This window comes from Collimonas sp. NPDC087041 (genome assembly GCF_044745265.1).
In the GTDB taxonomy this organism is placed as follows: domain Bacteria; phylum Pseudomonadota; class Gammaproteobacteria; order Burkholderiales; family Burkholderiaceae_D; genus Collimonas.
The window spans coordinates 202,007-315,272 of the sequence record NZ_JBIUZX010000003.1; the positions used below are offsets into that span (position 1 = coordinate 202,007).

General features: G+C 57.2%; 108 protein-coding genes, 1 tRNA gene and 1 riboswitch (1 of these 110 only partly in view). Of the genes, 49 read left to right on the forward strand and 60 right to left on the reverse strand.

All coding sequences use genetic code 11. The features are described 5' to 3' along the window. The first annotated feature begins 327 nt into the window (after positions 1-327). Complete coding sequence (locus ACIPF8_RS06790) at positions 328-1,014, forward strand: glycine zipper 2TM domain-containing protein (protein WP_400418668.1); 687 nt, start codon at positions 328-330, stop codon at positions 1,012-1,014. Positions 1,015-1,105: 91 nt separating this feature from the next. Here ACIPF8_RS06790 and iscX read toward each other — a convergent pair whose 3' ends face one another. The 9 genes from iscX to iscR all read right to left on the reverse strand — a co-directional run bounded on the left by iscX (position 1,106) and on the right by iscR (position 7,556). Further along, a complete protein-coding gene (gene iscX, locus ACIPF8_RS06795; RefSeq protein ID WP_400418671.1) occupies positions 1,106-1,300 on the reverse strand; it encodes a Fe-S cluster assembly protein IscX in 195 nt (64 codons plus the stop codon). Between the two features lie 41 nt (positions 1,301-1,341). Continuing rightward, positions 1,342-1,680, reverse strand: coding sequence for an ISC system 2Fe-2S type ferredoxin (gene fdx, locus ACIPF8_RS06800; protein ID WP_400418674.1), 339 nt, complete (start codon positions 1,678-1,680; stop codon positions 1,342-1,344). Between the two features lie 48 nt (positions 1,681-1,728). Next, positions 1,729-3,594, reverse strand: coding sequence for a Fe-S protein assembly chaperone HscA (gene hscA, locus ACIPF8_RS06805; RefSeq protein ID WP_400418677.1), 1,866 nt, complete (start codon positions 3,592-3,594; stop codon positions 1,729-1,731). A gap of 28 nt (positions 3,595-3,622) precedes the next feature. Next, a complete protein-coding gene (locus ACIPF8_RS06810; RefSeq protein WP_400418680.1) occupies positions 3,623-4,237 on the reverse strand; it encodes a LysE family translocator in 615 nt (204 codons plus the stop codon). 37 nt (positions 4,238-4,274) lie between these two features. Continuing rightward, positions 4,275-4,790 carry a Fe-S protein assembly co-chaperone HscB gene (hscB, locus tag ACIPF8_RS06815; RefSeq protein WP_400418683.1) on the reverse strand — a complete coding sequence of 172 codons (516 nt, stop codon included), beginning with the start codon at positions 4,788-4,790 and terminating at the stop codon, positions 4,275-4,277. 114 nt (positions 4,791-4,904) lie between these two features. After that, positions 4,905-5,228, reverse strand: coding sequence for an iron-sulfur cluster assembly protein IscA (gene iscA, locus ACIPF8_RS06820; RefSeq protein WP_014007106.1), 324 nt, complete (start codon positions 5,226-5,228; stop codon positions 4,905-4,907). 91 nt (positions 5,229-5,319) lie between these two features. Continuing rightward, complete coding sequence (gene iscU, locus ACIPF8_RS06825) at positions 5,320-5,718, reverse strand: Fe-S cluster assembly scaffold IscU (protein ID WP_014007107.1); 399 nt, start codon at positions 5,716-5,718, stop codon at positions 5,320-5,322. A gap of 72 nt (positions 5,719-5,790) precedes the next feature. Further along, entirely contained in the window at positions 5,791-7,044 is a 1,254-nt protein-coding gene (locus tag ACIPF8_RS06830) for an IscS subfamily cysteine desulfurase (RefSeq protein ID WP_400418686.1), read from the reverse strand. A 17-nt stretch (positions 7,045-7,061) separates the two neighbouring features. Further along, positions 7,062-7,556 (reverse strand): Fe-S cluster assembly transcriptional regulator IscR, encoded by a 495-nt coding sequence (gene iscR / locus ACIPF8_RS06835; RefSeq protein ID WP_061532705.1) that lies wholly within the window; start codon positions 7,554-7,556, stop codon positions 7,062-7,064. A gap of 360 nt (positions 7,557-7,916) precedes the next feature. Between iscR and ACIPF8_RS06840 the strand changes: the two genes are divergently transcribed. After that, positions 7,917-8,729, forward strand: coding sequence for a TetR/AcrR family transcriptional regulator (locus tag ACIPF8_RS06840; protein WP_400418688.1), 813 nt, complete (start codon positions 7,917-7,919; stop codon positions 8,727-8,729). 16 nt (positions 8,730-8,745) lie between these two features. Here the strand turns inward: ACIPF8_RS06840 and ACIPF8_RS06845 are convergent, their stop codons facing one another. Both ACIPF8_RS06845 and uvrB read right to left on the reverse strand, forming a co-directional pair. Continuing rightward, the gene (locus ACIPF8_RS06845; RefSeq protein WP_400418691.1) at positions 8,746-9,537 is read right to left on the reverse strand and encodes a uracil-DNA glycosylase; all 792 of its coding nucleotides are present in this window, start codon (positions 9,535-9,537) and stop codon (positions 8,746-8,748) included. 155 nt (positions 9,538-9,692) lie between these two features. Continuing rightward, entirely contained in the window at positions 9,693-11,774 is a 2,082-nt protein-coding gene (uvrB, locus tag ACIPF8_RS06850; RefSeq protein ID WP_400418693.1) for an excinuclease ABC subunit UvrB, read from the reverse strand. Between the two features lie 127 nt (positions 11,775-11,901). Between uvrB and ACIPF8_RS06855 the strand changes: the two genes are divergently transcribed. Both ACIPF8_RS06855 and ACIPF8_RS06860 read left to right on the forward strand, forming a co-directional pair. Next, the gene (locus ACIPF8_RS06855) at positions 11,902-13,119 is read left to right on the forward strand and encodes an amino acid aminotransferase (RefSeq protein WP_400418695.1); all 1,218 of its coding nucleotides are present in this window, start codon (positions 11,902-11,904) and stop codon (positions 13,117-13,119) included. 109 nt (positions 13,120-13,228) lie between these two features. Continuing rightward, a tRNA-Asn gene (locus ACIPF8_RS06860) sits at positions 13,229-13,304 on the forward strand. Between the two features lie 624 nt (positions 13,305-13,928). Here the strand turns inward: ACIPF8_RS06860 and ACIPF8_RS06865 are convergent. Together ACIPF8_RS06865 and ACIPF8_RS06870 are read right to left on the reverse strand one after the other, a co-directional pair. Next, positions 13,929-14,501, reverse strand: a complete 573-nt coding sequence (locus ACIPF8_RS06865) for a hypothetical protein (protein WP_400418697.1) — start codon at positions 14,499-14,501, stop codon at positions 13,929-13,931. A gap of 185 nt (positions 14,502-14,686) precedes the next feature. Then, positions 14,687-15,178, reverse strand: a complete 492-nt coding sequence (locus ACIPF8_RS06870) for a hypothetical protein (protein ID WP_400418699.1) — start codon at positions 15,176-15,178, stop codon at positions 14,687-14,689. Positions 15,179-15,746: 568 nt separating this feature from the next. Here ACIPF8_RS06870 and ACIPF8_RS06875 point away from each other — a divergent pair. Both ACIPF8_RS06875 and ACIPF8_RS06880 read left to right on the forward strand, forming a co-directional pair. Next, a complete protein-coding gene (locus tag ACIPF8_RS06875; RefSeq protein ID WP_400418702.1) occupies positions 15,747-16,013 on the forward strand; it encodes a hypothetical protein in 267 nt (88 codons plus the stop codon). An 880-nt stretch (positions 16,014-16,893) separates the two neighbouring features. Next, entirely contained in the window at positions 16,894-17,394 is a 501-nt protein-coding gene (locus ACIPF8_RS06880) for an ABC transporter ATP-binding protein (protein ID WP_400418705.1), read from the forward strand. 64 nt (positions 17,395-17,458) lie between these two features. On the opposite strand, the gene ACIPF8_RS06885 is transcribed toward ACIPF8_RS06880, so the two are convergent. Both ACIPF8_RS06885 and ACIPF8_RS06890 read right to left on the reverse strand, forming a co-directional pair. Next, a complete protein-coding gene (locus ACIPF8_RS06885; RefSeq protein ID WP_400418707.1) occupies positions 17,459-17,860 on the reverse strand; it encodes a nuclear transport factor 2 family protein in 402 nt (133 codons plus the stop codon). Positions 17,861-17,919: 59 nt separating this feature from the next. Beyond that, positions 17,920-18,597, reverse strand: coding sequence for an HAD-IA family hydrolase (locus tag ACIPF8_RS06890; protein ID WP_400418710.1), 678 nt, complete (start codon positions 18,595-18,597; stop codon positions 17,920-17,922). A 266-nt stretch (positions 18,598-18,863) separates the two neighbouring features. On the opposite strand from ACIPF8_RS06890, the gene ACIPF8_RS06895 reads away from it, so the two are divergent. Continuing rightward, complete coding sequence (locus ACIPF8_RS06895; RefSeq protein WP_400418713.1) at positions 18,864-19,724, forward strand: hypothetical protein; 861 nt, start codon at positions 18,864-18,866, stop codon at positions 19,722-19,724. A gap of 27 nt (positions 19,725-19,751) precedes the next feature. Here ACIPF8_RS06895 and ACIPF8_RS06900 read toward each other — a convergent pair whose 3' ends face one another. Beyond that, positions 19,752-19,985: a hypothetical protein gene (locus ACIPF8_RS06900; RefSeq protein WP_400418716.1), complete on the reverse strand. Its 234-nt coding sequence runs from the start codon at positions 19,983-19,985 to the stop codon at positions 19,752-19,754. A gap of 356 nt (positions 19,986-20,341) precedes the next feature. Beyond that, positions 20,342-20,533: a hypothetical protein gene (locus tag ACIPF8_RS06905; protein ID WP_400418719.1), complete on the reverse strand. Its 192-nt coding sequence runs from the start codon at positions 20,531-20,533 to the stop codon at positions 20,342-20,344. Positions 20,534-20,990: 457 nt separating this feature from the next. Here ACIPF8_RS06905 and ACIPF8_RS06910 point away from each other — a divergent pair, with 457 nt between their 5' ends. Beyond that, a complete protein-coding gene (locus ACIPF8_RS06910; RefSeq protein WP_400418722.1) occupies positions 20,991-21,215 on the forward strand; it encodes a hypothetical protein in 225 nt (74 codons plus the stop codon). Positions 21,216-21,337: 122 nt separating this feature from the next. On the opposite strand, the gene ACIPF8_RS06915 is transcribed toward ACIPF8_RS06910, so the two are convergent. The 9 genes from ACIPF8_RS06915 to ACIPF8_RS06955 all read right to left on the reverse strand — a co-directional run bounded on the left by ACIPF8_RS06915 (position 21,338) and on the right by ACIPF8_RS06955 (position 30,641). Further along, positions 21,338-22,414, reverse strand: coding sequence for a porin (locus ACIPF8_RS06915; RefSeq protein ID WP_400418725.1), 1,077 nt, complete (start codon positions 22,412-22,414; stop codon positions 21,338-21,340). A 241-nt stretch (positions 22,415-22,655) separates the two neighbouring features. Next, positions 22,656-23,600, reverse strand: a complete 945-nt coding sequence (locus ACIPF8_RS06920; RefSeq protein WP_400418728.1) for an ABC transporter substrate-binding protein — start codon at positions 23,598-23,600, stop codon at positions 22,656-22,658. Positions 23,601-23,695: 95 nt separating this feature from the next. Continuing rightward, the gene (locus ACIPF8_RS06925) at positions 23,696-24,745 is read right to left on the reverse strand and encodes an ABC transporter permease (protein ID WP_400418731.1); all 1,050 of its coding nucleotides are present in this window, start codon (positions 24,743-24,745) and stop codon (positions 23,696-23,698) included. 24 nt (positions 24,746-24,769) lie between these two features. Further along, positions 24,770-26,314, reverse strand: a complete 1,545-nt coding sequence (locus ACIPF8_RS06930; protein WP_400418734.1) for a sugar ABC transporter ATP-binding protein — start codon at positions 26,312-26,314, stop codon at positions 24,770-24,772. Between the two features lie 97 nt (positions 26,315-26,411). Then, positions 26,412-26,750: an L-rhamnose mutarotase gene (locus tag ACIPF8_RS06935; protein WP_400418737.1), complete on the reverse strand. Its 339-nt coding sequence runs from the start codon at positions 26,748-26,750 to the stop codon at positions 26,412-26,414. Positions 26,751-26,805: 55 nt separating this feature from the next. Then, complete coding sequence (locus tag ACIPF8_RS06940) at positions 26,806-27,582, reverse strand: SDR family oxidoreductase (RefSeq protein ID WP_400418739.1); 777 nt, start codon at positions 27,580-27,582, stop codon at positions 26,806-26,808. A gap of 105 nt (positions 27,583-27,687) precedes the next feature. Then, a complete protein-coding gene (locus ACIPF8_RS06945; protein WP_400418742.1) occupies positions 27,688-28,965 on the reverse strand; it encodes an L-fuconate dehydratase in 1,278 nt (425 codons plus the stop codon). A 21-nt stretch (positions 28,966-28,986) separates the two neighbouring features. After that, complete coding sequence (locus tag ACIPF8_RS06950; protein ID WP_400418745.1) at positions 28,987-29,841, reverse strand: fumarylacetoacetate hydrolase family protein; 855 nt, start codon at positions 29,839-29,841, stop codon at positions 28,987-28,989. A 35-nt stretch (positions 29,842-29,876) separates the two neighbouring features. Beyond that, the gene (locus ACIPF8_RS06955; RefSeq protein ID WP_400418748.1) at positions 29,877-30,641 is read right to left on the reverse strand and encodes an SDR family oxidoreductase; all 765 of its coding nucleotides are present in this window, start codon (positions 30,639-30,641) and stop codon (positions 29,877-29,879) included. Positions 30,642-31,032: 391 nt separating this feature from the next. Between ACIPF8_RS06955 and ACIPF8_RS06960 the strand changes: the two genes are divergently transcribed. Continuing rightward, positions 31,033-32,097, forward strand: a complete 1,065-nt coding sequence (locus ACIPF8_RS06960) for an alpha/beta hydrolase (RefSeq protein WP_400418750.1) — start codon at positions 31,033-31,035, stop codon at positions 32,095-32,097. A gap of 232 nt (positions 32,098-32,329) precedes the next feature. Beyond that, the gene (locus ACIPF8_RS06965; RefSeq protein WP_400418752.1) at positions 32,330-33,403 is read left to right on the forward strand and encodes a lysozyme inhibitor LprI family protein; all 1,074 of its coding nucleotides are present in this window, start codon (positions 32,330-32,332) and stop codon (positions 33,401-33,403) included. Positions 33,404-33,499: 96 nt separating this feature from the next. Here ACIPF8_RS06965 and cfa read toward each other — a convergent pair whose 3' ends face one another. The 6 genes from cfa to lysA all read right to left on the reverse strand — a co-directional run bounded on the left by cfa (position 33,500) and on the right by lysA (position 40,671). Then, complete coding sequence (gene cfa / locus ACIPF8_RS06970; RefSeq protein ID WP_400418754.1) at positions 33,500-34,669, reverse strand: cyclopropane fatty acyl phospholipid synthase; 1,170 nt, start codon at positions 34,667-34,669, stop codon at positions 33,500-33,502. A 229-nt stretch (positions 34,670-34,898) separates the two neighbouring features. Beyond that, entirely contained in the window at positions 34,899-35,678 is a 780-nt protein-coding gene (locus ACIPF8_RS06975) for an SAM-dependent methyltransferase (protein ID WP_400418757.1), read from the reverse strand. Positions 35,679-35,700: 22 nt separating this feature from the next. Continuing rightward, the gene (locus ACIPF8_RS06980; protein ID WP_400418759.1) at positions 35,701-36,255 is read right to left on the reverse strand and encodes a GNAT family N-acetyltransferase; all 555 of its coding nucleotides are present in this window, start codon (positions 36,253-36,255) and stop codon (positions 35,701-35,703) included. A 61-nt stretch (positions 36,256-36,316) separates the two neighbouring features. Beyond that, on the reverse strand, positions 36,317-36,529 hold the full coding sequence (locus ACIPF8_RS06985) for a hypothetical protein (RefSeq protein WP_400418761.1): 213 nt from the start codon (positions 36,527-36,529) through the stop codon (positions 36,317-36,319). Between the two features lie 224 nt (positions 36,530-36,753). Next, positions 36,754-38,934: a phosphocholine-specific phospholipase C gene (locus ACIPF8_RS06990; protein ID WP_400418764.1), complete on the reverse strand. Its 2,181-nt coding sequence runs from the start codon at positions 38,932-38,934 to the stop codon at positions 36,754-36,756. 492 nt (positions 38,935-39,426) lie between these two features. Then, on the reverse strand, positions 39,427-40,671 hold the full coding sequence (gene lysA, locus ACIPF8_RS06995; protein WP_400419471.1) for a diaminopimelate decarboxylase: 1,245 nt from the start codon (positions 40,669-40,671) through the stop codon (positions 39,427-39,429). Positions 40,672-40,801: 130 nt separating this feature from the next. Between lysA and ACIPF8_RS07000 the strand changes: the two genes are divergently transcribed. Continuing rightward, entirely contained in the window at positions 40,802-41,728 is a 927-nt protein-coding gene (locus ACIPF8_RS07000; protein ID WP_400418767.1) for a LysR family transcriptional regulator, read from the forward strand. Between the two features lie 193 nt (positions 41,729-41,921). Continuing rightward, positions 41,922-42,683, forward strand: coding sequence for a metallophosphoesterase (locus ACIPF8_RS07005; protein WP_400418769.1), 762 nt, complete (start codon positions 41,922-41,924; stop codon positions 42,681-42,683). Here ACIPF8_RS07005 and ACIPF8_RS07010 read toward each other — a convergent pair. From ACIPF8_RS07010 to ACIPF8_RS07020, 3 genes are all read right to left on the reverse strand, one after another. After that, positions 42,662-43,171 (reverse strand): DinB family protein, encoded by a 510-nt coding sequence (locus ACIPF8_RS07010; protein ID WP_400418771.1) that lies wholly within the window; start codon positions 43,169-43,171, stop codon positions 42,662-42,664. The two genes, ACIPF8_RS07005 and ACIPF8_RS07010, sit on opposite strands and share 22 nt — an antisense overlap. Positions 43,172-43,291: 120 nt before the next feature. Beyond that, complete coding sequence (locus ACIPF8_RS07015; RefSeq protein ID WP_400418774.1) at positions 43,292-44,059, reverse strand: slipin family protein; 768 nt, start codon at positions 44,057-44,059, stop codon at positions 43,292-43,294. Between the two features lie 108 nt (positions 44,060-44,167). After that, positions 44,168-44,308, reverse strand: a complete 141-nt coding sequence (locus ACIPF8_RS07020) for a hypothetical protein (protein ID WP_400418777.1) — start codon at positions 44,306-44,308, stop codon at positions 44,168-44,170. Here ACIPF8_RS07020 and ACIPF8_RS07025 point away from each other — a divergent pair. Then, positions 44,307-45,188: an alpha/beta fold hydrolase gene (locus ACIPF8_RS07025; RefSeq protein WP_400418779.1), complete on the forward strand. Its 882-nt coding sequence runs from the start codon at positions 44,307-44,309 to the stop codon at positions 45,186-45,188. The two genes, ACIPF8_RS07020 and ACIPF8_RS07025, sit on opposite strands and share 2 nt — an antisense overlap. A 492-nt stretch (positions 45,189-45,680) precedes the next feature. Here ACIPF8_RS07025 and ACIPF8_RS07030 read toward each other — a convergent pair whose 3' ends face one another. Continuing rightward, positions 45,681-47,867: a prolyl oligopeptidase family protein gene (locus ACIPF8_RS07030; protein ID WP_400418782.1), complete on the reverse strand. Its 2,187-nt coding sequence runs from the start codon at positions 47,865-47,867 to the stop codon at positions 45,681-45,683. Positions 47,868-48,115: 248 nt separating this feature from the next. On the opposite strand from ACIPF8_RS07030, the gene ACIPF8_RS07035 reads away from it, so the two are divergent. Further along, positions 48,116-48,337, forward strand: coding sequence for a hypothetical protein (locus ACIPF8_RS07035; RefSeq protein ID WP_400418785.1), 222 nt, complete (start codon positions 48,116-48,118; stop codon positions 48,335-48,337). Positions 48,338-48,535: 198 nt separating this feature from the next. On the opposite strand, the gene ACIPF8_RS07040 is transcribed toward ACIPF8_RS07035, so the two are convergent. The 6 genes from ACIPF8_RS07040 to ACIPF8_RS07065 form a co-directional block, all read right to left on the reverse strand. Continuing rightward, positions 48,536-49,810, reverse strand: a complete 1,275-nt coding sequence (locus tag ACIPF8_RS07040; RefSeq protein WP_400418788.1) for a tetratricopeptide repeat protein — start codon at positions 49,808-49,810, stop codon at positions 48,536-48,538. A gap of 78 nt (positions 49,811-49,888) precedes the next feature. After that, the gene (locus tag ACIPF8_RS07045; protein WP_128082993.1) at positions 49,889-50,323 is read right to left on the reverse strand and encodes a biopolymer transporter ExbD; all 435 of its coding nucleotides are present in this window, start codon (positions 50,321-50,323) and stop codon (positions 49,889-49,891) included. Positions 50,324-50,442: 119 nt separating this feature from the next. Next, positions 50,443-50,871 carry an ExbD/TolR family protein gene (locus ACIPF8_RS07050; RefSeq protein ID WP_400418404.1) on the reverse strand — a complete coding sequence of 143 codons (429 nt, stop codon included), beginning with the start codon at positions 50,869-50,871 and terminating at the stop codon, positions 50,443-50,445. Between the two features lie 2 nt (positions 50,872-50,873). Beyond that, positions 50,874-51,803: a MotA/TolQ/ExbB proton channel family protein gene (locus ACIPF8_RS07055; RefSeq protein ID WP_400418407.1), complete on the reverse strand. Its 930-nt coding sequence runs from the start codon at positions 51,801-51,803 to the stop codon at positions 50,874-50,876. Positions 51,804-51,871: 68 nt separating this feature from the next. Beyond that, positions 51,872-52,528: an energy transducer TonB gene (locus ACIPF8_RS07060; RefSeq protein ID WP_400418791.1), complete on the reverse strand. Its 657-nt coding sequence runs from the start codon at positions 52,526-52,528 to the stop codon at positions 51,872-51,874. Positions 52,529-52,878: 350 nt separating this feature from the next. Continuing rightward, a complete protein-coding gene (locus ACIPF8_RS07065) occupies positions 52,879-55,581 on the reverse strand; it encodes a TonB-dependent receptor (protein ID WP_400418793.1) in 2,703 nt (900 codons plus the stop codon). Between the two features lie 569 nt (positions 55,582-56,150). On the opposite strand from ACIPF8_RS07065, the gene ACIPF8_RS07070 reads away from it, so the two are divergent. The 8 genes from ACIPF8_RS07070 (at position 56,151) to ACIPF8_RS07105 (ending at position 68,637) form a co-directional block, all read left to right on the forward strand. Continuing rightward, a complete protein-coding gene (locus tag ACIPF8_RS07070; RefSeq protein ID WP_400418796.1) occupies positions 56,151-57,833 on the forward strand; it encodes an ABC transporter substrate-binding protein in 1,683 nt (560 codons plus the stop codon). A gap of 320 nt (positions 57,834-58,153) precedes the next feature. Next, the gene (locus ACIPF8_RS07075) at positions 58,154-59,962 is read left to right on the forward strand and encodes an ABC transporter substrate-binding protein (protein WP_400418799.1); all 1,809 of its coding nucleotides are present in this window, start codon (positions 58,154-58,156) and stop codon (positions 59,960-59,962) included. A gap of 101 nt (positions 59,963-60,063) precedes the next feature. Then, the gene (locus tag ACIPF8_RS07080; RefSeq protein ID WP_400418801.1) at positions 60,064-61,863 is read left to right on the forward strand and encodes an ABC transporter substrate-binding protein; all 1,800 of its coding nucleotides are present in this window, start codon (positions 60,064-60,066) and stop codon (positions 61,861-61,863) included. Positions 61,864-61,957: 94 nt separating this feature from the next. Beyond that, positions 61,958-63,973: a M3 family metallopeptidase gene (locus tag ACIPF8_RS07085; protein ID WP_400418803.1), complete on the forward strand. Its 2,016-nt coding sequence runs from the start codon at positions 61,958-61,960 to the stop codon at positions 63,971-63,973. Positions 63,974-63,993: 20 nt separating this feature from the next. Continuing rightward, on the forward strand, positions 63,994-64,932 hold the full coding sequence (locus tag ACIPF8_RS07090; protein WP_061532660.1) for an ABC transporter permease: 939 nt from the start codon (positions 63,994-63,996) through the stop codon (positions 64,930-64,932). A 9-nt stretch (positions 64,933-64,941) separates the two neighbouring features. Next, complete coding sequence (locus ACIPF8_RS07095) at positions 64,942-66,126, forward strand: ABC transporter permease (protein ID WP_400418806.1); 1,185 nt, start codon at positions 64,942-64,944, stop codon at positions 66,124-66,126. An 8-nt stretch (positions 66,127-66,134) separates the two neighbouring features. Beyond that, positions 66,135-67,853: an ABC transporter ATP-binding protein gene (locus ACIPF8_RS07100; protein ID WP_400418809.1), complete on the forward strand. Its 1,719-nt coding sequence runs from the start codon at positions 66,135-66,137 to the stop codon at positions 67,851-67,853. 151 nt (positions 67,854-68,004) lie between these two features. Next, positions 68,005-68,637 carry a trimeric intracellular cation channel family protein gene (locus tag ACIPF8_RS07105; RefSeq protein ID WP_400418812.1) on the forward strand — a complete coding sequence of 211 codons (633 nt, stop codon included), beginning with the start codon at positions 68,005-68,007 and terminating at the stop codon, positions 68,635-68,637. 95 nt (positions 68,638-68,732) lie between these two features. Here ACIPF8_RS07105 and ACIPF8_RS07110 read toward each other — a convergent pair whose 3' ends face one another. Continuing rightward, positions 68,733-69,191: a winged helix-turn-helix transcriptional regulator gene (locus tag ACIPF8_RS07110; RefSeq protein ID WP_400418815.1), complete on the reverse strand. Its 459-nt coding sequence runs from the start codon at positions 69,189-69,191 to the stop codon at positions 68,733-68,735. Between the two features lie 135 nt (positions 69,192-69,326). Here ACIPF8_RS07110 and ACIPF8_RS07115 point away from each other — a divergent pair, with 135 nt between their 5' ends. After that, positions 69,327-70,613: an MFS transporter gene (locus tag ACIPF8_RS07115; RefSeq protein WP_400418818.1), complete on the forward strand. Its 1,287-nt coding sequence runs from the start codon at positions 69,327-69,329 to the stop codon at positions 70,611-70,613. Between the two features lie 138 nt (positions 70,614-70,751). Here the strand turns inward: ACIPF8_RS07115 and ACIPF8_RS07120 are convergent, their stop codons facing one another. Further along, on the reverse strand, positions 70,752-71,672 hold the full coding sequence (locus ACIPF8_RS07120; protein ID WP_400418821.1) for a LysR substrate-binding domain-containing protein: 921 nt from the start codon (positions 71,670-71,672) through the stop codon (positions 70,752-70,754). Between the two features lie 138 nt (positions 71,673-71,810). Between ACIPF8_RS07120 and ACIPF8_RS07125 the strand changes: the two genes are divergently transcribed. Both ACIPF8_RS07125 and ACIPF8_RS07130 read left to right on the forward strand, forming a co-directional pair. Then, positions 71,811-73,088, forward strand: a complete 1,278-nt coding sequence (locus tag ACIPF8_RS07125; RefSeq protein WP_400418824.1) for an MFS transporter — start codon at positions 71,811-71,813, stop codon at positions 73,086-73,088. Positions 73,089-73,272: 184 nt separating this feature from the next. Continuing rightward, a complete protein-coding gene (locus ACIPF8_RS07130; RefSeq protein WP_400418827.1) occupies positions 73,273-73,782 on the forward strand; it encodes a hypothetical protein in 510 nt (169 codons plus the stop codon). Between the two features lie 4 nt (positions 73,783-73,786). On the opposite strand, the gene ACIPF8_RS07135 is transcribed toward ACIPF8_RS07130, so the two are convergent. Then, positions 73,787-74,842, reverse strand: a complete 1,056-nt coding sequence (locus tag ACIPF8_RS07135) for a permease (RefSeq protein WP_400418830.1) — start codon at positions 74,840-74,842, stop codon at positions 73,787-73,789. Positions 74,843-74,977: 135 nt separating this feature from the next. After that, complete coding sequence (locus ACIPF8_RS07140) at positions 74,978-75,886, reverse strand: LysR family transcriptional regulator (protein ID WP_400418832.1); 909 nt, start codon at positions 75,884-75,886, stop codon at positions 74,978-74,980. Positions 75,887-75,997: 111 nt separating this feature from the next. On the opposite strand from ACIPF8_RS07140, the gene ACIPF8_RS07145 reads away from it, so the two are divergent. After that, the gene (locus ACIPF8_RS07145) at positions 75,998-76,858 is read left to right on the forward strand and encodes an NmrA family NAD(P)-binding protein (RefSeq protein ID WP_400418835.1); all 861 of its coding nucleotides are present in this window, start codon (positions 75,998-76,000) and stop codon (positions 76,856-76,858) included. Positions 76,859-77,058: 200 nt separating this feature from the next. Here the strand turns inward: ACIPF8_RS07145 and ACIPF8_RS07150 are convergent, their stop codons facing one another. Then, positions 77,059-77,505, reverse strand: coding sequence for an Lrp/AsnC family transcriptional regulator (locus ACIPF8_RS07150; protein ID WP_400418838.1), 447 nt, complete (start codon positions 77,503-77,505; stop codon positions 77,059-77,061). 155 nt (positions 77,506-77,660) lie between these two features. Between ACIPF8_RS07150 and ACIPF8_RS07155 the strand changes: the two genes are divergently transcribed. Beyond that, positions 77,661-78,821 carry a saccharopine dehydrogenase C-terminal domain-containing protein gene (locus ACIPF8_RS07155; protein ID WP_400418841.1) on the forward strand — a complete coding sequence of 387 codons (1,161 nt, stop codon included), beginning with the start codon at positions 77,661-77,663 and terminating at the stop codon, positions 78,819-78,821. A 75-nt stretch (positions 78,822-78,896) separates the two neighbouring features. On the opposite strand, the gene ACIPF8_RS07160 is transcribed toward ACIPF8_RS07155, so the two are convergent. From ACIPF8_RS07160 to ACIPF8_RS07170, 3 genes are all read right to left on the reverse strand, one after another. Beyond that, positions 78,897-81,716 carry an autotransporter domain-containing protein gene (locus tag ACIPF8_RS07160; RefSeq protein WP_400418844.1) on the reverse strand — a complete coding sequence of 940 codons (2,820 nt, stop codon included), beginning with the start codon at positions 81,714-81,716 and terminating at the stop codon, positions 78,897-78,899. Between the two features lie 375 nt (positions 81,717-82,091). Further along, positions 82,092-82,820 (reverse strand): DsbA family protein, encoded by a 729-nt coding sequence (locus ACIPF8_RS07165; protein ID WP_400418846.1) that lies wholly within the window; start codon positions 82,818-82,820, stop codon positions 82,092-82,094. Continuing rightward, positions 82,814-83,707, reverse strand: coding sequence for an MBL fold metallo-hydrolase (locus ACIPF8_RS07170; protein WP_400418849.1), 894 nt, complete (start codon positions 83,705-83,707; stop codon positions 82,814-82,816). The genes ACIPF8_RS07165 and ACIPF8_RS07170 overlap by 7 nt, the downstream gene beginning before the upstream one ends. Before the next feature lie 204 nt (positions 83,708-83,911). Between ACIPF8_RS07170 and ACIPF8_RS07175 the strand changes: the two genes are divergently transcribed. Both ACIPF8_RS07175 and ACIPF8_RS07180 read left to right on the forward strand, forming a co-directional pair. Continuing rightward, entirely contained in the window at positions 83,912-84,820 is a 909-nt protein-coding gene (locus ACIPF8_RS07175) for a LysR family transcriptional regulator (RefSeq protein ID WP_400418852.1), read from the forward strand. 217 nt (positions 84,821-85,037) lie between these two features. Beyond that, the gene (locus ACIPF8_RS07180; RefSeq protein ID WP_400418855.1) at positions 85,038-86,279 is read left to right on the forward strand and encodes an MFS transporter; all 1,242 of its coding nucleotides are present in this window, start codon (positions 85,038-85,040) and stop codon (positions 86,277-86,279) included. 23 nt (positions 86,280-86,302) lie between these two features. Here the strand turns inward: ACIPF8_RS07180 and folE are convergent, their stop codons facing one another. Next, entirely contained in the window at positions 86,303-86,929 is a 627-nt protein-coding gene (gene folE / locus ACIPF8_RS07185; protein WP_400418858.1) for a GTP cyclohydrolase I FolE, read from the reverse strand. Positions 86,930-87,266: 337 nt separating this feature from the next. Between folE and ACIPF8_RS07190 the strand changes: the two genes are divergently transcribed. Together ACIPF8_RS07190 and ACIPF8_RS07195 are read left to right on the forward strand one after the other, a co-directional pair. Further along, a complete protein-coding gene (locus ACIPF8_RS07190) occupies positions 87,267-87,848 on the forward strand; it encodes a DJ-1/PfpI family protein (protein ID WP_400418861.1) in 582 nt (193 codons plus the stop codon). Positions 87,849-87,914: 66 nt separating this feature from the next. Next, positions 87,915-88,235 carry a ribbon-helix-helix domain-containing protein gene (locus tag ACIPF8_RS07195; RefSeq protein ID WP_400418864.1) on the forward strand — a complete coding sequence of 107 codons (321 nt, stop codon included), beginning with the start codon at positions 87,915-87,917 and terminating at the stop codon, positions 88,233-88,235. Positions 88,236-88,251: 16 nt separating this feature from the next. Here ACIPF8_RS07195 and sugE read toward each other — a convergent pair whose 3' ends face one another. Then, a complete protein-coding gene (gene sugE, locus ACIPF8_RS07200; protein ID WP_400418866.1) occupies positions 88,252-88,572 on the reverse strand; it encodes a quaternary ammonium compound efflux SMR transporter SugE in 321 nt (106 codons plus the stop codon). Positions 88,573-88,747: 175 nt separating this feature from the next. On the opposite strand from sugE, the gene ACIPF8_RS07205 reads away from it, so the two are divergent. Next, positions 88,748-89,080, forward strand: a complete 333-nt coding sequence (locus tag ACIPF8_RS07205) for a YnfA family protein (RefSeq protein ID WP_400418870.1) — start codon at positions 88,748-88,750, stop codon at positions 89,078-89,080. A 6-nt stretch (positions 89,081-89,086) separates the two neighbouring features. Here ACIPF8_RS07205 and ACIPF8_RS07210 read toward each other — a convergent pair whose 3' ends face one another. Next, the gene (locus ACIPF8_RS07210; RefSeq protein ID WP_400418872.1) at positions 89,087-90,091 is read right to left on the reverse strand and encodes a sodium:calcium antiporter; all 1,005 of its coding nucleotides are present in this window, start codon (positions 90,089-90,091) and stop codon (positions 89,087-89,089) included. A 113-nt stretch (positions 90,092-90,204) separates the two neighbouring features. Continuing rightward, positions 90,205-90,384, reverse strand: a riboswitch (yybP-ykoY riboswitch). Between the two features lie 230 nt (positions 90,385-90,614). On the opposite strand from ACIPF8_RS07210, the gene lpxO reads away from it, so the two are divergent. The 3 genes from lpxO (at position 90,615) to ACIPF8_RS07225 (ending at position 92,368) form a co-directional block, all read left to right on the forward strand. After that, positions 90,615-91,517 (forward strand): lipid A hydroxylase LpxO, encoded by a 903-nt coding sequence (gene lpxO, locus ACIPF8_RS07215; protein WP_400418875.1) that lies wholly within the window; start codon positions 90,615-90,617, stop codon positions 91,515-91,517. 276 nt (positions 91,518-91,793) lie between these two features. Continuing rightward, positions 91,794-91,976 carry a type II toxin-antitoxin system HicA family toxin gene (locus tag ACIPF8_RS07220; RefSeq protein WP_400419474.1) on the forward strand — a complete coding sequence of 61 codons (183 nt, stop codon included), beginning with the start codon at positions 91,794-91,796 and terminating at the stop codon, positions 91,974-91,976. Between the two features lie 8 nt (positions 91,977-91,984). After that, entirely contained in the window at positions 91,985-92,368 is a 384-nt protein-coding gene (locus ACIPF8_RS07225; protein ID WP_400418878.1) for a type II toxin-antitoxin system HicB family antitoxin, read from the forward strand. Positions 92,369-92,374: 6 nt separating this feature from the next. Here ACIPF8_RS07225 and fahA read toward each other — a convergent pair whose 3' ends face one another. The 3 genes from fahA to ACIPF8_RS07240 are packed head-to-tail and all read right to left on the reverse strand — an operon-like array spanning position 92,375 to position 96,353. Further along, positions 92,375-93,643 carry a fumarylacetoacetase gene (gene fahA, locus ACIPF8_RS07230; protein ID WP_400419477.1) on the reverse strand — a complete coding sequence of 423 codons (1,269 nt, stop codon included), beginning with the start codon at positions 93,641-93,643 and terminating at the stop codon, positions 92,375-92,377. 14 nt (positions 93,644-93,657) lie between these two features. Beyond that, complete coding sequence (gene hmgA / locus ACIPF8_RS07235) at positions 93,658-94,962, reverse strand: homogentisate 1,2-dioxygenase (RefSeq protein WP_400418881.1); 1,305 nt, start codon at positions 94,960-94,962, stop codon at positions 93,658-93,660. A 29-nt stretch (positions 94,963-94,991) separates the two neighbouring features. Next, on the reverse strand, positions 94,992-96,353 hold the full coding sequence (locus tag ACIPF8_RS07240; RefSeq protein WP_400418884.1) for an MFS transporter: 1,362 nt from the start codon (positions 96,351-96,353) through the stop codon (positions 94,992-94,994). A 136-nt stretch (positions 96,354-96,489) separates the two neighbouring features. On the opposite strand from ACIPF8_RS07240, the gene ACIPF8_RS07245 reads away from it, so the two are divergent. Together ACIPF8_RS07245 and ACIPF8_RS07250 are read left to right on the forward strand one after the other, a co-directional pair. Next, positions 96,490-97,386: a LysR family transcriptional regulator gene (locus tag ACIPF8_RS07245; RefSeq protein ID WP_400418887.1), complete on the forward strand. Its 897-nt coding sequence runs from the start codon at positions 96,490-96,492 to the stop codon at positions 97,384-97,386. A 72-nt stretch (positions 97,387-97,458) separates the two neighbouring features. Further along, entirely contained in the window at positions 97,459-97,788 is a 330-nt protein-coding gene (locus ACIPF8_RS07250) for a DMT family transporter (RefSeq protein ID WP_400418890.1), read from the forward strand. 8 nt (positions 97,789-97,796) lie between these two features. Here ACIPF8_RS07250 and ACIPF8_RS07255 read toward each other — a convergent pair whose 3' ends face one another. Further along, positions 97,797-98,789: a serine/threonine protein kinase gene (locus tag ACIPF8_RS07255; protein ID WP_400418893.1), complete on the reverse strand. Its 993-nt coding sequence runs from the start codon at positions 98,787-98,789 to the stop codon at positions 97,797-97,799. A gap of 122 nt (positions 98,790-98,911) precedes the next feature. Between ACIPF8_RS07255 and ACIPF8_RS07260 the strand changes: the two genes are divergently transcribed. Continuing rightward, on the forward strand, positions 98,912-99,781 hold the full coding sequence (locus ACIPF8_RS07260) for a DNA ligase (protein ID WP_400418895.1): 870 nt from the start codon (positions 98,912-98,914) through the stop codon (positions 99,779-99,781). 87 nt (positions 99,782-99,868) lie between these two features. Then, positions 99,869-100,567, forward strand: a complete 699-nt coding sequence (locus tag ACIPF8_RS07265; RefSeq protein ID WP_400418898.1) for a UPF0149 family protein — start codon at positions 99,869-99,871, stop codon at positions 100,565-100,567. Positions 100,568-100,616: 49 nt separating this feature from the next. Here the strand turns inward: ACIPF8_RS07265 and orn are convergent, their stop codons facing one another. Then, a complete protein-coding gene (orn, locus tag ACIPF8_RS07270; RefSeq protein WP_400418901.1) occupies positions 100,617-101,219 on the reverse strand; it encodes an oligoribonuclease in 603 nt (200 codons plus the stop codon). 208 nt (positions 101,220-101,427) lie between these two features. Between orn and ACIPF8_RS07275 the strand changes: the two genes are divergently transcribed. The 10 genes from ACIPF8_RS07275 (at position 101,428) to ACIPF8_RS07320 (ending at position 110,822) form a co-directional block, all read left to right on the forward strand. Then, a complete protein-coding gene (locus tag ACIPF8_RS07275; protein ID WP_400418904.1) occupies positions 101,428-102,699 on the forward strand; it encodes a M48 family metallopeptidase in 1,272 nt (423 codons plus the stop codon). Continuing rightward, positions 102,692-103,654 (forward strand): ribosome small subunit-dependent GTPase A, encoded by a 963-nt coding sequence (gene rsgA / locus ACIPF8_RS07280; RefSeq protein WP_400418907.1) that lies wholly within the window; start codon positions 102,692-102,694, stop codon positions 103,652-103,654. The genes ACIPF8_RS07275 and rsgA overlap by 8 nt, the downstream gene beginning before the upstream one ends. A 272-nt stretch (positions 103,655-103,926) precedes the next feature. Beyond that, positions 103,927-104,844 carry an ornithine carbamoyltransferase gene (argF, locus tag ACIPF8_RS07285; RefSeq protein ID WP_400418910.1) on the forward strand — a complete coding sequence of 306 codons (918 nt, stop codon included), beginning with the start codon at positions 103,927-103,929 and terminating at the stop codon, positions 104,842-104,844. Between the two features lie 3 nt (positions 104,845-104,847). Then, positions 104,848-105,243, forward strand: coding sequence for a VOC family protein (locus ACIPF8_RS07290; RefSeq protein WP_400418913.1), 396 nt, complete (start codon positions 104,848-104,850; stop codon positions 105,241-105,243). A gap of 25 nt (positions 105,244-105,268) precedes the next feature. Continuing rightward, entirely contained in the window at positions 105,269-106,606 is a 1,338-nt protein-coding gene (gene argG, locus ACIPF8_RS07295; RefSeq protein WP_400418916.1) for an argininosuccinate synthase, read from the forward strand. Positions 106,607-106,608: 2 nt separating this feature from the next. Then, positions 106,609-106,923 carry a pyrimidine/purine nucleoside phosphorylase gene (locus ACIPF8_RS07300; RefSeq protein WP_400418919.1) on the forward strand — a complete coding sequence of 105 codons (315 nt, stop codon included), beginning with the start codon at positions 106,609-106,611 and terminating at the stop codon, positions 106,921-106,923. Between the two features lie 259 nt (positions 106,924-107,182). After that, positions 107,183-108,163, forward strand: coding sequence for an aliphatic sulfonate ABC transporter substrate-binding protein (locus ACIPF8_RS07305; protein ID WP_400418922.1), 981 nt, complete (start codon positions 107,183-107,185; stop codon positions 108,161-108,163). Positions 108,164-108,187: 24 nt separating this feature from the next. Beyond that, positions 108,188-109,045: an ABC transporter permease gene (locus ACIPF8_RS07310; protein ID WP_400418925.1), complete on the forward strand. Its 858-nt coding sequence runs from the start codon at positions 108,188-108,190 to the stop codon at positions 109,043-109,045. Between the two features lie 12 nt (positions 109,046-109,057). Beyond that, complete coding sequence (locus ACIPF8_RS07315) at positions 109,058-109,792, forward strand: ABC transporter ATP-binding protein (RefSeq protein ID WP_400418927.1); 735 nt, start codon at positions 109,058-109,060, stop codon at positions 109,790-109,792. A gap of 46 nt (positions 109,793-109,838) precedes the next feature. Further along, a complete protein-coding gene (locus tag ACIPF8_RS07320; protein ID WP_400418930.1) occupies positions 109,839-110,822 on the forward strand; it encodes an aliphatic sulfonate ABC transporter substrate-binding protein in 984 nt (327 codons plus the stop codon). A gap of 142 nt (positions 110,823-110,964) precedes the next feature. Here ACIPF8_RS07320 and ACIPF8_RS07325 read toward each other — a convergent pair whose 3' ends face one another. Together ACIPF8_RS07325 and ACIPF8_RS07330 are read right to left on the reverse strand one after the other, a co-directional pair. Beyond that, positions 110,965-112,680 (reverse strand): family 2A encapsulin nanocompartment cargo protein cysteine desulfurase, encoded by a 1,716-nt coding sequence (locus tag ACIPF8_RS07325; RefSeq protein WP_400418933.1) that lies wholly within the window; start codon positions 112,678-112,680, stop codon positions 110,965-110,967. Further along, positions 112,667-113,266: the 3' portion of a family 2A encapsulin nanocompartment shell protein gene (locus ACIPF8_RS07330; RefSeq protein WP_400418936.1), read on the reverse strand. It continues 318 nt past the right edge of the window; 600 of the gene's 918 nt are visible here — the last part of the coding sequence; its start codon lies beyond the right edge, outside the window; the stop codon is at positions 112,667-112,669. Before ACIPF8_RS07330 ends, ACIPF8_RS07325 begins: the two co-directional genes overlap by 14 nt.

A 113,266-nucleotide genomic window follows, 5' to 3' on the forward strand; every position in this document is an offset into this window, starting at 1 on the left:
TTGCGGAATAAATCGATTTAGCGGCAAATCAGCGACAGCGTAGTCAAATGGGGTCGGAGTTTTTTTTCGCGGCCTTTTGCGAAAATTACTCTGACCCCATTTGACGTTCCACGGAGTAAATCCCCCCAACAAACTCAAATTAATTCGACTCTGACCCCAATTATTGGGAGTTTGTGGTGTAAATCAGTTTCTCAACAGCAAAATATTTCCAGATAGATTGAACTCGTTACATAAGGATACATCTGACACACTATCAATCTAGTGCTCAGCCAGCGAACCTTTGATAATTACTTTACTTAACAAACAAAAGCTTTTCTGGAGGTAATAATGGATAACCCGAAACCAAACAACCGCATTCACCCGCTGGTCGCTACCGCGGCCGTTGCAGTCACTCTGGCTAGCCTGGTAGGCGTGGCTGCGATGACTGGCTTGTTTCCTAGCTCGCAAGGCTCGAATCCACAGCAAGTCGCTGCGATGTCGGCTGCACCGGCCGATTACAGCGCTCAACAACAGCAACAACAATCCGGCCAGCCGACGCAAAATCAGAATGGCGCTCCTGCCGGCCAGAACAGCTACTACCAGCAAGCGCCAAACCAGGCGGTACCGATGCAGCAAGCACCGCAGCCTGCCTACGCAGCTGCGCCAAACCAGCCACAAGCAGCGCCGCAACCCGCCATCTGCCGCAGCTGCGGCCGGGTTGAGTCGATACAGGCAATCCAGCACGCAGCCAAGCCTAGCGGCGTAGGCATTGCAGCCGGCGCGGTATTGGGCGGTATCCTCGGCCATCAGGTCGGTCACGGCAACGGTAATACCCTGGCGACAGTCGCCGGTGCCGTCGGCGGCGGCTTTGCCGGCAACGAAGTGGAAAAACGCACCCACACCACCACGACCTATCAAGTCATGGTGCGCATGGAAGACGGCAAGGTCCGCAGCTTCCCGCAATCGGCTCAACAGGAATGGCGCGTCGGCGATCCAGTCCGGGTGGTCAACGGTCATCTGGAAGGACGCGGTTAAGCAACACCCGGCATCGCAGTGCCAATAAAAAACCCGCTGTCGCTACGAGTGTAGCGACAGCGGGTTTTTTATTGTGCAATCAAGATTGCGCTTACTCTGCTTCTTCGATCCAGGCAGCCTGGATCGCTTCCAGGATCTTTTCGCCGGAACGCTTTGGATCATCGTCGAAACCTTCCAGGTCCAATACCCATTTATGCAGGTCGGTGAAACGAATCGTCGCCGGATCGATATCCGGAAATTTGTCGTACAACGTTTCTGCAATCAGCAATGTGTCGGTCCACTTCATTGTGTTGCTCCCCTATTGATAATCGCTGCGACAGCGAATGATTAATGGTTTTCGCTGGCGTGGTTGATCGTGTATTTCGGGATCTCGACCACCAGATCTTCTTCGCCGACAATCGCCTGGCATGACAGGCGCGAAGTGGCTTCCAGGCCCCACGCCATATCCAGAAGATCTTCCTCTTTCTCATCCAGTTCGCCGAGCGAAGCGAAGCCTTCACGCACCACGACGTGGCAGGTCGTGCAGGCACAGGATTTTTCGCAGGCGTGCTCGATTTCGATATCGTTGTCGAGCAGCGCATCGCAGACCGATTGGCCGCGTGGCGCTTCGATCACGACACCTTCTGGGCAATATGTTGGGTGGGGCAGTACGACGATTTGGGGCACTTTGTTTACCTCGGGAATAGGTTGATTCTTTTTGAATTTATATGGTGTTCAGGACACTTGATCCAGTGTCTTGCCGGTCAGCGCATCGTGCACGCTGCGGTCCATGCGCCGCGCTGCGAACTCTTCGGTGCCATGCGCCAGCGCATCGACTGCCGCCTTGATCGCCAGGTGATCATCGCCCAGCGCTTTCGTGCGCACGGCTTCAATCAACGCTGCGATCGATGTGCGTTCCTCTTCAGACAGCAACGCGGCGTCGGCCTGCAATGCCGATTCGGTAGCAAGCACGATACGCTCCGCTTCCACCTGCTCTTCACGCAAGGCACGTTGTTGCATGTCGACGTCAGCCGAAGCAAACGATTCCTGCAGCATGCGCGCGACGTCGTCATCGGCCAAACCATAAGACGGCTTGACGCTGATCGAGGCTTCGACACCGGAACGCAACTCGCGCGCCGAGACCGACAACAAACCGTCCGCATCGACCTGATACGTCACGCGAATACGCGCCGCACCGGCCGCCATTGGCGGAATGCCACGCAGCTCGAACTTGGCCAGGGAACGGCAATCGCTGACCAGCTCGCGCTCGCCCTGCAAGACCTGGATCGCCATCGCGGTCTGGCCATCCTTGAAGGTGGTGAATTCCTGCGCACGCGCGCACGGAATGGTTGAATTGCGCGGAATGACCTTTTCCACCAGGCCGCCCATGGTTTCAATCCCGAGCGACAGCGGGATCACATCCAGCAACAGCCAGTCGTCGCCGGGAGCGCGGTTACCGGCCAGCAGATTGGCCTGGATTGCAGCGCCCAGTGCGACCACCTTATCCGGATCGATATTCGCCAGCGGCGTTGTATGAAAATAGTCGCCGACCGCCTTGCGGATGCTCGGCATGCGGGTAGCGCCGCCAACCAGCACCACGCCATCGACGTCGTCGGCACTCAGATCGGCATCGCGCAACGCCTTGCGGGTTGGCGTCAGGGTCTTGGCCACCAGATGCTTGGTGATTTCGTCAAAGATTTCCGAAGTCAGCAGCAGATGCACACGTTCGCCGGAGCTCAAGGCAGCATCGATGGTCACCTCAGCTTTGGTCGACAGCAATTCCTTGGCTTCGCGCGCCTTGACCATCAGCACCCGGGTGTCTTCATCGGATAACGGCGACAATTGCGCTTCCTTGCTGATCCAGCAAAACAAACGATGATCAAAATCGTCGCCGCCAAGCGCAGAATCGCCGCCGGTGGCCAGCACTTCGAACACACCCTTGGTCAGCTTCAGGATCGAAATATCGAAGGTGCCGCCGCCCAGGTCATAGACCACGTAGACGCCTTCCGAGGCAGTATCCAAACCGTAGGCGATCGCCGCAGCAGTCGGTTCATTCAGCAGACGCAGCACATTCAAACCGGCCAGCTTGGCCGCATCCTTGGTGGCCTGGCGCTGTGCGTCGTCGAAATACGCAGGCACGGTAATCACTGCGCCGACCAGATCGTCGCCCAGCGCATCTTCAGCTTGCTGGCGCAACGTTGCCAGGATTTCAGCGGAAATTTCAACCGGGCTCTTGACGCCGGCAACTGTCTTCAACTGCACCATGCCTGGCGCATCGAGAAAATCGTATGGCAGGTTTTCAGCGTAGGCGATGTCTTTCAGGCCACGGCCCATGAAGCGCTTGACCGACAGGATGGTGTTCTTCGGATCGGTAGTTTGCGCCGCCTGCGCCTTGTAGCCGATGTGCGCATTGCCATTCGGCAGATAGCGCACGATCGACGGCAGCAATGGTCGGCCAGCCTCGTCGTTGAGCACCTCAGGGATGCTGTTGCGCACTGTGGCGACCAGCGAATTGGTGGTACCCAGATCGATCCCTACCGCCAGCCGATGCTGGTGCGGTGCGGTGGACATGCCTGGTTCGGAGATTTGCAGAAGTGCCATAGGGGTATCTTGCTTTTCGTTTATTGCTTTATTGCGGCAGAGCGATGCGAATACCGAGTCCGATAAATGCACAGCCCGCCAAGCGGTTCATGGTGGTAGCGGCCGATTTTTTGCGCTGGAAAAACGCGCCGACCATACCGGAAAACAGGGCGACCGCACTGAATATTGCCAGCGCCTGCATGATAAATACAGCTGCCAACAGCAACATCTGCGCCGGGATATGACCGGCGCTGGCGTTGACGAACTGCGGCAGGAATGCGATGAAGAACAGTGTCACTTTCGGATTCAGCATATTCGCGATCACGCTCTGCCAATAGATGCGCGTCAGCTTCTGTGGCGCGGCATTGCCTTGCAGGTGAACTGCGGTATGCGAACGCAAGGTGCGCACGCCGATATAGATCAGGTAACCGGCGCCGGCGTAACGCAACAGCGAGTAGGCCAGCGGCGAAGCCTTGATCAGCGCGGCAAAGCCGAGCACCGCCAGCATCGTATGGAAAATCAAGCCCGAACTGAAACCCAGCGCGGCCACCAGGCCGGCCTTGCGGCCCTGCGCAATGCCGCGCGTCAGCACATAGATATTGTCCGGCCCCGGGGCCAGGGTCAGCGTCATTGCGGCGATCAGGAATAACCAGACTTCAGGCATGTTCGTACTCGGCTAATAATAATTGTCGTGTCGTGATTTACGATTCGAGAACGGCGAATGCGTTGCCGATCTCTTCCCCAAATTTTTCCAGGAACATCAACTGCCGCACGTATTGCGCAGCCTGTTGGAAATCTCCGGCATCCAGCAAAACGCCAATGCGTTGCAGATCGGCCCTGCGCGCGGCGCGTAATTCCTCGTCCAGTTGCTCCAGCGCGGCCAGGTTCTTTTCCGCACGGGCATCGTCCAGCGTTTCACGCCATTCCATCTGCTGCATCAGGAAAGCCGTCGGCATGGCCGTATTCGACTCGACTTCCAGTTCCACGCCATTCAGTTCGCACAAATAGGCGGCGCGCTTGAACGGGCTCTTGAGCGTCTGGTAAGCCTCATTAGCGCGCGTCGTCCATTGCATCGCCACGCGCTTTTCGGCACTGGTGGCATTGACGAAGCGATCCGGATGAGTCTGGTTCTGCACCTCGTGATAGGCCTGCTCCAGCGCAGATGTATCGAGCGTGAAGCGTTGCGGCAGTTGGAATAACTCGAAGTGATTTTGCATATTGAATTAAAACAAAAGCCTGTTGAAATGCAACAGGCTTGGGTCGTCCATCTCATCCATCGTGACGCAGGCTCAACGGTCAATCAGACAGTCCAATGCCCGGCCAGGATGACATCAAATCCGGAAGCTTTCGCCGCAGCCGCACTCGTCCTTGACGTTCGGGTTGTAAAACTTGAAGCCTTCGTTCAAACCTTCGCGCGCGAAATCGAGTTCGGTGCCGTCGATATACGGCAAGCTCTTCGGATCGACAAAGACCTGAATGCCATGCGACTCGAACACTGCATCTTCGTCAGTCTTCTCATCCACATACTCCAGCTTGTATGCCAAGCCCGAGCAACCGGTCGTGCGCACGCCAAAGCGCAGGCCGATGCCCTTGCCGCGCCGCTCGATATAGCGGTTGATATGCTTTGCCGCTTTTTCTGTCAGTGTGATTGCCATAAACCGTCGATCTCTTTCCTGTAGCTCTATCGCCCCGCCCATAGCGACATGTTGTCGCAACCGGCAGGTCGATGGTAACTAGTGCTAGTAATTACGCCGCTTGCTTCTGTTCACCATGCTTGGCTTTGTAATCCTCAACCGCAGCCTTGATCGCATCTTCAGCCAGGATCGAGCAGTGGATCTTCACTGGCGGCAGCGCCAGTTCTTCGGCGATCTGGGTGTTCTTGATCGACATGGCTTGATCCAGTGTCTTGCCCTTGACCCATTCGGTCACCAGCGACGACGAAGCAATCGCCGAGCCGCAGCCGTAAGTCTTGAACTTGGCGTCCTGGATGATGCCGTCAGCGCCGACCTTGATCTGCAACTTCATGACGTCGCCGCAAGCCGGCGCACCGACCATGCCGGTACCTACAGTTTCGTCGCCCTTTTCAAAGGCGCCGACGTTGCGTGGATTTTCGTAGTGGTCTAAAACTTTTTCTGAGTAAGACATGTTACTGCTCCTTAATTTGACGCTGCGGTCACGCCGCAGAAGAATTTCCCGGTGTGGCCTTCAATCTGCAACTTAGTGGGCGGCCCACTGAATGGTGCTGATGTCGATGCCATCCTTGTACATATCCCACAGCGGCGACAACTCACGCAGTTTCGCAACTTTGGTCTTGATCAGTTCGATCGTGAAATCGATATCTTCTTCGGTCGTAAAGCGGCCGATGGTGAAGCGGATCGAGCTATGCGCCAGCTCGTCGCTGCGACCCAGCGCGCGCAATACGTAGGAAGGCTCCAGGCTGGCCGAAGTACAGGCCGAACCGGACGATACCGCGATATCCTTGATTGCCATGATCAGCGATTCGCCTTCGACATAATTGAAGCTGACGTTCAGGTTATGCGGTACACGATGTGCCATGTCGCCATTGACATACACTTCTTCGATAGTTTGCAGGCCAGTCGCTAGGCGGTCGCGCAGCGCTTTGATGCGAACGATCTCTTCATCCATTTCTTCACGGGCGATTTCAAACGCTGCGCCCATGCCGACGATCTGGTGCGTCGGCAAAGTGCCCGAACGCAGGCCGCGCTCATGACCGCCGCCATGCATCTGCGCTTCGATACGAACGCGCGGTTTGCGACGCACGTACAAGGCGCCGACGCCTTTCGGACCGTAAGTCTTGTGGGCAGTGAAAGTCATCAGGTCGACTTTCCATTTTTCCAGGTCGATCGCAACCTTGCCTGTGGCTTGCGCCGCGTCGCAATGGAAAATGATGCCCTTCTGACGGCACAGTTCGCCGATTTCAGGAATTGGCTGGATCACGCCGATTTCATTGTTGACCAGCATCACCGACACCAGGATCGTGTCCGGGCGGATCGCCGCTTCCAGTTGTTCCAGTGTGATCAGGCCGTTGTCTTGCGGTTGCAGATAAGTCGCTTCAAAACCCTGGCGCTCCAGCTCGCGGAACACGTCCAGCACAGCCTTGTGCTCGGTCTTGACCGTGATGATGTGCTTGCCCTTGGTCTTGTAGAAATTGGCTGCGCCCTTGATGGCCAGGTTGTTGCCTTCGGTGGCACCGGAAGTCCAGATGATCTCGCGCGAATCGGCGTTGACCAGCTTGGCGACTTGCTCACGCGCGTCTTCGACGGCTTTTTCTGCGGACCAGCCATACATGTGGCTGCGCGACGCCGGATTACCGAACTGCTCGCGCAGGTAAGGAATCATCTTGTCGGCAACACGCGGATCGATCGGCGTCGTTGCCGAGTAATCCATATAAATCGGGAAGTGAGGTGCCTTCAATGTGTCTATCAGGCTTTTTTCCAAGGGTGCGTTCATACTATTTTGAGCTCCAATCAAGCAACCAGGTGGGACCGGTGCATCACCACCACATTTTGTTCCAGGGTCTTCTTTTGCTGCGCGTGCTGCTGCGCATGTTGTTGATCCACCAAATCCTTCAGCGACACCGAATCCAGGTATTCAACCATCTTGGCGTTCAAGGTCGACCACAAATCATGCGTCATGCAACGACCGCCGCCTTCGTGGTCCGGGCTGTGGCAATTCTCCTTGCCACCGCATTGGGTCGCGTCCAGCGGCTCATCGACAGCAATGATGATGTCCGCCACGGTCACGTCTTCCGCTTTGCGCGCCAGGTTATATCCGCCGCCTGGCCCGCGTACGGATTCAACAATCTGGTGACGGCGCAATTTGCCGAACAACTGTTCCAGATAGGAAAGGGAAATCTCTTGCCGCTCGCTGATGGCGGACAAAGTCACAGGACCCTTGCCCTGGCGCAATGCCAAATCGATCATCGCAGTTACCGCAAACCGGCCTTTGGTAGTCAGACGCATGTAATCTCCGCTCGCTTTAAGGGGTGCTCAAAAAACCCGCTGAGGTTTTCCGGCTCCGCTTTATCTATCTGTTAAGCCCTTATTCTGAAATCTGAATAATTTGAGACAGTATACCAAACTTGAGTGAATCCGTCAGGTATTGCCCAATTCCCGGATTGCCGCGCCGGCTATGGCTCTGGAGGCAGTTGATTTTTAATCAATCACAACTTGTACGGGCACTTGCCTGAACCATGAATTGCATGAAAAATTGCTGTATACACACAACAGTGAGGCCAAAAAGGCAAAAAATTTGTTCAAGTAAGCGATGGTTAAACCTATAATACCGACCCTCCCGCACAGTCCTCTTTTGAGCAGCACAGCATGGCCATCCGCAAATCAAAGACACCGCAGTCACCCACCCAGAGAGCCGATCAGAAGCGGATCGACATCTTGAAATCGGCAGCAAAGTGCTTCCGCAAGACGGGCTTTCACCAGACTTCCATGCAGGAAATCTGCACCGAAGTGGGGCTCGGACCAGGCGCGGTGTATCGCTACTTCACCAGCAAGGACGCGATTATTGCGGCAATGGCCGAAGACGAACGGCGCCAGGCGCGCACCATGCTGGCGGAATTCCATGACACCGAGGACCTGCCGCAGGCGCTGTCGGCCATCACCCGCGCCTTCGCCGCCCGCTATGCAGCGATCAGCGATGCCGGCCTGATGACCGAGATCTATGCGGAAGGCTTGCGCAACAAGCGGGTTGGCGCGGCGATCAAGACGGCGGAAACGGAATGGGTGGATGGCCTGGCCGAAATGCTGAGCACGGCCCAGGAACGCGGTCAGATCAATCCGGCGCTGGACGCGCAACAGGCGGCGTTGCTGCTGACGGCCATGTGGGATGGCCTGGTGATACGGCAAGCCTACACCCAGGCATTGCCGACGGAGATGCTGGAACTGTTCGACGACATGCTGAAACGCTGGTTGAGCGCGAGTTCAGCTCCGGCCAGCCCCAAGCGCGCCAAACCGGCGCCTGCGCCGGTTGCGGCCCCTGCACCAGTTGCGGCTCCAACGCCCAAGGCAAAACCTAAAGCCAAGCCGGTGGAAGCTGAACCCGAACTCGCCCTGGCCTTGCCTGTTGTGGACAACATGACTCCCCAAGTCGAAATGGATCTGCGCCAGATGAGTTTGATCTGAGCGCGCGGCAATCGGCCTAGCCGGCGCGCTTCAGCAGCTGCATCGGTCCGAACAGGGCCTGCATGCCGGCATTGCCGATAAAGCTCAAGTTGTACGGATGCTCCGCCACCGCCTTCGGGAAACGCGCGGTAACCGGGTAGGCATTCAGCTGCTCGGCGATTTTCCCCCACAGCACCAACGTCGGCAAAGCCTGGCCACGATCTTCGGCGGCTTCGGCCAAACCAGTCAGGACAGCCTGCATGAACGGCTGCCACGCCTTCGCATCCTTGACCGGCGGCACGTCGGCGCGAAACACCAGCGACGCATTCAACAGCAGGAAGCCCTGCCCCACCATATTGGCCTGCAAATCGGCAAGCTGTTGGATTGCCGGCGAACCTTGCATTTGCGCCTGTTGCGCCACGCCCGACATCGCATCACCGGTGGTATTCTCGACCGCCAGTTGGCCATCGGCGACCAGCAGCATTTTCATGAAATTGCGCAGCGACGTAGCGCGGTTGACCTGCTTCGACAACCCCTTCTCCGACCATAGCGAACCAACCGCGCCATCCATGAAACACACCCCGGTGGCGCTGGCCGCGCGCGGATAAGGCCCCTCTCCCACCAGCACGTAACGCACTGCATCCAGCGGCCGGCTGAAGGCGGCAAATAGTCGGCCTTCAGTGGGCAGGTAATCACTCGCCGCCAAGTCTGGCAAATAGGCGGGATTGGCTTGCGCCACGGCTTGCAAGCCGCGCTCCAGAATGGGTAACCAGGATGCATGTACGCCATCCAAAGCAGCGCGAATTGAAGCAGGGAGGAAATCAGTCATAAGCCAAAAAAATAAATCGTATAAATAAAAAATGCCGGCAGTCAGGCAATCACACACAACACACGTCGCTGTCATTCCGGCGTTCGCGGGGACGACGCGCAGCGCCTTGCCTGCGCGTATCCGGCATCAACCAGGAAATTGCTCCGCCTGAAAAACTACAAGGCAATATTGTCAGCCCCCGGCGCACCAAACAGTTGCTGCTTGAGCACATGCAACTGGTCGCGCACCTGCGCCGCTTTCTCGAACTCCAGGTTCTTGGCGTGATCGACCATCAGCTTCTCCAGGCGCTTGATTTCCTTGCTCACCTGTTTCTCGCTCATCGACTCGTACTTGGCCTGGTCCTGCGCCGCATGTAGCTCTTCACGCGCTTCCTGCGGGCTGTAGACGCCGTCGATCAATTCCCGAATTTGCTTGTTGATGCCGACCGGCGTGATGCCATTGGCGGTGTTGAAAGCGATCTGCTTGTTGCGGCGGCGCTCGGTTTCGTCGATCGCTCGGCGCATCGAATCGGTCATGCGATCGGCGTACAGGATCGCGGTGCCGTTCAGGTTACGCGCGGCGCGGCCGATGGTCTGGATCAGGCTGCGCTCGGAACGCAGGAAGCCTTCCTTGTCGGCATCCAGGATCGCCACCAGCGATACTTCAGGAATATCCAGACCCTCGCGCAGCAAGTTGATGCCGACCAGCACATCGAAGGTACCGAGGCGCAGATCGCGGATGATTTCGACGCGCTCGACGGTTTCGATATCGCTGTGCAGATAGCGCACCTTGATGCCGTTGTCGCTCAGGAATTCTGTCAGTTGCTCGGCCATGCGCTTGGTCAGGGTCGTCACCAGCACGCGCTCGTTTTTCTTGATGCGGGCATGGGCCTCGGTCATCAAGTCATCAACCTGGCTCAAGGCCGGCCGCACTTCAATCGCAGGATCGATCAGGCCGGTCGGCCGCACCACTTGCTCGACCACCTGGTCGGCATGCTGTTTTTCGTACTCAGCCGGCGTGGCCGAGACGAAAATCGTCTGCCGCATCTTGCCTTCGAATTCATCGAAACGCAGCGGCCGGTTATCCAGCGCCGACGGCAGGCGGAAACCGTAATCCACCAGGTTAGTCTTGCGTGAGCGGTCGCCGTTGTACATGGCGTTCAACTGGCCGATCAGCACGTGCGACTCATCCAGGAACATCAGCGCATCCGGCGGCAGGTAATCGACCAACGTCGGCGGCGGTTCGCCCGGCAAGGCGCCGCTCAGATGGCGCGAATAGTTTTCGATGCCCTTGGTGAAACCGATTTCCTGCATCATTTCCAGGTCAAAACGGGTGCGCTGCTCGATGCGCTGCTCTTCGATCAATTTATTTTCCTTACGGAAAAATTCCAGCCGATCGCGCAGCTCTTCCTTGATCGTGTCGATGGCGCGCAATACAGTGGCGCGCGGCGTCACATAGTGCGAACCGGGATAAACCGTAAAGCGTGGGATCTTCTGGCGCACGCGGCCGGTCAGCGGATCGAACAGCTGCAGGCTATCGATTTCATCGTCGAACATCTCGATGCGCACTGCCAATTCGGCATGCTCAGCCGGAAACACGTCGATCGTATCGCCACGCACGCGGAAGGTGCCGCGACCGAAATCGATTTCGTTGCGCGTGTATTGCATCTGGATCAGGCGCGCGATCACGTCGCGCTGGCTGACCTTGTCCTTGGCGCGCAAGGTCAGGATCATCTGGTGGTATTCGTTCGGGTTACCGATACCGTAGATCGCCGACACCGTTGCCACAATCACCACATCGCGTCGTTCCATCAGCGATTTGGTGCAGGACAGCCGCATCTGTTCGATATGCTCGTTGATCGAGGAATCTTTCTCGATGAACAAGTCGCGCTGCGGCACGTAGGCTTCCGGCTGGTAATAGTCGTAGTAACTAACGAAATATTCCACCGCGTTGTGCGGGAAAAACTCGCGAAACTCGCTGTACAGCTGGGCCGCCAGCGTCTTGTTAGGCGCAAAAATAATCGCCGGCCGCCCCATGCGGGCGATCACGTTAGCCATTGTATAAGTCTTGCCAGAGCCGGTAACGCCCAGCAACGTCTGGTAAAACAAGCCGTCTTCAACCCCTTCCACCAGCCTGGCAATCGCCGTCGGCTGGTCTCCTGCCGGCTGGAAAGGCTGGAACAATTTATACGGCGAATTGGGAAAAGTGACGATTTTTGACTCGTCGACGACACTGGAAACCTGTGATATGTCAGCCATGGGCTTCGACCTTTGGTAGAATAGACGGCAGTAAATCCGCGCCGATTCGCGATTTATCTCGTGACCCGGCACAGCATTCAACCCGACTGCAACCTTCAATTTGCAGCCAACTTTTTATGTTATCACGATGAACGCACCTCTTTCAGCCTCCCTCTTCACCGCCATCGAAATGGCGCCACGCGATCCGATCCTCGGCATTACCGAAGGCTTCAATGCGGATAAAAATCCAGGCAAGACCAACCTCGGCGTCGGCGTCTACTACGACGACAACGGCAAGGTGCCGCTGCTGGAATGCGTGCAAAAAGCTGAGGCGTTGCTGATTGAAAAGCTGTCGCCACGTACTTACCTGCCAATCGAAGGCCTGGCGGCTTACGACAAGGCTGTGCAAGAACTGGTATTTGGGGCCGACAGCGCCGTAGTGCAAGAGAACCGTGCGATCACCGTGCAAGCCATCGGCGGCACCGGCGCATTGAAACTCGGCGCCGATTTCCTGAAGCGCTTCGCCGCCGCCAACGCGCAAGTCTGGATCAGCGACCCAAGCTGGGAAAACCACCGCGCGCTGTTTGAATCGGCCGGCTTCACCGTCAACAATTATCCGTACTACGATGCGAGCACCCGCGGCGTCAATTTCAGCGGCATGATCGACGCCCTGAAAACCATGGCCAGCGGCTCGGTCGTCGTATTGCACGCCTGCTGCCACAACCCGACCGGCGCCGACCTGACCAGCGACCAATGGACGCAAATCATCGAAGTCGTGACCCAACGTGGCCTGATCCCATTCCTAGACATGGCCTACCAAGGCTTCGGCGACGGCATCGACGCTGACGGCGAAGTCGTCCGTCGTTTCGCCAAGGCCGGTGGCCCGCTGTTCGTATCGAACTCGTTCTCCAAATCGTTCTCGCTGTACGGCGAACGCGTCGGCGCCCTGAGCATCGTCGCCGCCAGCAAGGAAGAAGCCGGCCGCGTGCTGTCGCAACTGAAGCGCGTAGTCCGCACCAACTACTCCAACCCACCGATCCATGGCGGTCAAGTCGTTGCCACCACCCTGGCATCGCCGGAACTGCGCAAGCTGTGGGAAGAAGAACTGGCCGGCATGCGCGTCCGCATCCGCGAAATGCGCCAGCTGCTGGTCTCGAAACTGAAGGAACAAGCACCAGCCCACGACTTCGATTTCGTCATCAAGCAACGCGGCATGTTTTCCTACTCCGGCCTGACCAAAGCCCAGGTAGAACGCCTGCGCGATGAGTTCTCGATTTACGCTGTTGACACCGGCCGCATCTGCGTCGCCGCGCTCAACACAAAAAATATTGATAATGTTGTCGCCGCAATCGCAAAAGTCCTGTAATATTCGGGTCCCGAAGCAGTTGCAACAACGGCTTCGGGAGATGTAGAAAAGTTTAGAAAAAGCTTTGACAACGCAGCTAATTCAAGACTATAATTCTGCTTCTTTCAATTCCCTGATAGCTCAGTTGGTAGAGCGACGGACTGTTAATCCGCAGGTCCCTGGTTCGAGTCCAGGTCGGGGAGCCAAGATTCTAAGGGGCCACATGCAAATGTGGCCCCTTTTCTTTTGCTCCGCAATTCTTCGCATGCTTCGCAAAAAATCTTGTGGCCGCAGCCATCAAGCAAAATGCATTTTGCGCTCGTTGGAATACTTTCCAAAGCGCGGCATCATGCCCCCCCCCAGTAACGTCGCGCGCCGAGCAACTTTGGCCAGCCAGACGCTACCTTACTTCATCACTATCCTTGGTCTCTCTAGGGAGAAGTGCGCCACTGTTTTTCTCATGAGCCATATTTCAGCTCAATTGAGCCAAAATATGGCTCAACCATTTAATAGAACAGCGGACTCTTAATCCGTGACCCAATTGCCCCAGATAGTACGAGCAAACTGCAAGCACGAAGCATCGCATGTGTCATTGCAAGACTTGACCCCGACTCCGCGATTTCCTGGATTCTGTACGCAATCCAGAGGTCTGGTTAAAGAATAGAAAAGGAGCGCTGGAGGCTGGAGGCTGGAGGCTTCACAATGGATTTACTTAAAGATTTAGCCAAGGGATTCATAAAGAAACAGATTGAAGATCGAACTCGCATCACGCTATAAACTGTATTGGATCAAACTTATCCAAGCTCGGGCGGTGTGCTCAATCTCACTGACTATCGAGAGAGATAGACCTCCACCGATTGCAAGAGATCGATGACGTCGGCAGCGCCCATAAAATCAAACAAGACAGCCCCACACAGATTAGGGGTGATCTCGAATACCGTTCCCAAAGGACTCGTCGCAGCCGCGTTGCGGTTATGCGCTGGATACCTCGACAAACGTTCCCTTCCCTTATCAGTGATGTTGAACCGATTTCCATGAGCGACACCGTTACGCAGGTGATAGACCAGCTCAAGAATCGGCGCCCGGTCAAAGTATTTATGCTTGCTCAGTTCATCGCCCAGTATTAACAACGCGCCCATGGCCCAGACACGAAGAAAATGTCCCTGCAAGTCATTGTCGCAGCGGAGAAGATCAAGATAGTGGCGGAGGTCAAGCGTGTGATAGGTGCCGTCCTTTCGCTTAATCTCGCCGATAGGATTCTCGCCAGGGACCTTAGCCGGTGGCAGCGAATTGATCGGCAGCGGATTAACAGCGACGAGGTGGCCCACCAAGAAAGCATAATAACCGGAGGCAAGGCGCTGGGCCATACCTGATATGGCAAGTCGATGCGAATCTATTGCCATGCTTTCCCCGTGATGCGAAAAATGTTCGCTCCATTTCTGCAGGGAATATTATTCATATATTCGTTCGTTTACCTAGTCAAAGAACCGCTCTCTCAGCTCTTCACAACTTCCGTCCAAGCCGGGTAGCAATGAACCTGCTGTAATTCCCATCATGCTGAGCTCTCGCATAATGGCATGCTGTCTTATCAGGTTATTGAATCGTTGTCTAAGTCAACGGAGCAATACATTTTAAATTTGCCCCATATCGAAATTTCTATCAGGCTGCACATGCGATCTTCATCAGCTTCCGCGATCCTGACTACTATTGCCGTACCTAGGGACATTTCGCGACCATAGCGCTCCACCAGATCCTGAATAGGCTTGGCCCCTTGATCTGATAAAGCAAAAAATTCAATGACATATGGCGGTTCAATTAGCCTCTCTCCGTCGACAAAATAAACACCCCTAACTATTTTTTCACTAAACCGCCGAAAGCTTTCTGCAGGTACCTTAATTCCCAAACCTTGAGCATGCGACCGCCCCCATTTTTCCTCAAATCCCGGGTATACAGCCTCACGATGGATCTGACGTCCATTGAGCAGCTCTTTACTAAGACGTGCTGCAAGGGCACTACGTGCAGCGCTATCCCGCTTGTTCTTCCCATACTTAGGATTCAACGAGCGCAATGCACGTTTCACTATTTCGGTCGTCTCTGGAAGAGTCGGATCCAGACAAAATGCAAGTCGGACCAGCAAATCCGACTCCAATTTCCCATAATCCCTATTACACAAATGACAACTAGGAATTTGCCATTTATGCAAATTATCTGGGGTACCAACCGGATACCAGGCCTGCGGTAAGACATGGTCCCACGTGCGATCAACTTCTTTTTCCAGACAATGAACGCATGTTCCCGGAGGAGGTCGTTTCGCCATATATTGCAAATATTGGTACTGTGTTCAAAATAAACCTGAATGGTCAAAACAGGGCGATATTATCGGGATGATATTTTTCTCATTATGCGCTTTTAGCTTGCTAAAATACAATGAAAATAGACCTATAGAATAAATATCAAAAGTTTATTATTTTGCAAAAGATGCCGTCTAACTGGTCACAGTTGAGATAGCATTTATGCGGGCTAGCGCTTACATATACCGTGAGCCTGTTAATCCGCAGGTCCCTGCTTCGAGTCCAGGTCGGGGAGCCAAGATTCTAAGGGGCCACATGCAAATGTGGCCCCTTTTCTTTTGCTCGGCAATTCTTCGCATGTTCCGCAAAAAATCTTGTGGCCGCAGCCTTCAAGCAAAAAACATTTGCGTCATTTGGAATATCTCCCGAAGCTCGGCATCGCAGCAGTTTCCCCAACAACTTCGCACACTTAACGACCTGCGCAGCCAGATCGTCCATTGCTTCATTCCCCCTCCACCGGCCAAACAACAACCTCTTCGGAATCAGCACTTACGCGGCAAGTTTCCCTACGAAGTAAAAGTCGAATACAAAAACAGCAAAAAGAAGGCGATCATCAGCAATTGAAACGTGCGTTGGACAAAGGTTGGACGCTGTACGGAGGCCTCTCGAAACCGTTGAACAACCTGAGGAATAGTTAGTTTCAAAGATATTTTTGGCCCGAGCAACGTTGAGAGCACGGCAGATATGCATGCCAGCCAAAGGTAAGCGGCGCTTACCGAATGATCTTTCACCGCGAACAGGAACAAAACACCAAAGAAGACTAGGCCAAAAACGTCGAGGGTTCGAGATTTGATGAATTTCAATGCTGTGTGAAGCATTCGAAGGTCCTTGCATTGTTGATTTGTACCGAATGCTGCCCCGCATTTGGTAACAAATACTAACCCATTCCAGATTGCAACTTTTTAGCACATAGGAATTAATTTGGCCCTATCCTCCCTGTTTGGTTATTCGTGCTGAACTGTTCACTTTCGCGCGATGAGCCATTGTCAGACTTGATTCCGATTCCCGTATTTATACGGATGGCCTTTGGAGGCTCTGCCAGAACGACTGGGCTTCGAACCTGGCAGCGGTCGGATCATCCGTTACGGGATTCTCCCGACTACAAAACCTGATAGACGTCTCCTGTGTTTGGTTTTACGACGATAACGCCATAACGGGAATTCAGCGTCAGCAACTCCGTCGATATCTCAGTTCCCATCGCCGCGCTCCTACCCTGGAACTGACTACGCCGCGATTCCGTCCCATATTTCTCGTTACGGTTGTTACCAATACGCGATAGTCATCACGTAACTTGAATGGCAAGGTAGAGTCAGGCCAATCGTTTTTACCGCCATCAGATACTTGGAATATGCCGCAGGAAAACTCCCGCGCAGAGAGATAGCACTGTATTTACTGAGTTCAGATTCTGACGATTTGCGAAGCGGTAACAGTAATGAGGAAAAAAATGAAGTCATCTCAACTTCCAGTAGCAATGTTGCTGCTCACCTTGCTATGCATTGAATCGCCAGCGCAAGCGGATGCCACTGATGTTGCGTCTACGGACAATCCGTATTGGGAGCTGATGATTTCGCCCTATGCCTATCACTACCAATACAGTCCGGAGCATAAGCACGTATTTTTGCTCGGCCTGGAGCATCATCAAAATGATGAGTGGTTTACCGGCGGCGCCCTGTTCTCCAATTCCTTCGGACAACCGACTGGGGCGGCGTATGAAGGGTTTATGTGGAATCAGTTGTTTGGCGAGCCAAATCTCTATGCGAAATTGGGCGGTGGTTTGATGTATGGATACGTTGGAAAATACAAAGACAAAGTGCCACTCAACTACGATGGTTTATCTCCCGTCCTGGTGCCGGCAGCAGGTTGGAAAGCGACATCGAACGACGCCGTGGAAATTTCCCTGCTCGGGGCAGCCGGACTTCTATTTTCCTATGATCGAAAATTCTAGATTGGCGTGCTGCCATTTTGTGCACGCCGTGGGCCTGCCATCGCACTAATCAGAGATGCGAATGTCATCTTGATTGCCCCGCATCCTGCTGAAGCATCCGCCCCATCATTTCGTGGATCTTGTTGACCGCCTTTAGCGGGCGGATCATCACCTTGAAGCGGGTAATCAGATCCTGATCGTTCCAGGTGATGATATCCACGCCGTTGATCAGGATGCCCTCGCAACTCGTTTCGAACTCCAATACTGCGGAATGCGGACCGAGCCATTCATTCACGTATTGGAAGCTGTCGTTATTCAGGACGTGCAAAGCGGCGGCAAGGTATTTGGCTGTGATTGCACTGCCATTTTGTGGCGTGTGAACAACCGGTGATTCGAACAAGACATCATCGGCCAGCAATGCTTTCAGGGCGATGATGTCGCGCGACTTGACGATCTCGTGCCAGCGTTCAATTGTGGAAGTTGCCATGGCTTCTTTTCACCTATATGGACAGCGAACGGTTAGTCATAGAAAGCCATCGCCAATAATTAGATACCTCGATCTCCAAGCTGGATGAAACCGCCCTGGTCCGCTTTGGCAACGATTCTTTCGTAGTTCTTGATCGTAGCATGCGGGGTGTCCATCGGGTGATTATGGGTTGAGGTAACGACCAGCACGGGTGCACCCGCCGCGTCGCCGGCGGCAATGCCGACCGGCGCATCTTCAAATATCAGGCAATCGGCGATATCGACTTCCAAGCGCTTGGCCGCAAGAAGATAGCAATCCGGGTTCGGCTTGCCGACAGCGACATCCTCGGATGTCACGAGCACGGCCGGAACGGGAATGCCCGCCGCTTTCATGCGCTGGATTGCCAGGGCTTTTGGCGCGGAGGTGACGATGGCCCAATTGGCTGCCGGCAGCGATCTTAAAAAATGTGCGGCACCGGGTACTTCTACGATGCCTTCCACGTCATCGATTTCGGCCATGGTAATTCCCTCTGCTTCGCTTTCCGGATCGACTCCGGGAAGCGCCAATCGGCCGATCGTGTCGACGGCGCGTGCGCCGTGGATAGTGGGAAGGAAAGCGGCGACATCCAGGCCGTGACGCGTAGCCCATGCGCTCCAGATCCGTTCTGCCGCGGCGATGGAGTTGAGGACGGTTCCATCCATATCGAACAGGAGTGCTGCGTATCTACCTTCGGGTAACGACGGGCCATGACCGGACATTTCTTCTTTCCTTCAAGCGTGAGCTGGGGCTCCATTATCTCCGATATTCTGAAAGCGCTCGTCGGGCTAGCGCTTGAGTATGCATTTGCTTGCCTCTGCCAAGGAAGCTGCGGGGGACAGGCGAAATTCACTCAATCGATTGCCAGCATCCCGCGATATCCACTATTATCGAAAAATACTTGTCGGCCATGCGATGCTAGACCCGAAGTCCGCGTTGGCCCTTCCAGTTGGCCGGAAGAGCTTTAATAAGAAATGGGAAAACGAAAATGTCTGATACCAACGATCTGCGACAAATATACCCGATCATCATGACGCCCAGCCATGACGGCAAATATTTCCACAACTATGTGCAATCGCTATTGAATTTCACGATACATGCGGAACGCGCAGGAATGCCGCTGCAGGTGTTATTGAATCAGGGCGAAAGTCTGATAACGCGCGCCCGCAACGATTGCGTCGCCAAATTCCTGGCCAATCCTGAATGGACGCATTTGTTCTGGATCGATTCCGACATCGGATTTTCACCTGAGGCCGCTTTCCGTTTGCTGCGTTCGGGGTACGACATTGCGGCCGGCGTGTATCCGCTCAAACGCGAAAATTGGCCGCTCGACGGCGTGCCGGCCGGCACCACCCAGCAGAAATTCGAAGGCACTTACACCCGCTATACCGTCAACGCAAAAACAAGCGATGGCAGCAATGAAGTCCACCTGAAAATCCAGCCCGACGGCTTCATGAAAATGGATGAAGCGCCGACCGGGTTCATGGTCATCAAGCGCCAGGTATTTGAACGGCTCATGGCCAGCTATCCCGAGCTCAGCTACGTACCCGATAGCATTGGCGTGTCCGACATGGGGCTGCACTATCGCTTTTTCGATGTAATGGTTGATCCGCAGACACGCCGCTATTTATCCGAGGACTACGGCTTTTGCCGCTTGTGGTCGGGACTGGGCGAATCGGTGTACATCGATGCCAACTCCAACCTGAGCCATCAAGGCTCCAAGTTATACCAGGGCAATTTTGCGCATTCGTTGATTCACTCCTTGCCATACGCGGTGGGCGCTCCGGCCGGGGCGGCCATGATCCTGGAGGGACAGGAGTATTTGATTCCCAATCCGCCGTCGCCTTGAACAGGTCGCATTGCTCAAGTTGCCCGTTTATCTGATGTAACCCTCTTTGCGGAAATGCTTGGGCAAGAAGATGAACAGCAGAATTGTCATCGCGACGAAGAGCGGAACGCCGATCCACAACAAGGCTGTCCTCTCTTCCATTCTGAAGATGAAGCGGCAAGCTGCCGCAATCACAAAGGCATAAAAGCCTCCGGTAACGGCTGACAGACAGGCCACCAGGACTGTGATCCGTAAAGACGTGTAAATCTTTCGAGAAATCATATCTTTCGTTCAGGACGAGCCAAGGGTCAGAGGAAGGCAACGGCGTCGTTGATACCGACGAAAATGACTGCCGATTGCCAAATTGCTCGTCAATGTAACGCTAATTTGCCAAGAGGAAAGTTAATTTGTGTTAATTTTCCACTTGCCCCCATGTTTTCAGAAAAACAAGGGGCTGAAAGGCAGGAGAACTCATCCCCAAGCACAGCATGGCTCTTGGAACGAGATGTATATACCGCTGGAATTTATGGGGAGACGCGCCTGCGTTGGCAAGCTGCAGGGTCAGGAACGGGGGCTGTGCGGGAATCGGGAATGAGGAAATTTTCGCAGACTGGAAAATTTCCTCTTTTGTTGGGAGTTTATGCAGGTTGATCTGGGCTACCGTTGTCTTTGTCGGCTTCCTTCTCTTCCAGGTGTTCAGTCACGGCTTCCACGCCTTTATAGCCGGCAACTGCTGCGATACCTTCGGTCAGTATCGACGCATTCGGGTCCAGTTTCTTAACGCCTTCAACTGCGACTACGGCACCAATCACTTCTTCCAGGATACCCATGATTTACTCCTCAAAATAATCGAAACAATGAATGACAAGCTGCGCTGAAAAGCAGGAGCCATCATAGCAGAGGGTTTTCCGCGTGGCGCAACCATGGCCGAGGGGATGTGGCCGGCCGTCGGCGCCGAAAATTTCGGGAGTTTTTCTATCCGAGCCGCGCCAGGCCGTCATTTCCGGGGCGTCAACCGTGCCTGGATATGCGCTCATTCAGGACAGGAATAGTTACTCTAGTTACAGAAAAATACAATTTCTACGTCATCACTCCGTGGCCCCTCCGCGTTTAACAGACATCATTAACGATCAATCGGCATTGGTATCGTTATGGCATTCACCAGACTTGCCCGAGCGCCCACCTAATCTTCAAGATCGGCTAGCGCCGTTGGAAACGGTGAATTTGATGTTTAACCTAAATAAATTACAGTACACAACTCACGAGGCCTTGAACATCATGAGAATCATGAAGATCACAACCATCATCCCCGCCGCTCTCCTGGCGCTTTCGCTGGGAGGCTGCGTTGTCGCACCGCCTGTGGTGCGCCCTGCTTACGTCGCGCCGCCAGGCGTGGTGTATGTCGCGCCGACCTACGCGATCCCAGGCCCCGGTTACGTCTGGGCCTACCACCCACACTACGGTTGGGGCTGGCACCATCCGCAATACGGCTGGCATCGCGGCTGGCATTAATTACCGCGCCAGTTGCGCTTGACCCAAGTCTCTCCTGAAATGATAAAAGGGCAGCAGCCGCAAATTTGCAGCTGCTGCCCTTCATCCATCACGACGCGGCCATCCTGCCGCGTTCACCTCTGTCAGAACGAATGGCTGATGCCGGCATAGCCGCCATTTTGCGCCTGTCCTGGCAACGGGTTGTCAAACTCTGTTCCAAAATTGGCATTGCCCTTGTTGCGCACCGTACCGACGGCCGCGTACAGCAGGGTCCGCTTCGACAGATTGTAATTGGCGCCGACCATGAACAAGCTGGCGCTGCCGGCATCATGGTTGAGCTTGGCATGGTAAGCCGCGCCGATCAGGGTCAAGGCTGGTGTCAGCATATAGTTGGCGCCGATCCAGTAATGGTTCAGTTTATCGGGAGAAGTCGCTGCGACCGTATCCGGTGCAGAGATATGCTCGTAGCCGACGAACATTTTCAGCTTGTCTACCGTGTAGGTGCCGCCGACGATCAGGTCCTTGGAGGCGGTGTAGACATCGCTGTATTTGCCATTCGCATCGCGGATCACGTCATAGATGCCGCGCAGTTCCAGGCCGCCGTTGGTGTACACCAGCGAGAGGCCATCGCTGCGGCCATTCGTGGTGGAGCCGGCTTGTTCGCCGAGGCTGGTTTGCGCGGTAGCATTGAAGCCGCTCCAGGTCGGGGTCTGGTATTCAATGACGTTGTTGGCGCCGGGCCAGTTGCGGCCCTTGACCAGGCTGGCGGTGCCCATGAATTGCTGGCCGGTCGGATCGAGGAACCAGACATCATTGACGATGAACAGGTTCTTGCCGAACTTGAGCGAACCGGCGCCGCCGTTCAAGCCGACATAGGAACGCCGATTGAACAACGCGCTGCCGTTGGTGACGCCCTTGGTGGCGTCGAAACCGGATTCCAGCAGGAAGAAGGCGCTCAGTCCGCTACCCAGGTCTTCCGTTCCCTTGAAGCCGATCATGCTGGTGCCCCACTGGTTGCCGGAAGCCGCCAGCTTGCTGCCGGTCTGTCCGGTCGGATTGCCGTTGGCGTCTTTCAGCGCGACGTTGGTCTGATAGTCGACACCGGCATCGACGCGGCCGTAAATGGTGACGCTGGTTTGCGCCTGGGCCTGGCTGCAGGCAGCGCCGATCAGCATCGTCGCGGCTGCCGCTTGCATGCATTGCAATGTAATTTTTTTCATGGTTAGTCCCCTTTGTAGTTAAATTTTGTCCGAGCGCATCCCTCTCAGCAGTGGAGATGATTTCGAACCTTCGTGAGAAGCCTTGCGAGCGCGCAGCAGGAATCAACCGGCAGCAGCGCTCATAACGCCCACTGTCGGCAGTACCCGGAGGTCAACTGCTGTTATGCTGGATTGCCGATCCAACGGCAGCGCTTGTTGCCTGCCGCCGCCGGATCGTTATTGAAAATTGCTGGTTGGAAGATCAGTCGTAAAGTACGGCGGCGATCTTGGGGTCGCTGATGTTGCTCTTGTCGTACCAGTAGAAACCAGTGTCGATCACTTTCGGCAGTTTCTCGCCTTTCAGTGCCTTGACGGCGGCTTCGACTGTCTTGTAGCCGATGCCGACCGGGTTCTGCGTGATGGCGCCGGCCATGCTGCCGTCGCGGATCGCATCTTTCTGCTGTTTGCCGGAGTCGAAGCCGATGACGACCAGTTTGCGCTTCATTTCCTTGACGCCGTTCAGCACGCCGATGGCCGAACCTTCATTAGTGCCGAAAGCGCCCTTCAGGTGCGGATAGGCTTGCAGAATCGACTTCATGATCTCAGTCGATTTCAGCTGGTCGCCGGCGCCGTACTGGATGCTGACGATCTTGATCTTCGGGTAGGTGGACTTGATGCGATCGACGAAGCCGTCGCGGCGATCGATACCGGTGCGGGATGTCTGGTCATGCCCCACCACGGCGACTTCGCCTTCCTTGCCAATCAACTCCGCCATCTTGTCAGCCGCCAACCCAGCCGCTGCCTTGTTGTCGGTGGTCGCAGTCGTAACTGGAATATCGCTGTCGACGCCCGAGTCAAAAGCGACGATAGGAATGTGCGCGGCTTGCGCCTTCTTCAGCAACGGCAGGGCTGCCTTGCTATCCAGCGCGGCGAAGCCGATGGCCTTGGGTTTCTTGGCCAGCGCTGCCGACAGCATGTCGATCTGCTTGTCGACCATGGCTTCGGTTTCCGGACCTTCGAACGACACCTTGACATTAAAGTCCTTGGCCGCCTGCTCGGAGCCGGCCTTCACGGCCTGCCAGAACTGATGCTGGAAGCCTTTTGAAATCAACGGAATGTAGACCACGTCGTCGGCGATCGCCGTTGCGCTGAATCCAAGCGCAAGCGCCAGGCCAATGGCAACGTTCACTGCTCTTCTCTTTATCATTTCTAGTCTCCTGTTGTGGTTATAAAACAATGGTCATCAACTGCATTGTCCGAACTTCATGTGCACGTACAAAACCTGTTCAAAATTTCATTTCCTCACTGGCGACGACGACGCAGGATATCCATGTAGACCGCCAGGATGATGATGACGCCGGTCACCACGGTTTGCCATTCCTGCGCCACCGACATCATGCGCAGGCCGTTGATCAACACGCTCATGATGAACGCGCCGATGATGGTGCCGAGGATGGTGCCGGTGCCGCCCGACAGCGAGGTGCCACCGATCACCACCGCAGCGATGGCATCGAGTTCATACCCTTGCCCCAGCGCCGGCTGCGCCGAGTTCAAACGAGATGCGATCAACAGGCCGGCGATGCCGCAGATCGCGCCGCTGACGCTGTAGACCGTGACCTTCCAGAAATCGACATTCACACCCGACAAGCGCAGCGCTTCTTCATTGCTGCCCAAGGCAAAGGTGTAGCGGCCGAAAATGCTTTTGTTGAGCGCGATGCCGGCGGCAATCGCCACCAGGAACAGGATCAGCACCGCATTCGGAATCGGCAACGCAGGAATCAAATTTCCGATCAGCGAATCCTGCGAAATGCTGGAGAAACCGGGCGTGTCGTTGAAGTAGATCGGCTTGGTGCCCGAGATCACCAGAGACAAACCCTTGAGCAGCATCATCATGCCAAGCGTGGCGATGAATGGCGGGATCTTGAGCTTGGCAATCAGCACGCCGGAAACCCAGCCGCACAGCGCGCCGAACAGGATCGCGGCAGCGATGCCGACATAGATTGGAAAGCCCCAGTAAGTCAGGAACACGCCGGCCATCACGGCGCAAAAAGTCATCAGCGTGCCGACTGACAAATCAATGCCGGCGGTGATGATGACAAAGGTACAGGCAATCGCCAGTACGCCATTGACCGCGGTCGATTGCAGGATGCTGACCAGGTTGTCGATCTCCAGGAAATTCGGTGAGGCCAGGCTGAAGAACACCAGCAATGCCAGCAGGCTGGCGAACGCCAGCAGCTTCTGCCGGGTGGCGGGATGAAATATCCTGGCCTTGATATTGGCGAGCGCGCCGGCGTCGCTTACCGGCAATTTTGCGTGCGATAGCGGATTCGGGGAATTCGGGGTATTTGCCATGATCGTCTTCGGTGAATGATTGGATTATTCGGTAAGGGCCGGCTCACGCTGCGTGGCCAGGTACATGATTTTTTCCTGCGAGGCGTCGGCGGCGGCAAGCTCGCCGGTGATGCGGCCTTCGCACATGACCAGTATCCGGTGACTCATGCGCAACACCTCAGGCAGTTCGGATGAAATCATGACGATTGCCTTGCCCTGCGCCGCCAACGCATTGAGCAGCTTGTAGATTTCATTCTTGGCGCCGATGTCGATGCCGCGCGTCGGCTCGTCGAAAAACAGGATGTCGCAATCGCGCAGCAGCCATTTGGCGATCACGATCTTTTGCTGGTTGCCGCCAGATAGCAAACGCACCGGCTGGTCGATCGACGGCGTCTTGATGCTCAGCTGCCGCACATAACCCTGGGCGGTTTCGCGGATGGCCGGCTGGTCGAGAAACAAACCCTTGGTCAGGAACTTGTCCATGCTCGACATCACCACGTTGGTCTTGACGTCGAGACCGGTCGCCAATCCGAAATGCTTGCGATCTTCCGACAGATAACCGATGCCGTGGGCGACCGCATCCCTTGGCGACCTGATCGACACCTTGGCGCCATGGACCCGGATTTCACCGGCGTCTATGGCATCGGCGCCAAACACCGCTCGCGCTACTTCGGTGCGGCCGGCGCCCATCAGTCCGGCAAAACCAAGGATCTCGCCCTTGCGCAAAGAGAAGCTGACATCCTTGATAGCCGCGCCGCGACTCAAACCCTTGACCTCCAACACAACATCATTGGCCGAGGTATCGGGCACTTCCGGCCCACTGTTATCAAGCTGCCGCCCGACCATCATGCCGATGATGGTGTCTATCGGCGTGCCGATGGTCGGCACGGTGGCGATGTATTGGCCATCGCGCATGATGGTGACGCGATTGGAAATTTGTCGCAGTTCGTCCATCTTGTGCGAGATGTAGATGATGCCGACGCCGTGTTCCTGCAGTTGCCGGATGATGCGGAACAGGTCGTCGATTTCAGCGTTGTTGAGCGCCGCCGTCGGCTCGTCCATGATCAGTACGCGCGAATCGAACGACAACGCCTTGGCAATTTCCACCATCTGCTGCTTGGCCACTGTCAATTCGCCAACCAGCGTGCGCGGATCGAGTTGCAGGCGCATGCGATCAAAGATTTGTGCGGCTTGCCGGTTCAGCGCGTCTTCGTCGAGGAACACGCCGTAACGGCCGCGCGGCTCGCGGCCGATGAAGATGTTTTGCGCTGCGCTCAGGTGATTCATCAGGTTCAGTTCCTGATGGATGATGCCGATGCCCAGTGCCTGCGCGGCGCGCGGATTGGGAATCTCCACCGGGCGGCCATCCATGCGGATTTCGCCGCTGTCCTTGGGGTAGACGCCAGACAGCACTTTCATCAGCGTCGACTTGCCGGCGCCGTTCTCGCCCATCAGCGCATGCACTTCACCGCGCAACAGGTTGAACTGGCAATTGTCGAGCGCCAGCACGCCGGGGAAGCGCTTGGTCACGTTTTTCAGGGCAATGAGGTATTCCGGTGCTGCGCCCTCGGGAATTTCTGATTGCTGCATATCCGCTCTCATGATGCACAGCCGGCTGTATCGCCAACCGCGTTAAATCCAATCTGCCGAGGCGCATGTCGCCTCGACACCATAAAGCCGGGTTGCTTCACTGCTGCGCCAGATCGAAGATCTTCGACATCGGCGTCCATTTTTCACCTTCCGGCGTCCACGGGGTCGGCGCCTGGAAATCCCACATCAGCGTCTCCCATTCCTGCACCCGAGGATTGCCCTGCGATGCTGCTGCCATCCTGGCGGCGTCGTAGGTCGCATCGTCGGTTTCCATCAACATCGTCAAGCGTGTGCCCAATCGATAAATCTCCATCGACAGCACGCCATGGCGCCGCAGGTGTTCGGCGATTTCCGGCCAGATCCGGCAGTGCTGCTGTTCGTAGCGGGCGATCAGTTCGGGATCGTCTTTCAGGTCCAGTGCCAGGCAATAACGCATGTGTCCTATTCCTTTTGCTGCTTTCTCAGCTGCTTGCAAACTCAACAGAACCCGCTCAGGTCAATGCGCGGTCCAGATGGGTATAACCGCCATCCACCGATACCCACTGCCCGGTGGTATGGGCGGCACGATCGGATAGCAGGAACACCACGGTGTCGGCAATTTCTTCCGCAGTGGTGAGGCGTTTGCCGAGCGGTATCTTGCTAGTGATGGCGGCCAGCTTTTCTTGCGGCTTATCGAAACCGGCAATCCAGTTGCGATACAGCGGCGTCATCACTTCGGCAGGGATCAAGGCATTGACCCGCACACCGTCGTTGGCAAGCGCAGCCGCCCATTCGCGCGTCAGCGCCAGTTGCGCACCCTTGGCGGCGCAATAGCCGCTAGTGTTGCCCTGGCCGGTCAGTGCGGTTTTGGAGGAGATATTGACGATGGCGCCGCGGCTGGTTTTCAGATGCGGCACGCAGAAGTGCGCCATCACGTAATAGTGAATCAGGTTTTTTTCCAGCGATTGCACAAAGGCTTCACGCCCGGCATCGAGGCCGACGCCGTCATTGATGCCGGCATTATTGACCAGGCCGTCCAGACGTCCGAATTCCTGCACGGTTTGCGCCACTGCGTGGCGACACTTATCTTCGTCGATCAGGTCGAGCTGGAAAATACGCGCCTCCGGTTGCAGCGCCAGCAGACGCTCAGTGAACTCGGGATCGGGCTGGCTCTTGCCGAAGATGACCGGGATCGCGCCTTCGGCCGCCAGTTGCAGCGAGATCGCCGCACCGATGCCTGCGCCGCCACCGGTGACAATCACTACCTTGCCTGTCAGATGTAAATCCACCTTGTTGTCTCCATTTTATTTATTCTTATATTTTCTTACTTGTTCTTTATAGACCAACTGCAGGTATCTTCCAACCGTCAACGCCGAAGGAAGATGCCTGCGTTGCTAGCCGCGGAACTGGTATTGCTGCAGCGACTCAGGCTTCATCGTAATCGAAAACCCTGGCGCTGTCGGCGGCATGTACGCAGCATTGCGAATCACGCACGGATCAACGAAGTGCTCATGCAGGTGATCGACATACTCTGTCACGCGCCCAGCCTTGCTGCCGGCGATGCAGACGTAATCGATCATCGACAGATGCTGCACGTATTCACACAAGCCGACGCCGCCCGCATGTGGACAGACCGGCAACTTGTATTTCGCCGCCATCAGCAGCACACCGAGAATTTCATTGACGCCGCCCAGGCGGCAGGAATCGATTTGCACCACATCGATTGCACCGCGCATGATGAATTGCTTGAAGACGATGCGGTTCTGGCACATCTCGCCGGTGGCGACCTTGACCGCACCGATGCCTTCGCGGATCTTGCGATGGCCTTCGACGTCGTCCGGGCTGGTCGGCTCTTCGATGAACCAGGGCTTGGCAAAGGCCAGCTTGTTGACCCATTCAATCGCCTGGTCGACTTCCCACACCTGGTTGGCGTCGATCATCAAATGCCGCTGCTGGCCGATCACTTCGCGCGCAATGGTCACGCGGCGAATATCGTCTTCCAGGTCGCGCCCTACTTTCAACTTGATATGGTTGAAACCGCTATCGATGGCTTCCTGGCACAAGCGACGCAACTTGGCATCGTCATAGCCGAGCCAGCCGGCGGACGTGGTGTAGCAAGGGTAGCCTTCCTGTTCCAGCTCGCGGATCCGTGCAGCCTTGCCAGGCTCCTGTTCACGCAACAGGGCCAGCGCCTCTTCTGGCGTGATGCAATCGGTCAGGTAGCGGAAATCAATGGCGCGCACCAGTTCCTCGGGCGTCATGTCGGTCACCAGTTTCCACAGCGGCTTGCCTTCGGCCTTGGCCCACAGATCCCAGACCGCATTGACGACGGCGCCGGTCGCCAGGTGGATCGCGCCCTTGTCGGGACCGATCCAGCGCAACTGGCTGTCGGAGGTGATGTAGCGCCAGAAGCGCCCCATGTCTTCGCTGATCCAGTCCAGCTTCAGGCCAATCAGCAAATGCTCCATCGCCTGGATCGCGGCGCAGCAGATTTCGTTGCCGCGGCCGATGGTGAAGGTCAGGCCGTGGCCTTCCAGGCCGGGCCGATCGGTTTCCAGGACGACGTAAGCAGCGGAATAATCAGGATCCGGATTCATCGCGTCCGAGCCGTCCAGCATCTGCGAGGTCGGGAAACGCACATCCAGTACGCGTACTGATCGAATGGTCGTCATCGTGTGTCTCTTTTATTGGGTTTATAGTGAGATGGTGCGTTGTCGCTGTTGCCCCAGGCCGTCGATGCCGAGTCGCATCACCTGGCCGGCGCGCAGATAAAGCGGCGGCTTTTGTCCGAGGCCAACGCCCGGCGGCGTGCCGGTGGAAATCACGTCGCCCGGCTGCAAGCTCATGAAGCGGCTCAGGTAACTGACCAGTGCCGGAACCTGGAACACCATGGTCGAGGTATTGCCGTTCTGGTAGCGATGGCCATCCACTTCGAGCCACATGCCGAGGGAATGCGGATCGGCGATTTCGTCAGCCGTCACCAGCCACGGGCCCAGCGGCCCGAAGGTGTCGCAGCCCTTGCCCTTGTCCCAGGTACCGCCCAGTTCGAGCTGGTATTCGCGCTCCGAAACGTCATTGATCACGCAATAGCCGGCCACATGCGACAGTGCGTCGGCTTCGTCGATATAGCGGCCACCCTTGCCGATCACCACACCCAGCTCGACTTCCCAATCGGTCTTGAGCGAGCCGCGCGGAATCTCTACGTCATCGTCAGGGCCACAAATGGCGCTGGTCCATTTGCCGAATACAACCGGTTCCTTCGGCACATCCATGCCGGATTCGGCGGCGTGATCGGAATAGTTCAGGCCGATGCAAATGAACTTGCCGACCGCGCCGACGCACGGGCCGAGGCGCAGATCCTGCTGCGGTGTACCGGCCACCAGAGGCAGGCTGTTGAGATCGAGCGCACGCAATTTGTCCAATTCCGGCGGTGTCAGGAAATGGCCGCCGATATCTGTCACCACGCCCGACAGATCGCGCACCCGTCCTTGATTATCCAATACGCCAGGCTTTTCCCGGCCCTTCTCGCCATATCGCAATAACTTCATGAATCGCTTTCTTTATCCTGTTGTTTGAAGTTGAATCAGTTTGACCAGCCGCCATCAATCAGATGAATGGCACCGGTGGTGAACGACGATTCGTCGGACGCCAGGTACAGCGCCAGGGCGGCGATTTCTTCGGTCTTGCCGATGCGTCCCATCGGCTGACGCGCAACGAAAGCAGCCTGGACTTCGGCGATATCGACACCTTGCTGGCGCGCCTGCTCGCGAATCCTCACTTCCAGCGAAGGCGATTCGACCGTACCCGGACAGATCGCGTTGCAGCGAATGCCCTTGGCAACGAAGTCCGCCGCCACTGCCTTGGTCAAGCCAATCACCGCGGCCTTGGTGGTGCCGTAGACAAAACGGTTAGGCACGCCCTTGACGCTAGAGGCTGCCGACGACATGTTGATGATCGAGCCGCCACCCTGCGCCACCATGCCCGGCAACAGTGCGCGGATCAGGCGATACATCGAAGAGACGTTGATATCCCACGAGAAGCGCCAGTCTTCTTCGCTGCAATCGAGGATGCTGCCGTGATGGACATAGCCGGCGCAATTGAACAACACGTCAAAGCCACCGCCCGATTGCGCCAGCGCGGCAACAGCCTGGCTATCGGTCACATCGAGAAGTTGAACGGTGATTGGATGGCCGCTATCGCGTGCAGCCGCGGCGGTGTCATTGAGGGCAGCCTGGTTGATATCGGTCGCCAGCACTTGCGCGCCTTCACGCGCAAACGCCAAGGCGCTGGCACGCCCAATGCCCTGACCTGCAGCAGTTACCAGAATGCGCTTTCCTTGTAGTCTCATGAAACTGTCTCCGAATGCTTGGTATTTTGTCTGGGGCCGCCGGGAGTCTGCTGGATTTGGCCCATAGGTCCATTGGTTGGACCAATGATAGTGCTTAAATTTTGGCTTTGCAACTAAAAAAATCGTTGCTTTCGGATTGCCGGCAAGAAATGCGACAGCCGGGGAGAAGGATATTCCTTACAATCAATATAGAAAACATCGGTACGCGTTTTCGGCGACGGATATCTCGCTACATCTGTAGGGTAGTGAGTGATTTCAATACGGCGTTATATCGTGAACAAAGACAAAAACCAGATGACTGGTGAGGGCCACAATCGGCCAGAAGCGGCCGTCAATAAGGATTTCGCTTTGATAAGCAGGTAGGCATACCCTATCAAAAAGAGGATAAGACATGCGGTTCATTCATACCACTGCGCTAGGATTTTTCTTCTGCACATCTTTGGCTCACCTTGCCGGCGCAGCCGAACTCGACGTTGTTAACAGCCCGGTACCGCTGGTGCTGCAAGACCGCCTGAACGTACAAACGGCAGGAGGCGTAGGCGACGTACCAATACGCGTCTCGCGCAACTGGAAAGTTGAGCAACCCGATATTACGAGAGCCGTTATCATCATTCATGGTTGGCCGCGTCGCGACATTGACGCAGACGAAGATCTGCAACAGCGCGCCGGCGCCCTGGCCGCAGACACGCTCTTCGTCACTCCGCAATTCCTTACGGAAGTCGATGTCGAGGCACATCACCTGTCCCCCATGACATTACGCTGGCAAGAACGTGACTGGCTGCAGGGCTACGACGCCAGCTCCCCTGCCCCAATCAGCGCGTTTTCAGTGATAGACCAGATTTTTGCGCGACTTGCCGACCGCAAGATCTTTCCTCATCTAAAAGATATTGTGTTGGCGGGCCACTCTGCTGGGGGCCAGTTCGTGCAGCGCTATGCAGTGGTCGGTCATGCCTCGCAGGAGATCGTCGCTTCCCATATCCATGTCCGTTACGTCGTTGCGAATCCTGCGGCTTATTTGTACTTCGATGACAGGCGACCGCAAGCGGACGGCAGCTTTGCTGATGTTGGCGCTCGTTGTCCCACTGCAGGAACATGGAACAATGGCCTCTCCGCCAAGCTGCCTGCTTACGTGCAGCAACCAGTGGTGCCAGCCATGCTTGAAAAAGACTATTTGCAGCGTGACGTCGTCTACTTGCTTGGTACCGCTGACAATGATCCCAACGCAGACGCTGTCGGTCAGTCCTGCACGTATAAAAGCCAGGGTGCAACGCGCCTAGAACGCGGGAACGCATACTTCCGCTACGTGACAGCCGCCGCCGAAGCTACTCATCTACCACAACGGCATCGTTTGTTCGAAGTGCCAGGTGTGGCGCATCGTACATACGCCATGTATCACTCGGCATGCGGCCTGGCTGCGGTGTTCGACAAATCCGGCTGTGAGGACGCGCTGCATTAAATGCCGATTAGAATTCGGAAGACTGTCGCGCAGCAGGTAAGTAGGCAGGTAAGCGGATTAGTTTTTCAACGAATCTTAATCCGGCCGCAAGAGCACGTTCGAGACGTGGACGACAGTTTCGTGCTATTTAACCTCCGCAATCGGCCATTTGCGGAGGTTCGACATGTGCTCCTAAATCGTCGATAATCTACGATCGAACTTCGCTATTTTTTTGATCATTATGAGTCTTCGGTTGAACCAACTGCTGTCGTTGTTGAGTGCCGGGGCGCTCCTTCTTGTTTCGCCATCCGGTCATACGGCCGGCTTCGATTGCGCCAAAGCGAATTCCGTCACCGAGAAGGCGATTTGCGCCGACAGCAAGTTATCGAAACTGGATAGCGACCTTTCAGTCACCTGGAAAAATGCATCGGACGTCGCCATCGACTCGGCTGCCATGAAGTCATTCCAATTGCAATGGATAAAGCTTCGAGACGCCTGTGGTGCAGATACTTCGTGCCTGGGTACGCGCTACAACGAGCGATTGGCTACACTGCTTAGCGCTCAGTCCGCAGTGGAAACGGATCAGGCAGGGAATCGCCTGGAAGCATTGATGGAGAAAAGCCCAGGGAACTCAACTGACGCAGAAGGAAAGAGATGCACTGCTGACAAACGCCTCTGTGTTCAAGTCGTGCATGAAGACGCCGATTCTCCACCACTGATACAGATCGACAGTGCGGGGGCAAACCCCTCCACCCATCGCTTCGCGTTGTCGAATATACCGGATGCGCCTGGAGACATAAACGTCACGCTATGGCCCCGTGTGCTGCGCCTCGTTGATGACAATGGTGCCATCCTGGTAGGCGTGGAGGTCAACCTCTCCACTTCCTACTCAGGCGGTGGCGGCTCTGCGTCGGAATTGCGACTGTTCAAAGTAGGTCGAGACAAGTCTACGTTTCATGATCATGAAGTGTTGTCTGTCCCAATTGCAGGATCGTTGTTGATTCGCGCCTGCTTTACCGAGCAAGACGAGCGCCGCCGGCTCGGCGCGTGCCATGACGAGTACGCATTCAATGCAATGCTTGGACTAGATCGGGCCGTCAAATCCGGCTTTCCGCGCCTGGTTTACCAGACGAGAGCCACGAGCTTTCCCGGCAAAGTTTCGCGCGACAAAGATTCGCTAGACCGACCGCCTCTGCACAAGCGGGATCTGGTCACTGCCGTGGACCAACAGTGCACCTATAAGCGCATCTTCCATTTCGAAGCCAACCCCGGCACCTATATGCCAGACCATCCACTGCCCGATTGCAGCAACTACACTGCTCCTTGACCGCGGATATTTGGTGACGCGCATCAAGCACGATTCCGCTGCGCACTGCGCCAAGAAGATAATGAAAACGGTAGTGCGCCCTGTGCTTCCGCCCCGTCAGCGCACCGAACGATATCCGCTGCTGCGGCCGCGCTTGCTCAGCACCAGTTGCCAAAGCTGGCCCTGGCCTGAGCGGAAGAAGCCGGCAGAAGAGAGGATGAAATACTTCCACATCCGATAAAAGCGCAGGTCGTAGTTGTCTTTCAGGACTGGCCAGGCACGCTCGAAATTTTCCCACCAGGCCATCAGGGTCAGGTCGTAGTCGCGGCCAAAGTTGTGCCAGTCTTCAATCAGGAAACGTCCTTCCAGCACGTTGGCAATTTCCTTGGCGGAAGGCAGATGGCCGTTCGGGAAAATATATTTATCCAGCCAGACATCCCTTTTCATCTCGGTCACGTAATTGCCGATGGTATGCAGCAGGAACAGTCCGTCCGGCGCCAGCAGCTTTGCCACTACGTCGAAGTATGTCGGATAATTCCTGGCGCCGACGTGTTCAAACATGCCGACTGATACTACCTTGTCGAACTGCCCGGTGAGCTGGCGGTAATCCGTCAGTTCGATCTTGACCGGCAAGCCGGCACAACGCTCCTGCGCCAGTTTCTGCTGTTCCTTTGAAATCGTGATGCCGACGACTTCAACCTGATGATGTTGCGCGGCATAGCGGGCCAGGCCGCCCCAGCCGCAACCGATATCGAGCAGGCGCTCGCCCGGCTTCAATTCCAGCTTGCGGCAAATCAGATCGAGTTTATGCTGCTGCGCCTCTTCCAGATTGGCAGCGCGCGGCCAGTAACCACAGGAATACATCATGCTCGAATCGAGCATGCTTTCAAACAGATCGTTGCCGATATCGTAGTGCTGCTCGCCGACCTGGAAGGCGCGGCCCCGGCTTTGCAAATTGAAGAATTTCTGACGCAGGATTTCCAGCGCGAACCTGATTTTTGCTGGGCCGACCACCGTCTGCTCAAGGTCGTGACCGGTGACGCGGAAAAAGAATTCGTCGAGCCGGTCGCAATCCCAATCGCCATCCATGTAGGACTCGCCAATGCCCAGCTCCCAGGTGGCAAACATCTTCCGGAAAAAGACCGGGTCATGGATTTTCATGTCCCACGGCTGATCGCCATTCAAGCGGATGCCAGCGTGCTCAAATAACTGGCCGATGATTTTCGGCGCGCCTGTGGTCAAATCGAGATGTGCAGTATTTCCCTGGTTACCTGATGCATTGCTCATGCGACGAATCCCCTCTGGTGGCACTACCTTGGAGTTGTTCCTGGAGCCTGCTTTGTAAATCAGCTATTTAGTAAAATATTTTTCAGGATACTACCAGCTCTCCGGCGCCAACAAGCCCCATCATGCCAACAATTTCCGGACCAGATCGAAGGTAAAAAACCGACCGCTCCAGCTCATCGATCGCCGCGGCCGTCCAGGCAATGCAAATTGACTGCGTAATCGGGGATGATTAAGCTGCCGGGTGAACAAGCGGCTTTTCAAAAAGGTAATAACCGAAACCAAGCGTTGCCCGCCCCCATTGCAGGTAGGCCGCGTGCCAATCCTGGATGCGCTTGCGAAAGCCTTCCGCATCGGGATCGTTCGGACGGGATGCCACGTAGCGCATGACCGCATGGCAGTATGTCCCCTCGTAGTCGTCCCACTCATCATCGTTGCTGGTTGCCGAGCGGAGCATCGCAAAGCCCCGCGCAACGCCGCGCGCGGCATTTTCTGCGTGGCCGCACAACTCATCCCGTGTTGCCCCGAGAACAGCAAGATAAGCATCTGAAGCAGGCTGCTTCCAATACCCTTCTCCAACCAGCAACAAACCTCCCGGCTTCAACCATTTCATGCTGGTATCGAGGCAAGCATCGAAGCCGCCGAATGCATGGCTTGAACCGATACAGAGAATCGCGTCGTAACCGTCGGCTGGACATGCATACTGCTCGACCGGGCTATCTATCAGCGTCAGCCGAGTGTCAGCGGGATGCTGCGCCAGCCACTCCTGTTTTGCTTCCGCCAGGAACGATGGATTGATATCGACACCCACTCCACGCACCGGCGCCAGCGCCAACAGGTCACGCAACAGAGCAGCCTTGCCGCACCCGGCGTCCAGCACCAGTGCATATGGCGTCAGCCGCAGCGAACGCAGCAAGCCCTCTGCCTTGGCCGCAGAAAGCGGGCTGCAATAGCGATGATCGGTGTGCGCAATGGTGGAAAATTTGAATCGGTCTTCGGATGCAAGCGTCATCGTTGCCTTGTGTGTAAAGCGATTATCTGGCCAGCCAATCGCGCCGGAGCAATCCATACAGGTCGGTATCCGAGACCACGCCATCGACCAGCCAACGCTCGCGCAGATGTCCTTCCTTGACGAAGCCAAGGCGCTCCAGGGTCTTCGCAGATGCGGCATTGCGCGGATCGATGTCGGCTTCGAGCCGCCGCAGATTGAATGCCTCGAACGCATGCTCGACAAAGGTAGTCAGGGCTTCGTGCATGTAGCCGTTACCCCAATGCGTACTTCCCATTCCATATCCCAGGTCGGCACGTAAGTTCTGCGAGTCGATCGCGAACAACGAACACATCCCGATGAGATGATTGTCTGCCTGCGTTTGCATGCCGAGGCGGAGATAACGCCCTTCCTGGTGAGCCACAATGTCATTTGCAATCAGCTCGTGTGCAACGTCGATTGAAGCCCACGGCACGGTACTCCAGTAGCGCATGACTTCCGGATCGGAAAATATGGTGAATAAGGCTGCAGCGTCGGATTCCTGCAGCGGGCGCAAAATCAGGCGCGGCGTCGACAATATTGTGGGAGTGAAGGATGGCATACGAGAGTCTTCGTCTTGATAGAAGCTTAAAGGGGAACGACGCTACGGTATATCCGCACCGCTATCCCATGCCTCGCCCGCCATCCTTGGCGGTCGCCATTTCGAACAAATCGAATGCATCTCCATACAGGAAAGATTTTTTCAGCGGCGCGCCGTAGTCGGCGGCGCAGCCATAGGCAATCACCTTTTGCTCGCAGTCGTGCTTGGTCCTGGCAATGATCGACTCGGCCTTGTCGCCCTTCAGATTTTCAGCCACCCAATAGGTCATTTTCATTCACTCACCCCGAATTCAAACGTTTGCGATCTTGGCCAGCGGTTAGGACCAGTCATTGATGAAGCAAAATTATTATCAGTGCGGACCATGTGAATCGGCAAGGACTTTCAACAAAAGCAAAGGGCCTACATCAATGTAGGCCCCTTCTATTTGCACTTTAACTATTTCACGCGAGTTGAATCGAATGCCAAGGCGAGAAATCCAACACGAGATACCGCTGGCCTTCAGGTCACCGCCATCGCCGGATCGCTCACCCCGTGTGCCCCGGTTTCCATGCGCCCCGCAAAGCGGCGACTGAAACCGCCCAGCGGCACTGTCACGCTAAAGTCGTACCAGTTGCCCTGGCTGGCGATTGCCCAGTGCTGCTCAATCTGGCGACCTGGATGCACCTCGAATGTCCAAGGACCTTCCCGGCGATAGGCATTCAATTTGACCGTGAAGACACAAGTCCTGGCGCCGGTATTGACCATCGTCAGGCGTATCCGCTTGGCGAAAGTGTCGTAGCTGAGCCGCACTTCCGGCGTTGCCGTTGCCGATTCCGAGAGAGCCGCCAGATTGCCCTGGAATGCACGATGGAAGCCGTTCGGTCCCAATACCCACAAATCGTAGGCGCCGCGGTCGGCGTTCAGGTCCCATGCGTCCTGCCAGCTCTTGCCGGCTTCCAGCACGTAGCGGCGTGGTACGCGATCCAGGTGCAGGCGATCATAGACATGGAATACGGCGGCGGCGCGGCCCGTGTTGCGGAAACTCAGCACGATCTTGTTACTGCGTTGGTCGGTGCGGCCGCCAACGTGCAATTCGTACGGCAATGCGCGCGATGGACGAATGCCGGCAGCCTGCATCGGGAACACCTGCGTGCCTTCGGCCGGCAGCGCAACTTGCTGCAAGCGCTCTTGCTGGGCGCGTACTGCATCAGCTTGCTGGCGCGAGCGCTTCGGCAGCGTCGGCAATGGCTCGTGGTTAGGATTGACGAAATTGAACGCAGTCAGCAGATCGCCGCAGACGGCGCGACGGAACGGGCTGATGTTTTCTTCCTTCACATGGAAGCGCGCTTCCAGGAAACGCAGCACCGACGTGTGGTCGAACACCTGCGAATTGACCCAGCCGCCGCGGCTCCAAGGCGAAATCACATACATCGGCACGCGCGGGCCGGGGCCGAACGGATGCTTGTTGTAGGGCGGCGTGCTCAAATAATATTCGCCGTCGGTATCGACGCTGGAATAGCCGGCCAGCTCGTTGCCTTCGAAGCCTGGCGCGCATGGCGGCGGCACATGGTCGAAGAAGCCGTCGTTCTCGTCGAAGTTAATCAACAGCACGGTCTTGCTCCACACGTCCGGATTGGCAGTCAACGCGTTCAGCACTTCCTGCGTGTACCAGGCGCCCTGCACCGGGCTGGATGGCCCCGGGTGTTCGCTATAGGTGGCAGGAACCACGATCCAGGACACCTGCGGCAACGTGCCGGCGCCGATGTCTTCGCGCAGCGATCCAAGGAAGCCGCCGTCGGGCATGGTGTTGGCGATGCCCTTGAGCAGCGGATTGGCGCTATCGTCAGTCGGCAAGTATGGCGGGTAAGGCGCGCCGGAATTGGCGACGTTGCCGCGCTTCTCGTTGGCCTGGCGATAGGTGGCGAAGCCGGCCAGCGGATTGTCGGTGAAATTGTCTGGCATGTTCTGGTAAACCTTCCAGCTCACCCCGGCCTGCTGCAGCCGTTCCGGATAGGTTTTCCAGCGATAGCTGGTTGCTGCGGTAGAGCTATCCAGCTGCTCTTGCGAGTTGTCGATGGCCGGGCCGCCGTTAAGACCTTTGGGGTCGTTGGTGCCGGTCCAGTGGAATACGCGATTCGGATTGGTGCCGCCGTGGAACGAGCAATGGTAGGCGTCGCACACGGTGAAGGCATTCGCCAGTGCGAACTGGAAATCCAGCTCGACCTTGGTGTAATAACCCATCGACTGCGTCTGCTTGTAGGTCGGCCAGGAATTCATGCGGCCCAGGTCCCAGGCATCCTGGGCGTTATCGTAGAAGTGGTTGGTGCCGTTGACGCGCTGCGCGTTGCCCAGTTTGCTATCAAGGTGATACGGCAGGATGATGCGCGACTTGCCGGTGGTCTTGTCGGTATAGGTTTGCTGCATCACGTTGCGCTGGTTGAGCAGCGGAATCGGGAAGCGGTCGCCAAAGCCGCGCACGCCGTGCAGGGTGCCGAAATAATGATCGAAGGAGCGGTTTTCCTGCATCAGGATGACCACATGTTCAACGTCGCGGATGGTGCCGGTGCGGTTGTTGGCGGGAATCGCCAAGGCCCTGCGGATGGCTTCCGGGAAAGCTGCATTGGCGGCTGCCGAATAAGTGGTGGCGGCAAGCGTGGCGCCTGCGGCGCGCAGAAAGTGACGGCGGTTTTTCTTGATCATGATGGTCCTGTTGTTTCCTTGTGAGGGATGACGTCGCTGGGACGGAGAATGACTTCATGTGACTTGACGGAACTGGCCGGCGGGCTTAACGGAAGACTGGAGCGTGGTCGCCGCAGGCGCGACGCTGGATCGAACTGCGGCAGGATTGCGGCGATGAATGGGTGCAGGGGAGATTCGTTTTCAAGCATGTACATGTCGCCATTGCGCTCTTGGGAATGGCCGAAGTATCGCGAGCAAATATGTCAGGGATATGAAGATTCTGTGACCATCCTGTTATGATGCCGAAAAGCAACAAAAGACAACAACAGACGACAACAAATCATAGGCACCAGTGGTGCCTGAAGGGGAAACGCGGGGATTTTTATAGCAGCCGGTAGCTCCGGTGCTCAGTATGACAAGGCCTGGTGGCCTTTTCGGTCCCTTTACAGAGACCTGCCGAAATCATCGGGGACAGCATGGAGCCGTCCCCAACCCAGGAAAAACTTGCTTGTCTTATTCGAAGGTTTCCAGCGCGATCAGCTCAGCCAGGGTCTGGCGGCGGCGGATTACGCGATGCGTACCGTTCTCGATCAAGACTTCAGCCAGCAAGGGGCGGCTGTTGTAGTTGGATGACATCGACGCGCCGTAGGCGCCGGTATCGTGCAATACCAGATAGTCGCCAACCCGCGCCGGCGGCAACTCGCGCGGCTCGACGACGCCGCCTTCGAGCTGGGTGAAGACGTCGCCCGATTCGCACAGCGGCCCGGCCACCACAGTCGGCCGCGGCGTGACATCTGCTGGAGGCTGGCCTTGATAGATCAGTGAAATGCGGTGATAACTGCCGTACATGGCTGGGCGCATCAGATCGTTGAAACCGGTGTCGACCAGCACGAAGTGATTGTTGCCGTTGTCCTTCACCGCGCGCACTTCAGACAGCAAGGCGCCGGCTTCCGCCACCAGGAAACGGCCCGGTTCGATTTCAAGGCGGACCGCATGCCCGAGGTGGGCCTCGATCTGCTTGCGCGCCGCATCCCACAACGAAAAATAGTGATCGCAGTCGATCCGCGCCCCACCCTCCTGGTACGGAATCGACAGGCCACCGCCGGCCGATACCGCTTCGAGATCGCAATTGAGGCGCTTGACCGTATCGACCATCGCCGCGCATACCTGCTGCAGATGGCTGTAATCGACGCCGGAGCCGATGTGCATGTGCAAGCCCACCAGTTTCAGGCCGTGCTTCTGGATCACCTGCAGCGCACGCTCCAGATCGGTATGCCAGATGCCATGCTTGCTGTTCTCGCCGCCGGTATTGGTCTTGGCGCTGTGGCCATGGCCGAAACCCGGGTTGATGCGCAGCCAGACCCGGTGGCCTGGCTTGGCGGCGCCGAGTTGTTCCAGCATGTCGATCGAACCTGCATTGACTTCGATATCCAGTTGCGTGACGCGCGCCAGCGTCGCCTGATCCAGCAAATCGGCGGTGAACACCAAGCCGGCCGGTTCGCCCTGCGGGCTGTAGCCGGCCAGCAATGCGCGTTCGATTTCGCCCAGCGACACGGCGTCAACCTGCACGCCCTGCTCACGCATGAGCTTCAAAATGTGGATATTTGAACAAGCTTTCTGGGCAAAGCGGATGACGTCGAAAGCACGCAGCTGCTGTATGCGCTCAACAATGGTTTCCGCATCGTAGATCCAGAGCGGCGTGCCGTGCTGGCGGGCGAGATCGGGAAAGGTGGCAAGCTGGGCCGGGGTCATGGTGATTCTCCAGGATAAATAGATAGTTGGCAGTATCTTCCTCCAAAAACAGTATTCAATAAAATATCATTTCTTTCAAGCTTCATTCATATACGATATGGTTTGATATCATCCTGTTTTCCCCGGAGATTTGCAGATGTCCATCACGCTCAGGCATATCGAAGTATTTCGCGCCGTCATGACCGCCGGCAGCGTCACCGGCGCTGCCGCACTGCTACGCACCTCGCAACCGACCGCCAGCCGCGAGCTGGCCCGTTTCGAATCGCTGGTGCGGATCAAATTGTTCGACCGGGTGCGTGGCCGCCTGCTGCCGACCGCCCCGGCCTTGCTGCTGTATGAAGAGGTGCGGCGCTCCTACCTGGGCCTGGAGCGCATCGTCAGCATGGCCGGCTCGATCCGCCAGTTTGAGCATGGACAACTCTCCATCATCTGCCTGCCGACATTTGCGCAAACACTGCTGCCGCTGGCCTGCCGCCGCTTCCTCGACGACTTCCCGACAGTGGGCCTGAGCATCACGCCGCAGGAATCACCACTGCTGGAAGAATGGCTGACCTCGCAACGCCACGACATCGGCATCACCGAAACCGTCACCGCGCCACCAGCCACCGAGCAAAGCCTTTTGTTTTCTGGGGACATGGTGTGCGTGCTGCCGGATGGGCATCCGCTGCTGGCCAAGCAAAAACTCGCACCCAAGGATTTTTCCGGACAGAATTTCATCAACCTGGCGAGTCTCGACATCTATCGGCAGCAACTGGACCAGGTGTTCGAAGGACAGCAAGTGGAACGCCGCATGGCGATTGAGACAGCGAGCGCCGCCTCGGTCTGCGCAATGGTGCGACAAGGCCTGGGCATCGCTATCGTCAATCCATTGACAGCAATGGACGAAGCCGGACGCGGCCTGTATTTGCGCCGCTTCACCGAATCGGTGCCGTTCACCGTGAGCCTCGTCAGGCCGACGCATCGCCCGTCGTCAAACCTTGTGGATGCCTTCGCCAAGGTGCTGCACAAGCATTGCCTGACGCTGGAGCAAGCGTTGAAGAAGGCGCTGCGCGCCATGGCATGATGGATTTGGAGAAAGACAGAATGCATTCATGGTTTTCATCTAACGACGTGGCATGCACTCTGATCCCAGTTAGCTGCAGGTGTTAAGTACGACGAAAACCACCGCGTTCCGGAGCATGAAGCACCGCCGCTCTGGATTAGAATAATCAACTTGAACCACCCGCTTTAACGCCAACCCGACAATTCCCCACACCATGAAAATCTCATTGCTCTCAGATTTGCATTTATCGGTGCATCCGATGCCGCCGCCGCAGACCGACGCGGATGTGGTGGTGCTGGCCGGCGATATCTGGCGCCCGACGGAAGCAATCGAATGGGCCAGGCAATTCCCGGTGCCGACGCTGTATGTGCCTGGCAATCATGAGTTCTATGGGCGCGACCTGAACGGCACGATGTCGGAACTACGCACCGCTGCAACAGGGTCGCAGGTACAAGTCCTGCAACAGCAAAAGGTAGTGATCGACGGCGTGCGCTTCCTGGGTTGCACGTTGTGGACGGATTTCAGATTCTTTGAAAGTGAAGAACAACGCGAGAGCGGCATCAAGCAGGCGGTTGAATTGGTCAGGGATTTTTCGCGCATACGCGTAGCGCCGGATTTTCCCGAGACCTTCACACCCGCCCTGTCGCAAATGCTGTTCGACGATACGGTCGCCTGGCTGGACAGGGAATTCGCGCAAGCGCACGACGGCCCTACCGTCGTGATCAGCCATCATGCGCCAAGCAAAGGCAGCATCCACGAAAGGTTTGCCGGTTCGCCATTGAATGCCTGCTTCATATCAGAACTGGAAACAAGCATCCTGAAATGGCAACCATCGTTGTGGTTGCATGGCCACGTCCATGACAGCTTCGACTATCGCATCGGCGCAACGCGCGTGGTCAGCAATCCGCGCGGCTATGCGCGCGCCGGCAATGAAGAAAATGCACGCTTCGATCCTTATTTATTACTTGAAGTCTGAGGTTCAGCTTCGATCTTGCCGAGCAACCATTGCAATCCCGCCAAATGCTGCTGGTCATGGCTGCACAGGTAATGCACCAGGCTGCGCAGCGTCAGCGGGCCGTAGCCTTCAAACTCCGCAGTACGATCAAACTGCGCCGCATGCAGTTCGCTGATCAGTGCGACCGTCTGCGCACGCGCCTGACGGAAATCGGCGAACGCCTCATCGACATTGGCGGCGGCGTAATTGCGTTCTCTGGCCAGCACATCGCTGTCGATGGAAACCAGCAGCGGATGCTGTTCGTCGAGCGTGCGCCGGAAACGCAAATGATAGCCGTCGATCTCGATATCGCGAACATGGCAGACTTGCTCTATCGCGGTAAACGGCTCACTCGGTACGCCATCCCACGAGGCCGGCGCCCAATGTTTGAAATCGGCGGGAATCGCCGCATAGTGCGCTTCAAGTTGCTGCGGGAAATTGGCGAGCGTTTGCAGGGTAATGGGATTCATGCAGGTCCTGGGAAGGGATAAAGACTTGGCAATTCTAGCTATGCCTGGAATGCAAGACTGGGGCAACGCAACATCGGCGTTGCTCCAGGAATTGCGATCAGGTAATTATATGGTCGAACGCTAAGTCTTGCTCTTGCTCCCCAAAAAACTGGACAGCAAATCCATCGGCAACGGAAACACCACGGTAGTATTCTTGTCGGCGCCGATCACGGTCAGCGTTTCCAGGTAGCGCAACAGGATGGCCTGCGGTTCCTGCGCCAGGACATGGGCCGCCTGATACAGTTTTTCCGATGCCTGCAACTCGCCTTCCGCATGGATCACCTTGGCGCGCCGTTCGCGTTCCGCCTCGGCCTGCCTTGCAATCGCGCGGATCATCGATTCAGTGAGGTCGACCTGTTTGATCTCGACATTGGACACCTTGATGCCCCACGAATCGGTTTGTGCATCGAGCGCCTGCTGGATATCCAGGTTCAGCCTCTCGCGCTCGGCCAGCATGTCGTCCAATTGGTGCTTGCCCAGCACCGAGCGCAGCATGGTTTGCGACAACTGGCTGGTGGCGTTGAAGAAATTCGCCACTTCGACGATGGCTTTCCTGGGATCGATGACGCGGAAATAAACCACTGCGTTGACCCGCACGGAGACGTTGTCGCGCGAGATCACATCTTGTGTCGGCACCTCCAGCACCACGGTGCGCAAATCAACCCGTACCAGTTGCTGGATGGCTGGAATGATCAGCACCAGACCAGGACCGCGAACTCCCGAAAAGCGTCCCAGCGTGAATACCACGCAACGTTCGTATTCGCGGAAAATGTAGATCGCCATGTTCAGCAAAATCACCAACACAAAGATGGCAAAAGCCAAACCTATCCAACCGAAATTCCAGGGCATTTTGTGCCTCCTTCCTTGTCGAGGATGACCTGCCATCAGCGATCTGGCGACGTCGTCGGAGCAGGTCTACAGCGGAAAGCCATAACACCAGTATAGGTTAACTGGCAATTATTGCTGGCTGGCGACGACTGCACTCAATCCCTGGCTTTTATTTGCACTAGAATGAAAATTCACCTCCTTGCCTTGCGAGGTGGCTGGCAACTTGCGCGGCGCCAGGCCGTAGCCAAGTGCACTTGAAAGGACTGCCATGTTGAAACAGATAGAAGCAGGTGTGCTCAACGTCGCCTATGAAGAAAATGGCGCTGCCGACGGCAAGCCGGTACTGCTGCTGCATGGCTTCCCATACGATATCCATGCCTATGACGATCTGACACCGTTACTGACGGACGCAGGCTGCCGCGTGATCACGCCCTATTTGCGCGGCTTTGGGCCGACCCGCTTCCTATCGCTTGCCACGCCGCGCTCCGGCCAGCAAGCGGTGCTGGCGCACGATTTGTTGGCGCTGATGGATGCGTTGGCGATCCCAAATGCGGTGCTAGCGGGATACGACTGGGGCGGGCGCGCTGCCTGCATCGTTGCCGCATTGTGGCCCGCGCGCGTACGCGGGCTGGTGTCCGTCGACGGTTACAACATCCAGAACATTGCCGCCGCCAGCAAGCCGCAAACGCCGGAAAACGAGTTGCGCTACTGGTATCAGTATTATTTCCACAGCGAACGCGGCCGTGCCGGTCTCGCGCAGAACCGTCGCGAATTCTGCAAGCTGCTGTGGAAACTGTGGTCGCCGAATTGGCAATTCGACCAGGCGACTTATGACCGCACTGCTCTCTCTTTCGACAATCCAGACTTTGTCGAAGTCGTCATTCACTCGTATCGTCATCGCTACGGCCTGGTGCCGGGCGATCCTGCGGTCGCCGGCAGCGAACTCCTGCTGGCGGCACAACCGGTGATTTCAGTACCGACCATTGCGCTGGACGGCGCCGGCGACGGTGTCAGCCTGATTGGCGGTTCGGAACAGCACCAGCGCTTTTTTAGCGGGCCGTATCAGCGGCGCGTGATTCCGGTCTCCGGCCACAACCTGCCGCAAGAATCGCCGCGGGAATTTGCAGATGCGATACGGGAGCTACTCTAGGTTTTTTTGCCGAAATTCCGCGTGGGCACAAGTGCCCACCCTACCTGCTGGCGATGGCTCGGCTCATGCGCGTGAACCCAGAAACGATGGAGGCTCAAGGCCGTAGGGTGGGCAGATTTCTGCCCACGCGGAATTCACGTATCGATTAACCGGCATTCTCGTGGGCACGTGTGCCCCCCCTACCTGCTGGCGATGGCTTGGCTCATGCGCGTGAACGCAAAAAACGATGGGGGCTCAAGGCCGTAGGGTGGGCAGATTTCTGCCCACGCGGAATTCACGTATCGATTAACCGGCATTCTCGAGGGCACAAGTGCCCACCCTGCCTGCTGGCGATGGCTTGGCTCATGCGCGTGAACGCAGAAACGATGGCAGCTCGAGGCAGTAGGGTGGGCAGATTTCTGCCCACGCGGAATTCACGTATCGATTAACCGGCATTCTCGTGGCCACAAGTGCCCACCCTACCGGTTCTCGCAGCCGCTCAGATTGCCAATTTCAGTTGCTGTTGGACTTGGCCGGCTCGCCGGCCGCCGCTGCGCCATCTGGTCCAGGCTGCATGCCCAGCACCTTGGTCAGGAAACCCCAACGGTCTGCCACTTCTTCGATCTGCTTCGAAGTGGGCTTGCCGGCGCCATGGCCGGCCTTGGTGTCGATGCGAATCAGCACCGGCGCCGAACCAGCTTGATCCGCCTGTTCGGTAGCGACAAACTTGAAGCTGTGCGCCGGCACCACGCGGTCATCGTGATCGGCGGTTGTCACCAGCGTCGCTGGATAGCATGTGCCGGGCTTCAGGTTATGCAGCGGCGAATAAGCGTACAACGCCTTGAATTCCTCGGCGTTGTCGGACGAGCCGTAATCGGAAGTCCAACCCCAGCCGATCGTGAATTTGTGGAAACGCAGCATGTCCATCACGCCGACTTGCGGAATCGCTGCGGCAAACAGTTCCGGCCGTTGCACCATTGTCGCGCCAACCAGCAGGCCGCCGTTACTGCCACCACCGATCGCCAGTTTCTGCGGCGAGGTATATTTGTTGGCGATCAGCCATTGCGCCGCGGCGATGAAATCATCGAAGACATTCTGCTTGTTGAGCTTGGTGCCGGCTTCATGCCAGGCCTTGCCGTACTCACCGCCGCCGCGCAGGTTCGGCAATGCATAGACGCCGCCCATTTCCATCCAGGCCAGGTTGGGCACCGAGAATGCCGGCGTCAGCGAGATGTTGAAACCGCCGTAGCCGTACAGGTAGGTTGGATTGCTGCCGTCAAGCTTCAGGCCTTTTTTCGAGACGATGAACATCGGCACCCTGGTGCCATCCTTGCTGCTATAGAACACCTGGCGCGTTTCGAAGGCATTCGGATCGAAATCGACCTTGGGCTGGCGGTACAGGCTGCTCTTGCCGGTTTGCAGGTCGTAGCGATAAATGCTGGCAGGCGTGGTGAAGCCGGTAAAGGAATAGAAGGTTTCCTTGTCGTTGCGCTTGCCGCCGAAGCCGCCGGCCGAGCCGATACCGGGCAAGGCTACTTCACGAATCAGCTTGCCATCCAGCGCATAGATATTGACCTGGCTGCGCGCGTCTTTCAGGTAATCGACGATCAGTTGGTGGTTGACTACATTGGCGCCCTGCAGCGTCTGTTCCGACTCAGGGACGATCACCTTCCATTTCGCCGCGTCTGGGTGGCGCGTGTCGATCGCGATGATGCGGCCCTTTGGCGCATCCTTGTTGGAATTGAACAGGAACACCGGACCGTCGTTATCGATGAAGGCATAGGAAGCATCAAAATCGTCGAGCAGCGGCAAGACCGGCGCATCCTTCTTGCTGAGGTCCTTGTAGTAGACCCGGTTCTTTTGCTCGGTGCCTTGCGAGATGCTGATGATCAGGTATTTGCCGTCGTCGGTGACATGGCCGTCGAAACCCCATTCCTTCTGGTCGGGCCGGTCGTAGACCAGCACGTCGTCGGCTTGTGGCGTGCCGATTTTATGGAAGTAGAGTTTCTGGAAATAATTGACGTCGGCCAGCTTGGTTGCTTCCTTCGGCGCATCGTAGCGGCTGTAGAAAAACCCGGAACTGTCGTGCGCCCAAGAGGCGCCGGAGAATTTCACCCATTGCAAATGATCGGCAGTGTCCTTGCCGCTGACGATGTCGCGTACCTTCCATTCGTTCCAGTCGGAACCGGAAGCCGCGGTGCCGTAAGCCAGGTACTTGCCGTTGGGGCTGACCGCGATGCCGGCCAACGCTATCGTGCCATCGGCCGCCAAGGTATTGGGATCAAGCAGCAGCCGCGGTTCATCGTTGATCTGTTTGACGGTATAAAGCACCGCCTGGTTTTGCAGGCCATCGTTACGGCTGTAGAAGTAGCGCCCGCCTTCTTTGAACGGCACGCTGAAACGTTCGTAATTCCAGAGCTTGGTGAGCCGTTCGCGAATCGCTTCGCGTGCCGGGATTTTTTCAAGGAATGCCTGCGTCAGCTTGTTTTGCGCGTCTATCCACGCCTTGGTGTCATCACTGTTGGCGTCCTCCAGCCAGCGGTAGGGATCCGCCACCTTGACGCCATGATAATCGTCGACCTGGTCTACTTTCTTGCTGATCGGATAAACCAGAGGCTGGCCGCCGGGCTGGCACTGCTGGGCGAAAGCGCCGCTGCTGGTGAGGATGGCTGACAAGGCAATTGCGTGTTTGATGTACATGTTTTGTCCGTTGTGATTTGGGGTGAAATCAATTGAGCAAAGCCAAAAAACCGCGATAACTTATGGTTATCGCGTAAAGAAAGCACAACATTATGCGGCACAAGCCATTGATCCGTCTGGCGCTTAACTTGCCTTCGTGAAAGTAAATATGCTATCGTGCAATTCTGCAATGTAACGCAATGTATCGCGTGTCGATCTGTACTAAAAATGTGTTATTTCCAACCTTGAGAGACAAAGAAGACAACGCTATGAAAACACTTTTTGTTTGTGCATTTATCCTGCCGGTCCTTGCGGCATGTGCAACCCCGGCAGACGAGCCGACCCCCGCCTCTGCCAACAATCAGGAAAATATTTACGCTACCGGCAGCAACCTGCCAACCCGACAAACCAAGCAGAACATGAAAACGCTGACACCCGATCAAGCCGTGGACATGATCCCACCTGCCGCCCCTAGAGGGCCGAAGGGTTAACACTTTTCAGTTTGTTGCCTACGCTGTGCAAAATAGCGAGGACATCTGCAAAAGATCGTTATCCGTCTGAAAGTGCCTCATCGAAAGATGGGGCTTTTTTTCGACTGACCACGACTCAATATCCCTCATGCAAAAACGGAGCCGTTGCATGTCACTGCAAACGACTCCGCTTCTACGTTTTCCGCTCAACCGTCAAATTTAATTCAGCGGATGGTTCACCTGCATGATCCACAAACGTGCCAGGTCGGCCGCACCGTCAGTACCCTGGACCGACTTGAATGCTTCGATAGCCTTGTCTTTTTGCCCAGCCAACTGATACGCAATACCGAGATGCAGCTTGGCGTCGTCGCTACGCTTCAGATTGCCCTTTTTCAGGCCATCTTCCATCAGACGCAAGCCTTTGTCGAATTGACCTGCGGTGACCAACGCGTATCCCAGGTTGACTTGTCCGGTGCCTTCTTTGGCATTGACCGCCGCTGTTTCACTTTGCGTCATCGACTTCAGATCGTCGCTGGCAGCCTTGCCGGCCTGGTCCTGCAAACGCTTCTGTTTGGCGGCATCCGGGCCACTTCCCAGCAATCCGGATTGGTAACCTTGATCCAAGGTTTTCTTGGCTTCCGCCGGGAAACCAGCCAACAGCGACAACTGCGCCATGTCTGTGAATTCCGAACTGGTTTGCAACTGCACCGTAGCGGCCTTCAAACGATACAGATCAAGCACCAGGCGATCGGAAAATCCCGGCTTGTTCTGGACACGGCCGATCAGGTCCAGCCAGTAATCCTTCTTCGGATAGTAAGTATTGAGCTTTTCGAGCGCAACCTGATATCCGCCCTTGTCATTGCTCTTGAGTGCGCAACTGGCCAGCAACTTCAACTCGATTTCGCTCGGCGCCCGGCCGGCGCTTTCGTCGGCGGCGATGGCTGACTGCAGCTCGCTGGTGGCGCGTGGAATATCGTTACTCAGGTAATAAGACTGGATCAGCAAAGTCCTGGTTTGCGGATCGGCGCCGCCTTCTTTCATCGAGCGCGTCAACCATTCGATCGCCTTTGGATAGTTCTTGGCGTCGTAGTACATATTGCCCAGAGCCTGGACAACCTTGACTTGTTCAGCCGGGGAAAGGCGACCGGAAGCAATCACTGATTCAAACGATTTCCCTGCCAGTTCGGTGTCGCCGGCACGCGCCGCAGCAGCACCGCGCATGTGATCGATGGTGAAGGTTTCCCACGGTGTCTTGTTTGGGACAGCGTCGGTCTCGGCGATCTTTGCCAACGCCTCTTTGTACTTCTGCTGCTTGATCAATTCCTGCGCTGCCTGCAACGGCAAACCGACTTCCGCGCGCACGGTCTCACCCTTCGGCTGCTCTGCCTCATCGGCGGCATAGGCGGCCGGGGCCAGCCCCAGGACAGGAAGCGTGGAGGTCAAACCAACTGCAGCCAACAACACGAAAATCGGAGCGAATCGTAATTTGGACATAACTATTCTTTCAATCGAAAACGAAAATAGGCAGGTATAAACCTGCCTATTTTCTCATGCGGAAACAAATACTATCTATTACTCCATGAACTGCTCGTTACCGACGATACCGATCTTGGTGACGCCCAAGCGCTGCGCCGATGCCATCACGGCAGCGACCGACTTGTACTCCACCAGTTTGTTCGGACGCAGATGCACTTCATCGATATTTCCGCCCGCAACCACGGCCTTCAAACGGCTTTCCAGCTCGGCACGATTCGCCATCGGCGTACCGTTCCACATCACTGTTCCAGCCGGATCGATGTCCACCGTGTCGACCACCGGCAACGCCAACGGCGGTGGCGGATTACCAGTCGGCATGTTCAGCTTGATCGCGTGATTCTGGATCGGAATCGTGATGATCAGCATGATGATCAGCACCAACATGACGTCGATCAACGGCGTCATGTTCATTTCCATCATCGGTTCCGGATCGTTGGCGTTGCCGCCGGATGAACCTACATTCATACCCATAAACTACTCCTCATGTTGTAGGGTGGGCACTTGTCCCCACGCGTTGCTGCACACATCCATCCTTGTGCAATGACACGTGGGCAATACAGCCTGCCCACCCTACAGCCCCGATAAAGGGATTAGTTGCGTGCCGGCGGTTCAGTAATGAAGCCGATCTTGGCAATCCCTGCCCGCTGCGCAGTCAGGATCACCTTGCCGATATATTCATACTTGGTCTGTTGGTCGCCGCGGATATGCAGCTCCGGTTGTGGCACGATGACCGCCACTTCCTTCAGCTTCGCCAACAAAGTCGTCGTATTCGGCACCAGTTGCTCGTTCCAGAACATGTCCCCTTGCTTATTCACCGCCAGGTTGATGTTCTCTGGCTTGGTCTTGTAAGGTTCGTCGAACTCGTTCGGCAACTTCACTGGAATCGTATGCGTCACCACCGGAATCGTGATCAGGAAGATGATCAGCAACACCAACATGACGTCCACCAGCGGCGTCGTGTTGATCGTGCCGATCACTTCGTCTTCATCCCCATCGGATGAACCGAGTGACATCCCCATGATTAGCCAACCTTCTTCTTGATGTTAGCCACTTGACCAGCCTGGCTCGACGACATCACGCCGCTCAGCAGGACCGAGTGCAGGTCGGCGCTGAACGAACGGATCTCTTCCATGGCGCTCTTGTTGCGACGAACCAGCCAGTTGTAACCCAGAACCGCAGGAACAGCCACTGCCAGACCGATTGCAGTCATGATCAGCGCTTCACCCACTGGGCCTGCAACCTTATCGATCGACGCTTGGCCGGCGATACCGATTGCTGTCAGCGCGTGGTAAATACCCCAGACCGTACCGAACAGACCGACGAACGGTGCTGTCGAACCAACAGTTGCCAGGAATGCCAGACCGTCTTGCAGGCGGCTTTGCACTTTCTCTACCGAACGCTGGATCGACATGGTCACCCAGGTGTTCAGGTCGATTTGTTCCAGCAATGCGCCATCGTGGTGCTCAGTCGAGGTCGCACCATTTTGAGCGATAAAGCGGTAAGCGCTGTTTGGTTTCAGGCCGGCGATACCAGCTTCAACCGTTGCAGCTTTCCAGAATGTTTGCTTGGCGTTTTTAGCTTGGCCCATCAGTTTCACTTGCTCGATGAGCTTGGTGATGATGATGTACCAGCTACCCATCGACATCAGGACCAGGATGATCAGGGTGCCGCGGGCAACGAAGTCGCCGCCTTTCCACAGGGCGTCCAGGCCGTATGGATTGCTGACTGTTTCGTGATCAGCTGGTGGCGGTGGTGGGATTGGCGTGTCGGCCAGCGACGCTGCAGCTGCATCAGCAGCTTTAGGCGCGTCGGCGGTGGCCGGTGCGGACGCAGTAGCGGCAGCAGATGCTGCCGCAGGTGTTTGGGCGATTGCAGCCAGCGGCGAGATCGTCACGGCGGAGATCATCAGGGCGGCAGCCAGGGCGGATAAGCGATTACGAGTGATAGACATACTAATACTCCAAATTTGATAAATTAGATTGCTGAGATAACGTACAAGGTAGTTGTTCTACGCTCTGTTTATTCCAGCTTCCAAACATACTGCATTCTTGTAGAAGATTGCACAGGTTTACCATCGGCCATGGCAGGGGTGAAATGACACAGGCTCCACGCTTTTAGTGTGGCTCTGTCCAGGTCTTTGAAACCACTGCCCTTCTCAACTACAGCATCAACCACATTACCGTCTACACCGATAGTCAGCTTGACGTTCACAGTACCCTCTTCTTCATTACGCAAAGAAGTTCTTGGATACTCTGGCTTCTCGCAATTGCCAGCAATTTTTGCGCTGGTGTGCGATGGCCCGGCTTCGCCGTTCGTCGAAGGTTGCGCTACCGAGGTAGGCAATTCGTTGGTCGGTGGTTTGACATTGGTTACAGCTGCAATAACGTTGTCTTGCGGTGGTGGTGTTACTTTTACCTCTGGTGGAGGTACGAACGGTGGTGGTGGCGCAACCGATTTTGGCGGCGGCGGTATCACCTGTTTCGGTGGTGGTGGTGGCGGCGGCGGTGGCTTGATCTCTTCAATGATCTTGGTTTCGACCGGTTGCTGAATCACTTCGACAACTTTACGAGCTAGCCCTGTAACAAGTGCGTAAACAAGAGCCACATGCAAAAGAACAACCACGCTGATGCCAACTACATTCTTGGAAGGGTTCCTCCCATCCTGCGTGAAATCCATGCCTCTTTCCTCCGATACTACATTATTCAATTGCTAAAACTACTTGCAATCTGATGAGTGAACTACTTGCCGACCTACGACTACGCAAAAACCGTACCAATCAAACAGCAACTGCTTTGCCGAGTAACTGTCAGGCGGATGATGGTTCCAAAACCTTTTATTGATATTTAAATAAAAGAATTTTCGGTTTGCCATCACCCAATTGTCGTAGTTCGTAAATACTACATCAATGCTTTAACAAACAGCAGAAACATTGTACTTAGCTTATGCATTCCGAAAAGCTAAAACCACCTGGAAAACTTCCCAGGTGGTCCACTTACGAAAGTGCTTAAGCCAATCAAATCCCGCTATTAGAAGAATTGATAGTTGGCGCGGACGAAGAACGCACGACCAATGACATCGCCGTAACGGGCATCGTAACCATACTGGAAGTTATCAGTAACGTTAGAAGCCGGTGGGTTGGTATTGAACAGGTTCTTGATACCAGCAGTCAAAGTGATGTTCTTGAAGCCAGTGTAGGTACCAGACATGTTGTAACGTGTATAGGAACTGACTTGATGGTTCGCATACGCATCGACAACGTTGACACCGTTTTGATCACGATAGCCTGTTGTGTAGATTTGTTGCAGCGAGACAGCCCATGGACCCTTGTTCCAGTTGATGCCTGCTGTATGCCTCCAGCGGAAAACCACACCACCAGCTGTACCCACACCACCACCATATACAGCCAGGTTGTTCAGGTAAGCACCGCCAGCTTCCGACTGATAGTCATACTGGGTGACATAAGTACCGTCCAGGGACAAACCGAAGTTACCCCATGCAGTCTTAGGCAAGCGCCAGTTGAATCCCAGGTCGAAACCTTGGGTATGAACGTTACCCAGATTGACGTTGGTGTTCAGGATGTAGTTCAGCGAACCGTCGGCGTTACGCACATAGTCAGCTGCGTACTTGGTTGGGTCGTTGAAAATGTCGCCTTCGGAAATTGTCGAGATCTGGTTCTTGATCTTGATGTTGAAGTAGTCGACCGAAGCTGTCACCGTTGGAATCGGCTCGATCACCATACCCAGCGTGAAGGAGTTCGATTTTTCAGGTTGCAGGTTTGGATTACCACCTTGCAGTTTGAAGAATTGCTGGCCGCAATCGCGAGCTGCAATACCGCCTGCTGCAACGTTACCGCCTGGGCACAGGACTGGATCGTTGTAAGCGCTGTTGGTATAAGTCTTCGATGTTGGATCGTTCAACTCATACAGGCTCGGTGCACGGAAACCTGTGCTGTACGTGCTGCGGAACATGATTTCCTTGGCTGGCTGGAAGCGGATACCAACCTTAGGATTCAATGTGCCACCGACGTCGCTGTAGTTATCGTAACGAGCAGCCAAGCTCAGATCCAGCGATTTCACGACAGGAATGCTCAACTCAGTGAACAAGGCCTTGACGTTACGGCTACCGGACGAGGATTGTGCATCTTGCGAACCGGTACTTGCGTCCAGGTCGGCCAGTGCGTGGTCAACGTTGAAGTTCGCTTTTTCCTTGCGGAATTCGCCACCAACCGCAAATCCGACAGGACCTGCAGGCAGATTGAACAGTTCACGGCTAGCAGTAAAGTCGATCGATGTCGTTTGAGTACGTGCATCTTCGTATGTACCGTAGAGCTGGGCACTTTGCAGGTAAGCTGCGCCTGCTGCACTTTGTGGGCCAAACGGATTGATGATGCCGTTCAACAAGCCGGCTTTGACCATATCATTGTTCAGATAGCCGCCTTCCAGATTGTCTTCAGCCTTACTGACCGAATACGACACGCCGGTCTTGTAATCCCAGCCGAACTTGGTGCCTTCGAGGCTCAGCAACAGACGATCAGTGCTGTTCTTCGATTCAGTCACACGTTGGCCGGCATCTTGCGAGCGCCAGTTGAGGGACAATGGACCACCGCTGGCTGTGCCTGGGGTGATGCCGTTGCCTGGGTAGTACGGGCTGTTGCTGTTGATGACGTAGTCGCTGCTGGTGCCGCTGCCGTCACCGGCAAACACGTCGCCTGCAACATAGGTTTTAACCTTACTTTGCGAGTGCAGGTATTCAATCGATGCCGTGTTGTCGGCGTCCAGCTTGAACGTGCCTTTACCCAGCAGAGCGATTTCTTCGGTCTTCGGAACGATACCGATGTTTGCCTGGCTGTTATAGCGGCAGATCGAGCCCTTGACGAAAGTGAATTGGCCAGGGCAACCGGCTGAGGCATATGGATTGCCTTGGTTGCCGTTGTTGATGTCGTAGTAGTTCGCAGGATAGGAGTTACCGCTGCTGGCGTTCAGGCCGACACCTGGGTTTTGCCCACCCAGCCTGGAGACGCTGCGGTCGCTGGCTTTCACACCGTTTTGGTTGTGATAGTCGATCACGCCGAAGAAGTTGTAGCCATCTTTGTCCAGATCGCCCTTACCGCCCGACAGATTGAAACGCTTTTCAGCGCCACCGGCTTGTTCCGGCGCAATGCCTTCTGCGCTCAGGTTCAGACCAGTGTAGGAACGTTTGGTGATGAAGTTGATTACGCCACCGATCGCGTCGGTACCGTAGATAGCGGAAGCACCGTCGCGCAGGACTTCAACGCGGTCCAGCGCAGCGATTGGGATGACGTTCAAGTCGACAGCAGAGCCATCAAACGCGCTGTTGGCCAGACGACGGCCGTTCAGCAGCACCAGCGTCTTGTTTGGGCCAAGGCTGCGCAAGTCGGCGGCTGCGCCAACTGTCTTGCCGGCACCAACGTTGGATGCTGTAGTGAATTGCGATTGGTTGCCCGAAACACTGGCCAACACTTCAGCGGCTGTTGTCGCGCCCAGCTTGACGAAGTCATCCGCCTTGATGGTCGTGATTGGCGAAGTGCCTTCTGCCGCAATACGCTTAATGGATGAGCCAGTAATTTCGACTCGTTGTAACTGCTGTGGAGCATCGTCCGTCTTCGTCTCCTGCGCCTGAACTGAATGGGCCAACAGACCTAGCCCAACAGCTACGCCGCCTGAAAACATCAGTCGCAGCGAACGTGGCAATCCCCGTTCCTTCATCATAACCAAACTCCCTATGGGTAAAAGTTAGAGTTGAAATTTAAGTTTTGTAATAAAACAACAATATTTGTTAATCGCCTTCTGAGCGATGCGTCAAAAATCTTTTCACAGCAACGACCAAAAAGCAGATTTTCTTTCGCGTGTAAAACAATGCTTAACGATCATCTTTCTGGGACCAATTTGTGATTGTTTTCCAGAAACATTTCCGCTCACACATACAAGCAAAAAACATGCCACATGTAGTAATGCAGCTAAATTAGTGTATCCTAAAAAAAATAAAAACAGCATTTATTTTCAGCAACGCCGGTCATACTGTTGCTTATATACGCCAAATAACAAATACACATACGGGTATAGCAAAAATACATACCCCGGTTATACGGCGTAGTTAAGCCATTTTTCTAAAAAATAGAAAGCAATTCACTGCCGTAAGGCAAGAAAATAGATATCGAATAATGTGGAACTTAAAGCGAAAGATACGATCCTGCACTGCACCAATATTGCTATTTGGGGCTATTGCAACTGCAGCATTTCCTATCCATGCGGGAACAAATCCAGCTGATCCGTCCAAAATGGTGCGTGTTGCTTTTGAGTCGGCAGACGATGGCTTCGATATGGTGCGTACTTACAACGCCTTTTCCAGCTATGTAGCGGAAGCCGTTTTTGAACGTTTGTTAACGTATGACTATCTTGCCCGCCCATCCAAGCTGGTGCCAGGAACGGCAGAGGCGATGCCCGAGGTTCTCGATAATGGCAAGACCTACGTCTTCCATATCAAGAAAGGGATTTACTTTGCTCCCGATCCGGCGTTCAAGGGCGTTCGGCGTGAGCTGACCGCGCAGGACTATGCGTACACACTCAAGCGTTTCCTCGATCCAAAGAACCGTTCGCCGTCTGCTAACGTCCTGGACGGCAAAATCGCCGGAATGGACGAATTGGTGGCCAAAGCCAAGAAAAGCGGCCGCTTTGATTACGATGCACCCGTGGCAGGCTTGCAAACGCCAGATCGCTACACCCTGAAAATCGGCCTGAATGCGCCAGACTACAACTTCATGTACATCATGGCTTTCGTTTCCATGGGTGCACAGGCCCACGAAGTCATTGAAGCTTACGGCGACCAGAGCGGCCAGCATCCGGTTGGCACCGGTCCTTACATGCTGCAGGAATATGTCCCGCGCAGCAAGATCGTGCTGGTCGCCAATCCGGAATACCGCGGTTATACATGGGATTTCAAGTCAGACGGCAGCGCCTGGGACGAGCAGTTGGTGCACGACATGAAAGGCAAGCGGATGCCGCAAATCGGGCGCGTCGAAATCAGCATCATCGAGGAAGAGCAATCGCGCTGGCTGGCATTCCAAGGCAAGCAACTCGATTTTGACTACCTGCCGCAGGTCGCCGCACCGACCGTCCTGGATGGAAAAAAGCTGAAGCCCTCCTTCGTCGACGAAGGCATCAAACTCTATACCGTGACCGAACCGGGCGTGGTGTACACCTTCCTGAACTTCAAGGATCCCCTGATCGGCGGCACCAGTCTTGCCAAGAATGCACTGCGCCGCGCCATCGCCATGTCGTATAACGTGCAGGACGAAATTACCCAAGTCCGCATGGGCCTGGCGGTCAAGGCGGAAATGCCGATTCCCGAAGGCGTGGTCGGCCACGACCCGAATTACCGCAGCAGCATCGCCTACGATCCGGTGCTGGCCAACAAATTGCTTGATCACTTTGGCTACAAGCGTGGCGCCGACGGTTACCGCACCCTGCCGGACGGCAGCCCGCTGACGCTCAAGATAGCCACCGAGGCGAATGCGATCAACGTCGTGTTCTCTGAAATCTGGAAGCGCGGACTGGACCAGATCGGCATTCGGGCCGACTTCAAGGTCAGTAATTTCGCCGATAACCTGAAAGCCGCAACCGAATGCAAGCTGATGATGTGGAATGGCTCCTGGATTGCCGACTACCCTGAAGGCGACAATTTCATGCAACTGCTGTACGGCCCCAATGTCGGCCAAGGCAACAACGGTTGCTACAGCTCGCCGGCCTATGATGCACTCTATGTCAAGGCCAAGGCGCTGCCGCCCGGCCCCGAGCGCAACCAGCTCTATATAGAGATGACGCGCCAGATGGAAGCCGACACGGCGTGGGTGCTGTCGGTGTCGCGCCTGCGCAACTGGATGATCCGGCCGTGGATCAAGGGTTTTAAGCATCACCCTATACTGGGGTCCGACTGGCAGTACCTGGATATCGAAAAACACTAAGCGCTTATCTATCTTTTTGGCGAGGATTCTGTACTATGCCTGCCTTGACCTGGATCGCGCGGCCATTAAAGGCACAGCCACTAACTACAACACAGGAGACAAACGACATGCACAGGTTTTACTCAGGCACGGCCGGCGCAACTGCTCGGCTTTGATACGCAAAAACAAGCAGAAAAATTAAGATAAAACAGATTGCGCAGGCGTCCGCCTACCGGTAGATAAATGCGATGTCATTGGAGATGACACTATTTTGCGACCTAGATCAACGATCTTAGCCATAAAATAGAAAAATAACCACTTGCTCAAAAGGCATATAGAAAATGCACCGTAAAACGTCGAATTCAGTCAAATTCAAGAAAATATTGATAGCGCCAGTGCTGGCAATTGCCGCATTGGCAGGCAGCACCGGAGCCTATGCGAACACCAATCCGGCCGATCCGTCGAAAGTGATCCGCACCGCCTTCGAGGCCGCCGACGATGGTTTCGACATGGTAAAAACCCAGAATTTCTATTCCGGCTGGGTTAGCGAAGTCATCTTTGAAACCCTGCTGACCTATGATTATCTGGCGCGCCCGGCCAAATTAGTCCCCGAAACCGCCGAGGCGATGCCGGAAATCAGTGAGGATGGCAAGACCTACACCTTCCACATCAAAAAGGGCATCTATTTCGCACCCGACCCGGCTTTCAAGGGCGTACGCCGAGAATTGACCGCAGAAGACTACATTTACACGCTCAAGCGCGTACTTGACCCGAAAAACCGTTCCCCTTCGGCGAATTTCTTGAACGGCAAAATTGTCGGGCTGGACGAATTGGCTGCCCAGGCGCAAAAAACCGGTCATTTCGACTATCAGACACCTATCGCCGGCCTACAAGCGCCAGACCGCTACACCTTGAAAGTGGTCCTGAACGCCAAGGACTACAATTTCCTGAACGTGGTCGCGTACTCCGCATTTGGCGCCATGGCACATGAGGTGGTCGATGCCTACGGCCAGCAAAGCGCCCAGCATCCGGTCGGCACCGGCCCTTACATGCTGGAGAAATACGTCCCGCGCAGCAAAATCATCCTGGTCGCCAATCCCGAGTACCGCGGCTTCACCTGGGATTTCAAATCGTCCGGCGATGCCATCGACAAGCAAATCATCAAGGACATGCAGGGCAAGAGAATGCCGCAGGTCGGCCGCGTCGAGATCAGCATCATCGAGGAAAACCAGTCGCGCTGGCTGGCATTCCAGGGCAAGCAGATCGATTTCGACAAGATGCCTGAACTGGCCGCGCTGAGCGTGCTGGATGGCGACAAGCTCAAACCGGAATATGCTGAACAAGGCATCCAGCTGCAACGGATTGTCGATGCCGGCATCACCTACACCGTCCTCAACATGAAGGACCCGGTCATCGGCGGCTACACCAACGACAAGATTGCCCTGCGGCGCGCGATTGCGATGGTCTATAACAACAAGGAAGAAGCGACGCTGCTGCGCAACGGCCAGGCAGTCAAGCTCGAATCGATCATCGCACCGGGAGTCGGCGGCTACGATCCGAAATATCGCAGCAGCATCGATTACAACCCGGCGCTGGCCAACAAGCTGCTCGACCACTTCGGTTACAAGCGCGGCGCCGACGGCTATCGCACTATGCCTGATGGCAAACCGCTGCTGCTCAAATACACCAGCAACCAGGGCGGCATCAACACTGAAATTTCAGAACTCTGGAAACGCGGGCTGGACCTGATCGGCATCCGCACCCAGTTCGTGGTCAGCAACTTTGCCGACAACCTGAAAGCCGCCACCTCCTGCGAACTGATGATGTGGGGCGCCGCCTGGAGCGCCGACTATCCGGAAGCCGAGAATTTCATGCAGTTGCTGTACGGGCCGAACGCCGGCCGCGGCAATCATGGCTGCTACCAGTCGCCAGCCTTTGATGCGCTGTACGTCAAGGCCATGTCGCTGCCACTGGGCGAAGAGCGCAACAAGATCTATCTGGAAATGAATCGGCAAATGGAAGCGGACACGGCATGGGTGTTGAATACCGGCCGTATCCGCAGCTGGCTGGTGCGGCCATGGGTCAAGGGCTTCAAGAAGCACCCGATCCTGCATTCGGACTGGCAGTACGTCGACGTCGAAAAACACTAACCCACCGCATATACGGTAATTCGCCCCCTGGTCCGGCACGCCGCTGTCAGTGTGCCGCAGGTCAAATTTAGCTATAGAGATCTTAGAAGGAGAGAAATGGTATGAACTCGCTTTGGTTACGCGGGATATTGGTTGCCTGTTTAGCGTGCGCCCTGCCGATGCAAGCATCGGTGGCGGCTGCGCCAACATCGCCAGCCGATCCCGATAAGGTATTGCGCTTTGTGTTCGTAGCGCCGGAAACCGGTTTCGATCCGGCCGTGACGCGCGACCTGTATTCGCAGCTGGTCAATCAGTCAGTATTCGAAACGCTGTATGCCTACGATTACCTGGCGCGCCCGGCCAAGCTGATGCCTTCGGCTGCGGAATCGCTGCCGGAAGTCAGCGCCGACGGCATGACTTACACGATCCACCTGAAAAAAGGCATCTACTTTGCCGACGATCCGGTGTTCAACGGCAAGAAGCGCGAACTGACGATGGCCGACTTCGTGTATTCGTACAAGCGGCTGTTCGATCCGCAACTGGCTTCGCCGCAAACCTGGCTGCTGGAAGGTAAAGTCGTTGGCCTCGACGAAGTCGCCGCGCAAGCCAAGAAGACCGGCCATTTCGACTACGACGCCAACGTCCCCGGCTTTGAACTGCTGGACCGCTACACCCTGCGCATCCACCTGAAACAGCCCGATTTCAACCTCGGCATGATCCTGGCCCACCAGCCAACCAGCGCCGTGGCGCGTGAAGTGATCGAGAAGTATCGCGACGCCCAGGGCACCGTCATGGGCCATCCGGTCGGCACCGGCCCCTATATCCTCAGCCAGTGGGTGCGCGGCTCGCGCATGGTGCTCACCGCCAATCCCGACTATCGCGGCTACATCTGGGACTTCAAGGCCAGCGAACCGGGTGACGACGCCATCGTCGCCAAGATGAAGGGCAAGCGCATGCCGCAAATCGGCCGCGTTGAAATCAGCGTGATGGTGGAAGACCAGTCGCGCCTGCTGGCGTTTGAAGGCGATGAAGTCGACATCACCGAACTGCAAGGCCCGCTGGCGCCGCAGGTCATGATCGACGGCAAACTGAAGCCGGAATTCGTCAAGAAAGGCGTACAGCTGTCGCGTATCGTCGATCCTGAAATCAGCTATTTCTATTGGAACATGCAAGACCCGGTACTGGGTGGCTTCAGCAAGGAAAAAATTGCTCTGCGCCGCGCGATCTCGATGGCGCACAACGTCCGCGAGGAAATCAAGGTGGTCTGGAACGACGAGGCGATCCCTCTGGAGTATCCGATTCCACCAGGCGTAGTCGGTTACGATGCCAACTACAAGAGCAGCATCCAGTACGAACCGGAAGTCGCCAACGCCCTGCTCGACAAGTTCGGCTACAAGATCGGCGCCGACGGCTACCGCACCCAGCCCAACGGCCAGCCGCTGACGGTCCGCTATTCGGCACGCGCCGACTCGAACGGCCAGCAGCAATCGGAAATGTGGAAGAAGACTTACGACAGCATCCACATCCGCATGGTCGGCGACCTGAAAACCTTCCCCGACCTGCTCAAGGCCGAAAAGGAATGCCAGCTGCAAACCCGCACCGCACCTTGGATTGCCGACTATCCTGACGGCGACAATTTCATGCAGCTGTTCTACGGCCCGAACGTCGGCCAGAACAACAATGGCTGCTTCAAGATGCCTGAATACGACAAACTGTACGCCGCTTCGCAAAAGCTGCCGCCAGGCCCGGAACGCGATCTGCTGTACCACAAGATGACGCGCCTGCTGGAAGTCTATGCGCCTATCCGCATCGGCTACGCCCGCTATCGCAACATGATCGCCCAGCCACGCGTGATCGGCTACAAGAAGCATCCGGTCATGCCTACCGAATGGATGTACTTCGATATCGAAAAACGCAAATAAAGACACCGCGCCGGCGGCAGGCACAACGCTTGCCGCCGGTGTTTAACCCATCAACAATTATTTATTTTCACCAAGTCCCTAATTGAGGAAATGCATGAAACCATCATCATTTTTCTTGCCGGTCACGACAGCGTTACTCACGCTGATGCTGCAACCGGCAGTTGCCCAAGATAAGCAGCGCCCGCTGATTCCCCTGCTCAAAGCAGAACAGATCCCGGCGCTATGCGACAGCACGCTGGGCGCGTTGCGCAAGCGCGTATCGGTCCTGGAGAAATTGCCTGCAGCGCATGCCGGCGACAGCAAGAAAGTCCTGGCCGACTGGAACGACCTGCAAATCAAGCTGGAAGACCTGCAAGGCCCGGTCGACATCCTCAACAACGTCTCGCCCGACGCCAAGGTACGCAGCACCACTGAAGCCTGCCTGATCGAAACCAACAAGTTCGCCACCGACCTGCTGCAAAGCGAAAAGCTGTACGCCCGCTTCAAGGCGATCCAGCCGACCGATCCAATCGAAAAGAAACTGCGCCAGGACATCCTGTACAGCTTTGACGACACTGGCGTCTCGCTGCCGCCTGAGAAGCGCGCACGGATGAAAGAAATCCTCGACCGCCTGGGCGAACTTAGCCAGGAATTCGCGCGCAACATCCGCGACAACAACCAGAAACTGACCTTCACGCCTGCCGAACTGCAGGGCATGCCTGCCGCCTACATGGCGCGCGCCAAGCGCGACGACAAGGGCAATTACCTGCTCGGCTTCGACTATCCGGAATACAAGCCGTTCATGGAATCGGCCGACAACAGCGACGCCCGCCGCCGCTACATGATCGCCTTCACCAACCACGGCACGCCAAAGAACCTGGAAGTGTTGAAGGAAGCAATGAACCTGCGCCATGAAATGGCCGGTCTGTTCGGTTTGCCGAGCTACGCCGATCTGGTAACGCAACGTCGCATGGTGAAGAATCCGCAAACCGTCGATACCTTCCTCAAGGAAGTGCAGACCGCAGTGACCCAGTTGGAACTGAAGGAAATCGAAGAACTGCGCGTGTTCAAGTCGGAAACCTTGAAGACGCCGCTGGCCGATACCAAGCTGGAACGCTGGGATGCCGAATACTGGCAACAGAAGATCAAGCAGGCACGCTACAACGTCGACCAGGAAGCGCTGCGCAAGTACTTCCCTACCGACGCCGCAGTACCTTGGGTGCTGCATATTTCCGGCACCCTGTACGGTGTTGAATTCAAGCGCGTCGACGTACCGGTCTGGGATCCGGAAGTCCAGTACTACGACGTCATCGATAGCAAGAGCAAGCAACGCATCGCCGGCATTTATCTCGACCTGTATCCGCGCGAAGGCAAGTACGGCCATGCCGCCGCCTGGGGCACCCGCGGCGTCAGCACGCTGGCTCACCGCACACCGATTTCGACGCTGGTCACCAACCTCGACCGCAGCGGCCTGAACAGCGATGAGCTGGAAACGCTGGTGCATGAATTCGGCCACGTACTGCATGGCGTGCTGTCGCACACCAAGTATGTCAGCCAGGCCGGCACCAATGTCGAACTCGACTTCGTCGAAGCGCCTTCGCAGATGTATGAAGAATGGGCGCGCCGCAAAGAGTCGCTGACATTGCTGGCCGGCTTCTGCAAGACTACCTGCCCGACCATCGACGATGAGCTGCTGGCACGCTTGACCGCTGCCCACAACTACGGCCGCGGCATTCGCTATGCGCGCCAGTTGCTGTACGCGAGCTACGACATGACCATCCACAACGACAAGGCCGACCAGGAGCAACCGCTGGCCGTCTGGCAGCAAATGGAAGGCGCAACTCCTTTGGGTTATGTACCGGGCACTGAATTCCCCGGCCAGTTCGGCCACCTGATGGGCGGCTATGCAGCAGGCTACTACGGCTACATGTGGTCGGAAGTGCTGGCGCTGGACATGCTGTCGCGTTATAACGGCAAATTGATGAATCCGGAAGTCGGCCATCTGTATCGTCAGGACATCCTCTCGCGCGGCGGTGAAAAGCCGGCCGGCGAGATGGTCAGCACCTTCCTCGGCCGCGAGCCTAACAACAAGGCATTCTTTGCCGAAATCTCAGGCCAACGCCTGCATTAACCTGGAATGAGAGAATTATCATGACCGCTTATATCCTGCGCCGACTATGGCAAATGCTGCCGACCATGCTCGGCGTCATCGTACTGGTGTTTTTCCTGTTCAACTGGGTCGGCGGCGACCCGGCGTACATCCTGGCCGGGAAGATGTCGAACCCGCAACAGATCGCCAACATCCGCACTCAATTGGGGATCGACCAGCCGTACTACATCCAGCTGTGGATCTTCATCAAGCAGATCGTCACCTTCAACTTCGGCAACAGCTGGAGCACCGGCGAATCGGTGGCTAACGTCATCATGACCCGCCTCGGGCCATCCATGACCGTGCTGATTCCGCTGACCATCCTGGAAACCCTGATCGCCGTGGCATTGGCATTGGCCGTCGCATTCGTGCGCGGCTCGATGACCGACCGCATGGTGATGGTGGCTTGCACCGTCGGCATGTCGATCAGTATCCTGGTCTACATCATCCTGTTCCAATACTGGTTCGCCTACAAGCTCGGCATGTTCCCGGTGCAAGGCTGGGGCAACAGCTTCGCTGAAAACCTGTTCCACTATTCCGCCCTGCCGATCCTGATCATGCTGGCGGTGAGTATCGCGCCAAGCCTGCGCCTGTACCGTACTTTCGTGCTGGATGAAGTCAACCAGGATTACGTCCGCACCGCACGCGCCAAGGGTGTCAAAGAGCGCCGCATCCTGTGGGTGCACGTATTGCGCAACGCCGCCATCCCAATCATCACCAACGTCATGTCGAACCTGCCGGCGCTGCTGATCGGCGCCTTCCTGATCGAGCGCTTCTTCTCGATCCCGGGCATCGGCCGCGAAGTGATTCTTGCGGTGGAGCGCAGCGACTTCCCGGTGATCAAGGCGATCACCATCTATGTCGCCGCCGCCACCATGATATTCAACCTGTTGACCGACCTGTTGTACCAGGCCGTCGACCCACGTGTTCAGCTGAAGTAGGGAGCCGCCATGACTCAGAATGTAAACTCGGCCCCTGTCCAAGCAGCGCCGGCAGTTAGTACCGTAGCAATCAACGCCGCCTCCGGCGGCACCCACTCGCCAGGCCTGTGGGCATTGGCCTGGCGCCGTCTGCGCGCCGACCGCGTCGCGATGGCGGCCATGGCCGTGGTCGGCCTGTACCTGATCATGCTGGTGCTGTCGGCCAGCGGCTTGCTGGCCAAGGACTGGGCCAAGGAAGTCGGCGTCAACTACGCGCCGCCGACCTTCATCGGCGCCCAGACCGACGCCGAACGCGGCTTCAGCAGCAACGATACGATCAAGGAAGCACCGCCGCCGGAAAACCCGGTCGATCCGTTGCGCGACATCCTGCGCGATTTGCGCAAGAGCACCACTGCCGCACCACCACCACCGGTAGTTGCCAACGACTACGGCATCGCCGATCCGCTCGCGGACGAGATGACGGAAATCCGCGCCGACCTGGCCAAGAAAGGCGCCAGCGCCACGCTGATCCGCAAACCGACGCTGCCATTCGGCGCCGACAAGTGGGGTCACGACATCATCAAGAAAACCATCAAGGGCGCTGAAACCTCGATCATCGTCGGCCTGGTGTCGGCGTTGCTGGCCGTGGTTCTGGGCACAATTTTCGGCGCCATCTCGGGCTACTTCGGCGGCTGGATTGACGATGCCTTCAACTGGTTCTACAGCATCTTCACTTCCATCCCCTACCTGTTGTTGATCCTGGCAGTGGCGGCGGTGTTGCAGCAAAAGGGCGTGACGGCGATCGTACTGATCCTCGGCCTGACCGGCTGGACCGGCACCTATCGCCTGATCCGCGCCGAGTACATGAAGCACAAGACGCGTGAATACGTAATGGCGGCGGACGCCATCGGCGCCAGCCACTGGAGCAAGATGTTCGGCCATATCTTCCCGAACGTCAGCCACGTATCGCTGGTGCAGTTGTCGATTTCAGTAGTCGGTTTCATCAAGTCGGAAGTGATCTTGAGCTTCCTCGGTTTCGGCGTGCCGGTCGGCGTCGTCTCCTGGGGCAGTATGCTCAACGAAGCACAAAACGAACTGATCCTGGGCAAGTGGTGGCAACTGGCCGCAGCCAGTATCGCCATGGCAATCCTGGTGACGGCGTTCTCGCTGTTCACCGACGCATTGCGCGACGCCCTTGATCCGAAGCTGAAATAGGAGACAACATGAATTCGACCAACACCACCCCGCAAGCGGAAGAACAACCGCTGTTGCGCGTACGCGACCTGCGCGTCAGTTTCCGCGCCGACAAGAAGACCATGATTGAAACCGTCAAGGGAATTTCCTTTGACATCCCGCGCGACACCACCGTCGCGCTGGTCGGCGAATCGGGCAGCGGCAAATCGGTCAGCTCGCTGGCCGTGATGGGCCTGCTGCCACCGGATAATTCCAGCATTGCCGCCACCAGCGTCATCGAATTCGAAGGCCGCAATCTGCTGGCCATGTCGATCGATGAACGGCGCGACATGTGCGGCAAGGAAATCTCGATGATTTTCCAGGAGCCGATGACCTCGCTCAATCCAGTCTTCACGGTCGGCTTCCAGATCGGCGAAGTGCTGCGCCTGCATATGGGCATGGACGCCAAGCAGGCCCGCAAGCGCTCCATCGAACTGCTGGAAGAAGTTGGCATTCCTTCGCCGGCGACCAAAGTAGATGCCTATCCGAGCCAGATGTCGGGCGGCCAGCAGCAGCGTGTGATGATCGCCATGGCGATTGCCTGCGAACCGAAATTGCTGATCGCCGACGAGCCAACCACCGCGCTCGACGTCACGATCCAGAAACAGATCATCGATTTGATTGAAGCGCTGCGCAAGCGTCACAAGATGTCGGTCCTGTTCATCACCCATGATCTGGCACTGGTCGGTGAGATTGCCGACCAGGTGATCGTCATGCGTCATGGCGAAGTGCGCGAGAAAGGCACTGTGCGCCAGATCTTCGAGAACCCGCAGGACCCGTACACCAAGGCCCTGCTGATGTGCCGCCCTTCCCTCGACACCCGTCCATGGCGCCTGCCGGTCATCAGTGACTACATGAACGGCAACAACGGCACCGAACTCGATCTGCGCGAACGCACCCGCGGCTGCAGCGGCCAGGAAGATATCCTGCTCGACGTGCGTGGCCTGGGCAAAAGCTTCTACTCACGCGAAGGCTTGTTCGGCCGCAAGGAATTCCAAGCGGTCAAGGATGTCTCTTTCAAACTGGCGCGCGGCAAGACGCTCGGCGTGGTGGGCGAATCCGGTTCCGGCAAGACCACCGTCGGCCTGACCCTGATGCGCCTGCACCAGGCCACAGCTGGCCAGGCGCTGTTCGAAGGCAAGGACATCATCGGCATGTCGAACCAGGAGTTCATGTCCTACAAGCGGCGCATCCAGATCATTTTCCAAAACCCGTACGCCTCGCTCAACCCGCGCTTCACAATCGGCCAGATCCTGCTGGAACCGATGCGCATCCACCAGATCGGCAGCGACGACAATGAACGCACCGAAATGGCGATGCAGCTATTGCAAAAGGTTGGCCTGCCGACTGCTGCCTACCACCGTTATCCGCATGAATTTTCCGGCGGCCAGCGGCAACGGATTGCGATTGCACGCTGCCTGACCTTGCGTCCGGAAGTGCTGGTGTGCGACGAATCGGTATCGGCGCTGGACGTCTCTGTGCAAGCCCAGGTGCTGAACCTGCTGCAAGACCTGCAGGAAGAGTTCGGCATGAGCTACATCTTCATTTCGCATGATCTGTCAGTAGTCAAATACCTGGCCGACCAGGTGATGGTGATGCATCAAGGGAAGGTGGTCGAACTGGCCAACTCGGATGACCTGTACCACAATCCGACCCATCCTTACACGCGTCAATTGCTGAGCGCCATTCCACGCGGCCTGCAAAACTGATGTAGTACAGCGCCCTTCAAGGCGCAGACAAACGGGGCGTCGGAACCGCTGCATGGCGAGTCTGGCGCCCCGTTCCCGTTTACCTAGCGTTGACGCCTGTCTCATTTCGTTATAGCGTGCCACCACCAGACATAACCAGGCGATGCCGTCGATGACCAGGATCAAACTGAAAACTGAAACCGTGGTGCTGGCGGCCGATCTGGCCGGCACCCTGGTGTTCGCCATAGAAGGTGCGCTCAGTGCGATGCGCAGCAACCTCGACCTGCTCGGCGTGATGGTGATTTCATTCATCGCCGCGCTTGGCGGCGGCGTGATCCGTGACCTGCTGATCGGCGCCACGCCGCCGAACGCGATCCGCGACTGGCGCTATCCGGTGCTGACGTTTTGCGCCGGCATCCTGACCTTTGTTTTCCACTCCACTTTTCAAGCGTTGCCGCCCACACTGATCATGGTGCTGGACGCCGCCGGCCTGGCATTATTTGCTGTAGCTGGCGTCGAGAAGGCGACCCAGTTCGGCATCCGGCCGTTTGTTGCAATGCTGATGGGCACCGTCACCGGCGTCGGCGGCGGTGTCGTGCGTGACATCCTGTTATCCCGCGTGCCAGCCGTGCTGCAGGTCGACATCTACGCCACCGCAGCGTTCTTCGGTGCCTTCGTGGTCGTCGTGGGGCGCCGTTTCGGCTTGTCGGCCGGCGCAGCGGCGCTGGTCGGCGGCATCGCCTGCTTCAGCTTGCGCGTGGTGGCGGCAACGCACGGCTGGCATCTGCCGCGTGCGGATGGTTGATGACCGCAATTTTTCGGCGCACCTAGCACCCTGACCCCAGATGACTCCGTTGGCTGATGACCACGTAGCGCAGAAGCGATGAGGTGGATACTCGCCTAATCGCGGCCTGTCTTGAGTTTCTGCACCATCGTATCGGCCGGCCCGAGCACCCGGCCATCGCGCGATTGCAACGCCATTTTCTGGATCACCTTGCCGCTACTGCTCTCGACCAGCCTGGAATGCGCTTCGCCTTTTGCAAACAGGTGGCTCTCGCCCCATTGCCGCAACCCCACCATCACCGGGAACAGCTCCTGGCCTTTGGCAGTCAGCACATACTCCTGATATGAACTGCCGTCGGAAGCAGGCGCCACTTCCAGTATTCCGTCATCGACAAGCGTGTGCAGGCGATCGGCCAGGATATTGCGCGCCACACCCAGGCTCTTCTGGAATTCGCCAAAACGGCGCATGCCGTCAAACACATCGCGGATGATCAGCAGCGACCAGCGATCGCCGATCATGTCGAGCGAACGCGCCACCGGACAACTGTCGTCCTTCAAACTTTTTCTCTTGGCCATGATTTTCCTTTCGCCCGGCTTGCGCTAACGCCATCCGATATCTGGTTGCATTTTAAAACCATAGCACCTAAACTTCAATTGGTTTTAATTTGAAACCAGTTTAAAAAGGGAACCATCATGCCGGATATGGCAAAAATGCAAGCTGCATCCCCGGATCGCGTCATGGGTTCAAGCGTCGCAGGCCGCGAGCGCAATCCAGCGCCGCCGATGCCAAAACTGTTGGTAACGCTGTTTGCGGCGGCCTGCGCATTGAGCGTGGCCAATGTCTACTATGCGCAACCTCTGCTGGATGCATTGGCCCGCGACTTCGGCCTGAGCCTGGCTGCGATCGGCATCGTCATCACGGCGACCCAGATCGGCTGCGCGCTGGCGTTGCTGTTGGTGGTGCCACTGGGCGACCTGCTGGACCGGCGGCGCCTGACGCTAGTGCAACTGATGCTGTTATGCACGGCGTTGCTGGCGGTAGCCGTCGCGCCTTCGGCATTCCTGCTTCTGATCGGCATGCTCGCGGTAGGCCTGCTGGGAACCGCGATGACGCAAGGACTGATCGCCTACGCCGCCAATTCCGCCGCGCCGACTGAACGGGGACGTGTGGTCGGCGCGGCACAGGGCGGCGTCGTGATCGGCCTGCTGCTGGCGCGCAGCCTGGCGGGATGGATTGCCGATCTGGCCGGCTGGCGCGCAGTCTACCTGGTCTCGGCCGCTATCTCCTTGCTGATGCTGCTGGCGCTGCGCCGCTGGTTGCCGCAGTCCTCGGCACCCGTCGTACGCCTTCCCTATGCCGCCTTGCTTGGCTCGATGTTTACCTTGCTGGCAAGCGAACGCGTGCTGCAAATCCGCGGGGTGCTGGCCATGCTGATGTTCGCCGCATTCAGCGCCTTCTGGAGTGCACTGGTGCTGCCGTTGAGCGCGCCGCCCTATTCGTTCTCGCATACCGCAATCGGCGCCTTCGGGCTGGTCGGCGTGATTGGCGCACTGGCGGCGGCGCGCGCCGGAGAGTGGGCCGATCGCGGTCACGGCCAATCGACCACCGGCGCAGCGTTGCTGCTGTTGCTGGCATCGTGGCTGGCGATTGGATTCATGGGCCACAGCCTGTGGCTGCTGATCCTGGGTGTCATACTTTTAGACCTGGGCGGACAGGCACTGCACGTCACCAACCAGAGCATGATTTTCGCCAGCCAACCGGCCGCACATAGCCGGCTTGTGGGCTGCTACATGTTGTTCTACGCGGTCGGCAGCGGCGTCGGTGCAATCCTGTCGACCACCGTCTATGCTGCCGCAGGATGGAACGGCGTCTGCATACTGGGCGCAAGCATCAGTTTGCTGGCACTGCTATTTTGGAAGCTGACTCTGCGGCATATGCCCAAAACTGCATGCCACCCGGCAGCGCCGCTTTACAGCAGCGATGGCGCTGGCGCTTGAGCCAAGGCCAGTCGCCAGGCTAACGCCACCGCCAACGATGCAGCTGCAGCCACCCATAACGCCAGTTGCATGCCCGCCTGAAACGACTGGACCGAGGCGATATCAGCGCAGCGTGGAACAGATCGAATAAGCAAATTATCAGGCCGGTACGACCTTCCTGATTGCATCATGCACCGCTTGCAGCAGCAGCTCTTCGAGCCGCTTCACCGCTGGTCCCGCGGTTGTTTGCGCGCGGTACAGCGACAAGCCGATCGATGGCAGCGACGGCAAGGCGGCCTGCTGCGGATCGAGGATGCGCAAGCTGGCAGGCAGGCCAATCGGCGTGCGCACCGTCAATCCTAGCCCGGCCGCCGAGGCCGCCCACAACGCCGACAGGCTGGCGCTGGTGAACGCATGTCGCCACGGAATTCCGGCTGTATCCAGTGCAGTTGACGCGATGTCGCGCAGCAGGCAAGGTGCGTCCAGCAATACCAGCGGCAGCGGTGCGCTCACCGCCGTATTAGGGTCGTCCACCGGACGCTGCCAGTCCTGATCATCCTGCACCGGCCCGATCCAGCACAACGGCAAATCAGCCACTCGTTCGCCATTCAAGGCCGGCGGCATGCCTTCCCATAACAGGGCCAGATCGATGCGCCCCAAGCTCGCGCGTTCACGCAATTCCGAGCTGCGCGCCACGCACACTTCCACCCGCACCTTCGGATGTGCGCGCATGAAGCGGCCCAGTACCACCGACAGCAACGCCTCGCCAAAATCCTCCTGCAAGCCCAGCTTCACTTCCCCTTCCAGTTCGATGCCGCGCACCGCGCTGGCGGTCTCATCGTTCAATTCGAGCAGGCGGCGCGCGTAGCCGAGCAGCGTCTGGCCGGCTTCGGTCAGCGCCAATCCACGCCCGGCCTTGCGAAAAATCGGCGCACCGGCCTGTTCCTCCAGTTTTTTCAGTTGGGCGCTGACGGCTGAAGTGGAACGCCCCAGCCGATCGGCCGCCCTGGCATAGCTGCCGAGGTCAATGCCGGCAACGAAGGTGCGCATGATGTCCAGGTCGAAGCTGATTTGGCGCATGACAACCATCCTGTTTTTCAAAACTGTTGATTCAAAACTTTCTGATATTCAAAAGTATCGCGCAAAGCCATACTCGCTGCAAGCACTGAAAGCCAGTCTTGCAGTGCTGACAATTTTTATCCGACATGGAGAATCACAATGTCCCGATCTGCCGCCTTCGCCGCCAACCGCCGTCATCGCTGGAAAGTGCTGGGTGTCGGTGTCGCCGCCAACGCCAGTTTTTCAGCCGCATTCAGCGGCATTCCCACCACCGCCGTGCTGATCCGTTCCGGTTACCAGTTGGGCAATGCCGAACTGGGACTGGTGCTGGGGCTGATGGGCCTCGGCATCGCGCTGAGCGAACTGCCATGGGGTCTGCTTACCGATCGCTGGGGTGATCGCCCGGTGCTGATGTCCGGCCTCGCCGCCACTGCTGCGGCGTTGTTGCTGATGGCGCTCTTCGTAGCACCTGCGCCCGGCCATGTGCCCGGCTTGCCTATGCTGGCCGCCGGCTTGCTGCTGGTTGGCCTGCTGGGCGGCAGCGTCAACGGTTCCAGCGGACGGGCGGTGATGACCTGGTTCGATGAAAGCGAACGCGGCCTCGCCATGAGCATCCGCCAGACTGCGGTGCCGCTGGGCGGCGCCGCCGGCGCGCTGGCGCTGCCGTCGCTGGCCACCCATCTCGGCTTTGCCGCGGTGTACGGCGTACTCGCCGTACTCTGCACGATTACCCTGTTTTTTACCTGGCTGTGGCTGCACGAACCGGCCGCCAAGCCGCACTGCAAAGCCGCAACGCATTCCATCACGGCAGCGCCCACTCCATTAAAGGACCGTCGCTTGTGGAGCATCGTCGCCGCCATCGGCATCCTCTGCGCGCCGCAGTTTGCAATCCTGTCATTCGGCACGGTATTCCTGCACGACTTCGGTCACGCCGGCATCATCGCCATCACCAGCGCCATGGCGACGCTGCAATGCGGCGCCATGGTGATGCGTGTGTGGAGCGGCCGCTGGACCGATCGTCATCACAATCGGCGCGAGTTCTTGCGCGTCTGCACCATCGCCAGCGCGATTGCCTTCGCTGCGCTGGCTGCGTTGGTCGCCATCGCCGGACAATTGCCGACGCTGCCATCGTTCATCGCAGTGCTGCTGGTCGCCGCCCTGGCGTTGACTGGTATCTGCGTCTCGGCCTGGCATGGCGTCGCCTACACTGAACTGGCTACCATCGCCGGCGCCCGCAACGCCGGCACCGCGCTCGGCATGGCCAACACCAGCGTGTTCGTGATGTGCTTCCTGACGCCGCTGGCCATCCCGCACATCCTGACGATCGGCAATTGGTCCGGCGTATGGCTGGCAGGCAGTCTGTGCGCACTGATCGCGCTGCCGTTTTTTCCGAAGCCGGCGACAGTCGTAACGGCATGTCCGCAGCAAGCCTTTTAGAGATCCATCGCTGGCTGCTCACACGACATGTTCTTAAATCCAACGGTTCAACAAAAACTGTGAGACATCGCATGACAAAATCATCAACAGTGCTGCGAGGCAAGATAAACTACTCGGCGCAAAAGACAGAAACCGTCAGATTGACCCATGACTGGATAAGACGAACCCCAACAACAGGAAGCCGATGTCGACCCTACCCAAAAGCTTAAGAACCATTATTCTTTTCGCGTTTTCTGTTTTGGCATCAGCCCATTCGCAAGCAGAGCAAGGCAGTCTGTTCGGCATGATCGAGAACCAGCCGATCAGCGAAACGTGGCTCAATGCAGGTTTCTATTCCTATCATTTCGATCGCGACAAGGGCCTGAACGGCAACAATTTGGGACTCGGTGTCGAATACCGCTTTTCAACGGTGGCGTCCGCCACTGCGGGACGCTTCTACAACAGCGATCGGGAATATTCGAATTATGTCGGCGTCTATTACCAGCCCGTGTATATCGGGCCGGTACGCCTGGGCGTGGTCGCCGGCGGATTCAACGGTTATCCGAAAATGCGCCACGGCGACTGGTTCCTGGCGGCCATTCCAGTCGCCAGCATCGAATACAAGCGAGTCGGCTTGAACCTGGCGATTATTCCAAGCTACAAGGACAGGCTGTATGGCGCACTCTCGTTTCAGTTGAAGATAAAGGTTTTCTAAAGGTCTAGAGTAGCAGCGCGCCCACCAGTCCGCTGACCACGCCAACCAGCACCGTCAGCAAAGCCACCACCACCAGCACCTTGCCGTCAAAGTCCTTGCGCAGCATCAGCAGCGAAGGCAGGCTGACGCTCGGCAGCGTCATCAGCAGCGCCACTGCCGGGGCCATGCCCATGCCCAGCGACAGCATGGTCTGCACGATAGGAATTTCGGCAGCAGTAGGAATCATGAACAGCATGCCGACAATCGCCATCGGCAGCAGCCACAGCCAAGCATTGCTCATGGCGCCATCGACGTGCGGGAACAGCCAGACCCGCGCCGCGCCCATCACCAATACCGCCAGGATGTAGACCGGGATGGTGCTCCAGAACAGTTGCCACAAGCTGCGCGCCCAGCGCGTCATGAATTTTTTCTGGTCAGGCGTGCTGGCATCCGCCACCGCTTCCAGTGCCATCTCAGGCATCTGTTCAGGACGCGAAATGCGTTGTGCGATCAAGGCGACGCCCAACACCAGTACCACGCCAGCGACCAGACGCAACACCACGAAGCCCCAGCCCAACACAAAGCCCATGAACACCAGCGTCGCCGGATTGAGCACAGGATTGGCAATCCAGAAGGCCAGCGCCGCGCCCACCGAAACCTGCTGGCGGCGCATCCCGGCCACTACCGGCGCGGCGCAGCAGGTGCACATCATGCCGGGCAAAGCGAACAGGCCGCCACGCAAGACGGAGCTGAAACCGCTGCCGCCGAACATGCGCAACAACCAGTCGCGCGGAATCAGCACTTGCAGCAAGGAACCGAGGATCACCCCCAGCACCGCAGCTTTCCAGATTGCCAGGAAATACACCTTGGCATAGCTCAAGGCCGCATTCACCGGGTCGCCCGGGTTATCGTTGAGAATCGAAGCGCCGATGCTGTGCTTGTCGGCGGCGACGAATGATTTCAGGTAGTAAGGCGACCATTTGACGTAGTACAGGCCGATCACGGCGACCAGCACGAACAAGATTGGTTTCCACCAGAACGACAAACCTCTTGTGGGTGACGGGGAAGAAAGAGTATTCATGGCGGAGTAATGGATAGTTGACGAGAACAACGCATGATAACCCAGCGCAAAGCGCCTTACAGCGGGGCGACGGCCAATATTGGCTGGCGCTCATGATTCGCCGCTGCATGCCTGGCAGTTGTCGCTACTGGCCGCTCAGGAACGGCACAAGTCCGTCACAAATTCCAGGAAGGCGACTACCTTGGCAGGCGGCAGATGCCGCGAGGGATACAAGGCATACAGCGGGAACTGCTCGTCGCGCCAGTCCGGAAACAATTCGACCAGCCGGCCCTCCTGCAAGGCGCGCTCTACCCCAAGCTCAAACACCTGGGCAATCGCATGTCCAGCCTCGCACACGCTATACAAGGTGCCGGCGTCGTTGACGGTCAGCCGGCCTTTGCTGGCGAGCGTAATGCGTTCGGCGCCGCGATGAAATTCCCAGGGAAACGGGCGCCCCGATTCGGGATCGCGGAATTCGATGCGGGCATGCTGGGCGCCGTCTAGCTCGGCCGGAGTCTGCGGGCGTCCGTGCCGCTGCAGGTAGGCTGGCGCCGCCACCGTCACGACGCGGGTTTCCAAGAGCTTCCGGGCGACCAGCGAGGACGAGACAGGATGGCCGAAACGCAAGGCTAGGTCGACGCCGTCCGCCACCAGATCGCCCAACTGGTTGCTGGTAAAAAGGTCCAGTTGCAGTTCCGGATAGCTAGTCATGAACCGGTCCAGCGCCGGACCAAGAATCAGGCGGGAAAAATACGGATCGATACTCACGCGTAGGCGCCCGCGCACCGACCTGGCGCTGCCGGCGGCGCCGTCGGCGGCCTGCTCCAGGCTCGCCAGCAAGGGCGCAATCTCCTGATACAGGCGACGGCCTTCATCGGTCAGCGTCACCGAACGCGTAGTGCGGTCAAACAGGCGAATGCCGAGCCGCTTTTCCAGCCTGGCAATCGCGCGGCTAACACCGGAAGGCGTCATGTCGAGACTCTCGGCGGCTTGCACGAAGCTGCCGCCATCTACCACCGCCGACAGGACTGCCATGCCGCCAACCAGACGTCCATCGAAACCCATTGATGCCTCCTTGTCACTTATTCATTGACACCCATGCTATCGGAGAACTGAATCCAGCGCTGCATAATTCTCCCCAATGCGACAACAGTCGTCTTCAACAGGAGCAACAACATGTATGCAATCACCGGTATCAGCGGCCAAGTCGGCGGCGCAACGGCTCGTACTTTGCTGGCAGCGGGACATGCCGTACGCGCCGTGGTGCGTGACGCCGCCAAGGGCGAATTCTGGGCAAAACAAGGCTGCGAAACGGCGCTGGCCGAGATGAACGATGCGGCGGCGCTGCAAGCGGCATTCAGCGGCATCGAAGGGGTATTTATCCTGCTGCCGCCGAGTTTTGCACCCTCGCCCGGCTTTCCGGAGGTGCGGCGCATCGTCGACGCATTGTCCCAAGCGCTGGCTGCGGCCCGTCCGCCCAAAGTAGTGTGCTTGTCGACTATCGGCGCACAGGCCAGCCAGACAAATCTACTGACGCAGCTGCAGATCATGGAAACCGAACTGGGCAAGCTGGACTTGCCGCTGACCTTCCTGCGGCCGGCCTGGTTTATGGAAAATGCCTTGTGGGACGTGGCGCCGGCGCGCAGCAGCGGCGTGATTCCGAGTTTCCTGCAGCCGCTGGACAAACCGGTGCCGATGATCGCCACCGCCGATGTCGGCAGAGTGGCGGCTGAATTACTGCTGGAACAATGGCAAGGCCAGCGTATCGTTGAGCTGGAAGGACCGGAACGGGTGACGCCAAACCAGATCGCCGCCACCTTCGCCGAACTACTGAAGCACCCGGTGCGCATGGAGGCCGTACCGCGCGACAGCTGGCGCGATATCTTTAGCGCCCAAAGTCCTGCGGATCCGGAGCCGCGCATGCAGATGCTGGACGGTTTCAACCAGGGCTGGATCGAATTTTCCGGACCGGCGCGTAAAGGAAAAGTAGCGCTGGCAACAGTGCTACAGCATTTGCTGGGGGCACCGGCCATCTAAACGCCGCGTGATTGGCCAAGGCAAAAAAAACCCGCCTGACCTTGCGGTAGCGGGTTGAATCCAAACCTTAGGAGGTGTTGGAGGAGACAGGTGTAACTATATGGCAGCGCAGCATTCGTGTCTGCTTTATTGTTTGAATACCTGTTATAGATAAATCACATATCTGCTGCACTGCGGCATGACTTGCTCGCTAGAGCCGCTCAAATCGGCCCGCGATCAATCCGTTTGCTGAGGATGATCGAAGTCGACGTATGCCGAACCCCTTCCATCGCGCCGATCTGGTCCAGCAGGCGGTCCAGTTCGTCGGTGGACTGGCAACGCAAGGTCAGCATGTAATCGATGACGCCGCTGACCGCGCACAAGGTTTCCACCTGGGACATTTTCTGCAGTTGCTGCACCAGCAGCGGCGCGTTGCGCGAATCAATGGAGATGCCGACGTAGGCGCGCACTGCCGGCTGGTACAGCTCAAGGTCCAGCCGCACGCCGTAACCGGCGATCACGCCCTTCTTTTCCATCGCCGCCAACCGGGCGATCGCCGTGGTGCGGGCGATGCCGACACGCTTGGCGATAGTTGCCATCGACAGGCGTGCATCATCCATCAGCAAGGCCAGGATTTTGTGGTCGACTTCGTCGAGTTTCTCTCTCATCGCGACAATCCATCTCTAATGTTCGTCAAAGTGTATTGTTATTATACATTTTGACGACTATTTACACTCTATTATCTGACTTTGCTTGAATTTAGAATGGTGTCAGCAGAAACGCAGCATTGACCATAACTAAATAACCAAGAGTGAGCGACGACATGACTACCAAACTGATCCTATTAGGCGCCGGCAAGATCGGCGACGCTATCCTCAACCTGTTGTCGCACACCGGCGACTATATTCTGACCGTAGCAGACCGCGATCCGGAACGCCTGCAATATGTGAAACAAGCGGGTTTCCCGAACGTCACCACGATCCTGGCCGACATCTCGCATCCGCCGACTGTCACCAAGCTGATCACCGGCCATGACGTCACGCTGTCGGCCTGCCCGTATTTCCTGACACCGGTCATCGCGGCGGCAGCCAAGGCTGCCAACTCGCATTATTTCGACTTGACCGAAGATGTCGAAAGCACCCGCTTCGTCAAGTTGCTGGCGCAGGATTCGAACACCGCTTTCGTGCCGCAATGCGGCCTGGCGCCGGGCTTCATTTCGATCGTCGCCAACGATGTGGCGAGCCGCTTCGAACAGCTGCATGACGTCAAGATGCGTGTTGGCGCGCTGCCGACTTTCCCAAGCAATGCGCTCAAGTACAACCTGACCTGGAGCACCGATGGCCTGATCAACGAGTACTGCAATCCGTGCGAAGCGATTGTCGACGGCGTCCTGCGCGAAACCTCGCCGCTGGAAGAGCTGGAACACTTCTCGCTGGACGGCATCGACTACGAAGCCTTCAACACTTCGGGCGGCCTGGGCACGTTGTGCGAAAGCCTGCGCGACCGGGTGCAGAACCTGGATTACAAGACCGTGCGCTATCCAGGCCATCGCGACATCGTCAAGATCCTGGTGCGCGATCTGCAACTGGGTAAACTGGAACGTCGTCCGATCCTCAAGGATGTGCTGGAAACGTCGATCCCGATCACCAAGCAAGACGTGGTGCTGACTTTCGTCAGCGTCAGCGGCATGCGCGACGGTCGTCTTGAGCAAGAAACCTATGCCAAGAAAATCTACAGCCAGCACGTCAACGGCCAGTTGCTGTCGGCGATCCAGCTGACTACTGCTGCCGGCATCTGCGCGATGGTTGACCTGGTCGTCACCGGTGTCCTGCCACAAAGCGGTTTCGTGCGTCAGGAACAAGCAACGCTGGCGGATTTCCTGTCGAACCGTTTCGGCCAGTTCTATGCCAGCCATTCCAGCGGTCACGCCGGTTTTGCACCAGCCAGCAACACCGACTTCAACAAGCTGAAAGCAGTCGCCTAAAACACAACTGCAAGCAAAACGGCCCGTACAACTCTCATGAGTTATACGGACCGTTTTTTTTATGCAGCGACGAATTTAAAAAGCCATCCGCACGCCGGCAGAGAACACATTGTTGACCAAGCCGCCCTTGCCGAACTGCGCATCGTAATTGCCGTACCAGCTCCATTTGCGATTGACCACAGTGGTGAATCCGAGGCCAGCCCAACCGCTATTACGCGGCAGGCCAATACCCTGCACGGTGAACCCGGCGGCCGGCGCGCCGACAAAGGCGGCGTTGAAATCGAGGCTACCGTCATTGAACGCATGCTGCCACGCGGCGTACGCTTGCAGGTTGGTATTGCCGCCGAACCAGTCGACTTTTGCATCGCCACGCAGCCCCAATACGCTCGCAGTCTGTTGATACGAGTTGCTGCCTGCGGTCAGGCCAAACGCGCTGCCGGCTTCGGTAAAGCCGCCGCGCTTGAGGCGGTCGTAGCTGATGCCGGCGAATGGCGTCAGCGCCGCAGTGGTCGACAAGTTGCGCACGTAACCGGTTTCGGCATAGGCCGATATCATGCTGTCGGTATGGTTGGCCGACAGGCTGTCGACTTCGCTGCCGAGGATCGCCGTGCGGTTGATCTTGCTGGTCACCGTGGCCGCGCCGGCACGGCCCGACACATAGATGCCGTCGTTGCTCAGCGCATAGCGGCCATACAACGACAAACCGGTGTTCTGGCTATCGGACGCACCGCCGAAGCGATCGAAGTTGGCCTTGCTTTCCGAATAGGACAACGCCACGCCGACGATGGCCTTGTCAGTCAGATGTGTATCGAAGCCGAACTGGCCGCCCCAGGTCGACGTATCGGCGGATGAATAACCCGACTGTCCCAGCTTGCCGCTGGCGCCGATCACGCTGGCCCACAGACCAGCCTTGTCCTGCCCTGCCGCATTGCCGCCCAACAGCGACAAACGATTCGACAAATCGCGGTTGATCGCTTGCGATTGCTGGAAAGTCAGCGCCTGTGACGACGCATAGATTTGTCCGGACAAACTATCCAGAACCTGCGCCGCAGCGGCAATACTTGCCGTCCGCTCAATCGCTGCCGCGCTCGCCACGAAACCGGCGTTGCTGCCGCTGGCGTTGCCACTGGCAACCATATTGTCGGCGGCCTTCAGACCTTGCTCCAGATTGGCTGCGCTGCTGGTGCGAGTCGGATCGGCGGCGAAGGATTGCGCAGCAACCGCATTGGCGCTGTTGCGGCCGATGGTAAGATCGACTTCATTGGCGCTGTAAGCCAGCGTCGCGCTCAGGAAAGTGCCCGGATTGAAAGCAACGCCATCATGCTCAAACGAGACATCGCTGAATTGCCCCGACACACCGCTGGCGGCTGTCAACACCTTGCCTTTGACGCCGACTTGCTGCGCCACATAACCAGACGGATCACTGCTGCCGGCTGGCGTCATCGCTACCAGATGCGAGCTGCCCAGTGTCGCGCTGCCGCCGACGGCGAGTGTCGTGTTGAACTGATTGGCCAGCACTGCGCTGGACGAAGCCGTGTAGTTGCCGGCAATGGTCATGCCGTTTCCGGCATTGGTCAAACGACCGTTGTTGACCACACTGCCGCCAATGCGGCCGCCGTCGCCGGAAAGGATGCCGGCGCTATCGATCGTGACGCCGGAGGCGACCGAACCGGTGACATTCAGTGTGCCCTTGAGCACTTCGCTGGCGCCGCTGTAGGTGTTATTGCCGGACAAGGTCAGTGTGCCGCTGCCATCCTTGATCAAGCCGGCGTTGCCGCCGATATCGTTGCTGAAGGTGGAACTGACTGAATCGAACTTGGCGGTGAAATTGCCGTTCAACGTGAGGCGCGTATCGAACAGAGCGGGACCATTGGCAGCCTTGCTCGCATTCAGCAAACCCCAGCCGTAGGTGGCGGTATCGCCCATGCTGGTGGCGGTCGACAAGATGGTCTGGCGGATCTGGTCGGCGTTCATCCATGGATAGACTTGCTGCACCAGCGCCGCGGCGCCAGTCACCGCCGGCGTCGCGAACGATGTGCCGTAAACCCGGGTGCCGGTGCTCGGCGAAATGAAATCGCCAGGTGCCGCCAGGCACCAGTTGGCTGCTTCGCCGCAGCGGTTCGAATAGCTGGAGATCACGCCCGGTGTGGTGTCGCTGCTGCTATAACCTTGCGCGCCGCCGGCGGCATTCACCGCCACCACTGCCAGCCAACCCTTTTGCAAATCAGGATAAAGCGCCGGCAAACCTGCGGTCAGCGATGGATGGGCGCTGCCATCGTTGCCGGCAGCCCAGATGAACAAGCTGCCCTGCGCCACGAATGGCTGGTAGATATTGTAGAAAGCCGGGCCATTGCCGGCCGGTGTGGCAATCGAACCGAAAGCATTCGATTGATTGAAGATGCGCACGCCCTTGTTGTACAAGTCCTGATAGACCGGACTGCTGAACGACACGTTGTCGCCACCGGTACCAACCGCAGCGCCCAGCATCGTCACGCCCGGCGCCACACCGTAGCTGCTGCCACCCAACGCCTCTGCCACCTCAGTGCCGTGGAGATTGCCGGCGCCGCCGCTGTTGTACACGGTCTTGGTAAGACGGCCGCCGAGATCGGGGTCGGCGACATTGAAGTCGGTATCGATAATGCCGACGACGACACCGGCGCCTATGATGCCGCGTGCGTGCGCTGCGATGGCATTGCTCGGATCGGCCGGATTAAGCTGCGATGCACTGGCAGCCGGGGTACTGCCGGTCGTGCTTGGGGTCGTGGTTGGAACCGGCGCCTGGGTACCCGACGACGGACTGGAGCCTCCGCCGCCACCGCCGCAGGCCGACAACATGGTAATGACTGCGATGGAAACAACAGAAAGGGGGAAGCGTGCGGCAAGATGGCGATTCATAGATTTACTCGGGGTATTAACTTGCAGCAAACACACGGCTGGACCGGATAAATCCTTGGTGTCTTACGTCAAATTACAAAATCAAAAAAAGTGCCTGCAAAGATACCTTTCGACACTATTCGATACAATGCACGGATGGCATGAAACGTTAAATAATGACTGTTTGTTGTTGCCGCACATCATGAAAAATCACTAATTTTCACGTAAAATGGCAACTAGTTATCAATAAATGACTACAAATTAATAACTAAGTGCAATGGGGAAATGTTTCTTCTTATTGTAAAAATACAATCCTATGGAAGCCCCGCCCAGAAACAAAAAAGCCTGCGCAAGACTAACTTGCACAGGCTTTTTCTATCTCAGAACGGTATCCGCTTATCTACTCAGAACGGCCTTCCACGCGTCAGCCTGGCCCAGGAAACGCCCCGTATCCAGCATCTCGATTCGCTCACCGCGCTGCAACGCAAAAGTGGGGAATCCCTGGCCGCCGACCTGCGTCAGCAAAGCCCGGCTACGGGCGATGTGAGCTTGCGTCGCCGCGCCACTCAGTTCGGCGAACGTACTATCGAATTGCGTCGGCTCCAATCCGACTGCCGCCGCCAGATCGCGCAGCACCGCCAGATCAGCGACCCGCCGCCCGTCCACATAATGCGCATGCTGAATCCGTTCCAGCAACTCCAGCCCCTGCCCGGCTATGGCATCGGCAGCCAGGATGGCGGTAATCGGCGGCTCGGAATCAAACGTTGCCGTCGTATCGAGCAACAGGCCGTTGAAGTAATTGTCACCAAATACCTGACCGGTCATCGCGGCAATCCGATGGTCGTGCTGCATCACGTAATTGCGCAATGCCGGGCTGACCTGCCGCCGGTTGCTGCCGGTCATCATGCCGCCGCCATGCAGCACGATGTCCAGGCCGTCGATCTGGCGCGCCGCCTGCAGCAACGGCGCAGCGCCGTAGCACCAGCCGCACATCGGATCGTAGATGTAGTGCAGCACCTTGCCGGCAGCAACTGCCGCCGCCGCGCCATTGTCGGCTTCACTGGTGGCTGCTGCAGCCGGAACTGCGCAAGCGGCGTCACCGCATTCAAGCTCCTGATTTACCATTTCATTTCACCTTTGCTGACCTTGGCGCCCAATTCCAGCGAGGACACGCCTTCCAGGTTCGGATAATGCTTTTTCATCGCCTCGATCAGAGCAGCGGAATCTTTGGCCTTGGTGGTTTCCGCTTCATACGTCTTCAGATAATTTTTGGTAAAACGCACCGATTCGATGTTCTGCGGCGCACCGGCGCTGAAGTGCCCAGGCACCACAATCTTCGGATGCAGGGCTTCGATCTTGTCGAGCATCTTGATCCATTGCTGGCGCGATGCCAAGGTCTGGGTGTCGGCAGTCCACACATGTTCATTGCCGTTCACCAGCACGCCACCGACCACCGCCTTCAGCGATGGAATCCAGACAAAGCTGCGGTCCGGGCTGGCGCCGTCCAGGCCAATCACTTCCAGCTTGCGGCCTTCCAGGGTCAGCGTATTACCCTGCAGCGGCTCCGGTACGATCAGTTGCTTGGGTGCGTTGGCGCCCAGTTTGGGGCCCCAGAACGCCAGCTTGTCCTGCATGGTAGCCTTGATGTGGGCGATCACCGGCGCTGGCGCCAGGATCTTCGCGTCCGGGTAGGCTTCCTTCAGCACTTCCAGTCCAAAGTAATAATCCGGATCGCCGTGGCTGATGTAGATCGTGGTCAGCTTCTTGCCGCTGTCCTGAATCTTTTTCACCAATTGACCGGCATTGGCGCGATCGAATTGGGCATCGATCAGGATTGCCTCGTTGTTACCGGTGACCAACTCCGAAGATACCGGGAACACCCCGTTGGCGCCCGGATTGTAAACCTCCAGCTTGAGCGGCTGCGAGGCGGCCACAGCAACCACCGCGCTGCCGGCCAGCATCAGGCCGACGGTAGTTGCCAGGAACGAGCGGAATAAAGTACGTTTGTTCATGCATATCTCCAAGTGTGGTGAAAGAACCACCATCATAGTTGCCAAAAACGATGCAAAAAACCCCATAATAGTGACCAGTTAGTTGCATAAATCGAGCAAATCACCCTGAATTTCTCAAAGGAACAGGACGTTCAAACCCAAATCTACGCGCGTTTATCCGCCTTTTCAGACAAAAGTAAGTAGATAACTGAGGAATTTAAGAATATGGATCGTCTGGTCGCCATGCAGGTGTTTGTCGAGGTCGCGGATCGCGGCAGCCTGACTGCGGCCGCCGATCATCTGGACATGTCGCGGGCGATGGTCTCGCGCTACCTGGCTGAACTGGAGGAATGGGTCGGCGCCCGCCTGTTCCACCGCACCACCCGCAAATTGAGCCTGACCTCGGCCGGCAGCGACACCCTGCCGCGCTGCCGCCAACTGCTGGACATGGCGGGCGACATCCAATCCTCAGCAGCGACGCCCGAGAACACGCCACGCGGCACGCTGCGCCTGACCAGCAGCATGTCCTTGGGACAAGCCTACCTGGCGCCGCTGCTGGCGCGCTTCCTGAAACGCTATCCAGGCACGGCAGTGTCGATGCTGCTGGTCGATCGTGCCGTCAACCTGATTGAGGAAAGGGTCGACCTGGCGATCCGCATCACCAACTCGCTCGATCCCAACCTGATCGCCCGCAAACTCGCGGTGTGCCGTTCGGTGGTATGCGCCTCGCCGGATTATCTGCAAGAGCACGGCACGCCGAAAAAGGCCGAAGACCTGGCGCTGCACAACTGCCTGACCTATTCTTATTTCGGCAAAAGCTTATGGGAATTCGAAAGAGACGGCGTACCGGTAGCGGTGCCGGTGGGCGGCAACATGAGCGCCAACGAATCGTCGGTGTTGCTGGAGGCGGCGGTCAGTGGCGCAGGAATTACCATGCAGCCGGTATATGCTGCTGCAAAACTGCTGCGTAGTGGTAAACTACGTGCGCTGCTCACGGCATACCAACCGCGCGAAATGAGCATTTACGGCGTCTATGCTTCGCGCCGCCAAATGCCGGCCATACTGCGCGCCATGCTCGATTTCCTGGTCGAGGAATTCAGCGCAGATCCTGACTGGGAAACGCCAGTCGTTTGAACCAAGCTAGCCGAATCAAGTAAGCTGAATCAAGTAAGCCAAATCACGCGAACTGAATCACGTGAACTTAATCACGCAAATGCGTGCGAAAACACCCGACGTTTAATGCGCAAGACGCGACGTCGAACCAGCACCTCTTTTTTAGAAATTCGACATCCAGCCGCGGCGTTGCATCATGCATTTCCGCTTGCAGGATAGTTTCATCCATAACAGAACAATGCAAAAAATCTCTACTCTCAGCCGTGCCACCTTGATGTTCCCGTTAGCTCTGGTGCTGTTCGAGTTTTCGGTCTACATCGCCAACGACATGATCCAGCCGGGCATGCTGATGGTCACCCATGAATTCGGCGCCAGCGCGGCCTGGGTGGCGTCGGCAATGACCGCATTCCTGGTCGGGGGAGCGATATTCCAATGGCTGTTCGGGCCGCTGTCCGACCGTATCGGGCGGCGTCCTGTAATGCTGGGCGGCACGCTGTTTTTCATCCTGACCTGCCTCGCCACACTGTTCTCCAACAGCATAGAAAGTTTCATCGTACTGCGCGTGTTGCAAGGCATGGGCTTGTGTTTCATTTCGTCGGTCGGTTACGCCGTGGTGCAGGAAGCGTTTGAAGAAAAAGCCGCGATCCGGGTCACTGCGCTGATGGCGAATGTGGCGCTGATCGCACCGCTGATCGGGCCGGTGGCCGGCGCCTTCATGATCGAAATCCTGCCGTGGCGCATGGTGTTCGTATTCATCGCCGCGATCGCTTCGCTGTCATTGATCGGGCTGGCCCGGCACATGCCGGAAACCGTCGTAGCGCGCAAGGAAAAGCTGCCACTGATGCAGATCCTGCATGACTACCGTGAAGTGGTCGGCAACATCCATTTCCTCAAGGCGGCGATGTGCATGCCGCTGCTGGCGATTCCGCTGATCGGCTGGATCGCCATGTCGCCGGTGATCCTGGTGACTGATGGTCACTTGACCGTGGTTGAATATGGCTACTGGCAGATTCCGGTGTTCGGCTGCCTGATCGCCGGCAACCTGGTGCTGGCGCGCCAGGTAGACCGCTGGCGCCTCGGCAGCTCGATCAAGCTGGCGCTGTACCCGATTGGCGTCGGTATCGCCATCATGCTGCTCGGCGCGGTATTCTTCGACAAACCCTACTTCCTGGTCGCTGCCATCAGCGTGATCGCGTTCGGCGAAGGCCTGTCGGCGGCCGTCATGATCCGCTTTACGCTGACCGAAAGCGCCGTCTCCAAGGCCACCGTCGCGGCGACCATGGGCATGATCAACATGACGTTGTACGGCGTCGGCATCGAGCTGTACAAGGTGTTTTACCTGCATGCGGGAATGATGGGATTTGCGCTGTTCTCGGCCGCGGTAATCGGCCTCTACTGGTACCTGGCGCGCAGTGTGGTGGCGCGTGCGATGTTGGCCCGCGTGACGGGCCACGGCGACAAGGAAGGATCGGCGCGCTAAGCTGCCGATCCTGCGATGCCGAATCAGCCGTTGCGTTTCTGGCTGATGATGCTCATGAACTCGCGGCGAGTCGACGCATCGTCGCGGAACGCGCCCAGCATGCGGCTGGTCACCAGGCTGGTGCCTGGCTTGTGGATGCCGCGCGTGGTCATGCAACCGTGCGAGGCTTCGATCACGACTGCAACGCCCTTCGGCAGCAACACTTGCTGCAGGGTATCGGCGATCTGGACTGTCATCTTTTCCTGAATCTGCAGACGCTTGGCGAAAATATCCACCAGGCGCGCCAACTTGGAAATGCCCACCACGCGGCGGTCCGGCAGATACGCCACATGGGCCTTGCCAATGATCGGCGCCATGTGATGCTCGCAATGGCTTTCGAAACGGATATCGGTCAGCACCACCATTTCATCGTAGCCTTCGACTTCTGAAAAAGTGGTTGAAAGAATTTCAACCGGATCCTTGCTGTAGCCGGCAAAGAATTCTTCATAGGCGCGCGCCACGCGTGCGGGCGTATCGAGCAAGCCTTCGCGGTCAGGATCATCCCCAGCCCAGCGCAGCAAGGTACGAATTGCCGACTCTGCCTCTGCCCTGCTGGGACGTTCCGACAATGCGCTAGCCGCAACGGTTTTTAATGTGTCTTTTGAGGACATCTGGATTTACCTTTTCTAAAAAATTTTCACTTGCCCGTCGTCATTCGCGACATATGCTGGATCATGACGATGGTACAACGCTGCATGGCAGCAATTGATCGCGACGGTTGAGCTGACTGTGAGGTGACTGTGTTAACGGTGACAGTTTAATTCAGCTGCCGCATTGATGCATTGCATTCATCAAATAGCGGATTTTTCTGCATCACGGCAACGACCTGGATTTTGCACCGCAACATCGAAAGTCGGGTCGGTAATAACCGGTTATTACCTGACAGATTTTCGCTGCTCCATACTCAGGCCACTCTACCCCACCAGCAATTTCATTGAGAGGTCCATCATGAGTGCCAAGAAAATCCTGTTTCTCGCCGGCGATTACGTTGAAGATTATGAACTGATGGTGCCGTTCCAGGCGCTGCAGATGGTCGGCCATCACGTCGACGTAGTGTGTCCCGACAAAGCCGCCGGCGCGCAGATCCGCACAGCCATCCACGACTTCGAAGGCGACCAGACCTACAGCGAAAAACCCGGCCACAATTTCACCTTGAATGCCGCCTTCAGCGATGTCGATGTCAGCCGCTACGACGCCTTGCTGATCCCGGGCGGCCGCGCACCTGAATACCTGCGCCTGAATCCGCGCGTGATCGAAATCATCCAGCAATTCCATGCTGCCGACAAGCCGATCGCTGCCGTCTGCCACGGCCCGCAACTGCTGGCTGCAGCGGGCATACTGGAAGGAAAAACCTGCTCAGCCTATCCGGCGTGTGCGCCGGAAGTCAAACTGGCCGGCGGCAAATATGCGGAGATCGATGTCACCGCCGCACACCGCGACGGCAATCTTGTGACCGCGCCGGCATGGCCCGCACATCCGGCGTGGCTGGCGCTGTTCCTGGCGGCATTGGGGACTCGCATCGAATTATGATGTAGCATCGTGCAACCGGCTGCAATGTCGGTTGCACCATGTAGTTCAACATTCCAGAGGTGTTTGATGTGCCAAATCTACGCGCAAGCCGATCCGATCCTGTATGAATCGCGTACCCGCTCGGTGCGCATCATGGGCGTCATCACCACCATCAAGCTGGAGAATCTGTTTTGGCAAACCCTGGCTGAATTGGCCGCGGACAATGACATGACCACCAGCCAGCTGATCGCAAAACTGCATGGCGAAGTCACCGCGCATTTAGGTGAGGCCAGCAATTTTTCTTCTTTCCTGCGCGTCACCTGCCTGCGCTATCAAACCCTGAAAACCCAGGCCGGTTACCAACTCAAGAGCGCCGCCACGAACGAAAAAACCAAGGCTGCCGCATAACCGTATAAGCGCCAGCTCAGCTCGCCGAAGACAGCTTCAACCCGATCAGCCCCAGCACGATCAAGCTCACGCTGGCAATACGCGCAGCGTTGACCGCTTCGCCCATCAACAGGATGCCGGCAATGAAGGAGCCAACCGCGCCAATGCCGGTCCACACGGCATACGCCGTACCGAGCGGCAAAGTGCGCATCGCCAAGGCCAGCAACCAGATGCTGATCGCCATGCCGACCACCGTAATCACCGATGGCCAGGTGCGCGTAAAACCTTCCGAATATTTAAGACCAACCGCCCAGATCACTTCAGCGATACCGGCAAGAAAAAGAATCACCCAGGCCATGCGACCTCCTGAAAAAATGGGGTCGTCCCCGGATAAGATACAGTGTCAGGTCGTCCAGACACCGTGGTGTAAAAGCCAAGAATAGCACGCAGGTAATTTTCACGTGCCGCAACCGATGCGGCAAAAAAAACCGACCGCCTGCTTACACAATGACTACTTCAAATCGATCAATTTCATGCTGACCATCACCAAGACCTTTGGATTATTCCTGCTGACCGCCATCGCCGAATTGCTCGGCTGTTACCTGCCTATGCTCTGGCTGTCCGGCAAGGGTTCGGCGTGGCTGCTGTTGCCAGCCACGATCAGCCTGCTGGCGTTCGTCTGGCTGCTGACGCTGCACCCGATCGCCAGCGGCCGCGTATATGCAGCCTATGGCGCGGTGTATATCGCCACCGCCATCTTCTGGCTATGGAGCGTCGATGGCGTTGCGCCCAGGTGGAGCGACCTGCTCGGCGCCGGACTGGCGTTGGCAGGTGCTGCCGTGATTGCCCTGGGCGCACGCGCCTGAGCCGGTTCAATGCACGCCGATAGTCCCTAAACCGGCGGCAAACAACAGGTACAACAAGCCGAACAACGCCAGCCGCCCACCGGTCAGCATGCCTTTGCGCAGCAGTGCATACAACCCCAGCATCGACAGCATGGTGACTGCCGCCGCCCACAACAGTGCCGGCCCCAGCATCCAGGGCGTGAAGATCAGCACCAGCGCGGTCGGAATGGTGGCCTGGATCATCATGGCGCCGCTGATATTGCTGAGCGCCAGCGTCTGCTTACCCTGGCGCACCCAGATCACGGCATTGAGGATTTCCGGCAGTTCAGTGGCGATCGGGCTGAGCAGCAGCGCCGTCAGTTGCGGCGAAATGCCGAGCCAGGGCGAGACTTCTCCCAGTTGATGCACGAATAGCTGCGAACTCAGGAAAATCACCACCAGCGCCACCAATGTCTGCAACAAGGCCCAGCCGAGGCCCGGCTGCGGATCGTGCGGCCGGAATTTCAGCGGCTCCAGGTCATGCACCTCAGCATCGGCGTCTTCTTCCTTGCGCATCTCGCCCCAGATATACACGCCGTAGGCCAGCAGGAAAAGAATGCCAAGCCATGGCTTGAGCGTGAACGCCACCAGTCCCAGCGCAACCTTGAGCAGGAAGATGCCGATGAACCAGGCCTGGTCCCGGCTCAAGCGCCGGGCAGCGCTAGCCGACAGCAGGATGCCGCCGAGCTTCTTGCGATTCAGCACAAACATCAGGCCGACCACCGCATAGGCGATGGTCGCCAGCACCAGCGGTCCGCCCAGTGCAGCGCCGACACCGATTTCCCGATGTGCGGCGTCGCGTCCGAACACCACGGCGACGAAAGTCACCACGCTTTCCGGCAGCGCCGTGCCGAATGCCGCCAGCACCGTACCTACGGCGCTTTGCGCAATGCCGAGGCGACGCCCGACCCATTCAATGCTGTTGACGAAATATTCACAAGACAAATAGATAACGACGGCCGAGCCAAGCAATAACGCGATAGCGAGCATCATGCGCGTGCTCCTGCAGGCAGAATGGCGACATCGGACAAGACGGGAAACAGGGTATTCAAGCTGGCTGCGACAATGTGTGGGCAATGCCGGTGGCAGTAGATAAACATAAAGACATCCTGAGGGCCGGGCGCTGACGAATGGCGCAATGCCTTCGCCCGGCCGGGAAAAGGAATGCACCATAGGTCTTGCCAAACCGTGCGGTCGCGCATGCCATGGCGTAAATTTGGTACAGCGCCAAGTATGTTGACATGCGCTCTTCGAAAGTTTCGAAGGCGGCTACTCCCCTAAGGAGGCGCAATCTTAACATCGAAATATCGGTCACGGCAATGCCTGCCGGCGCGTCGCAAATTTACCTTGGTGCAACCATATCAGTTAGCAAACGACGCAAGTTGACAATAAGAGCCCGCAAAAGGGATAAAATGGCGGTTGACCTGATTTTTAGCAGTATTCCCCCCTCATTCCAACACTGGAACCCCGCGCGTTTGCCGCCGGCCAAGCTTTTTTTGAAACGGAGCACATTTTTATGAAATGGGCAGTAGTCAGTATTTTTCTTTTGTCGGTGTTGTATGTGCACTTCCGCGGCAAGGCACGCTTGCCTTTCTTCCGCCAACTGTTCGACCATTCGTCGATCATGGCGCCGCTGAACATCTTCATGTACATGTTTTCCAAGGTGCCGACCAACACGCCCTACCTGCCGACCAGCACTTTCAAAGACTTGAAAATTTTGGAAGACAACTGGGAAACCATTCGCGATGAAGCCAAGGGCTTGATCGGCCTGGAAAAAATCCGTGCAGCGGAAAAGAACGACGACGCCGGCTTCAACTCCTTCTTCAAGGCTGGTTGGAAACGCTTCTACCTGAAATGGTATGACGCCAGCCATCCGTCGGCAGAACAGTTCTGTCCGAAGACCGTGGCGCTGCTGCGCCAGACCCCAAGCGTCAAGGCCGCGATGTTTGCCGAACTGGCGCCGGGCGGCACACTCAACCCGCACCGCGACCCGTTTGCCGGCTCGCTGCGCTATCACCTCGGCCTGGTCACACCGAACGACGACCGCTGCTTTATTGAGGTCAATCAGCAGCGCTACAGCTGGCGCGACGGCCAAGGCGTGGTGTTCGACGAAACCTACATCCACTGGGCGCAAAACGGCACCGACGTCAACCGCATCATCATCTTCTGCGACATCGAACGGCCAATGCGCTACCGCTGGGCGCAAGCAATCAACCGCTGGCTCGGCCGCCACATGATGAGCGCCGCCGCCTCACCGAACGAAACCGGCGACGAAACCGGCGGCATCAACAAGCTGTTCCGCTTCGTCTGGGCTGCCGGCCAGTATCGCCGCCGCCTGAAGAAGTTCAGCAAGCCGCTGTATCTCTGCATCAAATTCGGTCTGATCATCGGCGTGGTGCTCGCCATCATTTATCTTTGAGCCACTTTGCCCTGGCCGCGTAAAACGCGTGAGCCGGGAGTGAAATCGATGGCATTTGCAGCATTCTCAGCTGCCTTCCAGGCGGCTTTTTTACGTCCCGATAATCGGCACATACGCTGGCAGGCGACGCGACATGTTGGATTGCAGTTGAGTATCTTTTCAGATCTTTACCGCTACCGCAAAAGCCCGAAGCTCAACATACTTGCTCGCTGTGAACCACTCCATACGCAAATACACAACACGATCATTAAATTGTGTAGTTTTGTGTATAATAATATGAACAGTGCAGACCTTATCAAACGATTAAAAGCAGCCGGCTGGAAGCATGTATCCACTCGCGGTAGCCATCACAAGTATCGCCATCCGGTTAACGGAAAATCTGTGATTGTTCCCCATCCAAAGAAGGACCTTCCCGCAGGGACAGCCGAGAGTATCTTGAAGCACGCAGAATTGAAATGAGGATAAAAATGCTATATCCACTTTACGTATGGAAGGACGCCAACAGCGCTTATGCCGCCAGCTTTCCAGACCTTCCGGGCGTGTTTACTGCCGCAGACGAATTGAATGATCTTCCTGCGATGGCGCAAGAAGCGGCAGAGACCATGTATGAAGGCGAAGCGCACATGCCTGAAGCGTCATCCATCGAAAAATGGAAAGACGCCGCGGATTATGCCGATGGCTTCTGGATGCTGGTCAATATAGACCGTTCGAAAATCAACACCAAACCGGTGCGCCTCAACATCTCTCTACCGGAAAACTTGTTGCGCGATATCGACGCTTTCGCCAAGTCGCATCAGCTGACCCGCTCCGGTTTTCTGGCGCAGGCCGCGCTGAAGGCAATGGCGCAATAATTATCCTCAACCACGCGCCGGCAACACCTTGCCGCTGACCGCGCCGAAGCCAACCCGATAGCCGTCGCCCTGGCACCAGCCGGTCATCGCCACTTCATCGCCATCCTGGATAAACGTGCGCTGGCTGCCGTCGGCCAGCACCAATGGATTCTTGCCGTTCCAGGTCAGCTCCAGCAAGCTGCCGTAGGCGCCTGGCGTGCTGCCGCTGATCGTGCCGGAACCCATCAGGTCGCCGATGCGCGTATTGCAGCCGGAGACCGTGTGATGCGCCAGCTGTTGCACCATGGTCCAATACATCGCCTTGAAATTGGTGCGGCAGATGGTTTGCGGCGCTGCGCTCTGGCCAGCCTTGAGCGAGACTTCCAGCGTGATGTCGTAACCGTTTTTTCCGCTCTGCTTCAAATATGGCAACGGCTCTGGTTGCTGCACCGGACTCTCGGCCCGGAACGGCTCCAATGCATCCATGCTGACCACCCATGGTGAAATCGAAGTCGCAAACGACTTGCTGTTGAACGGGCCGAGCGGCACGTATTCCCATTGCTGCAAATCACGCGCGCTCCAGTCATTGAGCAGCACCATGCCGAAAATATGCTGCTCGGCATTGGCGATATCAATCGGCTCACCTAGCGCATTCGGCTGGCCGATGATGAAGCCGGTTTCCAGTTCGAAATCGAGTTTGCGGCAAGCGCCAAATACCGGCGCCTCGGCATCCGGCAATTTCAGCTGGCCGTTCGGACGTTGCACCGGCGTGCCGCTGACCACCACTGAACTGGCACGGCCGTTGTAGCCGATCGGGATGTGCAGCCAGTTCGGCAGCAGCGCATTGGCCGGATCGCGGAACATCGAGCCGACGTTGGTTGCATGTTCCTTCGACGAATAGAAATCGGTATAGCCTGGAATCTCTACCGGCAGATGCAGCGTCGCTTGATCTTGCGCGACAAATGCTTTGGCGCGCAGGGCCTGGTTATCGCGCAATTGCAGATTGTCGGCGCGCAGCAGATCGCTGATGGCGGCGCGGGTACTGCGCCATGTCGGCCGGCCGAGCGCGATGAATGCGTTGAGACTGGCCTGGCGAAAAATTTCCGGCTTGACGGTCAACAGCCCGGCTTCAGCCACGGCAGCCAGGTCGAGGATCTGGTCGCCGATTGCCACGCCGACGCGCGGCGCCGCATCGGCGGCCGTGCTGAAGATGCCGAACGGCAGGTTCTGGATTGGAAAATGCGACTCCGGCGGCGTCGGGATAAATGATTTCAATGTTGGATCGTTGGTTTGCATGATGTCTTTTTTCATTAAGGTTGACCGTTGAAATGCTTTTTCAAGCCGTGCCAGCATTGCAGGTAATCACGCTGCAATTGCGGCGTCGCCAACGCGTATGGCGTCGGATGAATCAGGTAGCGGCTTTCGAACATGAAGGCCATTGTATTGTCGATGCGATGCGGCGCCAATGCGGCATTGGATGCCTTGTCGAAAGTGGCAGCATCCGGGCCGTGGCCGCTCATGCAATTGTGCAGACTGCCGCCGCCGGGCGTGAAACCGTCGGCCTTGGCGTCGTAGGCGCCGTGGATCAGGCCCATGTATTCACTCATGACGTTGCGGTGGAACCATGGTGGGCGGAAGGTATGCTCTGCAACCATCCAGCGCGGCGGGAAAATCACGAAATCGACGTTGGCAGTACCAGCGGTATCCGATGGCGAAGTCAACACCGTGAAGATCGATGGATCGGGATGATCGTAGCTGACCGTGTTGATGGTATTGAACAAGCTCAAGTCGTATTTATAGGGTGCGTAGTTACCGTGCCAGGCCACCACGTCCAGCGGCGAATGGTCGATGCGCGCCGCCCACAGCTTGCCGCCGAATTTCGCCAGTAACTGGAACTCACCTTCACGATCCTCATAGGCAGCGACCGGCGCCTGGAAATCACGGGCATTGGCCAGGCCGTTGGCGCCGATCGGGCCCAGTTCCGGCAATTGGAAAGCCGCGCCATAGTTTTCGCAAATGTAGCCACGTGCCGCACCGTCCGGCAATTCAATGCGAAAGCGCACGCCACGTGGAATCACCACAATTTCACCCGGCTTGACGTCGAGCAGGCCCATTTCAGTCCTGGCCAGCAAACGCCCTTGCTGCGGTACGATCAACAGCTCACCGTCGGCATTGTAGAAGAAGCGATCATGCATCGAACGATTCGCGACGTACAGGTGAATCGCAATGCCGGCTTGCGCCGCCGGATCGCCATTGCCGGCGAAGGTGACGATGCCATCGATGAAATCGGTTGGCTGCTCATCTGCCGGGAGCGGCAGCGGATTCCAGCGCAGCTGGTTGGGCGGCGTATCGACCGCGGTGAACGGGCCACTGCTCAACTGGCCGTGTTCGTTTTTTTCAAATGCATGATGCATCGCGCCAGGACGAATCCGGTACAGCCAGGAGCGCCGGTTGTGCGCGCGCGGCGCGGTGAATGCCGTGCCGGAGAGTTGTTCAGCATACAGGCCGTAAGGCGCCTTCTGCGGTGAATTCTGTGCAAGCGGCAACGCGCCGGGCAAGGCTTCGCTGGCAAAGTTATTGCAAAATCCGGTCTGGTAGCGGAGTGTGTTTTCCATGGGTTTTATCCTTGGTTCAAGTTCTTATCTTAAACAATCGCAGCTTGCGTATTCTTGCGATGGGAAGTTTCCTGCATCAGCACCAGCATCGCGGCCGACACCAGCGCCGGCACCGCCAGTACGATGAAAATCGTGCTGTTCGGCCAGTTCCAACGAATCAACTCACCACCCAGCACCGGCCCGACAATCGAACCGATGCGACCGACGCCGAGGCTCCAGCCGATGCCGGTCGAACGCAAGGTGGTCGGGTAATAGGTGCCGGCCAGCGCATTCACTGCAGGTTGGCCGCCGACAATGCAAAAGCCGGCGACGAAGATGCTGGCAAACAGAAATAGCAGCGATAGCTCGGGACGGCCGATCAACGCCACCGAGACGCCGGCAATCAGGAAAGCCGGAATCAACACGCGTCGGAAACTGGAGCGGTCGATCAACTGGCCCATGATCAAGGTGCCAAGCGTGCCGCCGATCTGCAATGTGGTGCCGGCCATCACCGCCGTGGCGGTCGACAGGCCAGCGTCCTTGGCTATCGTCGGTAGCCAGTTCGACAGGAAATACAGGTTGACCAGGTTCATGAAATTGATGATCCACAGCAGGATCGTGACCTTGGCCCGCCCTTCCTGAAATAGCTGCATCACCGGTGCGCCCTTGCCGGCCTTTTCATTGACGACGTAGCGGGTCTGCTGATCGACCACGACGGCGGGATCGATGCGGCGCAGCCACTTGCCGACCTGTTCCAGCCGTTTGCCGCGCAACACCAGGAACTGCATCGACTCCGGCAACAGGAAAATCATCAGCACGCCAATCACCAGCGGCACCGCGCCGCCGACATGGAACACCGATTGCCAGCCGAAGCGCGGGATCAGCGCCGCCGACAGCAATCCGCCCAACACCGCGCCCAGCGTGAAGCCGCACGACACCAGCATCATCAGGGTCACGCGCTTGCGCAGTGGGCTGTATTCGCCGGCCAGCGCCATCGCATTCGGCATGATCGCGCCCAGGCCGAGGCCGGTGATGAAGCGCAATGCAATCAGCTGTTCGACCGTACCGGCCAGCGGCGTCAGCAGCATGCAGGCGGCAAAAAACAAGGTGGCGGCAATCAGCACCGGGCGACGGCCGATGCGGTCAGCCAGGATGCTGAACGTCAGGGAGCCAAGCAGCATGCCGAACAATCCGGCGCCGAATACCGGCCCCAGGTTGCCCTTGGCGATCCCCCATTCCTGGATGATGGCCGGCGCCACATAACCCATCGCCTGCACATCGAAGCCGTCGATGATCAGGCACAGCGCACACAAGGTCAGCATGACGATCTGGAAGCCGCCGATGGGGCTGCGGTCGATCAGGGCGGGAATGTCGATTGCGTTGCTGTGGACGCTATTTGAAGCATTGGCCATGCATGTCTCCGGTCAGGTATCGGCGTCGTATAGATACGATCTGCTTTCAGGCATTATGATTCTTTTTAAGAATCATAAAAATAGGCAATAATTAAAATCATTTTTTAATTATCTTGAATAATATAAAATTGCCATCATGGATCGTCTGGAATCATTGCGGGTATTTTGCCAAGTGGTAGAACTCAACAGCTTCAGCCGCGCCGCTGAACAGCTGGAGATGTCGAACGCCACGATCACCAATCACATCGCCGCGCTGGAGCGGCATTTCGGCGTGCGTCTGCTGAACCGCACCACCCGCAAGATTTCCCTGACCGACGACGGCCACAGCTGCTACCAGCGGGCGCAGCGCCTGCTGGGCGACATGACCGAACTGGAAGACGGGCTGCAAGGCCGACGCGTCACGCCGCAGGGCATTTTGCGGGTCGACGTGCCGACCGTGATCGCCCGCATTTACCTGGCGCCGGCGCTGGCGCGCTTCAGTGCGCTGTATCCCGATCTGTCGATCCGGCTCAATGTCGGCGACCGCATGGTCGATATGGTGGAAGGCCGTGGCGATGTCTGGATCCGCATCGGCGAGCTGAAGGATTCCAGCATGGTGGCGCGGCGCATCTACCAGACCCGCAACCTGTGTTGCGCCGCGCCGGAATTCCTGGCGCAGCACGGAACTCCGCGCACGCCGCAGGAACTAAGCAGCTTCCGTTGCCTGGCGTTCATCCACCCCAACAGCGGCCAGAACGTGCCGTGGACCTTCAGCAAAGGCAAGCAGGAATTCAACTGGGCGCCGCCCGGCAATATCGCCATCAATCATGCGGAAACCCTGATCCATGCCGCCGCCAGCGGCGCCGGCATCGTCCAGTTGCTGACGCTGTCGCTCAATCCGCAGATCCGCGCCGGCCTGCTGACGCCAGTGCTGGCCGACTGGGCTACGCCGGGACCGCCGGTGTCGGTGGTCTATCATCAGAGTCACCAGTTATCGGCCAAGGTCAGGGTTTTTGTCGATTTCGTCACAGAGCTGTTCGCAGCTATCGATTAGCGTTTCGTTTTTTACGTGCATTTTTATGCGTATTTTTTTCGCATTTCTATTTTTTATCTGCCAGGAGAAGTCATGCATTGGGTCTATCTATTGATCGCCATCGTCGCTGAAGTGATCGCCACCAGCGCCTTGAAAGCCAGCGCCGAATTCACCCGGCTGGTGCCGTCGATTGTGGTGGTGAGCGGCTATCTGATTGCGTTCTACTTCTTGTCGCTGACCTTGCGCACCTTGCCGGTGGCCATCGTGTATGCGATGTGGTCCGGCATCGGTATCGCGCTGATCGCCCTGGTCGGCTGGCTGGTGCTGAAACAAAGTCTCGATACCGCAGCATTGATCGGCATCGGCCTGATTGTCTCAGGTGTGCTGGTGATGAATATCTTTTCGAAGTCGGTACCGCACTAACTCTCGCTTCATGCCTGCCACAACGGCGGCTCATCCATCAGCGCGATTTGTTCGCGCAATTCCAGCACCCGGTCCTGCCAGTAGCGCTGCGTATTGAACCACGGGAAGGCCACGGCGAAAGCCGGGTCGTCCCAGCGGCGCGCGATCCACGCCGCGTAGTGAATCAGGCGCAAGGTGCGCAGCGCTTCAATCAGGTACAACTCGCGCGTATCGAAATCGCAGAAATCTTCGTAACCGGCCAGCAGCGAACCCATTTGCCGCACCATGTCCTTGCGTTCGCCCGACAACAGCATCCACAGATCCTGTACCGCCGGCCCCATGCGGCTATCGTCGAAATCGACGAAATGCGGGCCGGCATCGGTCCACAACACATTGCTGCCGTGGCAGTCGCCATGCAAACGCAAGGCGCCGACGCTGCCGGCGCGCTCGAAGCAACGACGCACGCCCAACAGCGCTTGCGTGACGGTGCTGCGATAAGCCTCCAGCAAATCTTCCGGCACAAAACCGTTAGCCAGCAAAAACGTGCTCGGCTCCTCGCCAAAGCTGGCGATGTCGAGCGTCGGCCGGTGCTGGTAAACACGCAAGCCACCGACTGCGTGGATGCGCCCGAGGAAGCGGCCTAGCCATTCCAGCGTGGCTTCGTCCTCCAGTTCCGGCGAGCGGCCGCCGTGGCGCGGGAATACCGCGAAACGGAAACCGTCGAATTGATGCAGCGTTTTTCCATCTGGTGCAGCCCAAGCCGCAACCACAGGAATTTCGCGCTCCACCAATTCCTGCACGAAGCCATGCTCTTCCAGGATCGCGGCATCGCTCCAGCGTGCGGGCCGATAAAACTTGGCAACCAGTGGCGGCCCTTCCTCCATACCGATCTGGTACACCCGGTTTTCGTAGCTGTTGAGCGCCAGCAGGCGGCCGTCGCCATGCAGGCCGATGCTGTCGAGCGCGTCCAGTACGGTATCGGGAGTCAAGGTCGAGAATGATGCGGGAGGTGAAGTAGTCATCCCGGCATTGTAAGCGCCCGCGACTTGTTTTCCGTGACGATTAGGTGGAAATGCCAATAGATACCGCCGAAGGACAGATGATAGTTTTCAGAACACCATCATTTTCGACCGGAGCCGCTGCCATGAAACAGTCATCGATAACGCGATTCAAACCGCATCTCTGCGCGGCGCTGGCGTTCAGCTTCCTGCTCGCGCTGACGACGCCGATTGCCACCGCCGACAACGCCCCACCGCTGATGCTGGCCAATTCCTACCACCCCGGCATCCCGCTTGCCGAGTACTGGGTCAGTGAAAAATACGATGGCGTGCGCGGCTACTGGGATGGCAAGCGGCTGCTGACCCGCGGCGGCCAGCCGGTGATCGCCCCGCCCTGGTTCACCGCCGGCTGGCCCGCGATAGCGATGGATGGCGAGCTATGGGCCGGCCGTGGCCAGTTCAATCACGCGGTCTCCACCGTGCGTCGCGAGACAGCAGACGACAGCGCCTGGCGCAGCATGCGCTTCATGGTATTCGACTTGCCAGCGCACAGCGGCAGCTTCAACCAGCGCCTGCAAGCGCTGAAAAAACTCATTCCCGGTCTGCAAACCCCGTGGATACAGGCCGTCGAACAGACCAAGGTCAGCGATCACGCCACGCTGCAACGCATGCTGGACCGCATCGTCAGGGAAGGCGGCGAAGGATTGATGTTGCATCGAGGCGCCTCGCTTTATCAGGCGCTGCGCAACGACGACCTGCTCAAACTGAAAACCCATGAGGATGCGGAAGCCAGGGTGATTGCCCATTTGCCCGGCAAGGGGAAATATCAGGGCATGATGGGCGCCTTGCTGGTGGAAACACCGGACGGTTTGCGTTTCAAGCTAGGCACCGGTTTCAGCGACGACCAACGACGCCAGCCGCCGGCGCTGGGCAGCCTGGTGACTTATCGCTTCAGGGGATTGAATCCAGGCGGAATACCGCGATTCGCCAGCTTCATGCGGGAATATCAGCAGTAGAATCGCTGGATTGGGTGAAATATTTTGCAGCTTGAAGCTATTTCAATCATAAAATCCGTATCCCCCATTTTTTAAGCGGTTATCACCATGAATCTCGACGAACCCCTCTCAGACAAAGAATTTGACGAACTGGACGATTTTTTATTGTCCGATCGTTGCGCTGAAGACAGCATGACCATGGATACCCTGCATGGTTATCTGACTGCGCTGGTGGTCGGTCCGGAGCAAGTCTTGCTGGGCGAATGGCTGCCGCATGTGTGGGGGCCTTCGCTGAAGGACGCGCCGAAATTCAAGTCGGAGAAGGAATACGAAAAGATCGTTGGCCTGATCGCCCGCTACATGAATGAAATCGCGGTCACGCTGGAAGTTGCCCCAAAAGAATATGAGCCATTGTTCTGTGAGCATGAGTTCGAAGGCAAGAACCTGCTCGACGGCGAAGCCTGGGCCTGGGGTTTCTGGGAAGGCATCAACCTGCGCGCCAAGGCTTGGGAGCCGATCTGGCATTCGAACCTGGCCACGGTTGTGCGGCCGATTTACCTGCTGGGCGCGGAAGAGCTGGAAGAAGAGGAAATGGCGCTGCGCGAAGATCCGATACAGCGTCACAAGCTGGCGGTAGAGGTCGAGGCGGCGATTCCGGAGATTTACCGTTACTGGCTGCCACACCGCAAATCGGCAGTGACCACGATCCAGCGCGAGACGCCGAAGATTGGCCGTAACGATGATTGCAGCTGCGGCAGCGGCAAGAAATACAAGAAGTGCTGCGGCCTCAATAAAGCCGAAGACTGATCAAAAAAAAGACACGCCATGTAGCGTGTCTTTTTTCATTGCACTGCCATCATTCCTTGATGAAGTGCTCGCGGTAGTAGCGCAGTTCCTCAATCGATTCGATGATGTCGGCCAGCGCGGTATGTTTCTGGTGCTTCTTGAAGCCGCTCGCCAGTTCAGGCTTCCAGCGGCGGCACAATTCCTTCAACGTCGACACGTCCAGATTGCGGTAGTGGAAAAATGCTTCCAGCTTCGGCATGCCGCGCGCCATGAAGCGGCGATCCTGGCAAATCGTATTGCCGCACATTGGCGACTTGCCGTTCGGCACGTATTTTTTCAAAAACTCGATCAATGCCAATTCGGCATCGCTTTCGGTCACGGTCGAGGCTTTGACTTTTTCAATCAAGCCCGAGCGCCCATGAGTACCCTTGTTCCAGGCGTCCATCCCGTCCATGATCTCATCGGCCTGATGGATCGCAAATACCGGCCCTTCGGCCAGGATATTCAGCTGTGGATCGGTAACCACCACCGCAACCTCAATGATGCGGTCGCTGTCGGGATTCAGCCCAGTCATTTCCATATCGACCCAGATCAGGTTGAACTCATTGGGCCGCACCGGCGCAGCAGGAGCAGCAGCTACGGGATTAGCGGAGATATCGGTGGCTTGTGACATAATTGTTCTCTTAGTTATTTAAGCAGTTTTGCGGCATTTCAGTTGAAACTGGCCGTAAAGCGCCTCTGAGAACCGTAGCGAGCGGCCCAAGGTCTGGTTGAGAAGCGCAGCTGTACTCAAGTACAGCGAGCATCACAGGCCGGAGATTGGGACGCGCAGTAGGTTATCTGAGGCGCCGATGGATAGTATTTTCTCATATAGGGACTTCATGTCTTCATTTGCATTTTCAGTTTTATTCGTAATCTTCCTGGCAATCACCCTTGCCGTACGCTTCTGGCTGGGTTCGCGCCAGATTCGCCATGTGCTGGCGCACCGTAGCGCAGTGCCGGCCGAATTCGCCGAAAAGATCCCATTGGCGGCCCACCAGCGCGCTGCCGACTATACCGTCGCCAAGACCAAATTCAGCATGCTCTCGATGCTGATCAGCACCGTTGTCCTGATCGGTTTCACCCTGTTGGGCGGCTTACAGTTGCTTTCCAACATCATATTCGGCTGGGCTGGTCCAGGCATGATCTATCAAATGAGCTTGCTGGTGGCATTCGTCGCCATTTCGGGCCTGATCGACCTGCCTCTCGATTATTACAAGCAATTCGTGCTGGAAGCGCGTTTCGGCTTTAACAAGATGACGGTCAAGCTGTTCTTCACCGACATGCTGAAAAACACCGTGATCGGCGCCGTCATCGGCCTGCCGCTGGTGTGGGTAGTGCTGCAGTTGATGGCGAAATCGGGCGATCTCTGGTGGTTTTACGCGTGGCTGGTATTCAGCGGTTTCCAACTGCTGATGCTGGTGCTCTACCCGACCGTGATTGCGCCGCTGTTCAACAAATTTACGCCACTGACCGACGACAGCCTGCGCGACCGCATTGAAGGATTGATGAAGCGGGTCGGCTTTGCTTCCAAGGGCTTGTTCGTGATGGACGGCTCCAAGCGCAGCGCCCACGGCAATGCGTATTTCTCCGGCTTCGGCGCCGGTAAACGCATCGTTTTCTTCGATACATTGCTGGCGCGTCTGGCGCCGCAGGAAATCGAAGCGGTGCTGGCGCACGAACTCGGCCATTTCAAACTCAAGCACATCGTCAAGCGCATCGTCGTGATGTTCGCCATTTCTCTGGCATTCATGGCATTGCTCGGCTACCTGAAACAGCAGCTCTGGTTCTACACCGGCCTGGGCGTCAATCCGCTGCTGCTGACCGATCTCAGCAACAACGATGCGATGGCGCTGATCCTGTTCATGCTGGCACTGCCGATCTTTACTTTCCTGCTGTCGCCACTGTCGTCGATCAGCTCGCGCAAGCACGAATTCGAAGCCGATGCATTTGCCGCCAAACATACCGACGCCAGCGATCTGGTGACCGCATTGGTCAAGCTGTATGAAGACAATGCCTCGACCCTGACCCCGGATCCGTTGCACTCAGCTTTCTATGACTCGCACCCGCCCGCCGCCGTTCGCATCAACAAGCTGACGGCTGCACATGGTTGATCACAACAAAGGCGCCAAGCATGGCCAGCAACAGGACAGCAACGGCCTGGTGATCGCCGCCCATGGCCGGCACTATCTGGTGCAAGCCAAAGTCGGCGATGCTTCGCTCAAATTGCAATGCGTCACCCGCGGCAAGAAAAGCGATGTGGCGGTAGGCGATCGCGTCAAGCTGAAGCTGACCTCGCCCAACCAGGGCGTGATCGAATCCATCGACGAGCGCAACAGTCTGCTGTATCGCTCCGATCAATACAAATCCAAGCTGCTGGCCGCCAATGTCACGCAGTTGTTCATCGTCGTGGCGACCGAACCGGGCTTTGCCGACGATCTGATCTCGCGTGCGCTGGTGGCGGCCGAAGCCGCCGGCGTCAAAGCGCATATCGTGCTCAACAAGACCGATATCGTTGATGCGCTGGAGAAGACCAGGCAGCGCTTGCAGCTGTATGCCGGCCTCGGCTACCCGGTGCACGAAGTCTCGGCGCGCGCCTTTCCGGAACAGACCTGCGCCACGCTACAGCCATTGCTGGAGGGCCAATCGACCATCCTGATCGGCCAGTCGGGCATGGGCAAATCATCGCTGATCAACCTGATCGTGCCGGATGCGGATATCGCCGTGCGCGAAATTTCAGCCGCGCTCGATACCGGCAAGCACACCACCACGTTCACGCGCTTGTATGAAATGGATGCGGCCGACCAAAGCCTGGATGGCAATCCTGCCAATATCATCGATTCGCCGGGATTCCAGGAATTCGGCCTGTACCAGTTGAGCGAAGGCATGCTGGAGCGCGCCTTCGTCGAATTCACGCCGTATCTGGGAAAGTGCAAATTCTACAACTGCCATCACTTGATCGAGCCGAGCTGCGCGGTACTGGAAGCCGTCAAGGAAAACAAGATTGCGCCGATGCGACATCAGCTTTACGTGCAGTTGCTGCATGAATCGTCGCAGAAGCTGTATTAAGCGTTAGCGGATCGCGGCAGTCCCATAAAAACTGCCGCGCTCGCATTAATTTGATTAAATAGCAATATTTTGGCGGGTATCTTTTCTAGTGAAATCCCTTATAATTGAAGCACTTATTTCATTTCTAAGCCAATCGCGGAGGCGCTAGCCGGAGCGTCGACAGCGTCAGGATGGACCAATAAAGTCGGCAATGGCGGTTGTAGCAGCGGTTGATTTAGAAATGGAATTCCAACTTTCGGCGGCAGTCGCCACAGCGGCCGCCGTTTTCATTTATGGCAATCAAACATTACCTGCAGTTTTCTGACTTTTCGCTGGACGAATACGAGTACGTGATTGAACGTAGCCGTCTCATCAAACGCAAATTCAAGAATTACGAACCGCACTACACGCTGCTCGATCGCACGCTGGTGATGGTGTTCGAGAAAAACTCGACCCGCACCCGCCTGTCGTTCGAAGCCGGCATGCATCAATTGGGCGGCGCGGCGATCTACCTCAACACACGCGATAGCCAGTTGGGACGCGGCGAGCCGGTCGAAGATGCAGCGCAGGTCATGTCGCGCATGTGCGACGTCATCATGATCCGTACTTTCGGCCAGGACATCATTGAACGCTTCGCCGCGCACTCGCGGGTACCGGTGATCAACGGCCTGACCAACGAGCAGCATCCCTGCCAGGTGCTGGCCGATGTCTTCACCTACATCGAGCACCGTGGTTCCATCGCCGGCAAGAAAGTCGCGTGGATCGGCGACGCCAACAACATGCTGTATTCGTGGCTGCAGGCAGCCCAGGTCTTCGGTTTCCACGTCAACGTATCGACCCCGAAAGGCTACGACCTCGACCCGGCCCAAGTTGCCTCCGACAATCAGCGTTACACGCTGTTCGCCAACCCGTCCGATGCCTGCGAAGGCGTCGACCTGGTCACGACCGATGTCTGGACCAGCATGGGCTACGAAGATGAAAACACCGCGCGCCTGAAAGCCTTCGACGGCTGGATCGTCGACCAGGCCAAGATGCAGCGCGCCAACCCGGACGCCCTGTTCATGCACTGCCTGCCTGCGCATCGCGGCGAAGAGGTATCCGCCGAAGTCATCGACGGCCCGCAATCGGTGGTCTGGGACGAAGCCGAGAACCGCCTGCATGTGCAGAAAGCGTTGCTCGAATATCTGGTGCTGGGCAAAGTTGCGGAGTAAGCCATGATCGACCATACCGGCGTTACCGTTAGCGACTACAACAAGAGCAAGGCGTTTTACAGAGCCACGCTGGCCGCTATCGGCTATGAATTGCTGCTGGAATTTCCGGCAGCGGTAGCAGGCACCGATGTTGCAGGTTTCGGCGAAGCGCCTAAACCCGATTTCTGGATCGCCCAGGCGACCGCGGAAAAGCCGGCGCATCAGCAACCTATCCATTTCGCTTTCCGGGTCGCCAGCCGGGCCCAGGTCGACGCCTTTTATCAAGCAGGACTCAAAGCGGGCGGCGCCGACAACGGCGCGCCTGGTCCACGACCGCACTATCACCAAAATTATTATGGTGCGTTCGTGAAAGACCCCGACGGCCACAACATCGAAGCCGTTTGCCACGATCCTCAGTAATCATTTCAACCTACTTAGAAATATCATGTCCAATATCCTGCAATCCGTTCCGGTCAACGAAAAAGTTGGCATCGCTTTCTCAGGCGGCCTCGACACCAGCGCTGCGCTGCATTGGATGCGCCAGAAAGGCGCTATTCCTTATGCCTATACCGCCAATCTGGGCCAGCCAGACGAGCCGGACTATGACGCTATTCCAAAGAAGGCCAAGGCCTACGGCGCTGAACTGGCGCGCCTGGTCGATTGCCGCGAACAGCTGGTGGCCGAAGGTATCGCAGCGTTGCAGAGCGGCGCCTTCCACATCTCCACAGCAGGCGTCACCTACTTCAACACCACTCCGCTTGGACGCGCCGTCACCGGCACCATGCTGGTGGCTGCGATGCGCGAAGACAAGGTCGATATCTGGGGCGACGGCAGCACCTTCAAGGGCAACGACATCGAGCGTTTCTACCGCTACGGCCTGCTGGTCAATCCGAATCTGCGCATCTACAAGCCTTGGCTCGACGACAAGTTCATCCAGGAATTGGGCGGCCGCAAGGAAATGTCGGAATTCATGATCGCATCGGGTTTCGATTACAAGATGTCGGTGGAAAAAGCCTACTCGACCGATTCCAACATGCTCGGCGCAACCCATGAAGCGAAAGACCTGGAATTCCTGAACTCCGGCATGCAGATCGTCGAACCGATCATGGGCGTCGCCTTCTGGCGCGACGATGTTGAAGTCAAGCGCGAAACAGTCACCGTGCGCTTTGAAGAAGGCCGTCCGGTCGCCCTCAACGGCATCGTGTTTGCCAACCAGGTCGAGCTGATGATGGAAGCCAACCGCATCGGCGGCCGCCATGGCCTCGGCATGAGCGACCAGATCGAGAACCGCATCATCGAAGCCAAGAGCCGCGGCATCTATGAAGCGCCGGGCCTGGCCCTGCTGTTCATCGCCTACGAGCGCCTGGTCACCGGCATCCATAACGAAGACACCATCGAGCAATACCGTGAGAGCGGCCGCCGCCTGGGCCGACTGCTATATCAAGGCCGCTGGTTCGATTCGCAAGCGATCATGCTGCGCGAATCGGCACAACGCTGGGTGGCGCGCGCCATCACCGGCGAAGTTACCATCGAACTGCGTCGCGGCAACGATTACTCGATCCTCAACACCGAGTCGGCCAACCTGACCTACCATCCGGAGCGCCTGACCATGGAAAAAGGCGAAGGCGCGTTCTCGCCGCAAGACCGTATCGGCCAACTGACCATGCGCAACCTCGACATCAGCGATACACGCCAAAAACTGGCGATCTATCAAAGCACCGGCCTGCTGGCATCCAGCAACGCCGTATCTCTGCCGTTGCTCGATAAAGACGAAAAGAACTAAACATGACGACTCAATTCGACAATGTCAGCGTCCTCAAGCAGGGGAATGTCTATTTCGACGGCAAATGTGTTTCCCACACCGTCATTTTCGCCGACGGCAGCAAGAAGACGCTGGGCGTCATCCTGCCGTCGTCGCTGAACTTCGGTACCGGCGTTGCAGAAGTCATGGAAATCACCAGCGGCGTCTGCCGTGTGCGCCAGAAGGACCAGCAAGACTGGGTCCAGTACACCGGCGGTGAGCGCTTTGAAATCCCGGCGAATTCCAGTTTCGATATCGAGACGCTGGAAACCGTGAATTACGTTTGCCATTACGCTTAAGAAGTTAGCTTCAAATCGAAAAGCTGTGAGGTGGGTTCAAACCTGTTGCGTGACCAACAAGTTTGTACCTGCCCCACCACTTTCAATCACAAATTTTCATCTCCCCCGCCAGTCCGCAATCCGTGCGCAGCAATCGATGCATTGTTCTGATTCAATTCGGCATGCGAGAAGCGCATAAATAAGCGCGAAAAAAATCGTTTTTCAAATAAGATTTTCTCCGTAAAGTTCGTCCATTCAGCACACCCCGTCATGGATCAGAATGGAACGCAGACACTTTCTTCGCATAAGCGCCGCTGGAGCGGCATGGTTAGCTGCACCGTTGTCGGCAAGCGCGGCGGAAACGCCCAAAGAAATACGGCTGGACTATGCGTATTACTCGCCGCCAAGCCTGGTCCTGAAAAAATTCGGCTGGCTGGAGGAGGATCTCAAACCCAGCGGTAGCTCGGTCAAATGGGTACTTAGCCAAGGCAGCAACCGCGCGCTTGAGTACCTGAACAGCGATAGCATCGACTTCGGCAGCACAGCTGGCCTGGCTGCGCTACTGGCGCGCGCCAATGGCAATCCGGTCAAAGCGGTGTACGTCTATTCGCGGCCGGAGTGGACCGCGCTTGCGGTCGGCAAGGACTCAACTATCAATTCGGTGAAGGAACTCAAGGGCAAAAAAATCGCCGCCACCAAAGGCACCGATCCCTACCTGTTCCTGTTACGTGCACTGCATGAAAACGGCTTGAACAAGAGCGATGTCGAGATTTTGCATCTGCAGCACCCGGATGGGCGCATTGCACTTGAACAGAAACGCGTCGATGCCTGGGCAGGCCTGGATCCGCATCTGGCGGCCAGCCAACTGGAAGCCGGCTCGCGCCTGATTTATCGCAATGTCAATTTCAATACCTATGGTTTCTTGAATGTCAGTGAAAGTTTCGCCGCCAAATATCCGGATGACGTCAAGCGCGTGATTCGCGCCTATGAACGTGCCCGCGCCTGGATCATCAAGAATCCGGACGAAACCGCTCGCCTGATTGCAGAGGAAGCCAAGCTGTCTTTGCCAGTCGCGCAATTGCAGCTAAAGCGGAATGATTTTTCCAATCCGTTGATCGGCAACGAACATGCAACAGCCCTGCGCGCCGCAGCACCTATCCTGATCGACGAAGAACTGGTCAAGAGCGGAACCAACCTGAACGAAACCATTACCGCACTGATTGAACCCGGTTTTGCGAAAAGCGTGATACGCCCTGCGTAATCCCCCATGAGGAGCCAATCATCATTGACCGCCGTCTACGGTGCGGAATTATCCGAAGACGTTGGTGCGGGCGAATCGCGGCTCTCACATGTTGCAACAGGTTCTTCACAAGCGCGCCCCGCATTCACCTGGCTACTCGGCCTGTTGCTGCCGATATTGTTCCTCGCGTTATTGGAGGGCGCTGCGGCGCTCGAACTGATTCCTTCGCGATTATTTCCACCACCAAGCGAAATCGGCAAAACCCTGTTGGCGCTGGCCTCACGCGGCTTGGCGGCGCACATTGGGATCAGCTGCTTGCGCGTTGCGCTCGGTTTTTCCATAGGCACGCTACTGGCGGTCGCGGTCGGCGCACTGGTCGGCGTGAACCGCCGCGCCGAAGCCTTGCTCGATCCATCCTTCCAGGCGCTACGTGCAATACCCAGCCTGGCCTGGATACCGCTGTTGTTGCTGTGGCTTGGCATTGACGAGCTGCCGAAGATCACCTTGATAGCGATAGGCGCCTTTTTCCCGGTCTATGTCAACCTGGTCGCGGGCATACAAAATGTCGATCGCAAGCTGATTGAAGTTGGCAGAGTCCATGGTTTGTCTTCACGCCAACTGGTGCGCCGCATTCTGTTGCCGGCCGCGCTGCCGAATCTGTTCACGGGCTTGCGCAGCGGCCTCAGCCTGGCATGGATGTTCCTGGTGGCGGCAGAACTGATCGCCGCGACCAGGGGCGTCGGCTATCTCCTGTCGGACGGACGCGAAACCAGTCGCCCCGATATCGTACTGGCCGCCATCATCATTCTGGCAACGCTTGGAAAATTATCGGACGGCATACTCAAACGCCTGGAATTCCATTTCCTGAGTTGGCGTGATGTGCTGACTCCTGCGCTGCGTTGAGAGGCGAATGCCATGACTGAACTGCTATCGATCCGTATCGCGCGCAAGGGTTTTGCTGCGCAGGTCGTGTTGGCCAATCTCAATCTGGATATCGGCCGCGGCCAGGTTGTCTCACTGGTCGGCGCCAGCGGCTGCGGCAAGAGCACTTTGCTGCGCATCGTGGCCGGGCTTGAGCAAGAGTACCGCGGCGAGGTGCGCTTGGCAGGCCGTCCAGTGTGTGGCGTGTCGCGTGAAATCGGCTTCATCTTCCAGGAGCCGCGCCTGTTGCCGTGGCTAACGGTGGCGCAAAACGTTGCCTTCGATATCGGCAGGCGCAGCGGCGTCGATCCACGGGCCGCCGAATTGATTGAGCGCGTCGGCCTTGCCGGCTTCGCGCAGGCATTACCGAAATCATTATCGGGCGGCATGGCTCAACGAACCGCCATCGCCCGTGGACTATTCTCCAAACCGCAGCTGTTACTGCTGGATGAACCGTTTTCCGCAGTCGATGCCTTTACACGCATGAAGCTGCAGGATTTGCTATTGGATATCGCCCGGGAAAACGACACGACCCTGCTGCTGGTCACCCACGACATCGATGAAGCCATTTATCTCAGCGACCGCGTTGTCATCCTCAGCAACCATCCGGGTACGATCGCCGCCGATATTGCCATCGACATGGGCAAGAAACGTGATCGCCGCTCTCCCGAATTGAGCGTCTATCGCAAGACAGTGCTTGACGCGCTTGAGGCAATACACGCGATCTGATTCCCGAATGCCTCCTGCTTTCCCTTCTCTTACCTGCCTGAATCTCATGAAAAAAAACACCCCGCACAATCTGCAACGGCGCCGCCTGATCAAGATGCTGTCTGCATGCGCCATTGGCGCAGGAACCGTGCCCTCGGTATTCGCGCAAGCCGCGAGCAAGAATGTGCGCATAGGCTATCAAAAATCATCGACGCTGCTTACCATCATCAGGGCCAACGGCACCTTGGAAAAGCTGTTCGCCCCGAACAACATCACAGTCAGCTGGCATGAATTTTCCAGCGGCTTGCCATTGCTGGAAGCACTCAATGTCGGCGCCGTCGATCTCAGTGCCGACGTAGCCGATACGGTTCCGGTATTTGCACAAGCGGCTGGCGCCAGGCTGACCTATATCGCGCAGGAAGCGCCGTCGCCTTTGGCGCAGGCGATTATCGTGCGTGCCGATTCGCCTCTCAAAACCGTGGCCGAATTGAAAGGCAAGAAGATTGCGGTCACCAAGGCTGCCGGCGTTCATTACCTGCTGATCGCCGCGCTGGAAAAAGCCGGATTGAAGTTCTCGGATATATCCCCTGCCTATCTGTCGCCGGCAGACGGCCGCGCTGCATTTGAACGCGGCAGCGTCGACGCCTGGGTCACCTGGGACCCATTCCTCGCCGGCGCCCAGCGCCAATCTGCGGTGCGCATCCTCGCCGACGGACGTAACATCGCGGACTACCAACGCTATTACCTGGCATCAACGCAGTTTGCGGATGCCAATCCCGCGGTGATCGCCACCGTGTTCCAGGAACTGCAGAAAACCGGCCGCTGGGTACAACAACATCCCAAGGAAGCTGCGTCATTCCTGGCGCCACTGTGGGGACTGGACGCCGCCACCATAGAACTGGCCAACAGTCGCCGCAGCTATGAGGTGCGTGCAGTGGCGATTGACGCGCTAGGCGAACAGCAGCGCATCGCCGATGCCTTTTTCGCCGGTGGTTTGTTGCCAAAAAAGGTGAATGCAACCGACGTAGCGATCTGGAAGCCGTTGAAATAAGTCTTCCATGCGGCGGCGACAGATTCGCTTTAAACAGGAGTGAGACTGAGGCCTTGGCTTGCTCTGCAGCGAAAGAAAAAACCGGCAGGGGAATAATTCCCCTGCCGGTTCAGGATCTACGATTTCGGATATTGTTCAGAGATCAGAAACTACCGCGCCCACTTTTCAAACGAGCCAGTACATTGATCAAGGCATCGACATCTGCGCAGTTATTGTAGAAAGCCAGTGAAGGGCGCACTGTGCTTTCCAGTCCAAAACGCCGCAGTATCGGTTGCGCGCAATGGTGGCCGGAGCGAACTGCAATTCCCTCCTTGTTGAGCGCGGCGCCGACCTCTTCAGTCTTGTAGCCGTCGAGCACAAACGATAGCACCGCCGCCTTGTCCTGCGCTGTGCCGATCAGTCGCAGACCGGGAATTTCCTTGAGCCTGCCGGTGGCGTACAGCAGCAATTGATGTTCGTAAGCGCCGATATTCTCGATGCCGATCTTGTTGACATAATCGATTGCAGCGCCAAGCCCGACCGCATCGGCGATATTCCCGGTACCGGCTTCAAAACGCCCTGGCGCATCGTGATATTGGGTGTGCTCAAACGTCACGTCCTGGATCATGTTGCCGCCGCCCTGCCATGGCGGACTATCGTTGAGCAGCGCTTCCTTGCCGTACAACACGCCGATCCCGGTCGGCGCAAATACCTTGTGCCCTGAAAACACAAACCAGTCGCAATCCAGTGCCTGCACGTCGGCGCGCAAGTGCGATACAGACTGCGCGCCATCCAGCAACACCTTGGCGCCTGCACTATGCGCCATGTCGATGATTTGCTTGGCTGGCGTGATGGTGCCGAGGGCATTCGAGATTTGCGTGAATGCCACCAGTTTGGTTTTTGGCCCCAACAGCTTGGCGTATTCGTCCAGTTGCAGCTGGCCGTCGTCGTCGACCGGAATGACGCGCAGGCGGGCGCCCTTCTCGGCACAGAGCATTTGCCATGGAACGATATTGGCATGATGCTCAAGATGACTAACAATGATCTCATCGTCGCGACCGATATTCGCCCTGCCCCAGCTTTGCGCCACCAGGTTGATGCCCTCCGTGGTGCCACGAACGAATATGCACTCATTCGGCGAACGCGCATTGAGGAAACCTCTGACCTTCTCGCGGGCGCCTTCGTACGCATCGGTTGCACGCGCCGCCAGCTCGTGGGCAGCACGGTGGATATTGGAATTCTCATGCGCGTAAAAATACGCCAGCCGGTCGATTACTGATTGCGGCTTGTGCGTGGTCGCCGCATTGTCGAGCCAGACCAGCTGCTTGCCGTTGACGCGCTCCTGCAGGATCGGAAAATCACGACGCACCAGGTTGATGTCAAATGGCGCACTCGGCGTTGGCACGCTGGCGGTACGCAAGCTGTCGGTTTCCAGGCCGGGAACCTTGAGGCCAGCAGGATACGGCTTGGCAAAATCCAGAAAATAATACGAGGAGCCGCTGGTGCGGCTGGCCGGTGTTGCCAACGGCTGCGATTGGTTACTGGTTGGCGCCGCCAGCAAAGCCTTCAACTCAGCTTCCCCTGGCAAGCCAAACGCCGCCGGCGAAGCGCCGGTCAACGGCAGGTCGCCGGCCAGTGAAGTCGGCACCCCGGACGCTGCATTCGAGGTTCCGGCAGGAGAAAACCCCAAGCCACCGCCAAAAGCAGAGGCATTGCCAGGAACGCCCGGCGGCGCCGTATTCAGGTGCGACAAGCCGGCCGGTAAACCGCTGCCGGACGCTTGGCTAGCTGATGGCAATGCCGTAAAAAACTGGTTTGCCAACTGCGCCAAGGCGGCGATATCGGGTAATCCGTTTCCAGAGAAATCACTTGTACTCATGGTACTTGCCCACTTCGACATCCTCGAGGACAGCGATAGCATCATCGGTCAACACTGCCAGCGAACAGTACAGCGACACCAGGTAGGAGGCGATCGCCTTGTGGTTGATGCCCATGAAGCGCACCGACAGGCCAGGGCTTTGTTCACCCGGCAGATCCGGTTGATACAGGCCGACGACACCCTGACGACTTTCGCCGGTGCGTATCAGGATAATTTTCGATTTACCCTTCTCAATCAGGATCTTGTCGCTAGGGATCAGCGGTACGCCGCGCCAGGTGATGAACTGCGAACCGAACAGGGAAATCGTTGGCGGTGGCACGCCGCGGCGGGTACATTCACGGCCGAAAGCAGCGATCGTCACCGGATGGGCGAGGAAGAAACCGGGCTCTTTCCATACCTTGATCAACAGCTCGTCCAGATCGTCTGGCGTCGGTGCGCCAGTACGCGTCTTGATGCGCTGCGAAGCGACGATACTGTGCAACAACCCGTATTCCTTGTTGTTGATCAGCTCGCTTTCCTGGCGCTCCTTGATGGTTTCTATAATCAGGCGCAACTGCTCGGCGATCTGGTTGTACGGCTTGCTGTA

What these genes read in the sequence shown, in the direction of transcription:
- ACIPF8_RS06790 (WP_400418668.1), top strand. Translation starts at nt 328, where the DNA reads ATGGATAACCCGAAACCAAACAACCGCATTCACCCGCTGGTCGCTACC.
- iscX (WP_400418671.1), bottom strand. Translation starts at nt 1,300, where the DNA reads ATGAAGTGGACCGACACATTGCTGATTGCAGAAACGTTGTACGACAAA.
- hscA (WP_400418677.1), bottom strand. Translation starts at nt 3,594, where the DNA reads ATGGCACTTCTGCAAATCTCCGAACCAGGCATGTCCACCGCACCGCAC.
- ACIPF8_RS06810 (WP_400418680.1), bottom strand. Translation starts at nt 4,237, where the DNA reads ATGCCTGAAGTCTGGTTATTCCTGATCGCCGCAATGACGCTGACCCTG.
- hscB (WP_400418683.1), bottom strand. Translation starts at nt 4,790, where the DNA reads ATGCAAAATCACTTCGAGTTATTCCAACTGCCGCAACGCTTCACGCTC.
- iscA (WP_014007106.1), bottom strand. Translation starts at nt 5,228, where the DNA reads ATGGCAATCACACTGACAGAAAAAGCGGCAAAGCATATCAACCGCTAT.
- iscU (WP_014007107.1), bottom strand. Translation starts at nt 5,718, where the DNA reads ATGTCTTACTCAGAAAAAGTTTTAGACCACTACGAAAATCCACGCAAC.
- ACIPF8_RS06830 (WP_400418686.1), bottom strand. Translation starts at nt 7,044, where the DNA reads ATGAACGCACCCTTGGAAAAAAGCCTGATAGACACATTGAAGGCACCT.
- iscR (WP_061532705.1), bottom strand. Translation starts at nt 7,556, where the DNA reads ATGCGTCTGACTACCAAAGGCCGGTTTGCGGTAACTGCGATGATCGAT.
- ACIPF8_RS06840 (WP_400418688.1), top strand. Translation starts at nt 7,917, where the DNA reads ATGGCCATCCGCAAATCAAAGACACCGCAGTCACCCACCCAGAGAGCC.
- ACIPF8_RS06845 (WP_400418691.1), bottom strand. Translation starts at nt 9,537, where the DNA reads ATGACTGATTTCCTCCCTGCTTCAATTCGCGCTGCTTTGGATGGCGTA.
- uvrB (WP_400418693.1), bottom strand. Translation starts at nt 11,774, where the DNA reads ATGGCTGACATATCACAGGTTTCCAGTGTCGTCGACGAGTCAAAAATC.
- ACIPF8_RS06855 (WP_400418695.1), top strand. Translation starts at nt 11,902, where the DNA reads ATGAACGCACCTCTTTCAGCCTCCCTCTTCACCGCCATCGAAATGGCG.
- ACIPF8_RS06865 (WP_400418697.1), bottom strand. Translation starts at nt 14,501, where the DNA reads ATGGCAATAGATTCGCATCGACTTGCCATATCAGGTATGGCCCAGCGC.
- ACIPF8_RS06875 (WP_400418702.1), top strand. Translation starts at nt 15,747, where the DNA reads ATGTTCCGCAAAAAATCTTGTGGCCGCAGCCTTCAAGCAAAAAACATT.
- ACIPF8_RS06880 (WP_400418705.1), top strand. Translation starts at nt 16,894, where the DNA reads ATGAAGTCATCTCAACTTCCAGTAGCAATGTTGCTGCTCACCTTGCTA.
- ACIPF8_RS06885 (WP_400418707.1), bottom strand. Translation starts at nt 17,860, where the DNA reads ATGGCAACTTCCACAATTGAACGCTGGCACGAGATCGTCAAGTCGCGC.
- ACIPF8_RS06890 (WP_400418710.1), bottom strand. Translation starts at nt 18,597, where the DNA reads ATGTCCGGTCATGGCCCGTCGTTACCCGAAGGTAGATACGCAGCACTC.
- ACIPF8_RS06895 (WP_400418713.1), top strand. Translation starts at nt 18,864, where the DNA reads ATGTCTGATACCAACGATCTGCGACAAATATACCCGATCATCATGACG.
- ACIPF8_RS06900 (WP_400418716.1), bottom strand. Translation starts at nt 19,985, where the DNA reads ATGATTTCTCGAAAGATTTACACGTCTTTACGGATCACAGTCCTGGTG.
- ACIPF8_RS06905 (WP_400418719.1), bottom strand. Translation starts at nt 20,533, where the DNA reads ATGGGTATCCTGGAAGAAGTGATTGGTGCCGTAGTCGCAGTTGAAGGC.
- ACIPF8_RS06910 (WP_400418722.1), top strand. Translation starts at nt 20,991, where the DNA reads ATGAAGATCACAACCATCATCCCCGCCGCTCTCCTGGCGCTTTCGCTG.
- ACIPF8_RS06915 (WP_400418725.1), bottom strand. Translation starts at nt 22,414, where the DNA reads ATGAAAAAAATTACATTGCAATGCATGCAAGCGGCAGCCGCGACGATG.
- ACIPF8_RS06920 (WP_400418728.1), bottom strand. Translation starts at nt 23,600, where the DNA reads ATGATAAAGAGAAGAGCAGTGAACGTTGCCATTGGCCTGGCGCTTGCG.
- ACIPF8_RS06925 (WP_400418731.1), bottom strand. Translation starts at nt 24,745, where the DNA reads ATGGCAAATACCCCGAATTCCCCGAATCCGCTATCGCACGCAAAATTG.
- ACIPF8_RS06930 (WP_400418734.1), bottom strand. Translation starts at nt 26,314, where the DNA reads ATGCAGCAATCAGAAATTCCCGAGGGCGCAGCACCGGAATACCTCATT.
- ACIPF8_RS06935 (WP_400418737.1), bottom strand. Translation starts at nt 26,750, where the DNA reads ATGCGTTATTGCCTGGCACTGGACCTGAAAGACGATCCCGAACTGATC.
- ACIPF8_RS06945 (WP_400418742.1), bottom strand. Translation starts at nt 28,965, where the DNA reads ATGACGACCATTCGATCAGTACGCGTACTGGATGTGCGTTTCCCGACC.
- ACIPF8_RS06950 (WP_400418745.1), bottom strand. Translation starts at nt 29,841, where the DNA reads ATGAAGTTATTGCGATATGGCGAGAAGGGCCGGGAAAAGCCTGGCGTA.
- ACIPF8_RS06955 (WP_400418748.1), bottom strand. Translation starts at nt 30,641, where the DNA reads ATGAGACTACAAGGAAAGCGCATTCTGGTAACTGCTGCAGGTCAGGGC.
- ACIPF8_RS06960 (WP_400418750.1), top strand. Translation starts at nt 31,033, where the DNA reads ATGCGGTTCATTCATACCACTGCGCTAGGATTTTTCTTCTGCACATCT.
- cfa (WP_400418754.1), bottom strand. Translation starts at nt 34,669, where the DNA reads ATGAGCAATGCATCAGGTAACCAGGGAAATACTGCACATCTCGATTTG.
- ACIPF8_RS06975 (WP_400418757.1), bottom strand. Translation starts at nt 35,678, where the DNA reads ATGACGCTTGCATCCGAAGACCGATTCAAATTTTCCACCATTGCGCAC.
- ACIPF8_RS06980 (WP_400418759.1), bottom strand. Translation starts at nt 36,255, where the DNA reads ATGCCATCCTTCACTCCCACAATATTGTCGACGCCGCGCCTGATTTTG.
- ACIPF8_RS06985 (WP_400418761.1), bottom strand. Translation starts at nt 36,529, where the DNA reads ATGAAAATGACCTATTGGGTGGCTGAAAATCTGAAGGGCGACAAGGCC.
- ACIPF8_RS06990 (WP_400418764.1), bottom strand. Translation starts at nt 38,934, where the DNA reads ATGATCAAGAAAAACCGCCGTCACTTTCTGCGCGCCGCAGGCGCCACG.
- ACIPF8_RS07000 (WP_400418767.1), top strand. Translation starts at nt 40,802, where the DNA reads ATGTCCATCACGCTCAGGCATATCGAAGTATTTCGCGCCGTCATGACC.
- ACIPF8_RS07005 (WP_400418769.1), top strand. Translation starts at nt 41,922, where the DNA reads ATGAAAATCTCATTGCTCTCAGATTTGCATTTATCGGTGCATCCGATG.
- ACIPF8_RS07010 (WP_400418771.1), bottom strand. Translation starts at nt 43,171, where the DNA reads ATGAATCCCATTACCCTGCAAACGCTCGCCAATTTCCCGCAGCAACTT.
- ACIPF8_RS07015 (WP_400418774.1), bottom strand. Translation starts at nt 44,059, where the DNA reads ATGCCCTGGAATTTCGGTTGGATAGGTTTGGCTTTTGCCATCTTTGTG.
- ACIPF8_RS07025 (WP_400418779.1), top strand. Translation starts at nt 44,307, where the DNA reads ATGTTGAAACAGATAGAAGCAGGTGTGCTCAACGTCGCCTATGAAGAA.
- ACIPF8_RS07020 (WP_400418777.1), bottom strand. Translation starts at nt 44,308, where the DNA reads ATGGCAGTCCTTTCAAGTGCACTTGGCTACGGCCTGGCGCCGCGCAAG.
- ACIPF8_RS07030 (WP_400418782.1), bottom strand. Translation starts at nt 47,867, where the DNA reads ATGTACATCAAACACGCAATTGCCTTGTCAGCCATCCTCACCAGCAGC.
- ACIPF8_RS07035 (WP_400418785.1), top strand. Translation starts at nt 48,116, where the DNA reads ATGAAAACACTTTTTGTTTGTGCATTTATCCTGCCGGTCCTTGCGGCA.
- ACIPF8_RS07040 (WP_400418788.1), bottom strand. Translation starts at nt 49,810, where the DNA reads ATGTCCAAATTACGATTCGCTCCGATTTTCGTGTTGTTGGCTGCAGTT.
- ACIPF8_RS07045 (WP_128082993.1), bottom strand. Translation starts at nt 50,323, where the DNA reads ATGGGTATGAATGTAGGTTCATCCGGCGGCAACGCCAACGATCCGGAA.
- ACIPF8_RS07050 (WP_400418404.1), bottom strand. Translation starts at nt 50,871, where the DNA reads ATGGGGATGTCACTCGGTTCATCCGATGGGGATGAAGACGAAGTGATC.
- ACIPF8_RS07055 (WP_400418407.1), bottom strand. Translation starts at nt 51,803, where the DNA reads ATGTCTATCACTCGTAATCGCTTATCCGCCCTGGCTGCCGCCCTGATG.
- ACIPF8_RS07060 (WP_400418791.1), bottom strand. Translation starts at nt 52,528, where the DNA reads ATGGATTTCACGCAGGATGGGAGGAACCCTTCCAAGAATGTAGTTGGC.
- ACIPF8_RS07065 (WP_400418793.1), bottom strand. Translation starts at nt 55,581, where the DNA reads ATGATGAAGGAACGGGGATTGCCACGTTCGCTGCGACTGATGTTTTCA.
- ACIPF8_RS07070 (WP_400418796.1), top strand. Translation starts at nt 56,151, where the DNA reads ATGGTGCGTGTTGCTTTTGAGTCGGCAGACGATGGCTTCGATATGGTG.
- ACIPF8_RS07075 (WP_400418799.1), top strand. Translation starts at nt 58,154, where the DNA reads ATGCACCGTAAAACGTCGAATTCAGTCAAATTCAAGAAAATATTGATA.
- ACIPF8_RS07080 (WP_400418801.1), top strand. Translation starts at nt 60,064, where the DNA reads ATGAACTCGCTTTGGTTACGCGGGATATTGGTTGCCTGTTTAGCGTGC.
- ACIPF8_RS07085 (WP_400418803.1), top strand. Translation starts at nt 61,958, where the DNA reads ATGAAACCATCATCATTTTTCTTGCCGGTCACGACAGCGTTACTCACG.
- ACIPF8_RS07090 (WP_061532660.1), top strand. Translation starts at nt 63,994, where the DNA reads ATGACCGCTTATATCCTGCGCCGACTATGGCAAATGCTGCCGACCATG.
- ACIPF8_RS07095 (WP_400418806.1), top strand. Translation starts at nt 64,942, where the DNA reads ATGACTCAGAATGTAAACTCGGCCCCTGTCCAAGCAGCGCCGGCAGTT.
- ACIPF8_RS07100 (WP_400418809.1), top strand. Translation starts at nt 66,135, where the DNA reads ATGAATTCGACCAACACCACCCCGCAAGCGGAAGAACAACCGCTGTTG.
- ACIPF8_RS07105 (WP_400418812.1), top strand. Translation starts at nt 68,005, where the DNA reads ATGACCAGGATCAAACTGAAAACTGAAACCGTGGTGCTGGCGGCCGAT.
- ACIPF8_RS07110 (WP_400418815.1), bottom strand. Translation starts at nt 69,191, where the DNA reads ATGGCCAAGAGAAAAAGTTTGAAGGACGACAGTTGTCCGGTGGCGCGT.
- ACIPF8_RS07115 (WP_400418818.1), top strand. Translation starts at nt 69,327, where the DNA reads ATGCAAGCTGCATCCCCGGATCGCGTCATGGGTTCAAGCGTCGCAGGC.
- ACIPF8_RS07120 (WP_400418821.1), bottom strand. Translation starts at nt 71,672, where the DNA reads ATGCGCCAAATCAGCTTCGACCTGGACATCATGCGCACCTTCGTTGCC.
- ACIPF8_RS07125 (WP_400418824.1), top strand. Translation starts at nt 71,811, where the DNA reads ATGTCCCGATCTGCCGCCTTCGCCGCCAACCGCCGTCATCGCTGGAAA.
- ACIPF8_RS07130 (WP_400418827.1), top strand. Translation starts at nt 73,273, where the DNA reads ATGTCGACCCTACCCAAAAGCTTAAGAACCATTATTCTTTTCGCGTTT.
- ACIPF8_RS07135 (WP_400418830.1), bottom strand. Translation starts at nt 74,842, where the DNA reads ATGAATACTCTTTCTTCCCCGTCACCCACAAGAGGTTTGTCGTTCTGG.
- ACIPF8_RS07140 (WP_400418832.1), bottom strand. Translation starts at nt 75,886, where the DNA reads ATGGGTTTCGATGGACGTCTGGTTGGCGGCATGGCAGTCCTGTCGGCG.
- ACIPF8_RS07145 (WP_400418835.1), top strand. Translation starts at nt 75,998, where the DNA reads ATGTATGCAATCACCGGTATCAGCGGCCAAGTCGGCGGCGCAACGGCT.
- ACIPF8_RS07150 (WP_400418838.1), bottom strand. Translation starts at nt 77,505, where the DNA reads ATGAGAGAGAAACTCGACGAAGTCGACCACAAAATCCTGGCCTTGCTG.
- ACIPF8_RS07155 (WP_400418841.1), top strand. Translation starts at nt 77,661, where the DNA reads ATGACTACCAAACTGATCCTATTAGGCGCCGGCAAGATCGGCGACGCT.
- ACIPF8_RS07160 (WP_400418844.1), bottom strand. Translation starts at nt 81,716, where the DNA reads ATGAATCGCCATCTTGCCGCACGCTTCCCCCTTTCTGTTGTTTCCATC.
- ACIPF8_RS07165 (WP_400418846.1), bottom strand. Translation starts at nt 82,820, where the DNA reads ATGGTAAATCAGGAGCTTGAATGCGGTGACGCCGCTTGCGCAGTTCCG.
- ACIPF8_RS07170 (WP_400418849.1), bottom strand. Translation starts at nt 83,707, where the DNA reads ATGAACAAACGTACTTTATTCCGCTCGTTCCTGGCAACTACCGTCGGC.
- ACIPF8_RS07175 (WP_400418852.1), top strand. Translation starts at nt 83,912, where the DNA reads ATGGATCGTCTGGTCGCCATGCAGGTGTTTGTCGAGGTCGCGGATCGC.
- ACIPF8_RS07180 (WP_400418855.1), top strand. Translation starts at nt 85,038, where the DNA reads ATGCAAAAAATCTCTACTCTCAGCCGTGCCACCTTGATGTTCCCGTTA.
- folE (WP_400418858.1), bottom strand. Translation starts at nt 86,929, where the DNA reads ATGTCCTCAAAAGACACATTAAAAACCGTTGCGGCTAGCGCATTGTCG.
- ACIPF8_RS07190 (WP_400418861.1), top strand. Translation starts at nt 87,267, where the DNA reads ATGAGTGCCAAGAAAATCCTGTTTCTCGCCGGCGATTACGTTGAAGAT.
- ACIPF8_RS07195 (WP_400418864.1), top strand. Translation starts at nt 87,915, where the DNA reads ATGTGCCAAATCTACGCGCAAGCCGATCCGATCCTGTATGAATCGCGT.
- sugE (WP_400418866.1), bottom strand. Translation starts at nt 88,572, where the DNA reads ATGGCCTGGGTGATTCTTTTTCTTGCCGGTATCGCTGAAGTGATCTGG.
- ACIPF8_RS07205 (WP_400418870.1), top strand. Translation starts at nt 88,748, where the DNA reads ATGCTGACCATCACCAAGACCTTTGGATTATTCCTGCTGACCGCCATC.
- ACIPF8_RS07210 (WP_400418872.1), bottom strand. Translation starts at nt 90,091, where the DNA reads ATGATGCTCGCTATCGCGTTATTGCTTGGCTCGGCCGTCGTTATCTAT.
- lpxO (WP_400418875.1), top strand. Translation starts at nt 90,615, where the DNA reads ATGAAATGGGCAGTAGTCAGTATTTTTCTTTTGTCGGTGTTGTATGTG.
- ACIPF8_RS07220 (WP_400419474.1), top strand. Translation starts at nt 91,794, where the DNA reads ATGAACAGTGCAGACCTTATCAAACGATTAAAAGCAGCCGGCTGGAAG.
- ACIPF8_RS07225 (WP_400418878.1), top strand. Translation starts at nt 91,985, where the DNA reads ATGCTATATCCACTTTACGTATGGAAGGACGCCAACAGCGCTTATGCC.
- fahA (WP_400419477.1), bottom strand. Translation starts at nt 93,643, where the DNA reads ATGCAAACCAACGATCCAACATTGAAATCATTTATCCCGACGCCGCCG.
- hmgA (WP_400418881.1), bottom strand. Translation starts at nt 94,962, where the DNA reads ATGGAAAACACACTCCGCTACCAGACCGGATTTTGCAATAACTTTGCC.
- ACIPF8_RS07240 (WP_400418884.1), bottom strand. Translation starts at nt 96,353, where the DNA reads ATGGCCAATGCTTCAAATAGCGTCCACAGCAACGCAATCGACATTCCC.
- ACIPF8_RS07245 (WP_400418887.1), top strand. Translation starts at nt 96,490, where the DNA reads ATGGATCGTCTGGAATCATTGCGGGTATTTTGCCAAGTGGTAGAACTC.
- ACIPF8_RS07250 (WP_400418890.1), top strand. Translation starts at nt 97,459, where the DNA reads ATGCATTGGGTCTATCTATTGATCGCCATCGTCGCTGAAGTGATCGCC.
- ACIPF8_RS07255 (WP_400418893.1), bottom strand. Translation starts at nt 98,789, where the DNA reads ATGACTACTTCACCTCCCGCATCATTCTCGACCTTGACTCCCGATACC.
- ACIPF8_RS07260 (WP_400418895.1), top strand. Translation starts at nt 98,912, where the DNA reads ATGAAACAGTCATCGATAACGCGATTCAAACCGCATCTCTGCGCGGCG.
- ACIPF8_RS07265 (WP_400418898.1), top strand. Translation starts at nt 99,869, where the DNA reads ATGAATCTCGACGAACCCCTCTCAGACAAAGAATTTGACGAACTGGAC.
- orn (WP_400418901.1), bottom strand. Translation starts at nt 101,219, where the DNA reads ATGTCACAAGCCACCGATATCTCCGCTAATCCCGTAGCTGCTGCTCCT.
- ACIPF8_RS07275 (WP_400418904.1), top strand. Translation starts at nt 101,428, where the DNA reads ATGTCTTCATTTGCATTTTCAGTTTTATTCGTAATCTTCCTGGCAATC.
- rsgA (WP_400418907.1), top strand. Translation starts at nt 102,692, where the DNA reads ATGGTTGATCACAACAAAGGCGCCAAGCATGGCCAGCAACAGGACAGC.
- argF (WP_400418910.1), top strand. Translation starts at nt 103,927, where the DNA reads ATGGCAATCAAACATTACCTGCAGTTTTCTGACTTTTCGCTGGACGAA.
- ACIPF8_RS07290 (WP_400418913.1), top strand. Translation starts at nt 104,848, where the DNA reads ATGATCGACCATACCGGCGTTACCGTTAGCGACTACAACAAGAGCAAG.
- argG (WP_400418916.1), top strand. Translation starts at nt 105,269, where the DNA reads ATGTCCAATATCCTGCAATCCGTTCCGGTCAACGAAAAAGTTGGCATC.
- ACIPF8_RS07300 (WP_400418919.1), top strand. Translation starts at nt 106,609, where the DNA reads ATGACGACTCAATTCGACAATGTCAGCGTCCTCAAGCAGGGGAATGTC.
- ACIPF8_RS07305 (WP_400418922.1), top strand. Translation starts at nt 107,183, where the DNA reads ATGGAACGCAGACACTTTCTTCGCATAAGCGCCGCTGGAGCGGCATGG.
- ACIPF8_RS07315 (WP_400418927.1), top strand. Translation starts at nt 109,058, where the DNA reads ATGACTGAACTGCTATCGATCCGTATCGCGCGCAAGGGTTTTGCTGCG.
- ACIPF8_RS07320 (WP_400418930.1), top strand. Translation starts at nt 109,839, where the DNA reads ATGAAAAAAAACACCCCGCACAATCTGCAACGGCGCCGCCTGATCAAG.
- ACIPF8_RS07325 (WP_400418933.1), bottom strand. Translation starts at nt 112,680, where the DNA reads ATGAGTACAAGTGATTTCTCTGGAAACGGATTACCCGATATCGCCGCC.